Genomic DNA, 115343 nt, shown 5'->3' with positions numbered 1-115343 from the left:
CTGACCGCGCTCGAAGCGCCGGTGACTCACCGCGTCAAGGAGAGTCTCGATGTCGTTCGGATCGAGATCGCGCGTGAAGGCGAGGGTGCCGAGGAGGTCGCGCGTCGCGCTCCTCCGCAGCGCGCGCTCGAGCTTGCCGGCGATCTCGGCCTTTCCGGAGCGCCCGGCGGCGCGGCGGAACAGGTGGACGGGGATCTCCGCGAGCACGCTCTCTGCGAGCGCGACCGCGGTGGTCCTGCGCGACATCCCCACGACCGCCTCCTCGCCGAGGACATCGCCCACAAGGGCGGTGCGCACCTCTGTATCGCGATCGTCTCCGCGGCGTGTCGCGCGAAGGGCGACGCGCCCGGACGCCACGACGAAGAAGGCGTCGCCGGCGTCGCCGGCGCGATAGGCGACCTCGTCCGGGGAGAGCACCCGGAGCCTCCCCGCCTCGGCGATCTCGCGCCGGGCCCGCTCGTCGAGCCCGCGCAGCAGGGGCGCGTCGAACACGCCCGGCGGCCACGCGCGGGCGCGGTCCGCTTCCGCGTCGCGCGCGTCGCCGCGCGTGTGGTCCGATGAGGGCATCAGCGCGGCTCCCGGCTGCCCCGCGCGGGCAGGCCTCTCCCCGCCGCGCGATCGAGGCGCGGTCTACCCCGCGGGGCAAGGTCAGCAGGCGCGGCGGGAGGGAGCGGCGTCATCTCACGGGACACCGTCGCTCCATACCATCGCGCATCAGATATCTTAAGGGACGACATGGGCTTACTTCATGTTCGACGTGCAAGAGGTGCAAGCGGCGTGAGAGGTGTAAAAACCGACGAACGCCCCGAAAAAACCTTGACACCCAAGCCGATCATAGGGAATATCCATCCTGCTAGACTCGGCATCTTCGGCGCCAGGGTTCGTTTGATGGTTCGGCATGAAATGACTAGCATCTGTTCGAACGTGCACATGCAATGTCATTCGAAATCAACGAGGTAGATGTATGAGTAGGCGCACGACGAGTTTGGCTGTTGCATCCCTGGCTGCCGCGTCCCTGATCACGCTCGGTTCGGCGTCCGCGAGCGCCAAGGACCACGCGGATTGGGCCCTCGAGTTCGTCGACAACGCGGTCAGCAACTCGCCGACCGACCAGGGCGAGAAGTGCTTCATGAACTGGAGCAACGGCGATCCGGCCTGGTCCGCCAAGACCAAGGCCGCGTGCTTCTTCACGCTGTCGCTCCAGAAGGCGATGGGGTACACGGAGGCCGATATCGTGGCCCTCTGGGGAACGAAGAGCCCCGATTCCAAATTCTACTTCCAGTGGCTCAGCATGAGCCCGGTGCTCGGCGCGCCCCCGCCGCCGCCGGACGATGAGACGTATTTCCGTCGCGTCACCAAGGCCGCCGACATCCAGAAGGGCGATGTCTTCTTCATCAACGAGAAGATCGTGCTGGACGCGAATGGGGAGGTGGATGAGGAAAAAAGTACCCCCGCCCACACTGTCATCATCACGGGACCGGCCACGGAGATCACCCCGCAGGTCATGCCGCGCTACTCCGGGACGAAGCAGTACGCCGTACCGGTCGTGGACTCGACCTCCACGGCGCACGGATGCTTCGAGGAGGGGCATAAGTACGCGGATAGCCGGTGGAGCGGGGATTGCAAGGACGGCCGGATGTCGCCGGGGGCCGGGACGGCCACCATGCGCGTGTACACCGACTCGCTCACGGGCATCCTGCTCGGCTTCACGTGGAGCGTCACGGCGTCGCAGACGAGCTACTACTCCCCCTCGACGCGGCCCTACCGGATCGGCAGGCTGTTCAAGCTGCCCGCTCCGATGCCGACCGAGCCGCCCCCGCCCCCTCCCTGATCGACGGGGACGCTCTTCATGCTCACGGCGAGCTGAACCTCTCAGCTCCTGACCAGCGAAGCCCTTACCCCGCGGGCCGGGGTAGGGGCTCGCCCCTTTCTGTACGCCGGCGCGTCGGCAGGCTCGTCTCCCGGGTCGTTTCATCGCGATGTCCTCCTCGGCTCAGGGGATCTCGACCTCGGCCCGCGCGAGCTCGACGATCTCGAGGCGCGCGAGCATCGACTCGGTGACCAGCGGGCCGCTCGGCCGGAGCCCGCGCCGCGCCTGCTCCCGCTCGTAGGCGGCGAAGGCGCGGATCAGGAAGGGGGGGAACGCCCGGAACAGCAGCCTCGCCTCGGCCCGGAGCGGGCCGCGCCGCGCCGAGGCCTGGAGATCGTACGTGTACCGGATCGGCACGCCGGGCGGCACGGAGCGGGTGTCGATGATGGCGTCCGGCCCCCTGACGACTCCGCGGCTCGCGTCGAGCGCGCCGACGGGGAAATAGGTCTCCAGAAAGGCGTTATGCCCCGTGAGGTTCGAGCCGCACGCCCCGGTGTCGGCGTCGTAGTCGCCGTCCTCGAACCTGTCGGCGTGGTGCAGCCCCTGGCCGGGCCCTGGCGCGCAGGCGCCGTCCGCCGTCACGACGCCGATGCAGCGGACGCAGCGCAAGAAACCGTTCTGGAAGTTGATGAGCCCGCGGCCCCGGAACGATGTGCCGCCGAGCCGTGGAGGTGGATTCCAGAGAGGGACATCCGGTCCGTCGCGCACGTCAGCGCCGAACAACCCTCCTTGCGCACCATCGGCCCTGAAGGGGTTGTTTGCGTCCGGGTCGGTGTTCACCCGGGCGAACACCTTGTCTCTCAGATCCTCATCGGCGCTGTCGACCCGGCCAACCTCGTACAGCACCCGCCCGTCACGATCCCTCACCACGAGGTGGACCCATATCTCGCGCTCCTGGCTGAAGCCGGCAGGGACCTTGTGCCCGGCGCCGATGTTCTCGATTTCCAACGGGATCTCGACGCGCTCTCCCGCCGCTCCCGCCCGCCTCGGCGCGCCGATCTCGAAGCGGAACGTGCGGCGGAGGAGCATGTCGCGGCGGCGGCGGGCGCTCGCGGGGATGCCGTGCGCGTCCAGCGACGGCTCATCGACGAGCGCCTCGGGGAACTCGTCCGACAGCGGCACATCCACGCCGGAGAAGTAGTGGGTCACCACGTCCGCCGGAGCCGTCGAGTGATTGGCGACGCGGCCCCGCGGCCGCGCCCCCGGCGGCCTCGGCGAGAAGCGCGTTCCGGGCGGGCACCCGGGATCTCCCGCCTGCGCCTGCGCGGCGCCCGCCGCCGGGGCCGCCTCGCAGACGCCCGGGTAGGTGCTCATGTGGCAGTCCTGGCAGGTGGCCGCGCGCCGGCCCGCGCGCTCCTCGGATCGCGCCCAGTCCGACCACTCGGTGTAGGCGTTGCGCAGGCGCTTGAAATGCTCGCCGCGCGCCGCGGCGAGGCTGTCGGTGCCGAAGAGGCGCACGTCGTGGCAGGCGCCGCAGAACTCGCTCGATTGCAGGTACGCCCTCGCGCTCGCCGAGGGCCTGCCGTGCACGACGGGGTCGACGCCGCCCGCCGGGCTCGCGGAAGAGCGGCCCGCGCGCCCGTCCGCGCGCTGGCCTGCGGTGAGCAGGAGCTCCTCCGGGCGGAGGTCGTAGCCGCTGTTCGCGATGCCGAGCAGGCCCCGCGCGTCCTCGGGGCGCGCCGGGAAGACGGCGCCCGTCACGAACGACGTCCACGTCGCGTTGCCCTGGTAGCCGGGGCGCCCGCGCGCGCCGACGGGGCCGTGCACCTGATGGCAGAAGCCGCAGGAGATCCCCTCCAGGCCGCGGCGGGTGAGGAGGTCGCGCACGGGCAGGCGCGCGCGGGGATCGCCGCCGGGGCGGCCGTCCCACGCGGGTATGGCGGTGTCGAGGTTCTCCGCCGGGCTGTGGCAGTTGACGCACCAGTGCTCGCCGCCCGAGCCGGTCACCGCGACGCCGCTGCGCCGATCGCGGCACGCGCGCGCCGGATCGGCCTTGCGGAGGATGCCCGCGCCGTTCGGGCAGTCGGCGTCGCGCCCGACCTGCTCCTCGATGAGGCTCTCCAGCGCGTTGAAGAGCGGGCTCGTCACCGAGTGCGCCATCACCGAGCGGCGCCACTCCGCGGCCTGGCGGCCGTGGCACGCGGCGCAATCCTCCGCCGCCGTCTCGTGCTGCGCGAGCGGCGCGACGGGCGCCACGGCGACCGTCCGCGGCGCGGCCCGCTCGGGCGCGCCCCGCGCGAGCGCGAGCGCGGCCGCCGCGACGAGCGCGCCGGCGCCGACGGGCGCGAGCTGCCACAGCCGCGCGGACGGGCCGCCGCGCGCGTCGCGTCCGCGCGTCGCGTCCGCGCGCCGGGCCGGCGCCCCGTCCCGGGGCTCGCGATCCGGCGGCGCGGCGTTGGTCGTCGCCGTGGCTGCCGCGCTGCTTCCGGTCCCGGCCACGGCGCCGTCGCGCCGGGGGGCGCGGGCGGCGCGCACCGGCCGCGGCTCTGGGCCGTCCTCGTCGAGGAACCCGCGCAGCGCGTCGGCGATGGCCTCGGCGCGCGTCGGGCGCTGCGCGGCGTCCGGGTGGAGGAGCCGGAGGACGTGGCTCTGCAGGCCGGCGGGGAGCGAGGCCGCGACGCCCTCGGCGAAGGGCGGAGGCTCGCGGTGCGCGGCCTCGCCGAGCGCGTGCCGAAGGCCGGCGCCCGCGAAGGGGTGCTCGCCCGAGAGCAGGCGGTAGAGCGCGAGCCCGAGCGTGTAGCGGTTGGCGGCGCTGTCCCAGAGCGCGCCGTCGGCCTGCGCGGGGGGCGTCCAGAGCGGCGGGATCCCGGAGGAGACCCGAGGCGCCCATCCGGCGCGCGGCTCGGAGCCGGCGCCGCGGGTCGTCGGCGCCTCATGCGCCCCGACGAGCGCGGCGACGAGCGCGCTCGCGGGAAGCGTCACGTGGCCCGCGTCGTCCACGAGGACCGCGTCCGGCGAGAGCGGACCTGGAAACAGGCTGGCGCGCTCGCAGGCGGCGAGCGCGCGGGCGATGGCGATCCCGATCCGGAGCGCGTCCTGGAACGGCCACGGCCCGGGCCGCGCGCGCATCAGGTCGGCGAGAGGGGCGCCGGCGAGCCTCCGCACGAGCCAGACGGGCGCGCCCTCGGCCGGCGCGACGCGGCCGGTTTCCTGGACGAGGCGACCGGGTTCCTGGGCGGGGCGGCCGGTTTCCTGGACGAGGCGACCGGGTTCCTGGACGGTGTGGCCGGCTTCCTGGACGAGGCGACCGGCTTCCTGGACGAGGCGGCCGGCTTCCTGGGCGGTGCGGCCGGCTTCCTGGACGGGGCGCTCGCCTTCCGGCGCGGCGCCGACGCCGCCGTCGATGAAGCCGCCGACTCCAGCGCTGCCGAGCGACAGCAGGCGCGCCGCGACGGCCTCGCGATCCGGCGCTGCTGGGCCGCCCTGGTCCGCCGCGCCGAGCCGCCACAGCTCCTCTGCAACGCCGCAGCGCGATCGCGCGGCGCACCCGATGGCCGGCAGGGGCGCGCCCTCCGTGTAGCCCGCCTGCTCCGGCGACGCCCTCCTCACCGCGCCCCCGCGGGCGGCGCCGGCGTCGTGGCGCTGGCGGGCGGCTCCGGCGCGCCGTTCGCCGAGCGCAGCGCGCACGTCCCGAGGCCGGCGAGCGCCGACAGCGCCACGATGATCGCGATCGCGATCCTGGCCGGGATATCGCGCGTCCGATCGATCTGCTCGACGAGCGCGATCGTATCGGCGCGCGGCGCGCCCGCCCCATCCGCGTCGCGCGCGGCGCCCGGCGCGCTCGCGCGTCCCTTGTCGCCGGTGCGCCGCGGCGCGCTCGCGCGCTCCCTGTCGCGCGCAGCCTCCGGCGTGCTCGCGCGCGCCTCGTCGCGCGCAGCGCCCGGCGCGCTCGCGCCTCCCGGGTCGCCGGTGCGCTGCGTCGCGGTCGCTGCGCGCTCGCCGCTCGTCGCGGTCGCTGCGCGCTCGCCGCTCGTCGCGGTCGCTGCGCGCTCGCCGCTCGTCGCGGTCGCTGCGCGCTCGCCGCTCGTCGCGGTCGCTGCGCGCTCGCCGCTCGTCGCGGGGCGCGGCGCGCTCGCCGCCGTCTGGAACGGCTCCAGCCGGTCCACGATGTCCTGCGCGAGGTACGGTCGATCCTCGGGCGCCTTCTCGAGCAGCTGGAAGAGGAGCTGCTCGACGCCGCGGGGCAGGCCGCGGCGCACGTCATCGTCGAGCGGCGGCGGCTCTGCCGTGCACTGGAGGTTGAGCAGCTCCCGCGGCGAGGCCGACTGGAACGGCGGGCGCCCCGAGAGCATCTCGTACAGCATGAGCCCGAGGCAGTAGAGGTCCGAACGGTGATCGATGGATCGCGCGTCGATCTGCTCCGGGCTCATGTACTGCAGGGTGCCGACGCTCTGCGTGTTCGTCTGGTTCATCGCCTCCACGACCTTGGCGATGCCGAAGTCCATCACCTTCACGCCGCCGTCCTTCTGCACCATGATGTTCTCGGGCTTCAGATCGCGGTGGATGACGGGCGGCGCTTGCCCGTGGGCCGCGGCGAGGGCGCTCGCCACGCTGGCCGCGATCCGCACCGCTTCCGGCCAGGGCAGGCGGCCGGCGGCGCCGAGGACCGAGCGCAGCGTCTGGCCGTCCAGGTACTCGAGGACCATCACGAGCTCCCCGGAGGCCTCGAGGCTCGCGAGGCTCCGGACGATGTTCGGGTGCTCGAGGTGCGCGAGGATCTGCATCTCGTTCAGGAACAGCCGCCGTCCCTGCTCGCTCCGCGCGAGCTCCGGGCGGAGCACCTTCAGCGCGACGCGCCGGCGCGACAGGCGCTCCTCACCCTCGTAGACCTTGCCCATCCCCCCCTCTCCGACGAGGCGTCGAACGAGGTACTCGCCGATCTGCTCCATGCGCGCCGTCTCCTCCCCTGACCCGGGTGTCTCTTGTACGTGCGAGCCGGGCCGAGGGCTTACACTCGATGCCACGTCCGCGCTCAGGCGCTCCGGGGTCGCGGCGCTCTGCGCCCGTGGTACGTTGCGCCCCACCATGGACGACCGAAAGCGCGACGCGCGCACGCCGGCCGAGATATTCCGCGCCGAGGCGGAGGCCGAGGCGGAGAACAACCGGCTTTGCGAGGAGAGCAAGCACCAGCTCGCCAACCGCTGCCCCGAGTGCGGCAGCCTGGGCAGCATGGAGCTTGTCGACGGCACCTTGCGCTGCGTCGACTGCGATGAGGTGGTGGCCGCCGGCCGCCAGCTCGCCGGCTTCGGCCGCCGCTGACGGGCTCGTTTTACGTACAACGGAATCGTGCGTGGCCACGCGACTCCCTACGTGCCGCGTACGTGATCTGACGCGGTGAACGAGGTCAACCGGCCGGCGCCGGACAGAAATCGTCGGGGAAACCCTCTTTCCTGATGATTTTGAGTCGCCGCCGTGACTATTCTGCGACCGTCGGCGCATTCGCGCCCAGACCAGTTTTCACCCCCGGACAGGGTGCACGGAAGTGCAGCCAGACAGCAGACCGGGGTGACAGCCAGACGGAAGTGCCAAGGAGCTCGAGATGAAGCAGATCGCAGCGGAAGGCTCGTACCACGCGCCACGGGAGACAAGCCAGGCATCCCGGGCGACGACGGCACGAGGCGCGAGCGGAGGGCTGCTCATCCTGATGATCGAGGACAGCGCGATCGCGAACTTCGGTCCTTCCAAGGAAGGTGAGCTGGTAAACAGTCCTCGCTGGTCACGTCCGAAGCGTTGATCAGGGGGGCCGCGCCCCGGGGTCTGCCCGGCGCCGCGCTCGCTCCGCGCCGACCGGCGTGTCTTCCACACCGACCGACCCGCGCACGCGGTGCGCGCCGCGCGACCTGTACGGCGACCCGCGCTCCGGCCGCCGGGTTGCCGTTTTTTCGCCCCCTCCGCTGAATCGTGGCACCTCGTCGGTGTGGACACCCGGCGAACGAGGCGGAAAACGATGGTCCTGGCGCTCGCGGCTGCCTCTCTCGGCGGGGCGGCGCTCGGTGCGCTCGGCTGCAGCGACCCGCGCGAGGTCGTCGCGCAGATCGGCCGGGAAGAGGCTCCCGCGCTGAGCCGCGCGGCCCGCGCGAGGCAAGGCGACGGAGCCGACGGACAGGCGAGCGCGCCGGATGGCGAAACCGCGGCGAGGCCGGCGACCGCGGACGACGCCGCCGCCAGGGAGAGCCGCGGCGGTGCGGGCCGCCTCGACGGGGCGGACACGTCGCCATCGGCCCGCGGCGCGGCGCGGGAGCGGCGCCGCCGGTCGGGGTCGGCCGTGGAGGGCGCCGGGCGCGCGGCGTCGGGCGTCGGCGCCGACGAGCGCGCGACCGCGGCGCCCGAGCTCCAGGTGGTGCGGCTCGTCGTCTCGAGGGGCATCGCCGACCGCGAGCCGCTCGAGCCCGCGACCTCGTTCGCGAGCGCGGACGTCGACCGCATCTACGCCTTCGTCGAGCTCGCGAACAAGGACCGGGCCGCCTCGGAGATCAGCGTCACCTTCACGCCGCCCGACGGGGGCGCGCCGCTGCGCATTCCCCTCGCGGTCGGCGCGCAGCGGCGCTTCCGGACGTGGGCGGCCACGCGCAAGGCGCGCGCGGCCGGGCTCTGGGCGGTGACGGTCAGCGACGCCGCGGGCAAGGAGCTCGCGCGCGCGTCGTTCACGATCACGAAGTAGGAGGCGCCCGTGGTCTGCACGCTCCGCTCGCGCCCCGCCGCCCTCCGGGGCGCCCGCCGTGCCGCCGTCCTCGCGCTCGCGCTCGTCGCGGGAGGTTGCGTCGCCCGCGTCGCCCCGGAGCCCGGGCTCGCCGGGGCGCGACGCTCGCCCGCGACCGCCCGCGGCCCCGGCGAGCAGGTGGGGCTCAACTTCTGGGTGCCCGACGGCCCCGCGGCCAGGGTGCTCTCGTTGCAGGTCCCGGACCTCGACGACGACGAGCCGGTCGAGGGCGCTCCGCCGGCGAGCGCTGCGCCCCGGCGCGCCGCGTCCTCGGCGTCGGACGAGGAGCGTCGCTACGTGCTCCTGCCCGGCGTCTCCCTCGCGCCCCCCGTGGAGGAGAAGCTCGCGGACATCGCCGACGCCTACTTCCGGCGGACCGGGAAGGAGCTGGTCGTCACGAGCGGCACGCGGGACCCGGCGCGGCAGGCCGAGGCCATGCACGAGCTCTTCCGGCACGGGGCCGACGTCCTCGGCCTCTACAAGGACAAGGCGGCGGCGCGCGAGATCAAGAGCGCCTACGAGGAGGGCCTCGCGGCCGAGCAGCCCCCCGAGGCGCTCGTCGAGGCGCTCGAGGACGTCATCCGCGCCCAGATCGACCGCGGCGTGTTCATCTCGGCGCACCTCAGGGAGGGCGCTGTCGACGTCCGGAACCGGGACATGACGCCTGCCGACAAGCGCGCCTTCCTGGACGGCATCGAGGAGGTCGGCGGCGTGCTCGCGCTCGAGGAGTCACGGCCGCCCCACTACCATCTGCAGATCGAGTAGGCGCCGTCGGGCGATCGCCGCACGGCTGCGCAGGGGGCGCTGTGGAGCGCGCCCCTGCGCGCGCGGCGCGTCACTCGTCGTTGAACCGGACGATCTCTCCGGAGTCGGTGTTCGTCCAGTAGACGCCCGACGCGTCCGCGGCGATGCCCGTCGGGCCCTCCTGGCCCGGCGCGATCACCTCCGGCACGGCGGTGTTGTCCTTGCGGAGCCTGTAGACGTCCCCCGCCGCCCTGACCGTGACGTAGACGTGGTCGCCGTGGGCGGCGATCCCGGTGGGGGCGCTGGACAGCTTGTCGAGGAGCGCCACGGGCGCCTCTCCCGCCGGCGCGCTCCGCGGATACCGGAGGACGCCGTCGGGCGTGAGCCAGTAGAGGTTGGTCTCATCCGCGACGATCGGGCCCGGCATATCGAGCCCATCGAGGAGAACCCTCTCTTTCTCCTCGTCGCCCGTGTCGTCGACGAAGATCTCGCCCGTGCTCTGGTCGGTGAAATAGACGATGTCCCCGTCCGCGGCGACGCCGGCGGGCGCCCCGGTCGGGACATCGACCCCCGTGGGGTAATTGCCGTCGTCGGTCCCGTCCTTCCGCTCCCAGTTGACGCGGTGGCCCCGGGTCCGCACGCCATAGACCTGGGCGTCGCCGGCCGCGATGGCGCTGATCCTGCCGCAGCCCATCCAGAGGGCCATCTGCTCGGTGTCCAGGGCGACGGGGAGCGCCGCGTCCTTCGGCATCCTCAGCAGCTTGTCGCGGTCGGTCATCTCGCCCTCGCAGCTCTCGTCGGCGCGCTCGCTGTCGGTGCTCGACCAGTAGATGTGCGTCGCGTCCACCGCGACGGCCTCGGGCGACTCGCTGGAAGGCTGGAGCAGGTCGACGACCGCAAAGTCGTCCTTGATCTGCATCCGGAGCGCGCCGCCCGCGGCGCTCCCCTGCGCCCCGTCGCTCCGCTCGTTGGCCCAGTAGATCGCCTGCTCGTCGAGCGCGATCGCGCGCGGCCCCGCCTGCCCGTCGGCGATCGTGATCAGCGGCGTCACCTCGCGGTCCTCGAGCCCCGCGATCTGCGCGCAGCCCTGGAGGCACGGCGCGAGCGCGGCGAGCGCGAGCGCCGCCGCAGAACCCATCGAGCTTCGCATCACCACCGCCCTCCGAGCGTCACGCGCCCGCCGTCCGCCGCGACGCTCGGCGCGACCCACACGCGCTCGGCCGCGGCGGCCTTCTCCGTCGATCCGGACAGCAGCACCATCGCGACGCCGGCCCCGACGCACGCAAGACCGGCGCCGATCGCGATGTTCGAGACCATCGCGGTCGTCTGGGCGCTCTCGTTCGCCTCGACGTCCGCCCGGCTGCAGCGGAAGTTGCCGCTGCAGCCCGCCTCGACGTCGCTGGCCTTCTGCATCGTCAGGACCCCGAACACCGCGCCCACGCCGATCCCGGCGAGCCCGACGCCGCCGGCGACGAAGCCCAGCGTGCGCATCGGGCTGCCGCTCGCGCGGGGAGCCCCGGGCGCCGCGGCCTCGGGCGGCGCCTGGGGCGCCGGCTGCGGTGGGGCAGGGGAGGCCGCCGCAGCCGGGGCCGCGGGGGCGACGTCCGCGAGCGGCGGGATCGTCACCCGCATCGTGCTCGGCCCGGGATCGAGCGTCACCTGCTGCGACCAGGGCTGCTTGCCCGGCGCCCTTGCCTCGATCGTCGCCGTGCCCGGATCGACGGGGATGCCCGAGCCCGTTGCCGCTGTCGCGCTGAGGTCCTTGCCGTTCAGCGTGAGCGACATCCCCGGCGCCGGCTGCGCCACCTCCAGCACGAGGCGCGTGAGCCGGGCCTCCAGCTCCGAGCCGCGCCGGGCCGCGAACTGCGCGCGATCCTGCTGCCCCGCGCTCGCCGCGAGCGCGGACGCCTCCTTGAACTCGGCCCACGCGCTCGCCGTCTTGCCCTCCTTCTCGTGGCAAACGGCCAGGTTGAGCAGCGTCCCGACCGTGGGGTCCACGCGCTGGCTCTCGGCGAGCTTGGGGCACGCTTCCTGGAGCTTGCCCTCGTCCATGAGCCGCTTGCCGTCCTGGAACAACCCCTCGGCGAGGGCCTTGTCCGCCGGGGTCGGCTGGGCCCACAGCGGCGAGGTCAGGCTCATCCCGGACAGCAGCGCGATCCATGCGCCCGCGTGTCGCGCTCGTGACGGTCTCAATGGCGGCTCCTCAGCATATCGTCCTCGCTTGTCGACTTCGGCGGTTTTGGCGGGAGGCCAGGCTTCTGCGGCGCTCCGGACGCCGTGGCCCTCGGTCGGTCGCCCGGCGCGGCGTCGCCCGCCGGCGCCGCGCTCGGCGACGCGGTCGGTGCAGCGGGCGCGGGCGCCGCGGGGCTCGCCGCGGCGGCGGCCGTCGCCGCGGAGACAGAGGCCGCGGCGGTCGGCGCCGGCGCGAGCGGCGCGGGGGCGAGCGCGCCGCTGCCGGCGGGCTCGCCGCTGCCAGCGGCCGAGGCGGGCCCGGGCTCGCGCGCCGCCGCGGCGCTCGGCGTCTCCGCCGTCTCGCGCGCCACGCGCGGGCCCCCGATCAGCCACACCCCCACGCCGATCGCGCCGGCGAGCAGCGCGGCCGCGCCGGCGGCCACGAGCAGCTTGCGCCGCGACCTGCGGCGCGAGCTCGTGTGCGTCCACGACGCGCCGGACAGCCGGTCGCTGTCCTCGGCCGCCCTGGAGTTGAGCAGCGTCTGCCCGGCCGGCGACGCCGCGCCGATCGCGCTCTGGATGCGCGAGGTCGAGAGCTTCGCGAAGCTCGATCCGAGCGGCTCGAGCGCCTGCGCGAGCTTGGCGACGTTCGCGTAGCGCGCGCTCACGTCGCGCTCCAGGCAGCGCGCGACGATCCGCTCCAGCGTGGCGGGCGCGTCGCTGCGCTTGTCGCGGAGCCGCGGCACGGGCTGGTGCAGGATGTTCGCCATCACCGCGGCGACCGTCTCGCCCTGGAACGGTTGCTCGCCCGTCACGAGCGTGTACAGGAGCACACCGACCGACCACACGTCGGCGCGCCCGTCGACCGTCCTCGGCGCCATCATCTGCTCGGGCGACATGTACCCGGGCGAGCCCATCACCTGCTTTGTCGACGTGAGCCCCGGCTCCGCGGGCGAGTCGAGCCCTTGCCCCTTCGAGATGCCGAAATCGAGGACCTTGATGTGCCGTGTCCCGTCCGTGTGCTCGGCCAGGAACAGATTCGAAGGCTTGATGTCCCTGTGCACGACGCCGGCCGCGTGCGCCTCGGCCACCGCCTCCAGCGCCTGGAGCACGTAGTCGACAGCGTCCTGGATCGGCAGCGGGCCGTGGGCGTCGATGACCTGCTGGAGATCGAGCCCGGTCAGGAACTCCATCACCATGAACGGCACCCCGCTCTCGGTGGTGCCGACGTCGAACACGCGCGCCACGTGCTCGCCCTGGAGGCGCGCCGCCGTGCGCGCCTCGCGCAGGAAGCGCGCCACGGCCTCCTGGTTCGCGAGCGCGTCCTGGCGAAGGATCTTGATGGCGACCTTCTGGTCGAGATCCTCGTTGCGCGCGGCGAGGACGACGCCCATTCCGCCGATCGCCACGACCCGCTCGACGCGGTACTTGGCCGCAATGAGCTCACCGGGCTGGGCCACCGGTGCGAGGAGCTGCGCGGTGCGGTCGGGGGTCACGGCTGGCGCTCAAGCCTACATGAACGGACCCGGTTTTCCGAGAGCCGCGCGACGGCCCATCGCCCTTTATCGCGCGCGCAGGTCCCGGCGGGGCGAGGCGCGAGCGGCGCACCCGGGAGCGAGCCCCGCGCTTCGGCGCGCGCAAACGACCGCCGAGTGGGAATCTGACGTCACGCGCGTCACGCGCGCCACGCACACTCACGGGGGCGCCATCGCCTTGCTATCGTCCCGTGGATTGCCCGTCAACCGCGCGGGAAGAGGCCGTGCCTGCCGGCCGCCCGGAGCTCGTCCATCCCGGCCTGCATCCGCGCGACGACCCGCGCGAACGCGCGCTCGACCTCGTCCGGATCGCTGGCGGCCTCCCTCGGGAGACCGAGGTGGAGCGGGCGGAGCACGCGTGTGTGGATCTTCACCGGAAGGGGCACATGGGGGATCGGGATGCCGACGATGAGCCCCCACGGCAGCGCGAGGCCGAGCGGCGCGACGTTCGAGCGCGCGAGCTGCGGGAGGCGGAGCCGCTCGGCGAGCCTGCTCCCGTCCGTGGCGATGTAGAGCGACTGGTGCGCGCCCGCGCTGACGATCGGCACGATCGGCACGCCCTCGCGGATGGCGAGCCGGACGAAGCCGCGGCGCCGGCCGAAGCGGATCGTGTACTGCGCCGAGGTGGGCTTGCACGCGTCGAGATCGCCGCCTGGGAACACGAGCACCGCCGCGCCGCGGGCGAGCGCGCGCCGCGCGTTCTCCTGGCTCGCGGCGATGGCGCCGCAGGCGTTGAGCCAGGGGCCGGCCTTCGGGACGTTGAACGGCAGGTCGTGCATCAGCCCGTAGGCCAGGCGCGAGGGCCCATAACGGCGCCAGTACGCCGTCATGTGGCAGTACATGTCCGGCATCCCCGTCATCGCGTTGTGGTTGCTGACGGCGAGGAACGGGCCGTCGGGCAGCTCCTCTTCGAACTCGGTCTCGCAGCGGAAGTAGTCGTCGTAGAGCAGCCCGAGCAGCGGGAGCACGCGGGCGATGAACGCCGGGTCGCGCGCGTCGAGGTCGTCCGGGCGGGCGCGCTCGCGCCCTTTGGCGGAGAACGCGGCGATCGCGTCCTTCAAGGCGTCGAGGCCGGGGCGGGGCTCTCTCGGTTGGGTCAGCACCGTTCCCGGTGCCCTAGCCTGCGGCGCGACCGAGGGGAAGCGGATCCTGGATCTCGCCGCGGCGGCGCGGGCGCGGCGCGTCGACGCGCGTCGACGCGCGTCGATTACTGGATGTCGCGGCAGCAGCGGAAGCTGGTCTCGTAGAAGCGGAACCCGTCCGCGTGCGCCGGGTTCGTCGAGGCGCACCGCGGCTTCGCGCCGCCGAAGCAGCCGGACCAGTAACAGCCCTTGAGGACGTGAGGATACTCGTTCACGTGGTACTTTGTGCGCACCACCCACTCCTCGACGTTCCCTGTCATGTCGTGGACCCCGAAGCCGCTCACGCACCCCGGGCGCGAGCCGCTCGGCTCGGCCTGGTACAGGGCCTCGACCTCGGCCAGCGCCTCCTCGGAAGGCCACGTGCTCAGCGCTCGCTCGTCGGGCGCTCTCCACGTCTTGTTGTCGTTGCAGCGCTCCGCTTCGTGGGTGTTCCCGTACGGATACACGAACCCCTCGGGCCCCTGGCACGCCGTGTCCCACTCGTCCTCGGTGCAGAGGCGTTTGCCGCGCGCCTCGCACCACGCGTGCGCCGAGACGGCGCTCTCCATCACGAGCGGCAGGGCGCCTTCCTCGTTCGGCGCCTCGAAGCGATCGATGCAGTATCCCTCGACCACGACCATGTCGGGCGGGCACGGCCGCTCGGGCTGCGTGTCGAGGGGGGCGGCGCCTTCGTCGACCCCGCCGCTGCCCTCTCCCCCGGCGCCGCCCGCGCCGCCGGCCGCGCCCCCACCGCCCGCGCCGCCGGCCGCGCCCTCGCCGCCCGCGCCGCCGCTGCCGGCCGACGTCGAGGCGGCGACCGACGTGGCGGAGGACGCCGCCGCTGCCCCGCCGCCGCCCGAGGCGTCGTCCGCGCCGCTGCCGAGGCCGAGATCTCCGTCGCAGGAAGCGCTGAAGAGCGACGCGAGACAGAGAAGCGAGGCGATCCGAGCGGCGAGCGCGAACGGGAGAGCTCCAGGGCGCATTGCGGGCTCCTCATCGAACAGGGTGCCAGAGCGGCGGTCTGCCGTCGAGCGAGCGCGCCGCGCCGCGCGCGCCTCGCACCGCGGTTCATCGCGTCAATTCGTCGCCGACATCGACCCTCGTCCACGGCGTCGTCTCCGCGGTTCGCTTCCACACGTGTTCCTTCATCGTCCCTCGCTGCACCGGGACGGAGCCACCCGCCGGGGGCGGTGAAGCGGGCGCGCGCCTCGGGCTAGAGGCGGAGCTTGCAGCGGAGGATCGCGCTCGGGGTGACGCGCGCGGCGGTCAGCCGGCTCGCGCGCGCGTCGACGCGGGCCCGGACCGCCACCGTGCCCGCGAGCGTGCGGCTCACCAGATCGCGCGCGAGGAGGCCCACGGCGCCGGTCAGGTGCGACATCGCGGCGGAGCCGGCCAGGAGCGAGCACGGGATGGATCCGGAGAGATCCATACCGATGGCCGCGTCCGCGCCTTCGCGCTGGATCGTGCCCGTCCCTGCGAGCTTCAGCGCGCCGGCGGCGACCTCGACCCCGCCGAGCGCGACGCGCTGGCGATCCGCCGAGATGCGCGCGTCCGCCTTGACGGTGGTGGTGTCCCCGAAGAGCAGCCCGTCGAGCTCCTTGGGGTGGGGAAGGGTGAAGCCCTTCACGGTGAGCGCGATCGGGCCCTCCAGCGGCGCCTCGGACAGGGCCGTCCGGTCCGCCCCCTCGGCGAGCCGCAGCTCGAGCGTGCCGGAGACGACCATCTTCGAGGCGCCGACGTCGACGCCGAGCAGCGCGCCGACCGCGGAGAGCGGCGTCGGCGCGAGGGAGATCGCGGCGCTCGGGGAGGGCCGCGGCCGGATCTCGGCCCGCAGCGGCGCGGCGAGGGCGTCCTCGCCGCCGAAGCCCAGCGCGATCGCTTCCGCGCCGATCGACCAGGCGACGTCGGTGCGCGCGATCTCCTTGCCGGCCCACAGCACGCGCGCCTGCTTCAGCACGCCGGCCTCGAGCCGGGGCGCGCCGGGCAGCGGCGCGGCGGCGCCCGGCGCGCCGGCCGCGCGGGCCTGGAGCGCGCCGTCGGCCAGCGCGAGGACCTCCGGCGCGCCGTCGCGATCCCGGTAACCGATGCGGACGCCGCTCGTTGTGAGCGGCAGCGCCGCCGCGCGCGCGCCGTGCTGGGCGGCCCACGCCGGAAGGCCCTCCAGGGCGTCGATCCCAGCGAGGGTGATGTCGACGCCGTCCGCCGCGATCCGCGCGGGCGAGAGCCCGCGCAGCTCGATCGTGGCGCGCGCGATCGTGCCCGAGAGCCCGCGCACCCCGAGGAGCGAGAAGCGCGCGCCGCGCAGGCGGACGGCGCCGAGGCCCAGGTCGATCGCGCCCGGATCGAGCGCGACGCCGCGCGCGCGGGCCTCGGCGATGATGTGCCGGCGGATCGCGGGGGGGCCGAGCACGACGAGCGCGGCGACGGCGGCCGCGAGGACGGCGACGACGGCGAGCGCCGCGATCGCGGCGCGGCGGCGCCGCCTGCCGCGGGTGTCACCGGGACCACCAGCGCCGGGCGGCGCCTCAGGGGCGCCGCCGTGCGGCGCCTCCGGTCCGGGATCGGGGAGGGTGCGGGGAAAGGGGCGTGAGGAAGGCGCCACGGGGTAAATTCCCTCTAGCGTCGTTCGAGCGCCCTCGCGAGCGCTTCGCGCGGCTCAGCGCGCTTGCGGACAGGCCCTCGCCTGCGCTACGGCTCACGAGAGCCACGCGTTCCCGTCCGTCGTCCCGTCGTCCCGTCGTCCCGTCGTCACCGTCGTCACCGTCGTCACCGTCGTCCGTTCCGCGGAGCCCGGCATGCAGATCACCATCATCGCGAGCGGGAGCGGGGGCAACGCCACCCTGTTCGCGTCCCGCGGCACGCGCGTCCTCGTGGACGCGGGCGTGGGGCCCCGCGTGCTCGGGCAGTGCCTCGCGGCGGCCGGCGCGGGCGGCGCGCTGGGCTGGGCGCCCGACGCGATCGTCGTCACGCACGCGCACGCAGACCACGTCGGCGTGGCGGCGAAGTACAACAAGAAGCACAAGATCCCGGTCTACGCCTCCGAGGCCACCGCGCGGGCCGCGGAGCTCGGCGATCCCGAGCGCGTCCGGCTCTTCTCGTCGCGCGAGCCGTTCGCGATCGGCGCGCTCACGTTCTCGCCGAGGCCGCTGCCGCACGACGCGGCGCAGGTCGCGCTCGTCGTCGACGACGGCGCGCGGCGGGCCGCGCTCGCCACCGACCTCGGGGAGATCCCGCCGGGGCTCCTCGAGCACGTCGCCGGCTGCGACGTGCTGATGCTCGAGTCGAACTACGACGAGGACATGCTCGACGCCGGCCCGTACCCGCAGCACCTCAAGCGCAGGATCCGCTCGGCGCGCGGCCACCTGTCGAACGCGCAGGCGTGCGCGCTGCTCGCGGCGCTGCCCGGCGGCACGCACACGGTCGCGCTGATGCACCTCTCCGAGAACAACAACCGCCCGGATCTCGCGCTCGACGCCGCGCGCGCGGCGCTCGCCGGCAGGCGCACCCGCCTGCTCGCCGCGCCGCCGCGCGGGCCGCTCGTCCTCGACACGGCCCCGCCGCCCGGCGCGGCCCGCGCCCCGCTCTCGCCGCCGCGCCAGCTCGATCTGTTCTCGGCGATGTGACCCGCGTCGAGCGGCGCCGCGCCGGCCGCCGTCGAGCGCCCTGGCCGCGCGTCAGATGCCCTCGAGCCGCACCTTCTGGCCCGCGACGACGCCGTGGCGCCGCGTCCAGCCGGCGTTCACCTCGAGGACGTACGTCGAGGGGCAGCCGACGTCGAAGGTCGAGTCGGTGAGCGTCGGGGTGTTCTCCTCGATACCGACGATCGTTCCATCGCTGTCGATGAACAGCATGTCGAGCGGGATGCACGTGTTGTGCATCCAGAACGCGTGGTGGGTCCGCTGCTCGAAGACGAAGATCATCCCGCGGTTGTCCGCCATGTGCTTGCGGTACATGAGCCCGCGGGCGCGCTCTTTCTCCTTCCGCGCGATCTCGACCGTGACGTCGGGCGCCTTCGTGTCGAGGAAGACCACCTTGCCGGTCGCGAGCTGGAACGGGCCGGTCGGGTCGTCGGGGCACGCGGGATCCGGGCCGACGCGGCTCGGCGGCGGCCGCTCCGGCGTCGCCGGGGTCGGCTCGATGCAGCGCGCGTCCCTCGGCGTCGCGGCCGGCTCGGGCGGCGTGGCCTCCGGCGCGGGTCGGTCGAGCGCGTCGCCGCGGGGCGCGACCGGGATCGGCTCGTCCACGCGGCGCTCGCACGCGCCGAGGGCGACCCCGAACAGCAGCGCGCCCAGGGCGGGCGCGAGCGGGGCAAGCGGGACGAGCGAGGCGAGCGAGGCGAGCGTGGACAGACGGGTCGCGGGGGCGCAGCGCGAGCTCATGCCGCTTCCTACCATGGCGAGGCTCGTCCTTGACCGCAGGACCGCGACGCGCGAAATCCTCGCACGATGATTGTCCGAGCCCTCGCCACCCAGTCCATCGCCACGCTCGCCGCGCTGGCGGTCCTCGCCGGATGTTCAAAGACCCCGGAGCCCACGGCCGAAGAGGCGCCGAAGCAGGCGCCGAAGACGACGCCCGCGTCGACGGGAGCGCCCGCGTCGGGGCAGGCCGGGGACAGGGCGGAAGAGAAGAAGGAGCGCCCTCAGCCGCAGCGGCGCAAGGTCACAGCGAAGCCGGTCGCCGAGGTCAAGCCGAGCGAGGACGACCCGCTCAAGGGCAAGTGGACGCTCGAGGACGCCACGAAGGGCCTGCCGGCAGGCAAGGCGCTGACCGCGTCGATCGAGACCGACCTCGGCACGCTGTCGTGCAAGCTGTTCGACGACAAGGCGCCGATCACGGTGGCCAACTTCGTCGGCCTGGCGCGCGGGATCCGGCCGTGGAAGACGCCGGAGGGCAAGTGGGAGAAGAAGCCCGCCTACGACGGGACGATCTTCCACCGGATCATCAAGGGATTCATGATCCAGGGCGGCGACGCGAAGAAGAACGGCACCGGCGAGGCCGGTTACGTGATCCCCGACGAGGTCTGGGAGGACGGCAGCCACGACCGCCCGGGCCTCCTGTGCATGGCGAACCGCGGCAAGAACACGAACTCGGCCCAGTTCTTCATCACCGATGCGGCGGCGTTCCACCTCGACGGCGGCTACACGATCTTCGGCGAGTGCGGGCCCGAGGAGCTCGTCCACAAGCTGGCGAGCGTCGAGGTCAAGGGCGAGCGCCCGGTCAACCCGCCCGTCATCAAGAAGGTGACGATCACCCGGCAGTAGCGCCTTCCCGGCGCTGGACGCCGGCCGCGCCGCCCAGCTCGGGCCCCGTCGCCGCGCGGCGACGGCCCGAGCTCGGGCTGAGCCTTCCGTTGCGCGCCGCTCGCGTGAACGCGCGGGCGGCTACTCGCAGTCGTTCGCCTCGCCGGGCGAGGGCGTTGTCGCCAGGGTGAAGCTGACGTCGAGCCACTCGCTCGTCTCATCATGCCCGGTGAGGCCGTTGCCCTCCGTCAACAGCTCGCCGACCTCGCGATCGCTGCAGCGGACGATGCTCTGCCGGTCGCCGGCGACAGCGGCCGACCGCTGGCTGCTGCGCGAGGTGTCATCGGCATAACCGCGCTCCCCGGTCTTGTACGCCATCTCCGAGTTCCCGAGATCCTCGCCCCAGATGACGTAATCGACGTCCTTGACCGGGCTGCCCTCCGTGCCTTCCCACTCGAAGAGGATCACCATCTCGCCGTCGCCGGTGAGCAGCCCGCCGGACTGCGCGCCGAGCGCGCCGTTCGTCGGCGCGAGCATGGGCGGCACGTCTTCCCCCCCGCAGGGGATGGCCGTCGAGTCAAGCGCGAAGTCGGCGCAGCGGTCGTACTCGAGCTCGAAGCCGTCGTGGGTCGCGAGCACGAGGTGCTTCCCTGCCTCGATCACGGTCCCGGCAGGGAACTGGACAAGGAAGTCCGTACCTGCGCTGCCGCTCGGCGCCCACGCTTCCCCCTGGGCGATGCGATAATAAATGGTGTTGTCGGATAGGTAGTAGTTCGTCAGGTCGACGTCGGTGTCGGTCGGGTTCCAGATCTCGATGAACTCCGCCGCTCCCGGCGCGACGACGATCTCCGAGATCAGCACGTGGCCGGCGGGCTCGCCGCTGACCTCGCCACCGCCGCCGCCGTCGCCGCCCGCGCCGCCGTCGCCGCCCGCGCCGCCGCCGCCGGTCTCTCCGCCGCCCGCGCCGCCGGCGCCGCCCTCGCCGGTGGAGCTCGACGTGGTGCTCGAGGAGCTCGCCCCGCCGCCGCCGGTCGCGTCGTCACCGCCGCAGGCCATGAGGTGGGCGAACGCCAGGGGGGAGGCAGCGAGGAGTGCGATACTGAGCAGGTTGCGCTTGTGCATTGGGTGAGAGATACATCAGAGCGCCGGCCAACAGGCAAGTGGGATTGCAGCCTGGAGGAAACGATCCACCGCTCGCGTTCGCGTCAGGACGGTGCCTGCGCCGCCAAAGGCGTGGCGGGCGCGCGAGGAATCGATAGCATGGCGCCATGAGACGGCGCTTCTCGCTCCTCCTGACACTTCTCTGTCTACCGCTCCCCGCGCTCGGCCTCGCTGCGGGGTGCGGCCAGACAGTCATCGTGGACGATCCCGCAGCCGGCGGCGGGGGCGGCGTGGCCGGAGCGCCGCCCGTCCAGAACGGCGAGGGAGGCGAGGACGCGGGGACCGATCCGCTCGAGGAGTACGTCGACCCGGGCTGTCCCGACGTGGAGCCGATCACCGACTTCGCTTGCGATCCCTACGATCAGTCGAGCGGCCACTGCGGCCCCGGAGAGGGGTGCTTCATCTACGTGCAGTATCCGATCGAGCCGTGCGGGCAGGAGATTTACGGCGCCTACTGCGCGCTGGCCGGCTCCGGAGGGCAGGGCGACCCGTGCAGCGGCGGCGGCGAGTGCGGCGCCGGGTTCGCCTGCGTCGTGACCGGCTCGGGCACGCAGTGCGTCCAGCTCTGCGAGCTCCGCGGCGACGATCGCTGCAGTCCGGGGCTCGTGTGCGAGCCGATCGACGTCGCGGGGATGGGCGGATGCTTGTGACGAGGCGTCCTCTGGCTCGTCATGCTCATCGGAATACGGCGCTGGCGCTGATCCTGCTCGGGATCGCCGCCTCGGGCGGCGCGCTCTCCGGCGGGTGCGGGGCGCGGACGGGGCTGAACATCCCGCCGCCTGCGCCGGAGTGCGAGGTGGACGCCGACTGCCCCGGCGCCGACGATCTGTGCAAGCCGGTGTTCTGCCAGCTCTTCGAGGCGGAGCAGCCCGACGCGGGCGCGCCGCCCCCGCCGGACGGCGTGCCGGGGGGCACGGCGCAGCGGCGCGGCGGGACGTGCGTCGAGCTCCCGCCGGTCGACTGCGACGACGGCGACCCGTGCACCCGCGACAGCTGCGAGAGCGCGACCGGGATGTGCGCCTACGGGCCGTCGACGCTCGACACCGACGGCGACGGGTTCCGCGCGGCGCTGCCCGGCACGATCCCCGGCGAGCCGCTCTCGTGCGGCGACGACTGCGACGACGCGAGCGCCGCGGCCTTCCCCGGCGGGCGCGAGATCTGCGACGGCGTCGACAACGACTGCGACGGCACGGTCGACAACGGGGCGCGCTTCGTGCCGATCGACGGCAACGCGACGCGCGTCTCGGGCGACATCGCGCCGGCCGGCGCGGGCGGCCTTGCCTGGAGCGGGACGTCCTACGCGGCGCTCTACACGGGGACGACGCAGGGCTTCAACCTGTACCGCTCGATGATCAGCGCCGACGGGGAGAAGCTCCCGCCCGGCGAGGAGATCATCACGCCGAAGAACGGCGACGCCTCTGGCGGGCCGATCGTGTGGGTCGGCGACCGGTACGGCGCCGCCTGGCAGGACCGGCGCGACGGCGACTACGAGGTGTACTTCTCCCTGCTCGACGCCGAGGGCCAGAAGGTCGAGGGCGGCGACAGGCGGCTGTCGAACGCGTTCGGCTTCTCGGTCAACGTGGCGCTCACGTGGAACGGCGCGGAGTTCATCCCCGTCTGGCAGGACGAGCGCAACGGCATCTTCGACCTGTTCGCCCAGCGCATCGACATCGACGGCAACCTGATCGGCGAGAACGTCCAGCTCACCGAGGCGTCGAACGGCCTCGGCAACGAGGCGCCCGCCGCGGCGGCGGGCCAGAGCGGGATCGGCGTCGCGTGGTCCACGGGCGACGCGACGACCCACTTCATCCAGTTCCGGACGTTCTCCGCCGAGCTCGAGCCGATCTCGGACGTCGTCAGGCTGACGGACGGCCGGACCGACGCGGTCTACCCGACGGTGGTCTGGAACCGCGATCGCTACGTGATCGCGTGGTTCGACAAGTCCGCGAGCCCCAAGGCCATCTATGCGGCCACGGTCTCGGAGGACGGCGAGATCCTCGCGGCGCCCAGGGCCATCTCGAACCCCGGCCCGTTCCGCTCGCGGTACCCGCACCTGCGCGCGCTCGGCGATCGGGTGCTCGCGATCTACTCGGACGACCGGGATCAGAACGACGGCTACGAGCTCTACGCGGTCACCGTGAGCGCCGACCTCGTGCCGCTCAGCGCCGAGCAGCGGCTCACGTCCGCGCCCCGCGACAGCATCAGCCCGGTCGCCGCGTTCGGGCCCGAGGGCGATGTGGGCATCCTCTTCCGCGACGATCGCGAGGGCGGCGAGCACCACGTCTTCTTCACCCGGCTCAGCTGCGAAGCCGGCGACTGACAGCCCCCCGGCCGGGCGCGTCGACCTGTCCGCGACCGGGCGCGTCGGCCCGTCAGCCGCCGGGCGCGTCGACCTGTCCGCGACCGGGCGCGTCGGCCCGTCCGCGGATGGCCCCGCGCTCCGCCGCGACGGCGCGCTCGGCTCAGCCCCGGGTCGGCTGACGGCGCAGCCGGAAGGGGCCGGCGCGGTGGACCTTGCCCGGCAGCGGGCGGCCGATGACCTGCTCTGCGACGTTTCCCGCCTCGATGAGCTTGTCGAGATCGATGCCGGTCCGGACGCCCATCCCGTGGAGCATGAACACGAGATCCTCGGTCGCCATGTTGCCGGCCGCGCCCGGCGCATACGGACAGCCGCCCACGCCGGCCACCGACGCGTCGAAGTCGCGCACGCCGAGCTCCAGGCCGATCAGGATGTTCGCGAGCGCCGTGCCCCGCGTGTCGTGCAGGTGGAGCGCGAACCGCTCTACCGGCATCGCGTCGAGGAAGCGGCGGACGATGTCGTGCGTCTGCCGCGGGGTCCCGATGCCGATCGTGTCGCCGAGCGAGACCTGGTAGCAGCCGAGATCGATGAGCCGCTCCGCGATTCGCACGACGCGCGCCGGATCGACGTCGCCCTCGTACGGGCAGCCCCACACCGTCGACACGTAGGCGCGCACGGCGAGGCCCGCCTCGCGCGCCGGCGGGACGATCTCCGAGAACACCGAGAGCGTGTCGTCGATCGACTTGTTGATGTTCGCGCGGTTGTGCGACTCGCTCGCGCTCAGGAAGACGGCGATCTCGCGAAGGCCCACCGCCAGCGCCCGCTCCAGGCCGCGCGCGTTCGGGCACAGGGCGCTGAACGTCACGCCCTGCTCGGGGGCGAGCGTCCTCGCGAGCTCCTCGGCGTCCGAGAGCTGCGGGACCCACTTCGGCGAGACGAAGCTCGTGATCTCGATCCGGCGGAGGCCCGCGGCGACGAGCGCCGCGATGAGCCGCCGCTTGCCCTCGATCGGGATCATCGCCGCCTCGTTCTGGAGGCCGTCCCGCGGGCTGACCTCGTAGATCGAGACCTCGTCCGCGACGCGCGCGAAGAGCGGCGGCGCGGGGGCGGCGCGGTCCGCGCTGGCGTGCTCGGCGGTGCCCTCGGTCATCGGCAGACCCTCGTCGCCAGGCAGGATAGCGTCAACCGCTGACCATCCGAAGCTGCCTGTTCGACGCGGACGGCGTGAAGGGGATCGGGTAGCTCCCCGAGAAGCACGCGTGGCAGTAGCTGTCCGCCGACGGCCGCGCCGCCGCCGCGTCGCCCTCGCGCACCTCGATCGTTCGCACGCTCTCGACGAGGCCCTCGAGCGACAGGTAGCCCACGCTGTCGGCCGTCAGGTAGCTCCTGATCTCGTCCACGGAGTGGCTCGCGGCGATGAGCTCCGAGCGCGTCGGCGTGTCGACGCCGTAGTAGCAGGGCCAGCGCGTGGGCGGGCTCGAGATGCGCATGTGGACCTCGCGGGCGCCGGCGTCGCGGATCATCTTCACGATCTTCCGGCTCGTCGTCCCGCGGACGATCGAGTCGTCGACGACGACGACCCGCTTGCCCTCGATGGCCGCCCGGTTCGGGTTCAGCTTGAGCCGGACGCCGAAGTGCCGGATCGACTGCTGCGGCTCGATGAACGTGCGGCCGACGTAGTGGCTGCGGATGAGCCCCATCTCGAACGGCGCGCGCGCGCGGTCGGCGAAGCCGATCGCCGCCGGCACGCCCGAGTCGGGCACGGGGATCACGACGAGGTCGTCTCCCGGCTCGACCGGCTGCTCGGCCGCCAGGCGCCTGCCGAACGCCTTGCGGACCTCGTAGACGCTCACGCCCTGGATCGTCGAGTCGGGGCGCGCGAAGTAGACGTGCTCGAAGATGCAGAGCTTGCGCTGCTCCGGCGCGAAGGGGAACTCGGAGCGGACGCCGTCCGCGTTGATGATCACCATCTCGCCCGGCGCGACGTCGCGCACCTTGCGCGCCCCGATGAGGTCGAACGCCGTCGACTCGCTCGCGACCACGTGGGCGACGCCGCTGCCGCCCGGCATCTCGCCCAGGCAGAGCGGGCGAATGGCGCGCGGATCGCGCACCGCGATGAGCTCGCGCTCCGTCAGGAACAGGAGCGAGTAGGCGCCCTCCACCTGCTTCAGCGCCTCGGCGATGCGGTCGCGCAGCGACTCCTTCTTGCTCATCGCGATGAGGTGGACGATCGACTCGGTGTCGCTCGCGGTCTGGTAGATCGAGCCGCGCTCCTCGAGCTGCTCGCGCAGGGCCTCGTGGTTCGTGAGGTTGCCGTTGTGCGCGACAGCGAGCGAGCCGCGCGCGTAGTCGACGCCGATCGGCTGCGCGTTCTTCAGGTGCGAGCCGCCCGCCGTGGAGTAACGGACGTGGCCGATGGCGCGATCACCGGGCAGCGTCGCGAGATCCGCCGGCGAGAAGCCGGACTGCACGCGCCCCATGGCGCGGTGGCCGAAGAGGCGCTCCCCGTCGCTGCTGACGATCCCCGCAGATTCCTGCCCTCGATGCTGGAGCGCGTGCAACCCGAGGTAGGCCATGTTGGCCGCCTCGGGGTGGCCAAAGATTCCGAACACACCGCACATGCAGCCTATCTAGTACGAAAACGGGGCATGACCCACCGTCATGGCGATCTGGCGTCATGAATGAGGCGGCCGAGCGCCGGCGCCGGCGGGCAGCGGACGCGGCGCTCGGCCCGCGCGCGGGGCAGGTTCCCCGGCCAGCTCCGTCAGGTATGTGAGGGGGCTAACGAATTTCTACCGGGCGCGGCGCGCCTGGCGCGTGGGATTCCACGTTATTGCGCGGCGGGATGGAGATCGCGGGAAGCGAGGTCCGGACGACTCCCGTTATTCCGGGATATTCCAGAGCTTCTCGATGATCTTGGTTTCCATCGCATCGCCGTGGCACGTGCCGCACTCCATGTCCTCCTTGTCGGCCCGCGCGAGCTTGTACTGGTACTCCTCCTCCATGAACGCCTGCAGGGCCTTCTTGTCCTTGCGGTTCAGGACGTGCTCGTTCCCTGCGTGACAGCTGTCACAGAAGAGCGTGCCGCCGCTCTCGCTGCGGAGCGGCACCACGAAGTGGCGCCACATCTCGCGGGCGACCTTCATGTCGCGCGTCTCTTTCTTGAAGTCGCCCTCGACGTGGCAGCCCTGGCAGGTGTCGTAGCCGAGCGCCTTCTGCAGCAGCGGCATCACCTTCTTCTTCTGCGCCGACGGGAGCTTCTCGAGCGCGGGGATCTTCTTGAGGTTGATCCCGATCTTCTTCAGATCGGCCTCGAACTTCGTCGTCTGGACCGGCGTCGACTTGGCAGGCATCTCGTCGTCCTCGCCCTCGTCCGCGGCCGCCGTCTTCTCTGCCTTCGCGGGCTTGTCCGCCTTCGCGCTCTCCGATCCGCCGGTCGCGCCGTCGCCCGGGAGCGTCTCCCCGTCGAAGTCGTCCTTGTCGGCCGCCGTCTCGGGCGGCGGCGTCGTGGAGCCACATGCCCCTGCGAAGGCGCCCATCCAGAGCGCGAGGGCGAGCGCTGCGTGCTTCATCCTGGCTGCCATACTCCTCCAAAGGCTCGTCAATGCTGAGCGGACCACCGCCCCCCGCGCAGCAGGCCGCGCCGCCTCGCGGCGCGCGCCCGCACTCATTCGCCGGGCGATAGGGCTCGCAGTCTACTCGAATTTGCCCGAGACAGAGAGGAACGTGAGCTTGTTGTTCGTCTCGCGGAGCCGCTGGACGAGCATCCGGACGACGTTCCAGAGGACCTCGTACGCGAGCTCCTTGTGCAGGAACAGCAGGTCCTCGAAGGCGTCCTTCGACACGGTGAGCAGCCGGCACCGCTCGTGGACGCGCGCGTCGGCGGACCGGGGGGCCTCGTCGAGCAGCGCCATCTCGCCGAACACGGCGCCGGGGCCGAGCACAGCGAGCGCCTCCTCGCCGATCCCGGCGATCTCGCGGCTGATCCGGACCTTGCCCTCCAGCAGGATGTAGAGCTTGTCGCCCGGATCCCCGTGCTGGAAGATCTTGGTGCCGAGGCCGTGCGTCTCCTCGCTCGCGACGCGCGAGATGAGCTCGAGCGCGGCCGGAGTGAGGCCCTTGAACAGGGGGACCTTGGAGAGCTGCTCGATCCGTTCGGGGACGATCACAAGCTGCCCCGGAGAATAGCCGAGGCGAAGGGCGCGGCGCGAATTTTCAGGGCGCTCGCGGCGAAGACCTACCGCGTGAACGTCACCGTGACGGGTGGCGTCGTGGCGGCGATCGGGGATCCCGCGCGATCCTTCCCCGGGGTGTACCGTCGGCTGAGCGCGCACATGCGCGCCGCGCGACCGAAACCGTGTCCGGGATCACTGACGACCTTGACCGACAGCGGGCTGCCGTCGGGCCGCACGGTGATCATCAGCACGACCTTCGCCTGGTCGATCTGGTCGACGTCGGCCTCGGGCGGGAAAGGGCAGTTCCAGTTGCTGCTGCCGATCAGGCCGGGCGGGGCCGATCGATCCGGTCCGGCGGGGGGCGGGGGCGGGACGGGATCGCCCGTGCCCTTGCCGCCGACGACGCCGCCCACCTTGGCGTTCGGGTTGAACGTGGGGGCCTTCGCCGTGCCCGCGCCGGCGACCTGACCGTAGCCGACGCCCTGCCCCTCGCCGCTCGCGATCCCGCGATCGGTCATGTCGAGGACCTCGTCCGGATCGGGCTCGCGCGTGAGGACCTTCGCCGCCTCGGCGGCGGCGGGGGGCGGATCGTACGGATCGTCCTCCTTGGGCGGCGGGGCGTTCGCCTGCGGCGGCGGCGCGACCTTGGGCTCGGGCTCGGGCTCGGGCTCCGGCGGCGGCGGCTCGGGCTCCGGCGGCTTGGGCTCCTCGACCTTCGGCGGCGTGACGTCGACCTCGTAGACCGCCCAGAGGTACTCGTGGATGCCGGCGCGCATCTGCTCGACCGCCTGCCGCATGTCGCGCATCGACCCCGAGACGATGGCCCGGGCCGACGCCGCGCTGTGGGTGGTCAGGGCCAGCGTGACCCCGAGGAAGGCGCCTACGCGCGAGGCCCGGTCGCCGAGGGCGAGCACCGCCGCCAGCGGGTCCCTCGTGCGCCGGCCGCCGCCGGCGCGGCTCGCGGCCGGGGCGGCGGGCGAGGTCGGGGGCTCGGGGGAGCCCCCAGGGTCAGCGCCGCCGCGCCTGTCCCGGCGGCGCCCGTCGTGGCGCGCCCCCGCGGCGCGATCGCTCGTGGCCTGGCTCATGACATCTCGCTCGGCGCGCTCAGGGGGCGGGGGTCGGTGTTGCCGGCGCGGGGGCGGCCGGGGGAGGCGCGGCCGGCGCGGCCGGCGCGCCCGGCGCCGCGCCGGGCTCGGGCGCGATCGGCGTCACGCCGAACGCGATCTTGGACACGCCCGCCTGCTTGAGCAGATCGAGCGCGCGGATCACCCGCCCGTGCGGGACCGTCGTGTCGGCGCGGATCACGGCGCGCAGCTCCGGGTTCTTCGCCTGGGCCTCGCGCGCGACCGGCAGGATGGCGTCCTCGGCCGCGAGCTTCTTGCCGTCGGCGAACGTGTCGCCGTTCGCGTGCAGCTCCAGCCCGAAGACGAGCTGCACCTCCTGCCCCTGCGCCGCCTTCGGCAGGTCGAGCGGGAGCGACTGCGAGACGATGATCTTCGCCGTCACCATGAAGATGATGAGGAGCACCAGGGTGATGTCGACGAGCGGCGTGACGTTGATGCCGCTGATCAGATCGTCGTCGTCGTTGCGGCTCGTGGCGGCCATCAGCGCTCCTCCTCGCCCGGGCCGCCCTTCTTGAGCTCGTCCTGCCGCGCCGCGCGCGCGGCCTTGCCGCGCGGCTCGGCCGCGACGGCGGGGGCGGCGCCGGCGAACGCGGGGTCGCTCTTGAGGTGCGCGAGCAGGACCCGCGTCAGCGCCTCGGTGTTCGCCAGCGTCGACTTGATCATGCGCTGGAAGAAGTTGTTCGCGGCGACCGCCGGGATGGCGACCGCGAGGCCGACGGCCGTCGCGACGAGCGCCTCGGCGATGCTCGACATGACCGCCTGCGGCGCCATGGCCTGCGACGCGGCCTGCGCGACCGGCGTCTTCGCCGCCTGGCCGAGCGCGTCGAAGGCGCCGACGACGCCGATGACGGTGCCGAACAGCCCGATGAACGGCGCGTTGTTGCCGAGGGTGCCCAGGTACGCGAGGCGCCGCTCCAGCTTCATGCGCTGGAGCGCCGCCGCGCCGGCCATGGCCTCCTCGGCCGCGTCGGGCCCCTGGTGCGCCACCGCGAGGCCGGCCGAGACGACCGCGGCCTCGGCCGACGGCGAGGCATCCATCCGCCGCCGCGCCGCCTCGACCGAGTCCTCGAGGGACGTCCGGAGGTCCCGCGCGAGGACGACGAGATCGTCGCGGAGCGACCAGAAGAACCAGGCGCGCTCCAGGATGATGGCGACCGAGATGACGCTGAGGCCGATCATCAACCACATGACCCACTCGGCCCCGAAGCCGACCATGATGCGCTGCAGCCACTCGACGAGGTTCATCTTCTTCCTTGGTGCCTTTCCCGATGGGTGTGGTGGGTGGGTGCCGCGCTTGCCGGGGTCTACGGGTCGGCGCCGGGCTGCCCTTCCTCGACTGCGTCCTGCTCCTCCGGAGCGGGGGCGCCCGCCGCCGCCGGCCTGCCGGTGGACGGCTGGGGGGCGGAGGCGTCGACGAGCCGAAAGACTCGCCCAAGGACGGTCGTCGCGTAGCCGCCCTTCGGTAGCACAAACGAGACGACGATTCCTTGCCCTGCGGCTGGATCTCCCGGACCCCGCGCGGGGGCGTCCCCGGCGCGCGGTTCGGCGTCGGATTCCGCGGCCGCCACCTCCAGGCCGTCGACCTCCAGCCGGAGCGGGCGCCGCGTGCCCTCCCCGGCGTGGGAGAAGGCGTCGAGCCGGCGGGGGTCGCCGATCGCCGCCGTGAGCACCTCGCGCTCCAGCGCGCCGGGGGCGCCCTCGGGCCAGCGCATCTTCCGGCCGAACATCGGGCCTGTGGGCGAGATCGCGAGCGCCGCGGCGCGCGCCTCGGCGTCCGCGAGCTCCGGGCCCTCGAGCGGAACGAGGAACAGCCCGCCGCTGTCGCGCTTCTTGGCGAGGTCGCCGGGGAGCACGGTGGTCCAGGTGCCGTCCGCCTCGCGGCGCGCGAGCACCTCGTTGAACCAGCGCGACTGGAGCGCCGAGAACAGGAGGCGCTGCTCGCGCCTGTCGCGGGGCCCGCGCTCCCGGCCCGCGATCCACGCGAGCGCGCGCTCGGGGTTGCTCCCGTCCCTCCCGAACCGCTGCGGCCCGAAGGCGTTCGGCACGCCGATGCGGCCGATCTCGACGAGGCGGCGCTCGGCGAGCGGGAGCGCGGCGGGGTCGATGCCCCGCAGCGCGATCCGGAACCGGTTGCCGACGAGGTGCCCCGGCTTGAGCTTGTGGTCGTGGCGGGCGACGGCGAGGATCTCGAGCCCGTGCAGCTCGGCCTTCTCGAGCAGGGGCGCGGGGTCGCGCGCGAGCGGGAGCTGGAACGAGGCGGTCTGCGTCGTGATCGCGTGCCGGTCCTTCATGCCGGCGAAGCCGGCGCCGCCCGGGTCGGCGCCGAGCGCCAGCGCGATCGCGCGCACCGCGTCGGGCGTCGTGCGCCCCGTCTTGCGGAAGGTGACGAACACGTGCTCGCCGCGGCCGCTCGGCGCGTAGGCGGGGAGCTCCTCGACGACGAAGTCCGCGGGCGAGGTCCGGAGCACGGCTGCGGGGAGGTCGCCGGGCGAGCCCGCGGCCGCGGGGGCCGCGACGGACGGGGCGGTGGTGGTCATGGGAGCGCCAGGGTGACCGAAATCTTCCGGGCGTCCAGCGGCGAAACGCGCTGGCGCCCGGGGCCCTGGCGATCAGAGCTCGTGCGGCATCAGGTCGCGCGGGCTCCGGAAGTACTGCAGGGGAGAGTAGGCGAGCAGGTTGGAGACGCGCGACGTGTAGATGCAGGCGTACTCCTCGACCTGATCGCCGAAGCTCGACGTCTCGTTCGCCTCCTTGAGCAGCGAGCCCCAGTAGGGGTGGAAGCGGCGGGCGATCTCGCGCTCCAGCTTGGCGACCTCGGCGTCGACGGCCCGGAGCTGGCCGCGGATGCGCTCGACGGCGCGCTTCGTGCGGCCGCGCTCGGCCTCGTAGAACGACGTCGCGTAGTCGATCTGGACCCCGGCGCCGTTCGCCTGCGCCAGCAGCGCGCTGCCGTTGCCGCCGCCGTTCGTCGTCACGCTCCCCGCGCCGTTCGCCGTCACGCTCCCCGCGCCGTTCTTCCTCTGCTGCTCCTCCTCGATCTTGCGGGTGAGGTCCTTGTAGCGCTGCTGGTAGAAGCGGAGCTGGTCCTCCAGCTCCTCGCGGCGGCCCTCGAGCATCGCGCTCTCCATGTGCTCGCGGCGGCACGACTCGTGGGCGGCGACCTCCGCCTCCATCTCCTGGATGATCATCGCCGTGCGCCACGCGCTCTCCTTCTTGGAGCGGAGGATGTCGCCGTAGATGTGATCGCCAACGTAGAGGACGCGATCGCCGGAGATGTTCAGGAACTTCTCGAAGTCGTGGAGGTTGCCCCCCTCGTAGATGGTGCCGCGCTCGAGCGGCGCCGTCGCGGGGCGGGTCTCGGCGCCGTCGCGGATGAGGAGAGGGCGGCGCTCCTGGAAGAACGCCGGCTTCTGCGCGGCGACGACGATGACGTCGAAGTAGTGGCGGAAGCTCGGGTACTCGGGCATCGCGTCCCCGATCAGGTACGTCATCATCTTCTCGGTGAACGGCCAGCGCGAGTTCGTGAGCAGGAAGAGCTTCTTGCCCGCCGAGCGGAACTTGTGGAGCGTCTGCGCCAGGTTCGGATCGCGCTGGACGAAGCGCGGCAGGTCGGAGAGGACCACGTCGAGGATGGTGCCGTCGCGGTGCGCCTCGTCGATGCACTCGCGGATGTCCGTGAACAGCCGCGCGTAGTCGAGCGGGACGCCGCGCTCCTCGAGGGCGTCGACGATGCCGGCGTAGAGCGTGGCCTCGCTGAGCGCGTACAGCGTGTCGATCCAGTGGTAGCGGGCGGTGTTCGGCCGGATCTTGCGGTGCTGGTAGAGCGACCTCAGCTCCTCCTTCGTGAGCTCCCGGAGCCCGTGGTAGCCGCGCTGGACCACCTTGAACCGGTCCATCTTGAGCACGTGGCCGAAGCGCTTGTCGATCAGCAGGCCGCGGATGGGGAAATGGATCGGGTAGCGGAGGTGCCGCAGCAGGTCCTCCGGGTAGCCGCGCGCGGCGAGCTTCGTGATGGTCCCCTGGATCGAGAGGTTGTCCATCTCGGTCTGGTTGTAGATCGCCAGGGTGTAATCCATGTCGAAGCCGACCCAGTCGATCCCCGCGAGCTTGAGGTTGCGGTTGACGAAGACGCGCCGGGTCCGCGGGATGCGCGTGGGCTCGGTCTGCGGATAAAGACCTCCGAGGGGAAGCTCGAGCTGCTCGAAGAACACGGTGGGTCGACTATGATATTCCACCCGGCGACGCGCACAACGGGCGCCGCCGTGACGAACGCGCGACGGCGCGATCTCGTCCTCCTGCGACCGCGCGCGACAGCGCACCACCAGGACCGACGGCCGGGATCCGTCACCCGTGCGGCCCGCGGTCCGCCTGGCGCGCCCGGGGACGGCGCGCCGCGCCACGCCACGGCGTGCGTTGCGGCGCGGAACTGCGCTATGGTGCGCGCCCGTGCCGTCTCGCGCGGCCGCAGCGCGGCCGACCATCCGTCAACGACGGGCACCTTGCTCGATGCTTTTTGCAGCACCTCCGCCGATCTCTCGCAAGCCCCCTGTCCAGCGCCCCACGTCGTGGTGGCTCAGCATGCTGCGCCGCCGCGCGGCGCGGATGTACGACGAAGAGCTCGACCTCTCCCGGCCGATCCCGTGGGAGAGCGAGGCCGAGCGCCAGGCGGCGATCGCCTTCTTCAACGCGGCGTTCCGCGCCGAGGAGTCGGGCCTGACACAGGCGCACGCCCTGGCGGACGAGGTGAGCGGCTGGGACCCGGAGCTCGGCGAGTGCCTGCGGCTCTACGGCGACGAGGAGGGGTGGCACCGCGAGCTGCTCACGAAGTTCCTCGCCCACATCGGCGGGGAGGTCCGCCCCATGGGCCGCGTCACCGGCACCTTCTACCGGCTGTACGGCCGCGCGAAGCGGGTCGAGACGATCGTGCTCACGAACCTCATGTTCGAGACCATCGGCTCGACGACGTACCGCCTCGCGCTGCGGGAGGCCCGGTACCCGGCCGTGCGGCAGATGCTCACGATCCTGACGCGCGACGAGTCGTTCCACGTCCCGCTGAACGTCCACTTCCTGCGCGAGGCGCTGAAGCGCAGCCCGCCCTCCAGGCGCGTCAAGCTGCGCGCCATCTACACGACGCTCTTCGCGGCGCTGCTCGGCTCCGCAGCGGCGAGCCGCCGGCGCGCGCTCGCCTTCGACAGGATCCCGTTCCGCGTGCTCGCGGGCGCCTACGCCGAGCACCTCGGGCGCCTGTTCGTCCACGAGAGCGACCTCGACTTCGCCCCGCCGGAGCTGCTGCTCCGCCTCTTCGGGCACAGCCGGCGCGCGCTCGCCTCGTCGGACGACCCCTCCGCCGTCAGCGTGCTCGCGGCGGAGGCGGCCGTCGACCGCGAGCGCGTCGTCGTGACGGCGCTCGACGGCGCGCGCGGCGCTCGCGACGCCGAACCGGGCTAGCCCGGCGGAAGGCCGCCCCGCCGCCACGGGCGACCCCGGCGCCGCCGCGGCCCGTGGTCGAGACGGCGCCGGCCCGTCGTCGGGTGCCCACGGTGAACTTTTCTTCCTTGTGTTGTCCGCAGTACACTCGCAGCTCCGGCGTCGTGGGCTCGCGCGGGGCGGGCGCCAGGTCGTCTCGGGGCGTGGATGGCAGGCAAAGAGCAGCGCCGGAGCGGGCCAGAGAGCAGCGCCGGCCCGAGGAGCAGCGAATCCGCGGAGCGCGCGCGCGCGCCGCAGGAGGTGGTGGCGCGCGCGGCGGCGCCCGCCGCGGAGGGCGCCGCCGCGGACGCGCTCGCCCAGGCGCGGCGCGAGATCCGGACGCTGCTCGGGGGGATCATCGGCATGAGCGGCCTGCTGCTCGACACCGAGCTCGACCCGGAGCAGCGCGCCTTGGCCCGCCGCATCCGGAGCAGCGGCGACGCGGCGCTCTCGATGATCGACGACCTGCTCGACGCGGGCCAGCCGGGCGGCGGGCTGCGCGTCGATCGCGCCGACTTCGACCTGCGCCGGACCGTCGAGGACGCGGCGGAGCTGCTCGGCGACCGCGCGCACGACGACCGGACCGAGCTCGTTCTCGACATCGAGCCCGACGTGCCGGGCGCCGTGCGCGGCGACGCGGCGCGGCTGCGGCAGGTCCTCCTCCACGTCGGCGCCCTCGCGATCGGCGCCGCGCGCCGGGGTGAGGTGCTGCTGCGCGCCGCGCTCGACGCGGGCGAGGACGGCGACGCGCCGGGCGCGAACGATGGCGCGCTCGAGGGCGCGGGCGTGCGGGTGCGCTTCGACGTGCGCTTCGCGGGCGGGGCCGGGGCCGCGGGCGGCGCGGCGGGCCAGGGGGCAGGGGAGCCGCAAGGCGGGGGCGCGCGGCCGGCGCCCGAGCGGGACCTCGGCGCGGGATCCAGCGTCGCCGTCGCGCGCCGCCTCGTCGGCGCGCTGGGCGGCGAGCTGCGCATGGTCGAGGAGCCGGTCGCGCGCCGCCGCCGGATCTCGTTCGCGCTGCCGTTCGAGCGCGGCGGGCGCGGCTCGGAGCGCGCGCTCATCCCGCGCATCGACCTGCCCGGCAAGCGGGTGCTGGTGGTCGACGACAGCGGCGCGGTGCGCCGCGTCGTGCGGCGGCTCGTCGAGGAGCTCGGGCTCGCGTGCAGCACCTCCGCCGACGGCGCCGCGGCCCTCGCCGCGCTGCGCGAGGCGGCCGGCGCGCGGGCGCCCTACGACATGGTGCTGATCGACCTCGAGCTCGACGGCCTGCGGCTGCTCCAGCGCATCAAGGCGGAGCCGGCGATCGCGCCCGTGCGCAGCGTCCTCATCACCTACCCCGGCAGGGAGGCGCCGAGCCGCGCGGAGGTCGACGCCGTGCTGATCAAGCCGGTCCGACGCGCGCAGCTCCACTCGATCCTGCGGCTGCTCGTGGGGCTCCCGCCCGAGCACGTGGCCGCCGGGGTGCGCGCGCACGCGCCGCGGTCGCGGCGAGGGCCGGCGGCGTCCGACGCGCGCGGCTCGTCGCGCCCGAAGGTCCTCGTCGTCGACGACAGCGCGGTGAGCCGGAAGGTGGCGGCGTTCATGATCGAGAAGCGCGGCTACCGCGTCGAGGCGGTGGGCAGCGGCCGCGAGGCCGTCGAGGCGGCGCGCCGCGGCGGCTTCGCCGCGGTCCTGATGGACTGCCGCGCGCCGTCGCCGGGCGACGACGGCCGCGCGGCGGCCGCGGAGCTCCGCCGCGCCGAGCGGCCCGACCGGCGGGCGCCGATCATCGCGATGACGGAGGACGCCGGGGGCGACGCGCGGGAGAGGTGCCTCGCGGCGGGCATGGACGACGCTGTGTCGAAGCCGCTGAAGCAGGACGAGATCGACCGCGTGCTGCGGACGTTCGGCGCGGCGTCGCGGTCCGGCGCGTACGAGGCCGTGCACCACGACGCGGCGCCGCCGAGCGTGGAGCTCGCGCCGCCGACCCTCGTCACGCCCTCGCCGCCGCCGACCACGCGCCGCGCCCACCCCCCGGCGCCGCCCGGGCCGCGCGGCGGGCTGCGCGCGGTCGAGCCCGATGTCGTCACCGAGGTGATCGAGCTCTTCCTCACGGAGGCGCCGACGCGGGTGGCCTCGATGCGCGAGGCCGCGGCGCAGGGCGCGCTCGGCCAGCTCGAGCGGCTCGCCTGGGCGCTCTACGAGAGCGCCGACAAGCTCGCGGCGCTCAACCTGAAGGAGCTCTGCGCGCGGCTGGACCGGGAGGCGCGCGCCGGGACGCTCGAGAGCGCGACCGGGGCGGTGGAGGGCATCGCTCGAGAGGTGGAGCGCGTGCAGTCCTCGCTCGCGGCGGAGCTCACGAAGCGCGGGCTCCGGTGATCGCGGCCCGCAGAGACTCCGCGTCTCGGAGGCCCGGAGTCAGAGAGCCGAGACGGAGTCGCTCCCGCCCGCGACAGCGCGAGATTCGTTATGCAGCACACAGGCGAGGCGCCGCGTGGCGCGCCTCGACGAGGGCTTTCGAATGTTCCAGCTTTTCTGGGTAGTGGCATGCCGAGCGGCCGTCCGCCGCTCCGCGCCCGGGACGTGATCGACGACTGGGCATGACACGAGGCGTTATGCCCCGGGCGCCTCCTCGAACACGCGCAGGCCGTATTTCTCGAGACACCAGAGCACACCGATGATCAGGCTGCGCTTGTCGTCGACGAACGACGGCTTCTTTCCCTCGAAGTAGTGGCCCGCGAACTGAAATCCCCATCCCGTCGCGAACATCGCGGCCGCGAGCGGGAGGCCGATGAGGGTCGCGCCCACGGGGAAGCTCGCGACGATGAGCGGTATGCCTACCTTGTGACACGCCTGGTTGCGCGGGTCCTGGTGGTCTTCCTTGTAACGGCGGAGCACCTGTGTCCATTCGGCGTTGAGGCGGAGCATGCCACCACCTTACCATGCTGCCGCCCGGCGCGGCGGGCGCAGGGCGGCAACGCAAGCCGCCCGTGCGGCGCGGACGCGCGCGTGCGTCGGAGCGCCTCCGGCGAGCGCTGGGGTTGCCGCTTCTCGGTTGCCGTTGGAAGGAATGAGGCGTAGTTGGGCAGTGTGAGCGGTCACAGAACCGGTCCCATGGCCACGACGGCTCCGCTGTCATTCAGGACAGGGGAGATCATCCAGGGCGCGCGCTCGGAGAAGCGACGCGTGCTCTTGCTCGTCTATCACCATGACGGCGTCGAGATGGCCCCGATGAGCCCCGGCGTCGGCGTCGTCGTCGGCAGGGAGCCCCCCGCCGACGTGGTGATCCGCGACCGGAGCATCTCGCGCAGGCACGCGCGCTTCACGCTCGTCGGCGGCGAGGTCGTCGTCGAGGACCTCAACTCCCGCAACGGGACGCGCATCTCGGGGCAGCGGGTCGAGAGCGGCGTTGTGAAGGCCGGCGACGAGGTGCTGCTCGGCGGCATCGTCGCGTCGGTCCACGTGCTCGCCGGCGGCGAGCTGCCGCCGTTCGGCCTCGAGGGGTCCGACGCGCTCCGCGTCGCGCTGCAGGCCGAGATCGTGCGGTCCAGGTTCTTCAGCCGCAAGTTCGCGCTCCTCGTCGTCCGCTCGCTCGGCGAGCAGGCGGGCCACCTCCGCCACTGGGGGCTCCGCGTGCGCGAGGCGCTGAGGCCGGTCGATCGCGTCGCCTTCTACAGCGCCGACACCCTCGAGATCCTGCTCCCCGAGGTCACGCCCGAGCTCGCCGAGGAGCTCGCGAGGACGATCGTCACGCGCCGCGAGGGCGAGCCCACGCTGGTGTCCGGGGTCGCCGTGTTCCCCGACGCCGCGACGACCATCGACAAGCTCATCGAGGTCAGCCACGAGGCGTCGCGGAGCGCGACCCCCGCGGAGCCCGTGCGCCTCGCGGCCCCCGAGGGCGCGCTGCTCGTCGTCGCGCCGAAGGCCGAGGGCGCCCGGCCGCCCGAGGAGGAGGGCTCCCCGGGGGCGTCGGAGAGCGCGTGGGAGGCCGACGGCCACGTCCTCGCGACGAAGAGCCCGCTCATGCGCTCGCTCGTCGAGGTGGCGCTGCGCGCCGCGCGCTCGTCGATCCCCGTGCTCCTGCGCGGCGAGACCGGCACGGGCAAGGAGGTGCTCGCGCGCTTCATCCACGACCGCAGCCCGCGCCGCGGCGAGCCGCTCATCTGCGTGAACTGCGGGGCGATCCCCGCGCTGCTCATCGAGAGCACCCTCTTCGGCCACGAGCGCGGCGCCTTCACCGGCGCGAGCCAGCAGCAGAAGGGCGTCTTCGAGGCGGCCGCCAGCGGCACGGTCCTGCTCGACGAGATCGGCGAGCTGCCCGCGGCCGCGCAGGCCGCGCTCCTGCGCGTGCTCGAGACGAAGCGGGTGACGCGCGTCGGCGCGACGAGGGAGATCGAGGTCGACGTCCGCGTGATCGCCGCGACGCACCGCGATCTCGACGCGATGTGCGAGGCGGGCACGTTCCGGCTCGACCTGCTCTACCGGCTGAACGCGATGACGCTGAACATCCCGCCGCTCCGCGCGCGCCGCGACGACATCCCGGCGCTCGCGGCGGGCTTCCTGCGCCAGGCGAACGCGGAGGACGTGAGCCGGGTCCAGTCGATCGCGCCCGAGGCGCTGGCCCTGCTGAAGAGCTACTCGTGGCCCGGCAACGTGCGCGAGCTCCGCAACGCGATCGAGCGGGCGGTGGTCATCGCCGAGGGCGAGGCGATCATGGCGCGCGATCTCCCCGAGCGCGTCCGCCTGGCGTCGACCTCCCCCAGCTCGCCCCCCGCGACCTCGCGCGCGTCCGACCACGGCATGGCCGCCGTCGTGTCCCAGCGCGCTTCCGACCCCCCGGGCGCGTCCGATCCGCGATCGTCGTCGAGCCCGATGACGGGCGGCCTCAAGACGCGCCTGGAGCAGATCGAAGCCGACCTCTTGCTCCAGGCGCTGCGCGCGTCCGACTGGAACCAGACGGAGGCGGCGCGGCGCCTGGAGCTGCCGCTCCGGACGCTCCAGCACAAGATCAAGGTCTACGGCATCAAGAAGCTCGGCTACGGCGTCGCGCGCTAGCCGGCGCGCGCCACCTCCCGGAGGCGCCCGCCAGCCGGCGACGCGCCGCCTCCCCGAGGCGCCCGCTACTGGGAGAACCCTTCCAGCATGTAGTGCGCCTCGATCCGCTTGAGCGCGAGCACCATCGCGGCGAGCCGCATCGGCAGGCGCTTGCCGAGGACGAGCCCGGTCGAGTCGTGATCGTCCGTGCGGCGCGGCCGGTCCTCGGCGATGTCGCAGATCAGGCGATAGTTGCTCTTGATGGCGCGCTCCAGCCGCGCGTTCACCTCGCCCTCGGTCCAGTGCTCCATTCGCTTGTTCTGGATCCACTCGTAGTACGAGACCGTCACGCCGCCCGCGTTGCCGATGATGTCGGGAATGACGCTGATGCCGCGCTCCGCGAGCACCTTGTCCCCCTCGGTCGTCGTCGGGCGGTTGGCGCCCTCGGCCACGAGCTTCGCCTTGAGCCGCTCGGCCACCTCGCCGGTGATCGCGTCGCCGAGCGCGGCCGGAATGCAGATCTCCGCGTCGACGCTCCAGAAATCGTCGCGCGCGATCGCCTGGGCGCCGCCGTAGCCGGCGACCGAGCGCCGGAGGTTCGCCGGGTTCTCGTTCACGTAGGCCATGAGCGCGCCGACCTCGATGCCGTTCGGGTCGTAGATCGCGCCGTCCGCGTCCTGCACCGCGACGCACCGCGCGCCCATCCGGCACAGGATCTCGGCGGCGGCGGAGCCGACGTTGCCGAAGCCCTGCACGATGAAGCGCGCCCCCGCGATCGAGAGGCCGCGCTGCGCGTACCACTCCTCGACGCAGTAGGCGAGGCCCTGCCCGGTCGCCTTGGCGCGCCCCTCGGAGCCGCCGATGCGCACGTCCTTGCCCGTGACGACGCCGCGGTGGTTGTGCCGCTCGCGCTCGCCGTCGCTGTACTGGCGGAGGAGCCACGCCATCACCTCGGCGTTCGTGCCCACGTCGGGCGCCGGGATGTCGACGTTGGGGCCGATGAGCTGCTTGAGGCGGTACATGTACCGGAGCGATATCGCCTCGAGCTCCTCCTTGCTGTGCTCGCGCGGATCCATGCGAATGCCCCCCTTGGCGCCGCCGAACGGGACATGGGCGATCGCGGTCTTCCACGTCATCTCGGCGGCGAGCGCGTTGAACAGGTCGAGCGACACGGCCTTGTGGAAGCGCAGCCCCCCCTTGTAAGGCCCCCTCGCCTGGTTGTGCTGGACCCGGTACGCCTTGAAGCGGGTGAACCCGCCGGGCTGGATCCGGTAAAGCCCCTGCTCGCCGAGGCGGATCACGCCGTCCTCCATGTGGATCGAGCCGGTCCGGAGCGCCTCGGGGCGGAGGATGAGCTTGCCGTTGAAGAGCGGGGTGATGGCGGCGCGGTTCGGGATCACCGACGCAGGCAGCCGCTCGTAGGCCGCGGCCGCCTCGCCGCGGAAGGGGACGAGGCGGTCCTGGAGCTGCGTGGTGATGTAGAAGATGTGCTCGTAGTCGGGCTGCTCGAGCTCCAGCCGGATGCGGGGCGCCAGGCCGATGAGATCGGCGGCCGTGTGGAACACCGCCATCGATTCGCCGAAGATGTTGGTCTCCGGCTCGCGCTCCAGGAGAGGGACGTCTTCCATCTCCGTATGCTGCCTCGACCGCGCGGCGGGGGTCCAACCTTTCGCGCGCGGCGCGAGCGAGCGAGCGGGCCGCCGGCCTCGCGGGAGCTGGTGCGGCTCTCCACGGAGGATCCGGCGGCCCGCCGGGTCGATCACCGCTGTTACCGGCCGACAGCGTGGCCGGCGCGCTCAGCCAACGATGTCAGGGGAACAACCCAGGGGCGAACGCTCCGGCCGGGAAGCTGCCCCCCGGGAAGCCGCCGAGGCCGCCGACACCGAGGCCGCCCAGGCCGGGGTAGCCGCCGAGGCCGCCGACACCGAGGCCGCCCAGGCCGGGGTAGCCGCCGAGGCCGCCGACACCGAGGCCGCCCAGGCCGGGGTAGCCGCCGAGGCCGCCGATACCGAGGCCGCCCAGGCCGCCGAGGCCGCCCATGCCGCCGAGGCCGGGCGCCCCCCACCCGAAGCCGCCCCCCGGGATGCCGCCCCCGTAGGGATACCCGCCGAGGCCGCCGCCGAACGGCGACCCGCCGAACGGCGAGCCCACCTGCCCGACAGGACCCTGGATCGGCGCGCCGGGCAGCGTCTGACCGATGGGCGCGCCCTTGTCGACGGGCGGCGGGCCCTGGAGCGGCCCGCCCTTGCCGATGGGCGGCGCGCCGAGGCCCGGGACGAGCGGCCCGCCCTTGCCGATCGGGGCCTGGCCGATTGGGCCCTTGCCCGGGATCAGGCCGCCGCCCCGCGTCTCCTCCTGGTCTTCCCCCTCGAGCGCCTGAACGCTCGACGCCACGTCGACGTCGGCCTGCTCCAAGTCGGCCTCTCCCGGCGCCACCGCGTCGACCGCGCACCCGGTCATGAACGCAGAAAAGAGCATCGCCGCTTGCGCCATCTTCATATCGATCGAGCTAACCATCCGTCCTCCTTCCATGCCCCGCGAAGGCCGTCGGGCCCGCGGTGTCATGTCGAGCGGCGTGGAGAGCAGGCTGCGTGCCCGAGAGCGCGTGTGCAGAGCGTGCCGCGTCGGCGCGCTGTCGCTGCGGGCGCGCGGCGGGTGAAAGTGCATTGTCTGAATCCGCGCCGGAGGAGAGTTCTGCCCCGTTTCATCGCGCCCGAGCGCCGCCGCGCCGGCGCGTTTCGACAGCGCCTCGGAGCGCCGATGTGGGATGCTCCCGGGCGCTGGAGAAAGGCAAATGTCGACGCGCGCGCGCGGCCGGACGGCGCGAGAGCGGCCCGACTTGCTGCTTTATCGGGCCCTCGCAAACCGCATTTCCGAAGACCTGGTCGATCTCTGCAATCGAGGGCCGCGGCGACTCGACATCAGCGCTCGGCGGCGCCGACGTCCGCGCGCCCGCGCACACGATCGCGCGCGCTGGTCACGCCATGCGCAGCCCACTTCAGCCGATAAGGTCCCCGCGCGTCGCTCCTCGTGCGGCAGCCTCGGCGGCGGCGCGCGCCGCGCCCGCGTCGTCCGGAACAACGGCGCCCCCGCGGTCGTCGCCGGCGGAAGGTCGTTCGCGGGGCAGCGGCAGCGGCTCTCCGCGGGCGTGTGCGCCCCGCGCGGCGCAGACGTCCGCGGCGGCGCAGGGAAAGTCGGCGCGATCGCGACTCCTTCGCCTGGCAGGAGCCTGTCTCCTGTTGTAAGAATCATTACGCCAAAGGGCTCGCGCGGCGCCGCTCAGGCGCTGTCCTCGTCACCTCGCCGCGGGCTCGACGACGATCTCAGGTGCTCGAAGCGCCGGTTCATGCAGGACATGCGCGCTCCTCGCGCTGCTGCGGGCGCGCCGGGGCGCCGCTCGCCCGGGGGGCGGCGGCCCGCGACGCGCGATCCGGGGCAGCGCGCTCGGGGCAGCGCGCTTTCTGAGGAGGGGAATCGCATGCGCCGCTCTGCGACGCGCCCGGGTTCACCGTGGCTGGCCGTCTGCATTGCTGTCCTGTCGCTGCTCGCGCTGCTCGCCGCGGCGTGCAGCGATCCGTCTCTCGACTCCGAGGCGCCGCTCGAAGGCGAGGTCGTCGTCCCCGTGCGTTGCGCGCGCGGGCACGTCCTGGGTCCCGGCGGCGCGTGCATGCCGGTGGGCATCCAGGGGTGCGCCGAGCTGTTCGTGGAGGACGACGGCCTCTGCCGCCCCTCGATGGAGAAATGCCCCGCGGGGACGATCCCGAAGTTCGATGAGGGCTGTGTTTCCGTCGGCATCCCGCGCTGCGCCAAGGAGCTCGAGGGGGACGACGGGCTCTGCAGGCCGACCATGGCGAAGTGCCCGACTGGCACGTTCGCCACGCCGGAAGCGGGGTGCGTGCCCGTCGACGGCCCCGAAGGCTGCGGGCCCGGGCGGTGGGGGAGCGTCCCCCGCGGGCCCGGGACCCTCCACGTCGATCCGAGCTACGCCGGCGCGGACGGCGACGGCTCCGAGGCGAGGCCCGTCACGACGCTGGCGGCGGCGCTGGAGCTCGCCGCCGAGGGCGGGACGATCGCGCTCGCGGAGGGCACCTACGACGAGCCGCTCGTCGTGACGAGGCCGCTCGCGATCGTCGGCGCGTGCGCCTCGCGCGTGAAGCTCCGCGGGGTGACCTCGCTGAGCGACCCTCCCGCGACCGTGGCCGTGCTCCGGGCGGGGGAGGTGACATTGCGGGGCGTCGAGATCGGCGGGGACGGCGCCGGCGTGGTGGCGACGGACGGGAGCGCCGTGGCGCTCGAGCGCGTCCACATCAAGGGCGCGGCCCACGTCGGCGTCCTGGCGGGCCGTGGCGCGCGCATCTCGGTGGCGCAGAGCTGGATCGAGGGGACGCGCTCCGGAGCCGCGGGCGACGGCGCGGGCGCCCTCGCGAGCGGCGGCGTGCTGTCCGTGAAGGAGAGCGCCGTCACGGGCAACCACGGCGCGGGCGTGGCGGCGCACCAGGCGGGCGCCACGGCGGTCGTCGTCGGCAGCCTCGTCGAGGGGACGCTGCCGTCGGAGCTCCACCGGGACGGCCAGGGGATCGTCGTCCGCGACGGCGCCGAGGCGTCGATCGAGGCCTCGGCCATCGTGGGAAACCGGTTGTCCGGGGTCTTCACCATGACCGGCGCCTCGGCGACCCTCTCCGGCGTGCTCGTCGAGGGGACGATCCCCGGGCTCCACGATCTGAGCTTCGGCATCGGCGTCCACGCGTCGGCGGGGTCGCGCGTCGCCATCGACGCGAGCGCCATCGTCGGCAACGCGGCGATCGGCGTCGCCGTGATCGGCGAGGGCGCCGCGGCGACGGTGGGGCGGAGCCTTGTCCAGGGCACGGTGGCGGCCGAGCCGGAGTCGCTGGTCGGCGGCTTCGGCGTGGCCGTCGCCCGCGGCGCGGCGATGCGCCTCCACGACAGCGCGATCTTCCGGAACCGCGCGACCGGCGTCCACGTGGGCGATCTGTCCGCCGAGCTGATCGCCGAGCGCAACCTCATCGAGGGCACCCTCGCCGAGGGGGGCTGGGGCCACGGCGCCGGGGTGATCGTGCTGGAGGGCCGCGTGACGCTCACGTCCAACGCCGTTCGCGGCAACGAGGGGACCGGCGTGTCGATCGGGTATACAGGGTCCGAGGCGACCGTGACAGGCAACCTCGTCGACGGGCACGTCGCGCCGGACCGCGGCGCGCCGGTGGGGCGGGGGATCGTCGTCTACCGCGGCGCGAACGCGGTGCTCGCGGGCAACGTGGTCAGCGGCAACCGCTCCGTCGGCGTCCTCGTCGGCTCGGAGATCCCGGGCGGCAAGGTCGAGATGACGGGGGACCTCATCCAGGACACGTTCGGCGATCGCGGCGGCGCGGGCGACGACGCGTCCGGCATCGGCGTCGCGGCCGCGCGCTACGAGCTCCGGCTCGACTCGGCCATCATCCGCGCGAGCCGCACGGCCGGTGTGGCGCTGTTCGGCGCCGACGCCGACATCTCCCGCGCGATCGTCGACGGGGTGACGGGCGACGGCCGCGCCGGGGACGGCGCGAGCGACGGCGATCTCGTGGCCGACGGCGTCCTGGCGCTCGACGGAGCCACGGCCACCGTCGCCGACGTCCGCGTCGCCGGCTGCGCGCGGGCCGGCATCCTGTTCGACCGGAGCTCGGGTCACCTCTCCAGGGTCCACGTCTCGGACAACCTCCTGGGGCTCGTCGTGCAGGGAGCGCCCGCGCTCGATCCCGGCAAGGAGAGCGTGTTGGCCGACAACGGCGCGGCGGACGAGCTCTTCGGCTCCGCGCTCCAGGTGCCCGCGTCCGCTCCGCCGCTGTGGTGACGCGCGAGCTCGCCTGCCCGCTGCCTTGTCCCCGCGCGAAACATTGCAGACATCGAATGGAATCTCTCCGGATACGTGGTATTCGATCTGGACGGCGGCGGATGGCGTCGGACGGCGGCGGACGAGGGAGCGCTGACCCCGCGCACCCAGGCGCCAAGTCGCCAGCCTGCGATTCGAGCTGGAGCCTACCGGCCCATCGCGCCGCGCCTCCCGGACACGATCGGCGCACACCGGCACGGGTCGTGTCCAGGTCTCTCCCGGCGAGAGGGGCCGTGTACAACCGTCGGCGCGAAGGTTGAAATTTCTGGTCTTGTCACCGCGCGCGGGTCTCTGTATAGACGTCCCCCGGCCGGGCTTGAAACGCCGCGTCACAGCGGCGCTCTGCTTTCTTACGATGGCCGAAGAAAATAACAGTGTCAGTGTTGAGCACGCCGTCCCATCGATGACGCGTGATGACAACGTGAGATCAGCGTGCCGCGATCACGCATGACGCGGCACGACATCACTGCTGATACGTGCCTGAAAGGGCAGCGTAAGAACTTGACAGCGACCTCGAATCCCCGTTGACACTGATGTGCGAAGACGGCTACAGTGCCAACGTCTGGATGCCGATATGGTGCGCCGCGTTGCGCGCGTCGTGCTCCGACAGGCCGCTCTATCGCGTGGCGGCTCCCGGGAAGACCAATGAAGTGGGATAGGGACGGTGGGCGCTCGGGTGTGCCCACGAGGGCCCCGCGAGGAGCATTCGCATGAGGAATCGGTTCTTGCCCCGTCGGACGTTCGTTCTGTCGGCGCTGCTTCTTTCGGCCGGTGTCACATCGGGTTGCAGCAAATCCGATGTGAAGCCGGATCCCTCGAAGGGCACGGGCACCGCTCCGGGCGCGCAGGGCGCGAGCAAGGCCGTCAACGCGGACACGTTCCTCACCGTCTCGATCGAGCAGCAAGCCTCCTGGGTGCGCAACTTCAATCCGCTGCTCGCGCCAGGCAATGTTCGCTGGCCAACCGTCGCTGGCATTTACGAGCCGCTCCTCGTTTACAACACGATGAAGGGCGAGTTCACCCCGTGGCTCGCGTCGAAGTACGAGTGGAGCAACGGGAACAAGACGCTCACCTTCACGACGCGCCCTGGCGTCAAGTGGTCCGACGGCCAGCCCTTCACGGCGAAGGACGTGGCCTTCACCTTCGGTCTCCTCAAGAAGCACGCCGCCCTCGATCTCCAGGGCGTCTGGAAGTGGCTGACCGCGGTTGAGGCCAAGAGCGACTCCACGGTCGAGTTCTCGCTCACGCGCCCCTATGTTCCCGGGCTCACGTTCCTCGGGCACCAGCCGATCGTGCCGGAGCACAAGTGGAAGGACGTGACGGATCCGGTCACGTACACGAACGAGAACCCGGTCGCGACGGGGCCGTTCACCGAGGTGAAGACGTTCCAGAACCAGATCTACGAGCTCGGCCGGAACCCGAACTACTGGCAGCAGGGCAAGCCCGCGATCAAGGGGCTCCGCTTCCCGGCCTACCCGGGCAACGACCAGGCGAACCTGGCGCTCCTGAACGGCGAGGTCGACTGGGCCGGCAACTTCGTCCCGGAGATCGAGAAGGTCTACGTCGGCAAGGACCCTCAGAATCACCACTACTGGTTCCCGCTCGTCGGCAGCACCGTGTTCGTCTACACGAACACGACGAAGAAGCCGCTCGACGACGTGCGGTTGCGCAAGGCGCTCAGCATGGCGCTCGATCGCGAGCAGATCGTCAAGGTCGCGATGAACAACTACACGCGGCCGGCGGACGCGACGGCGCTCAGCGACGCGCACGAGCGCTGGCGCAGCCAGAAGGTCGTCGAGAGCGGCGACTGGGTGAAGTTCAACGTGGCCAAGGCGAACCAGCTCCTCGACGAGGCCGGCTACGCCAAGGGCCCGGACGGCATCCGCGTGAAGGACGGCAAGCCGCTGCGCTTCGACATCAACGTCGTCACGGGCTGGTCCGACTGGGTGCGCGCGGCGCAGATCGTCACGCAGCAGGTGAAGAACATCGGCGTCGAGGCCACGCTGAAGACGTACGACTTCAGCGCGTTCTTCGAGGCGCTCCAGAAGGGCACCTTTGACCTGTCGATGGGCTGGTCGAACGAGGAGCCGACGCCGTACAACTTCTACCGCGACCTCGTCGGCACCGCGACCGTGAAGCCGGTCGGCGAGTCGTCGGCGCGCAACTGGCACCGCTTCGGCGCGAAGCAGGCCGACAGCCTCTTCGAGGCGTTCGAGGCCGCGACGGATCAGGCGGAGCAGAAGAAGCTCCTCGAGCAGCTCCAGGAGATCTTCTCCGAGACGGCGCCCTCGATCCCGCTGTTCCCCGGGCCGTCGTGGGGCGAGTACAACACCCGCCGCTTCACGGGGTTCCCCAGCAAGGAGAACCCGTACGCGAAGCTGTCGCCGAACAACCCGCCCGAGTACCTGCTCGTCCTCACCGAGCTCAAGCCGAAGTGATGTTGGGCGTGACCTGATCCGAAGAGCAGGTTAGAAGAGAGAGCTTCTGTGCGTTACCTCCTTCGACAGCTAGGCTTGTACTTCATCGCAGCGTGGGCGTCGCTCACCCTGAACTTCATCATCCCGCGGCTCATGCCGGGCGATCCCGCCTCGGCGATGTTCGCGCGCTTCCGCGGCCAGCTCCAGCCGGAGGCGATCGAGGCGCTGCGGAAGGCGTTCGGGTTCACGGGTGAGCCGCTCCCCAAGCAGTACGTCACCTACCTCAGCCACACGCTGACGGGCGATCTCGGCACGTCGGTCGCTCACTTCCCCGCGAAGGTGACCGACGTGATCGCGACCGGGCTCGGCTGGACGCTGCTCCTGTCGGGCGGCGCCGTGATCGTCAGCTTCGGGCTGGGCACGCTGCTCGGGATCATCGCGACGTGGAAGCGCGGCGGCTGGCTCGACTCGGCCATGCCGCCCGTCCTGATGTTCCTCGGCGCGTTCCCGTACTTCTGGCTCGCGATGGTGTCGCTCTACATCCTCGGGTTCGTGCTCGGGCTCTTCCCGCTGCGCCACGCCTACAGCGACACGCTGTCGCCCGAATGGAGCCTCGAGTTCATCGGAAGCGTGCTGTCGCACATGATCCTGCCCGCCCTGTCGATCGTCATCGCGACGATCGGGGGCTGGATGCTCGGCATGCGCAGCGCGATGGTCACCGTGCTCTCCGAGGAGTACATCACGATGGCCCAGGCCAAGGGGCTCTCCCAGTGGCGGGTCATGTTCACCTACGCCGCGCGGAACGCGCTCCTGCCCAACGTCACCGGCTTCGGCATGGCGCTCGGCTTCGTGCTCGCCGGGTCGCTGCTCACCGAGATCGTCTTCTCGTATCCGGGTCAGGGCTACCTGCTCATCCAGGCCGTTCGTAACCAGGACTACCCGCTCATGCAGGGGATCTTCCTTACCATCACGCTGGCCGTGCTGGGCGCGAACTTCCTGGTCGACGTCATCTACGTGTTTCTTGATCCCCGCGCCCGCGGGCGCTGAGGGCTGGGTCCAGGAGAAGCGATGGCTGCGCAACAAGGCAACAGCGGGGGCAAGGCCACCCGTGAGGCGGGGTGGATCCGCCGGCTCCTCTCGAACCGCAAGGCGATGGCCGGTTCGATCATCTTGCTCTTCTTCGTGCTGCTCGCGCTGCTCGGCCCGGTGTTCGTACGCCAGGACCCGCACGCGTTCGTGGGGATGCCGCACGAGGCGCCCACCGGCGAGCACCTGTTCGGCACGACGGGCCAGGGGCAGGACGTGCTCGCGCAGACGATCGTCGGCGCGCGGACGTCGCTGGCCGTCGGCTTCGCCACCGGCTTGGCCGTCATGGCGATCGGCGCGGCGATCGGCATGGTCGGCGGCTACTTCGGCGGCTGGATCGACAACGTCCTCTCGCTGCTCACGAACGTCTTCCTGATCATCCCCGGCCTGCCGATGGCCGTCGTCATCGCGGCCTACCTGCCGGCGGGCCCGATGACGATCCTGTTCGTCCTCGTGCTCACGGGGTGGGCGTGGAACGCGCGCGTGCTTCGATCGCAGGTGCTCGCGCTGCGCGACAAGGACTTCGTCTCGGCGTCGCTCGTGAGCGGCGAGGGGAGCGCGCGCATCATCTTCCGCGAGATCCTGCCGAACATGACGTCGCTGCTCATGTCCGGCTTCATCAACGCGACGATCTACGCGATCGGCGCGCAGGTCGGCCTGGAGTTCCTCGGCCTCGGCGACCTGAGCGCCGTGACCTGGGGGACGAACCTCTACTGGGCGAGCAACAACGCCGCGCTCCTCACGGGCGCCTGGTGGACCATCGTGCCCACCGGCGTGTGCGTCGCGCTCGTCGGGTTCGCGCTCACCCTGATCAACTACGCGATCGACGAGATCTCGAATCCGCGGCTCCGCGCGGAGGGGGCCTGGTCGCGCGTGCTCAAGAGCCGCAAGGTTGTGGCTGGTTCGTCAACGCCGGTAGTGAGGGCCCATGGCGCCTAGTCCGCTTCTCTCAGTTCAGGACCTGCGGGTCGAGTTCATCACCCCGACCGGTCCGGTGTGCGCGGTCGACAACGTCTCCTTCGACATCGCCCCGGGGGAGGTGCTCGGCCTCGCGGGCGAGTCGGGGAGCGGCAAGTCCACGGTGGCGATGGCCATCATGCGGCTGCTGCGCCCGCCGGCGATCATCACGGGCGGCCGCGTGCTGTTCGCCGGGCAGGACGTCCTGTCGATGAACGAGGAGCAGCTGCGCGCGTTCCGCTGGCGGAAGATGGCGCTCGTGTTCCAGAGCGCGATGACCGCGCTCAACCCGGTGCTGACCATCGGCGAGCAGATCGCCGACCCGATCATCGCGCACGACGGGGTGACGAAGGCGCAGGCGATGGAGCGCGCGGCCGCGCTGCTCAAGCTCGTGAACATCGACAGCTCGCGCCTGAGCAGCTACCCGCACCAGCTCTCGGGCGGCATGCGCCAGCGCGTGGTGATCGCGATCGCCATGGCGCTCAAGCCGCCGTTCCTCATCATGGACGAGCCCACGACGGCGCTCGACGTCGTCGTGCAGAAGGAGATCCTGCAGCAGATCGCCGATCTGAAGGATCGCCTCGGGTTCTCGATCCTCTTCATCACGCACGACCTCTCGCTCATCGCCGAGTTCTCCACGCGCATCGCCATCCTCTACGCGGGCAAGCTCGCGGAGACCGCCCGCGCCAAGGACCTGTTCAGCGATCCGAAGCACCCGTACACGCAGGGGCTCCTCGGCTCGTTCCCCTCGGTCCGGGGGCCCCGCCGCAGGCTGCAGGGCATCCCGGGCTCGCCGCCCGACATGCGCAACCCGCCGCCCGGCTGCCGCTTCCACCCCCGGTGCCCCCAGGCGTTCGCGACGTGTCAACACGAGCTGCCGCTCCTCCGTGAAATCGCGCCCGAGCACCGCGGCGCTTGCCACCTCTACTGACCATGACGATGACGAACCCTTACGCATCACCTGTCCTCGACGTGGTGCGCCTCGGCAAGTACTTCCTCGTCGGCGGCGGGCTCCGCGGGCAGCAGCTCCGGGCGCTGCACGACGCATCGTTCAAGCTCGCGGAGCGCGAGGTCATCGCGCTGGTCGGTGAGTCGGGCAGCGGAAAGAGCACGATCGCCCGGCTCATCGCGCGGCTGATGCCGCCGACCAGCGGGCAGATCCTGTTCAAGGGTCGCGACGTGCTGAAGGAGGAGCCGAACCGGGCCTCGCTCGCGTACCGCGGGCAGGTGCAGATGATCTTCCAGGACCCCTTCGGCTCGCTGAACCCGGTGCACACGATCGGCTACCACCTGGAGCGGCCGCTGCTGCTCCACAACAAGGCGCCGACGCCCGCGATCCTCAAGGAGAAGGTTCACGAGCTGCTCAAGACGGTCGATCTCAACCCGCCGGCGGAGGTCGCGGCCAAGTTCCCGTACCAGCTCTCGGGCGGCCAGCGGCAGCGCGTCGCGATCGCCCGCGCCCTCGCGGTGGATCCGACCGTCATCCTCGCGGACGAGCCGATCTCGATGCTGGACGTCTCGATCCGCATGGGCGTCCTGAACCTGATGGAGCGCCTCAAGGAGGAGCGCGGCATCTCGTACCTCTACATCACGCACGACATCGCGAGCGCGCGCTACGTCGCGGATCGCACGATGGTGATGTACGCGGGCCACATCGTGGAGGGCGCGCCCAGCGAGGAGCTGATGCAGCAGCCGGCGCACCCGTACACGAAGCTGCTGCTCTCCGCGGTGCCCGACCCGAACGGCTCGATCCGGAGCGAGCTCCCGGCCCGCTCCGGCGCGCCGAAGCTCATCAACCCGCCGCCGGGGTGCCCGTTCGCCGACCGCTGCCCGAGCGTGATGAACACGTGCCGCGAGCAGATGCCCGGCGCCGTCGACGTCGGCGCGGGGCACTGGGTCCGCTGCCACCTCTACGCGCCCGGCATGGCCGCGGCGGCCGCGCCCTTCCAGGCCACGGTGCCTGCCCCCGTCGGGACGATGCCCGTCTGAGGAGAACCACGAATTCACATGCCGTCTCTGAGATTTCCCGACAAGTTCGTTTGGGGCGTCGCGACGTCCTCCTATCAGATCGAAGGTGCCACGAGCGAGGATGGCCGGAGCGAGTCCATCTGGGACCGCTTCGCGAAGACGCCCGGCCAGATCACGGACGGGACCAACGGCGACATCGCCTGCGACCACTACCACCGGTGGCCTGAAGACATCGCGCTGATGAAGAGCCTGGGCATGATGGCCTACAGGTTCTCGATCGCGTGGCCGCGCGTCCTCCCGAACGGCCGGGGCGCGGTGAACCAGAAGGGGCTCGACTTCTACAGCCGGCTCGTGGACGGCCTGCTCGAGGCCGGGATCGAGCCGTACGCGACGCTCTTCCACTGGGATCTGCCCCAGGTGCTCCAGGACGAGGTCGGGGGCTGGCAGCACCGCTCCACGGCGGACGCGTTCGTGGAGTTCACCGACGCGGTGACCCGGAAGCTCGGTGATCGCGTGAAGAAGTGGATCACCCACAACGAGCCGTGGTGCACGGCGTTCCTCAGCTACGAGAAGGGGATCCACGCGCCGGGCATGCGCGATTTCGGCAAGGCGCTGGCGGTGAGCCATCACCTGCTGCTGTCGCACGGCCTCGCGGTGCCCGTGATCCGCGGCAACTGCCCCGGCTCCGAGGTGGGCATCACGCTGAACTCGAACTACGCGATGCCCGCGTCGCCGAGCGCCGCGGACTACGACGCGGCCCGCCACTACGACGGGTATTTCACCCGGTGGTTCCTCGACCCGCTGTACGGCCGGCACTACCCGGCGGACATGATCGCGGACTACATCAAGCTCGGCCACCTCCCGCCGGAGGGGCTGACGGTGTGCAAGCCGGGCGATCTCGACATCATCGCGACCCACTGCGACTTCATCGGCCTCAACTACTATTCCCGGGCGGTCCTGCGGAGCACCAAGGTGCCGGAGGAGCAGAACCTGCCGCGGACGGAGCACGTGGCGCCCGCCTCGGAGAAGACCGAGATGGACTGGGAGGTGTACCCGGAAGGCCTGCGGCGGCTGCTCCTGCGGCTCCACGTGGAGTACGGGGTGCCGAAGATCTACGTGACGGAGAACGGCGCCGCCTACTCGGAGGGCCCGGACAAGGACGGCCGCATCCGGGACGAGCGCCGGCTCAGGTTCCTGCGCGACCACTTCATCGCCGCGCGGCGCGCGATCGACGCGGGCGTGCCGCTCGCCGGGTACTTCGTCTGGTCGCTGATGGACAACTACGAGTGGGATCGCGGCTACGAGCAGCGGTTCGGCATCGTGTGGGTGGACTACGAGACCCAGCGGCGCACCCCGAAGGACAGCGCGCTCTGGTACAAGGGCGTCATCGCCGCCAACGCCGTCGACGACGGCACCTCCCAGGCGACCTGACCGGCAGCGCGCCGCAGACACGCGTCACATCGCGGCGCTGCGGCGCACCCCTCCACACCGTCAATTGTGTAGGCCCCGGGAGCTCCCTCTTCCCGCACGTCGGTGGGCCCTCGCCGAGGGCCTGGCAGCTCGGCTGGACCTCCCCCCGGCGCGCCCTCACGTCACGCGGAGCACCTCGTCGAGCGACGTGACGCCCTCCTTCACCTTGGTGAGCCCGGCCTCGCGGAGCGGCACGAGCCCCACCTTGCGCACGGCGTCCCGGTACGCGCGCTTGCCGGCCCGCGCCTTCACGAGCTCCCGCAGATCGTCGTCGAGCTCCAGCATCTCGAAGAGCCCGAGCCGACCCCGGTAGCCGGTCATGTGGCACGTCTGGCAGCCGACGGAGCGCTTCAGCTCGGTGCCCTTCTCGACGAGCACCCGGCCCTCCTCGCCCGTGACGTCGCTCTCGAGCTCGTAGGTCTCCGCGCACTCCGCGCAGAGCTTCCGCACGAGCCGCTGGGCGATCACCGCGAGCAGCGCGTTCGCGACGATCCACGACTCGGCGCCGAGGTCGACGAGGCGCGCGACGGTGTCGACCGCGTCCGAGGTGTGCAGCGTCGACAGCACGAGGTGCCCCGTGAGGCTCGCCTGCAGCGCGATCTGCGCCGTCTCGGGGTCGCGCATCTCGCCGACCATGATCACGTCCGGATCCTGCCGCAGGATCGCGCGCAGCCCCGTCGCGAAGGTGAAGCCCTGCCGCGGGTTCGTCTGCCCCTGCGTGATGTCCCCGAACTCGACCTCGATCGGGTCTTCCAGCGTCACGATGCTCAGCTCGCTGGTCTTCATCACCTTGAGCAGCGAGTAGAGCGTCGAGGTCTTCCCCGACCCGGTCGGCCCGCACACGACGATGAGCCCCGACGGGCGGTCGGCGAGCCGCTCGAGCCGCGGCAGGTCGCCCTCGGACAGCCCGAGCTTCTCGAGCGGGATGAGCTGGTGGCTGAGCAGCACGCGCAGCACGAGCGTCTCGCCGTGGATGGCGGGGAACGTCGAGGCGCGCAGGTGGATGAGCGGGTGGCCGTGCAGCTCCAGGCTGAACTGGCCGTCCTGCGGCAGCCGCCGCTCGGTCATGTCCATCCGCGCCAGCACCTTCACGCGCGAGGTGAGCGACGGCGCGAGCTCGAGGGGGATCTGCCCCTGCGCCACCATCACGCCGTCGACGCGGTACCGGACGCGGATGGTGTCGCGCTTCGGCTCGACGTGGATGTCGCTCGCGCCCATGGAGACCGCGCGGCGGACCAGGTGATCGAGCACCTTGACCGCGTCGAGGTCCTCGGACGGCGACGGGGGACGGCTGAGGCTCACCGCGCGCCTTTCTTGCCGCCCTTGCCGCCGACCTCGACGGTGCGGAGCGAGACCATCTTGAGCTCGTTCGAGGGCGGGAACGTCGCCCACACGCTGACGCCGTAGAGGCCGGGCCGCTTCTGGTCGTCCAGCGGGACCTGGATGTCGAATCGATTGCCGTTCACCTGAAGAGGAATAGGCGTCTTGAAGCCCTTCGGGAAGAACGTCGCGTAGGGGGGCGGGATCGGGTACCCGCCCATCTTGAGCAGCCGCTCCGGCGGGATCGGCTTGCCCGCGTCGACCCGCGAGATCCCGACGCCCGCGATCTTCGCCGGCGCCCTGAGCTCGCCGCCCACCCGGACCTCCTCGCCGACCTGCGCCCGCCGGGGGAGCGGCTGGTACGTCCCGTAGTCGTCGACGAACTCCTGCGCCATGCAGGCGATGTCGAACCCCTTCGCCTTGGCCAGGCCGACCCCGAGCGAGGTGTGCGACGCGGTGAGCACGTTGCGCCGGTGCCCGTCGGCCGGCGGCTTCTCGTTCATGAAGGCGCTGTGCACCCGCTCGAGGCTCTCGGCGGAGAAGCGCGGATCCGGGTCGAGCTCGCGCGCGGTCGCGTCGGCGAAGCAGCCGGCGTTCTCCATCACGAACCCGCCGCCGCCCGCCTCTGTATAGCGCTGCTCCGGGACCGAGCCGTCGCTGCCCCAGTGGCCGGTGAAGCCGCCGCGCACCATGTCGTCGGCGTGCCGCCGCCCCGCGCGCGCCGCGGTCTCGTCCCACGTCACCGGCGGCAGCTTGTGCGCCGCCCGGTCGCGGTTCACCAGCGCGAGCACGTACCGCCCCGCCTCCGCGCGGGTCATCCCCTTGCCCGGCGCGACAGGCGCCGCGGCGGCCTGCGCGTCGCCGCGCGCCTCGCCCGCGTCGCCGCGCGCCTCGCCCTCGTCGCCGTCACGCGCGCGCGCGCCGTCCTCCTCCGCGCCGGCGCCGTCCTCCGCGCCGGCGCCGTCCTCCGCGCCGGCCCCGGGCGGCCCTCCCGCCGGCCCTTTTCCGGCGCCGGCGCCGCATCCGAGCGCGAGGCCGCCCGCGGCGACGAGCCCGAGCCACGGCGCCCCGGGCCAGCGCCTCCGCCGATCGATCACCGCACCCGTGCTCCCTCGTGCCCCTCTCGCCATCGCGCGCATCGTCGCGACGGTAGCGCCTCGATGTCGCGCGCGCACGCCGTCCTCTGCCGCGCCTGCCGCCGTCATGTCGCGCGCGGGCCGTCCTCTACCGCGCCTGCCGCCGTCGCGCGGCGGCGTGCCGCGCGGCGAGGTGGTAAGCGATGCGCCACGTGAGCACGTCATCGTCGTCACAGGGCGCGGTCGCTGCGCACCCGCCCGGGGCCTCCGCCATCGTCCTCGCCGCCGAGCGCGAGGGGCGGGCGGCGCGGCCGACCGCGGGCATCCTCTGGATGATCCTGGCCCAGGCGCTGTTCGCCCTGATGAACGTCCTCTCGCGGCTCTCCTCGGAGCACGCCCCCTGGCCCGAGGTCGCCGCGTCCCGCGCGCTGGTGGGCGCGGCCACCGCGCTCGGCGTCGCGCTCGTCCGCCGCGCGCCGCTCTCCATGGCCCGCAGCGACCGGCGGCTCACGTGGGCGCGCTCGCTCTGCGGCACCGGCGCGATGCTGTGCGTCTTCTACACGCTGGGCGCGCCGCAGATCGCGCTCGGCGACGCGGTGACGCTCGGCGCGACGAGCCCGATCTTCGTCGCGATCCTCGCGCCGCGGATGCTCGGTGAGCGGAGCAGCCCGGGCCTCTGGGTGGCGATCCTGCTCGCCTTCGCGGGCGTGGCGCTGATCGCCGCGCCCAGGCTCGCCATCGCGGGCGAGACGGCGCTCGTCGCGACGCTGGGCGCCGTCTTCTCGGCGTTCGCGATGATGTGGCTGCGCCGGATCGGCGCCGGCGGGACGCGCGCGAGCCCGGAGGCGGTCGCGCTGCACTTCTCGCTCGTGGCGAGCGCCGCGATGATCGCGCTGTCGATCCCTGTCTGGCGCGCGCCCGACGCCCTGGGCGTCGCGCTGCTGATCGCGACGGGCCTCGCCGGGGGCCTCGGTCAGCTCGCGATGACGCGCGCCTACGCGCTCGACAACGCGGCGCGCATCGGCGCGCTCGGTTATGTCGGCGTCGCCCTGTCGCACGTGCTCGCCGCCGCCTGGCTCGGCGAGGTCCCCTCGGCGCGCCAGGTGCTCGGGGCGGCGCTGGTGACGGCGGCCGGCCTCTGGCTCGCCTCTCAGGCGCTGCGCGACGCGCGGCGGCCAGCGCGTCGATCGGCGCGTTGACCGGGTCCACCTCGCATGAGATAGCCGAGCTCCCGCTCAAGGAGGATCCGCATGAAAGCGTTCGCTGTTCAGGGTTCGTTCGGCCTCGACGCGCTCCGCCTGGTCGATCTGCCCGAGCCGAAGCCGGGGCCGGGGCAGGTCGTCCTCAGGATGAAGGCGGCGTCGCTGAACTACCGCGACCTGCTTGTAGTAAAGGGCCTTTACAACCCGAGGTTCCGGCTGCCGCTCGTGCCGTTCTCCGACGGCGTCGGCGAGGTGATCGGCGTGGGGGAGGGGGTGACGCGGGTGAAGGTCGGCGATCGCGTGTGCCCGATCTTTCACCAGCGCTGGATCGACGGGGAGCTCACCGCGGCCAAGGCGAGGGGGGCGCTCGGCGGCGAGCTGCCTGGCGTGCTCTCCGAGCAGGTGCTCGTCAGCGAGGAGGGGGTCGTCGCCGTCCCGGCGCACCTCACGGACGAGGAGGCCGCGTCGCTGCCGTGCGCCGCGGTGACCGCGTGGAACGCGCTGTTCGCGGCGAGCCACCTCAAGGCGGGCGACACCGTGCTCGTGCAGGGCACGGGCGGCGTCTCGATCTTCGCGCTGCAGCTCGCCCGGCTCGCTGGCGCGCGCGTCATCGTCACGTCGAGCAGCGACGAGAAGCTCGAGCGCGCGCGGTCGCTCGGGGCGTCGGAGACCATCAACTACCGCGCGACGCCCGAGTGGGACACGCAGGCGCTCTCGCTCACCGGCGGCGCGGGGGTGGATCACGTCATCGAGGTCGGCGGCGAGGGCACGATCGCCCGCTCGCTCCGCGCCGTGCGCATCGGCGGGCGCGTGAGCCTCATCGGCGTGCTCTCGGGCGGCACGCCGGCGCTGAACATGTTCCCGTTCCTGATGAAGCAGATCACCGCGCAGGGCATCTTCGTGGGCTCGCGGGCGATGTTCCAGGACATGAACCGCGCGATCGCGGCGGGCGGGCTGCGGCCCGCGATCGACCGGGTGTTCCCCTTCGGCGAGGCGCGCCAGGCGCTCGATCACATGGCGAGCGGCGGGCACTTCGGGAAGATCGCGCTCCGGTTCTGACGGACGGACGGACGGGCGCGGATGCGGGCGCGGGCGCGGATGCGGGCGCGGACGCGGGCGCGGGCGCGGACGCGGGCGCGGACGCGGGCGCGGATGCGGATGCGGACGCGGGCGCGGGCGCGGATGCGGATGCGGACGCGGGCGCGGGCGCGGGCGCGGGCGCGGATGCGGACGCCGCGGCGCGGGGGCGGCGCCGTGGAGCGCGCCGTCCGCCCGGCGGGCGGGCGCGCTCCGCTCGGAAGTGGCCTCGCCGGCGCAGGTCGTCTACGAGTCGTGGGCGGATCGTGACGAGGGATTCCGCGGCTGGCGCGCTCGCCCGCGCCGCGCGAGAGGTGATGGACGATGCTGCTCGATCTGGAGACAGAGGTCCTGTGTGGTCAGCTCATCGTGGGCGGCTTCGACGGCGCGGAGCCGCCGGCCCGGTACCTGCGGGCGCTCGCCGAGGGGCGGCGGGGCGGCGCGATCCTGTTCCGGCGCAACGTGCCCGACATGACCGCCACGGCGCAGCTCTGCCAGGCGCTCGCCGCGGCGGGCGGCCCCGAGCGGCCCCCGTTCATCGGGATCGATCAGGAGGGCGGCCGCGTGACGCGCCTGCGCGCGCCGTTCCTGGCGCTGCCGCCGATGCGCTCGCTCGGCGAGCTCATGGATCTCCCGCTGCTGCGCCGCGCGGCGCGGGCCGTCGCGTCCGAGCTCGGCGCCGTCGGCATCAACCTGAACTTCGCCCCGGTGCTCGACGTCGACTCGAACCCCGCGAACCCGATCATCGGCGATCGCGCGTTCGGCCGCGATCCGCACACGGTCACGAGGGCCGCTGTCGCGTTCCTCGAGGGGCTCCAGGAGGAGGGCGTGCTCGCCTGCGGCAAGCACTTCCCGGGGCACGGCGATACAGCGCTCGACAGCCACCTTGCGCTCCCGACGATCGCCCACGGCCGCGGCCGCCTCGACGAGATCGAGCTGCCGCCGTTCCGCGCGGCCTCCCGGGCCGGCGTCGCGTCGCTGATGACGGCGCACATCGTCGTCGAGGCGCTCGACCCCGGCGTCCCGGCGACGCTCTCCCGCGCCATCTGCACCGGCCTCCTGCGCGACGAGATCGGCTTCGAGGGGGTGCTCTTCTCGGACGACCTCGAGATGGCCGCGATCGCGGCGCACTACCCGGTCGAGGAGGCCGCCACCGCGGCGATCTGGGCGGGCTGCGACGCGCTGCTCATCTGCAAGGACGAGGACCTGCAGGACCGCGCGCACGAGGCGCTCGTGCGCCGGGCCGAGCGCGATCGGCGCTTCCGCGACCGCTGCGTCGAGGCGGCCGCGCGATGCCTCCGGCAGCGCCGCCTGCGCCCGCCGCGGCCGGTCGCCTCGCCGGCGGCGCTCGCCGGGATCGTCGGCGGGCCGGCGTCTCGGGCGGTGCTCGAGGACGTCGAGCGGGCGCACGCCGCGCTCGCCGCGGGGGCGGCCACGTGACCGCGCCGCCGGGGGCCGCGCGCGCGGAGCCCGCCGAGCACCCCGACCGCCCGTTCGTCCTGGCCGCGCGGCGGCTCGTCACGTGCGACCCGTCGCGCGCCTCGGCCGGCGATCCGCTCGGGGTCATCGAGGACGCCGCGGTCGTCGTGCGGGGCGGCGCGATCGAGGCGGTCGGGCGCCGGCAGGAGATCCTGCGCCCCGGGTCGGGCCTCGCCGCCGCGATGGAGGCCGCGGGGGTGGTGACGCCCGGGCTCGTCGACTGCCACACGCACGCGCCCTGGGTCGGCTCGCGCGACGCGGAGTACGCGGTCCGCATGGCCGGGGGCGATTACGAGGCGATCGCCGCGGCGGGCGGCGGCATCGTCGCGAGCATGCGGGCGGTGCGCGCCGCGACCGCCGGCGAGCTCGCGGGCGCGCTCCGCGCGCGCCTCCGCCGGATGGCCGCGCTCGGCGTGACCGCCGTCGAGGCGAAGAGCGGCTACGGGCTCGACGAGGCCTCGGAGCGCAAGCAGCTCGAGGCGGTCGCCGAGGCGGGGAGGGACGCGCGCCTGCCCCGCGTCGTGCCCACGTACCTCGCGCTGCACGCGCTGCCCCCGGAGGCGGGCGGCGACCGCGCGGCCTACGCCGCGACCGTCGCGCGCTCCTGGCTGCCCGCGATCGCCGCGGCCGGCCTGGCGCGGTACGTCGACGCGTACATCGACCGGAGCGCGTTCTCGGTGGACGAGGCGCGGCCGGCGCTCGAGCGGGCGCGCGCGCTCGGGCTCGGCGTGCGCGTGCACGTCGGGCAGTTCGCGGACGTGGGAGGCGCCGAGCTCGCGGCGGCGCTCGGCGCCGCGTCGGCCGATCACCTGGAGCACGTCGCGCCCGAGGGCATCGCGGCGCTCGCGCGGGCCGGGGTCGCGGCCGCGCTCCTGCCCGTCGCGAGCTTCACGCTGCGGCAGGAGCCGCCGCCCGTCGCCGCGCTCCGGGCCGCCGGCGTCCCGCTCGTCGTGGGCAGCGACGCGAACCCCGGCACGGCGCCGACCGAGAGCTTGCCGCTCGCGCTGGCGCTCGCGGTGCGGCTCTACGGCCTCACGGTGGCCGAGGCGATCCTTGGTGCGACGCGCGAGGCGGCGGCCGCGCTCGGCCTCGGCGGCGTGTGCGGCGCCGTGCGGCCGGGGCTCCGCGCCGACCTCGTCATCTGGGACCTGCCGCACGAGAACGCGATCGTGCAGCCCTGGGGCGCGCCGCGCGCAGAGGCCGTGCTGCGCGACGGCGAGGTCATCGCCGCGGCCGGCTGAGGTTCGGCGCCCTCGCGGCGCGCTCGCATCAGACGAGATCACGTCAGGGCAGGAGCGGTTGGGCGAAGGGCGCGGAGCTCGCCGTGTGGACCTGCTCTAGCGCGTCCGTGTCCGTGTCCGCGTCCGTGTCCGGATCCGCGCCCGCATCCGCGTCCGCGTCCGCGTCCGCGTCCGCATCCGCGCCCGCGTCCGGATCCGCGTCCGCGTCCGCGTCCGCATCCGCGCCCGCGCCCGCGCCCGCGTCCGCAATCGCCTCTGTATTCCTTCTGAGGCACCGCTTTCATTCAGAACGCGGATGTCGGAATGACGCTCTCCGGGCTTGCGAGCGTGCCCGCGTGCTCGGGAGGCGCAAGGCCAAGCCGTGCTCGCCGTGCTCGCGCGCTGCGCGCGCTGCGCGCGGCTGCGCGCGGTGCGGAGCTTCGCTCCGCAGCCTTGCGCCTCCCTGCGCGCGCGGGCGGGCCGGGGGGGCCCCGGAGGCGCGGGGCGAACGGAGGTTCATCATGGCTCTTCGCATCTACTCCATCGCAATCGATATGGTGCAGCGGCTGCGGCCGCTGATCGAGCGCATCGGAACCAGGGACTCCAATCTCGCCGATCAGCTGCGACGCGCGGCGGCGAGCGTGCCGCTGAACCTGCACGAGGGCGCGTACTCGCAAGGAAGGAACGTGCGTGCACGTTTCCATAACGCGCTCGGCTCCGCGGCGGAGGTGAGAGCCTGCCTCGATGTGGCCGAGGCGCTGGGCTACCTCGACCAGGTGGACCCGGCGCTCCGGGATACACTGGACCGGATCGTGGCAACAGTGCACCGGCTGGTGCGGTAATCCGTGCCGAAGGCGGGCCGTGTCTCGACGGCCCGCCCTCCGTGATGTCACGCCCGTGGGCGGACCAGACGGACCAGGGTAGCGATCACATGATCGAGGTGGTCAACCGTAGCTGCGTCGACCTCGGTGACGTAGCGCATGGCCTTCGCGACGTCGACACAGGCCATGACCTCTCGCGCCGAGCCCAAGGCGGTCTGGTAGCGCTGTCTTTTGTGTCCGGCCGTATTGCCCATGCCCTCCGCGGTGTTGAGCGCCACGCTCGCCGCAGCCCTGCGCATTTGCCGTGCGAGATCCGAGTCTCGCCGCTCGATCTGCTCAGCGACTGTGGCCAGTCCAGCGATCATCTTGAGAACGACGTCATAGATTCGAAGCATGATGGCCCTCTCCAGCCCGACGACCCGCTCGCCGGGCCCCCGCCCTCCACCGGCGCGCGCAGGGGGGTGCAAAGCTGCGGAGCGAAGCTCCGCACCGCGCGCAGCCGCCCGGAGCCGCCCGCAGCGCGCGCAGCGCGCGAGGACGGCGAGGACGGCGAGCACGGCTTGGCTTTGCGCCCCCCGAGCACGCCGGTACGCTGGCCGTCCCGAGCGAGCGCGCCCGCGTCGGCATCCGTATCCGTATCCGTATCCGTATCCGTATCCGTATCCGTATCCGTATCCGTATCCGTATCCGTATCCGTGCCCGCGCCCGCGCCCGCATCCGCGCCCGTGCCCGCATCCGCGCCCGCGCCCGCGCCCGCATCCGCGCCCGCGCCCGCGCCCGCATCCGCGCCCGCGCCCACCCCCCGCAAGTCAAGCCTGGACGCGCGTGCACCCTGCGCGTATGCCGCGCGCATGACTGAGACGCAGAGCCCTGTCGCTGTCCCTAGCCGCGCGGACAGCTCGTTCGATCCGGTCCCGCTCCTCGCCGAGGAGCTGAGCCTCCCGCGCCAGGGGGTCGCGGCGGTGGCCAAGCTGCTCGCGGAGGGGGCGACGGTGCCGTTCATCGCCCGTTACCGCAAGGAGGCGACCGGCGGGCTCGACGAGGTGCAGATCCGCGCGATCGAGGAGCGCCGCGCCTACATCCTCGAGCTCGAGGAGCGCCGCGCCACGGTGCTCGCCGAGATCCAGAAGCAGGGCAAGCTCACCGACGCGCTCGCCTCGAAGATCCGGGCCTGCCGCACCAAGGCCGAGCTCGAGGACCTCTACCTCCCGTTCAAGCCGAAGCGCCGCACGCGGGCGATCATCGCGAAGGAGCGCGGCCTCGAGCCGCTCGCGGACCGCGTCTGGTCGCAGCCCGAGGACGGCAGCCCCGAGGAGGAGGCCCGCGCCTTCGTCAGCGCCGAGAAGGAGGTCCCCGACACGGCCGCCGCCCTCGCCGGCGCGCGCGACATCTGCGCCGAGCGCATCGCCGAGCACGCCGACGTGCGCAAGCTCGTCCGCGAGGCCTACGCGAAGGAAGGCGTCATCAAGGTCCAGAAGAACGAGGAGCACGAGGGCAAGCAGACGAAGTTCGACATGTACGCGAGCTTCGAGGAGCCCGTCGCGAACATCCCCTCGCACCGCTACCTCGCCATCCGCCGCGGCGAGGCCGAGGGCGTGCTCCGCGCCTCGATCGAGCTCGCGCCCGAGCCGCTCGTCCCGCCGATCCACGCCGCGATCGGCCTCAAGCCGAAGTCGCCGTGGGCCGGCGAGCTCACGAAGGCCGCGGACGACGCCGTGAAGCGGCTCCTCTTGCCCGCGGTGCAGAGCGACGTGCGCGTCGATCTCAAGATGCAGGCCGATCGCGCCGCCGTCGAGGTCTTCGCCCAGAACCTCCGCGAGCTCCTGCTCGCCGCGCCGTTCGGCACGAAGGCGGTGCTCGGCATCGACCCGGGCCAGCGCACCGGGTGCAAGTGCGCCGTCGTCGACGAGACGGGCAAGCTCCTCGAGCACACGACCATCTACCTGGTCGGCAGCAGCGACGCGCTCGAGCGCGCGCGGCAGGACCTGCGCCGCATCTGCCGCAAGTACCCGCTCCGCGCGGTCGCCGTGGGCAACGGCACGCACGGCCGCGAGACCGAGGCGTTCGTGAAGGACGTGCTCGCGTCGGAGGGGCTCAAGGAGCAGACGGCGAACGCCGATCTGCGACCGTCGGAGAAGCTGTTCTGCGTGCCCGTCAGCGAGGCGGGCGCCAGCGTCTACTCGGCCAGCGAGGTCGCGCGCGAGGAGTTCCCCGACCTCGACCTCACCGTGCGCGGCGCGATCAGCATCGCGCGGCGGCTGCAGGACCCGCTCGCCGAGCTCGTGAAGGTCGACCCGAAGAGCATCGGCGTCGGCCAGTACCAGCACGACGTCTACCAGGGCCTGCTCGCGCGGAAGCTCGACGAGGTGGTCGAGAGCTGCGTCAACCTCGTCGGCGTCGAGCTCAACACGGCGAGCGCGCCGCTGCTCGCGCGCGTCGCCGGCATCGGCCCGAGCCTCGCGAAGAAGATCGTCGCCCACCGCGACCTGAACGGCGCGTTCAAGAGCCGCAAGGCGCTGCTCGACGTGCCCGGCGTCGGCCCGCGGACGTTCGAGCAGGCGGCGGGCTTCTTGCGGGTCCGCGGGGGCGAGCACCCGCTCGACGCGAGCGCCGTGCACCCGGAGCGCTACGGCCTCGTCGAGCGCATCGCGACGGATCTCGGCGTGCCGGTCGGGTCGCTCATCGGCGACACGGCCGCGATCGCGCGGATCGACCCGAAGAAGTACGAGGCCGGCGACGTCGGCTCGTTCACGCTGAACGACATCCTCAGCGAGCTGAAGAAGCCCGGCCGCGACCCGCGCGCCAGCTTCGAGCCGCCGAAGTTCCGCGACGACGTGCGGACCATGGAGGATCTCAAGCCGGGCATGGAGCTCGAGGGCGTGGTGACCAACGTGACGGCGTTCGGCGCCTTCGTCGACGTCGGCGTCCACCAGGACGGCCTCGTGCACGTCTCGCAGCTCGCGGATCGGTTCGTGAAGGATCCGAACGAGGTCGCCAAGGTCGGCGAGAAGATCAAGGTGCGCGTGCTGGAGGTGGACCTCGTGCGCAAGCGCATCTCGCTCACCGCGAAGAAGGGCGGCGCTCCCGCCGGCGCGCGCCCCCAGGCCGGCGGCCCGGCCGCGGGCGGCGACGGGCGCCCCCGCAACGATCGCAACGGCGGCCGGCCGGCCCAGGGGCAAGGGAAGGGGCAGGGCAGCTCGGGGGGCGGCTTCCGCAACAACCCGTTCGCGGATCTGCTGCGCAAGTGAGGTGAGCGCCGCCCCGGGGCGCGTGCTCCAGCGCTCCGGGGCGCGGCGCGTGCTCCAGCGCTCCGGGGCGCGGCGCGTGCTCCAGCGCTCCGGGGCGCGGCGCGTGCTCCAGCGCTCCGGGGCGCGGCCTAGAAGCCGTGGTCTGCGAAGAAGCGCTCGATCCTGAGCGAGACGAGCTCAGGGAACTCCACCGCGGTGGTGTGGGTCCCGCCGCGGACCACGAGGACCTCGGACATCGCGATGCGGCGCGCCATCGATTGCGTCAGCGCCCGGGGGGTGAACGCGTCGCGGTCGCCCGCGATGAGCAGCGTCGGGACGTCGATCTGCTCGAGCACGTCCTCGGCGTCGTGCGTGCCCAGCGCGCGGAGGTTCCTGAGGAACGCCTCCATGTCGAACGGACCCGGCTCCAGGAGATCGGCGGACACCTCCCGGTCGAGCGTCTTCCCGAGCAGTCCCATGCGCTGAAGCCAGAGCACCGCGTCGGGCTTGCCGACGGGGCGACGCGTCACCCGGGTGGCCGCCGTGTGAGCGCGCGCCGCCAGATCCACGAGCGGCGGGAAGAACCGCCCGAGCCCTGGCAGCGACCCCATCGTCTCGAGCGGCCGGCGGTAGGTGCCGTTCAGCAGGACGAGGTTCGCCGCGAACCCGGGGAGCCGACGGAACGCCTCCAGCGCGATCTGGACGCCCATGCTCCAGCCCATGAGCGAGGCGTTCCGGACCCCCTCGACCGCGAGGATCGCTTCCAGATCGCGGACGTGGTTCGCGACCGCGTAGGCGTCCGGGGCGTCCGGCGACGGGCGCTTCGACGCGTACATCCCGCGGTAGTCCCACGTGATGAAGCGGTACTGGTCGGACAGGTACTCGATCTGCGCCCGCCACGCGAGGTACGACCCGCCGAGGCCGTTGACCAGGACCACGGTCTTTGCCCCGTCGAACGGCGGCGGCGTCACGCGGTACGCGATGTCGGTTCCATCAAAGCTCGTGACCCGACGCGTTTCCATCCGGAGCGACGACCGCCGCGAGGGCGGCGGAGCTCCCCCGCCGGCCGAACCGGCCAAACCGGACGGCGGCGCCTTCTGGCCCCCATCGGATGGACTGGAGGGTGCCTGGCGGCCCCCGCCGGAAGAACCGGGTGAAGAAAGGGGCGGCAGAGGCCGACCCCCGCCGAACTTGAACCACGCCATGGGCCCCTGCTTCCTACCCGGTCCCTCCACCGACGGCCACGCTGCCGGCGACGGCGCGCGTGCGGGGCGGGGACGCGCGCACCCCCCGACGATGACGCGGCCGCTCGTCCGGATGGCCGCGCGGTGTTGCGATCGCGTGCCGAAACACATCCGGCGCTGCGATCGCCATCGCGTTGACATTCCACGCGGCGCGCCGCTAACGTGCCCGGCGGGTCGTCCGCTCGCCCGGCGCTCCCGTTGTGTTGCTGATCGTATCGTCCCCGCCCCCACGTCGGTCCGCTGGACGTCGGCCCCTGTCGTCTGTCGCCGCCCGCGCAGGGGCAGCTCCGGTTCGGGCCGTGGTGGGTCGATCGACTCGGGCGGGCTTGGTGTTTCTGGGCGAAGTGGTGCAGCGATCCCGTCCCCGAGGAGCCGATGGCTGAAGAAAAGAAGAAGAGCAAGATCGATCTGAAGGCTCGGCTGGGCAAAACGGCGGTAGGCGGGGCACCGGGAGCGGCCGTCCCCCTCCCGGTGCCTGGTCAGCAGCCCGGATCGGGGCCGCCTCCTGACGGGAGCCCGCTCCCGGGCGGCATTCCCTCGCCGCATCCGAGCGCGCGTCCGCCCATGCCGTCCGTGGGCGGCATCGCGCCCCCGCCGGGCATCTCGCCAGGCATCCCGCTGCCTCCGTTCGCGCCGCAGCCGCGTCCCGTGATCCAGACGCCGCCGCCGAAGCCCACGGCGGCCGCGCAGACCATCAAGGTCGAGGTCGGCGAGGAGGTCGAGCAGGAGCGGCGGAAGGCCTCGAAGCGGACGGCGCTGTACGCGGGCCTCGCGGCGGTGGTCGGCATCGCCGTGGGCTTCGCGATCGGCGGCGCGAAGGAGCGCGGCGATCGCGGCAAGGCCGCCGTCGAGGGCGCCGCGGCGCTCGAGAAGGACGTGCGCGCCGCGAACGAGAAGATGGAGGAGCTGAACAAGAAGCTCGAGGACGCCAACGCGCAGCTCGCGCAGAAGAAGTTCCCCACGGGGCTCACGACCGAGCTCGGCGCAATCAACGTCCCGTTCGACGCCACGAACCTGGAGGGGAAGCAGATCGGCAGCCTCCCGGGCCGGGTGATGCGGCAGCTGCTCGCCTACACGACGTCCGTCCAGGATCTCAACAAGACGAAGGACAGCCTCAAGAACCTGCTCGCGGCGGCGCAGGGGCCTGTCGAGAAGTCGTGGAAGGAGCAGGACGAGCCCGTCGTGAATTTCTCGGTGCTCTTCCGCCGGGACGGCGACAAGACGCTGGCCGAGCTCGTTCCGAACAAGGCGCCGTTCCCCTTCGGCAAGGACTGGCCGGCGAAGTACGCGGTCACCCGTCTCGAGCGCACACAGCAGGGCATGAAGCCTGCCGAGAAGGAGGCCACCCGCTGGACCAAGGGCGACCTCGCCGGCGGCGATCTGCAGGCTCTTCCGGTCGATCCTCAGACCGTGGCTGCCTTCACGAGCGAGCAGATCGTCTTCAAGCTGCGCGGCGCGATGATCGACGTCCGCCAGCTCCTCGAGGGCAACAAGGAAAACCCCGTCACCGAGACGCCCGGCCTCATCAAAGAGGGCGACGATCTCGCGAACGAGCTCCGCAAGATCTCCCTCGCCCGCTAAGCGACGGTCACCCGCTTCGGATACGGGCCCACCTCGACGTTTTCGGTGCTCGGCGTACGAGAGTACGCCTGCGCGCCGAAAACGCCGATCTGGGCCCGTCTCCTGTGCGGGTGACCGCCGCTTGGCTGGCCGCGTTTCAGATCGGAGGGGGCAAGAGGGCCGCTCTCGTGGCTCCTCCGCCAGGCGCGGCGCATCCCGCATCGACGGTGGGGTCGCCGCGCATCTCACGTGGACGGTGGGCTCGACGCGCGTCTTGCGTCGACCGACGGTAGGCCCTCCTCGGGCCGGTCAGCTCGGCACGACGTGGACGTCGACGTCCACGTCGCGCACAAGGGAGAGCTTCAGGCTGCGCCGCCGGCGCCCATGGCCCGGGGCCGGACGATCTCCACCTTGCCGATCTGCCGCTCGTCGCTGTCCCGCACGATGAACCGCAGCCCGAACTTGCTCACGGCCGTGCCCACCTCGGGCACCTTGCCCACATGCTGCGTGAGCATCCCACCGAGCGAGTCGTACTTCCCCTCCCGGTCGAGCTCCGCGCCCAGGTACGCCGAGAGATCGCTCATCGACACGGCAGCATCCGCGACCAGCCGACCGTCGCCGAGGTCCTGGATCGCCGCCCCCTCGTCCGTCTCGTCGTGCTCGTCCCGGATGTCGCCGACGATCTCCTCGAGCACGTCTTCCAGGGTGACGATTCCCGACATCCCACCAAACTCGTCGACCACGATCGCGAGGTGCTGTCTCCGGCTCTTCATCTCCCGGAGCAGCGACGAGAGCGGCTGCGACTCCGCCACGAAATTCGCAGGGCTCCGCGTGATCTCCCGCAGCGTCGTGTTCTTGAGCCGGCGCTCCTCGAGGACCTTGAACAGGTCCTTCGCGTAGAGAAGACCAGCGATGTTGTCGATCTGATCCTTGTACACCGGATACCGGGAGTGCCCGCTCTCGGTGACGATCTCCAGCACCTTCTCGAGCGGCGTCGAGATCTCGATCGCCTCGACCTTGGACCGCGGCACCATGACGTCCCGCGCCGTGAGATCGGCGAACTCGAGCACATTCCGGATCATCTCCGCCGGTTCTCGCCCGAACAGGCCGGAGCGCTCGACCTCGTCGACGAGGATCTCGACCTCGGCCTCGGCCACCCGCGGGTCGGACGGCTGCTCACCATCCTTCGCGCCCAGACGGGAGCCGATCCAGCCGAGCGGCACGGCGAGCGGCAGCATCGCGATCTCGAGGGGGCGCAAGAAGCGGACCGCCATCGACGCCGCCCTGTCGGCGTGCTTGCGACCCAGCGTCGAGCTGACCTCGTAGAGGGCCCCGCTCACGACGATGGTGGTCGCCAGCCCGAGAGGCAGGGCAGCTCCGGGGAAGCTCCGCCGGAAGAACAGGTCGAAGCAGGCGGCGGTCAGGCTGGTCGACACGACCCAGCCGAGCAGGTAACGGGAGCGGAGCTTGGCGTCCTCGCGACGAATCCGCTCGTAGGCGGCCTTCGTGGGGCCCGTCGACTGCTCGATCAGCGCGCCGAGCCTCGTGGCGCTCAGCGTCGTCAGTGCGGTGTCGGCGCCGACGAACAGCGAGCCAAGTACAGCGGAGAGAACTGCAGCGCCGAGCGCTGGCAATGGAACGATATCGGGACTCAAACCGAGGCTCCTAACGAACGAATCGTAACGGAACAGGCGAGGGGAGCGCAACCGGCCCCAGGCGCGAAATCTCAGGAGATGCTGGATCCGCGCGTTCTCGCCGGACTCTCTGCAAGACGGACTCTCAGGCTCGACCAGCGATGGCGAGCTCGGCCAGTGACATGATCCGTGGATCTGCTGAAGTCCAGGAATTTACCTTATCATGTGGCTTTTCTCTCACACGGCAGGTTTTTCACGGACGCCTGCCGTCCCAGAGAAACCGCGTAGGACGGAAAAACGGGTCGAAGACAGCGTGGGGGAGCCCTCGGCGTCGGCGTCATCGGCGGCCTCGGGGGCGCCCAGCGCGACAACGAACCCCTCCGGATCGAGCCACACAGCGGCTCCGGGTTGTTCAGGGGCTGCGGAAAAGTCGGATTCCGTGAGCGATTGTCCGAGGCGGGCGCGCCGGGCGCCTTGCTCGGTCAGGCGGGCGACGGGCAGGCTCGACGCGGCCGCCTCGGCGAGCGGGCGGAGCGCGGCGCGCAGCGCGTCGGCGCCGGCGTCGAGGGGCACCGCCTGCTCCACCGTGAAGGCGCCGCTCGCGGTGCGGCGGAGCGCCGACAGGTGCGCGGGGACGTCGAGGTGCGCGCCGAGGTCGCGGGCCAGCGAGCGCACGTAATAGCCCTTGCTCACATCGAGCTCGATGTCGAGCGCAGCCGGCGCGGCGCCCGCGACGGGCGTGGCCGGCGCCGCGGCGGGCGCGGCTGGCGCGGCGCCGGCTGCCGGTGTGCCGGCCAGCGGGAGGGGCCCGCCAGCGAGCGGGAGGGGCCCGCCAGCGAGCGGGAGGGGCCCGCCGCGCCAGACGCCCGAGAGATCGAGCGACCGGACCTCGACCGGCCGGGCCGACAGGTCCACGGCCTGGCCGGCGCGCGCGAGCGCGTAGCTGCGCTGGCCCGCGACCTTGATGGCCGAGTACGCCGGCGGCGTCTGGGCCCGGCGCGCCCGCTCCGCGTCGAGCGCCGCCGCGATGCGGGGCGCCACGGCGGCGAGCGCCTCGCCCCCGGCGGGGACACCGGCCGCGGCGAGCGCGCCGAGCTCCTCGTCGAGCCACGCGGGCAGCGGCTGCGTCGCGGTGACCTCCCCGTCCGCGTCGAGGGTGTCGGTCCCCACGCCGAGGACGACGCGCGCCGTGTAGCGCTTGTCCTGCGCGGTCAGGTACGGGGCGAGCTTCGTGGCCTCGCCGACGAGCACCACGAGGACGCCGGACGCCATCGGGTCGAGCGTCCCGGCGTGGCCGATGCGCTTGACGCCGAGGGCGCGCCGCAGCCTGGCCACGACGTCGTGGCTGGTCGGGCCGCGCGGCTTGTCGACGACGAGCACGCCTTCCGGCCGCGCTCGCCCGCTGGAAGCCCGCTCGGGCCCAGGGCGCGACGGCAATTCCGCAGTCTCCGCCTGTTCCGCAGGTTCCTCTGTGGGCTCGGGCATGGGTGGGGGATCTGTCGGGGCTGCTCGCTTCATCCGAACCAGATCGATTTCCGGGTGGCCAGGGTGTCGTCGATGAGCCCCTGGATCGTCGCGCGCACCCGCTCGGCGAGGCGCCGCACAAGGATCTCGTCGTCCGCCGCCTCGGGGCCGTAGGCGTCGAACCGCACCGGCTCGGCCAGGCGGATCTTCCACTTGGTTGGCGCGGGGACGAGGCCCAGGGGCCCCAGCGCGGGGAACGTCGGCGTGATCGGCAGGTAGGGGATGCCGAGCGCGCGCGTGACGTGCTCGACCCGGTAGAGGAGCGGGTTCGTCTCCTCCGCGCCCACGATGGCGCAGGGGACGAGCGGCGTGCGCGTGCGCAGGCAGAGCCGGATGAACCCGCCGCGACCGAACCGCTGGAGCCGGTACCGGTCCTTGAAGAGCTTCCCGCTGCCCTTGGCGCCCTCCGGGAACACAGCGATGAGCCGCTCGCCCGCGAGGAGCCGCTCGGCGTTCTCCTGGCAGGCCCGCACGGCCCCGAGCCGGTTCATGAGCGTGCCGGCGAACGGCAGGTAGTACACGAAGTCGTCCGCGAGCCATCGGAGCTCGCGCTGGGCCGGGTGCTCCCGCCGCACCGCGGCCCGCAGCATCAGCCCGTCGTAGGGAATGGGCCCGCCCGAGTGGTTGGACACGACGAGGCACCGCCCCTCGCTCGGGATGTGCTCGATGCCCTCGAGGTCGATCCGGAAGTAGTGCTTGTACAGGAAGTCGAAGAGCGGCCGGTACCGCGCCTCGGACTTGGGATCGAAGCCGAACTCGTCGACCTCCTCCGTGCGGCTGCGCAGGCCGGCGCGCCCCCACTGCCGCAGGTAGAAGTCGGTCGACAGGACGTCTCGCGCCGTCCCTCGCTCGGAGAGCGGCGGCTCGCCGTCGGCGTCGGCCGCGCCGCCCTCGCCGGGGCTCCGGACCGTCTCGGGCCCGCCCGGCGCCGCGCCGCCCGCGGCGTCGGGCGAGGACCCGGCGAGCATGCTCTTGAGCCGCGCCTCGAGCTCGCGGATCTGGCGTTGCAGCTCCTCGGCCGTGACCGGCACGACCGGCGCGTGCGCCTCCGAGGACTGCGTCTTGCGCCCGTCCGAGGGCTCGGTCGGGCCGATCGGCGCGAGGTACCGGGTCTCCTCGTCCTCGACGTCGATGCTGGGCACGACCTGCGTGGGCCCCGGCCGATCCGTCCTCGCCCGCGTCGACGCCGGCGGTCCGTTCACTGCTCCCTTGCGCTCTCGATCGTGTTCTGTGCCCATCCCTCTACCCCCCGGCACGCCTCACGCGGGCGTCTCCTGCAAGAGCCGCACGTCCCGGAGCCGCTGCGCGTTCGTGTAGTCGAGCAGCGCCTCGCGCGTGGTGTAGACCGGCCGGAACCCCATGACCCGCGCCGCCTTCTCGCCGTCCGCCACGCAGACGTAGCGCAGGTACCGGAGGAAGCTGGGCGGCGCGATCGCCGCGTGCGCGGCCCAGAGGGCCGACACGAGCGGGCCGGCGGCGCTGTGGAGCACCGGGAAGGGGGTGCGGCCCGCGAGGCGCACGATCGTGGAGAGCGGCAGCACGCCGTCGCCGACGATGTTGAACGTGCCCGGGAAATCGCTGTCGATCGCGAGCTTGAAGGCTGCGATCGCGTCGACCTCGTGGATGAACTGCCACAGCGGGTCGAAGCCGAGCATGGTCATGACAAGCCGCCGCGCCAGGTACCGGGTGAGGTAGTTCTGGACGGTGGGGCCGAGGATCGGCGCGGTCCGGAGGATGGTGACGGTCGTGCCCTTGGATCGCGCGCCGAACGCGTTGAACTCCCGCTCGGCCGCCATCTTGTCCGCGAAGAAGCGCTCCTCCGCGTCGGCGCGCAGCGGGTGCTTCTCCGTGAGGAAATTGGGGTTCGTCGGGTGCGCGCCGTAGAGGATCGTCTGGCTCCAGAGGATCAGCTTGCGCAAGCTCGCCTGGCGCGCGCCGTGGAGCAGGTGCATCGTGCCCACCGACTCGAGCTCGTGGGCCCAGGCGGTGGCCGGCGTCGGCGACGAGAGGAAGCAGAGGTGGACGAGCGTGTCCACCTGCTCGGCCGCGAGCACCTCGGCGACGCGCTCCTCGGACGCGGGGGCCGTGAGGTCGACCGTGTGGAGCCGCAGCTTGGAGCCGCCCGTGTCCGGCGGCTTGATGTCGATCGCCACGACGCGGGCGATGCGGGGGTCCTCCTCGAGGATGCCGATGAGGTTGCGGCCGAGGAACGACGCGGCGCCGGTGAGCGCGACGACGCGGCCCCTCGGGCCGGACGACACGCGCCGGCTGCCCGGCGGGGCCTCCGCGCTCGCGGGCGGCGCGGAGTCGCCCGGGCTGCTCGTCGCGGCGCCCGGCCGGGCGGCATGCGCCGCGTGGTCCACGCCGGCAGCGGGGCGCTGCTCGGCAGCGTCGTGGGTCGGAGCGGCGGGGGGCTCGGACAGGGGTGCCATGCGCGCGGCGCGACACTACCTGGTCAGACGGCGCGCGCAAGCGCAGCGCGACCGCCGCGCGCTCGGGAGCGGCCGCGGCGGCGCCGTCACAGCGTCCGGCGGAGGACCGGGTACGGCTCGAAGGCGTGCACCTCGGTGAATCCGTTCTTCGTGAACGCAGAGACAGGGCCGGTCCACAGCTCCTCGTCGCTCACCGGCTCCCTCGGGCGGCGCGGCAGGGCCTCGAGGGCGCGCGCGCCCCAGGCGGGCGCGATCTGCACCGCGCCCGCGACGAGCGCCGTCGCGACGCCCCGCCGGCGGTGGGCCGGGTGGATGACGGCGCAGCCGATCAGGAACACGCCGGCGCGATCGCCGGCGAAGCACGGCAGCCCCTTGTACAGCCGGCGATCATAGGCCTTCGCCACGACGGCGGCGGGCGCCACCTTGAGCCAGCCGATGAGGTGCGGGGCGTCCGGCGCGAGCGCGACGAGGCCGCGCGCCTCGTCGCTGCCCGCGGCGAGCGCCTCGGCGAACTCCCGGCGGTTCTCCCCCTGGCCGTCCGAGCACCGCGCGAGCCACTCGTTGTTCGTGCCCCCGAAGTGGTAGTACCGGCAGTAGCAGGGCGTGCCGGCGGCCTCGAAGAGCGCCTCGAGCCCGGTCAGGTGCTCCGGACCCGCCGCCACGACCTCGATCGATGCGCTCATCGCGGCGCTCCTCCCGCCTCGGTCACGCGACCGGCGCGCGCTGCCCGCGGACCGGGGAGATCTGCTCCCAGGCGTGGGCCGCCCTGAAGAGCCGCGCCTCCTCCAGCGCGGGGCCGATGAGCTGCAGGCCGACGGGCAGCGGCGGCCCGCCGTCCGGCGCCGGCGCCGTCGCGCACGGGACGCTGATCGCGGGCAGCCCGGCCATGCTCGCGGGCAGCGTGTAGACGTCGGCCAGGTACATCGACAGCGGGTCGTCCACCCGCTCCCCGAGCCGGAACGCGACCGTCGGCGAGACCGGCGCCGCGATGACGTCGACCTCGCGGAACGCCTCGTCGAAGTCGCGCCGGATCAGCGTCCTGACCTTCTGCGCGCGCAGGTAGTACGCGTCGTAGTAGCCCGCCGAGAGCACGTAGGTGCCGAGCAGGATACGGCGCTTCACCTCCCGACCGAACCCCTCGCCGCGCGTGGCGCCGTAGAGGCCCTGGAGATCCGACTTGCCGCCGCGCTCGCCCTCCACGCGCAGGCCGAAGCGCACGCCGTCGAAGCGCGCCAGGTTGGACGACGCCTCCGCCGTCGCGATGATGTAGTACGCCGCGACCGCGTACCGCGTGTGCGGCAGGTGCACGGGCCTCACCTCGCAGCCGAGCCCGCGCAGGCCCTCGATCGCCTCGCGCACCTTCGCCTCGACCTGCCGGTCGACCCCCTTCGCGAAGTACTCCTCGGGCACGCCGATGCGCAGCCCCGCGACGTCGCGGCCGCACGCGGCCTCGTACGCGCCGACCGGCGCGTCGAGGCTCGTCGCGTCGCGCGGATCGCGGCCCGAGATGACCTCGAGCAGGCGCGCCGCGCCCTTCACGTCCTGCGCGAACGGCCCGATCTGGTCGAGGCTCGAGGCGAACGCGATGAGGCCGTAGCGGGAGACGCGGCCGTACGTCGGCTTGACGCCGACGACGCCGGTGAGGCTCGCCGGCTGCCGGATGGATCCGCCCGTGTCCGAGCCGAGCGAGCCGGGCGTCATCCCCGCCGCGACGGCGACCGCGCTGCCGCCGGACGATCCGCCGGGGATGCGCGTCGGGTCCCAGGGGTTCTTCACGGGGCCGAACGCGCTGTTCTCGTTCGACGAGCCCATCGCGAACTCGTCCATGTTGCACTTGCCCGGCAAGATCGCGCCGGCGGCGCGGAGGCGGGCGACGACCGTGGCGTCGTACGGCGGGCGGTAGCCGCGCGAGGGATCGGGCGCCTTCGACGACGCGCCCGCGGCGCCGCGGGTGAGGATCTTCGAGCCGGCGGTCGTCGGGGCGCCCTCGGTGCAGAGCGCGTCCTTGAGCCCGATCGGGACGCCGGCGAGCGGGCCGAGCGCCTCGCCGCGCGCGCGCCGCGCGTCGAGCGCGCGCGCCGCCTCGATCGCCTGCTCGCCCTGCACCGTGAGGAAGGCGCCGAGCGCGCCGTCGCGCTGCTCGATGCGCGCGAGCGCCGCCCTGGCCACCTGCTCGGCGCTCACCTCGCCGCGCTGCACGAGCGCCGCGAGCTCCGGGATGGATCGGTCGAGGATCGCTGTGTCCATCGGCGTCACCCCTCGTCCACGAACGCCGGCACGGCGAACCCGTCGTCCTCGACGCGCGGCGCCTCGCGCAGCGCCACCTCGCGCGGCAGGCTCGGCGCCTCCTCGTCGGCGCGGAGCGGCAGCCGCTCGATCTGGACGTGCGCCGTCGGCGGCACCGCGGAGACGTCGAGCTCCTCGAGCTGCCGGACGTAGCTGAGGATGTTGCCGAGATCACCGGTGAGGCGATCCATTTCCTCATCGGAGAGATCGAGGTGGGCGAGGCGCGCTATCGTCAGCGCCTCGTCGCGGCGGAGAGGGGGCGAGTCAGCGTTCGACATGGCGAGCGCCCGATGTAGCACCGCCCGTTCCGCGGACGCCAGCGCTTGATGGGCCCGCCGCGGTCCGCGCGCCCGCCGCGCGCACCGCGTCCACCGCGTCCACCGCGCCCACCTCCGATTCTGGCCGCGGTGCACAAACGGTGATAACGCCGGGCTCTCGCGCGCCCGGCCGCCCTCGGCCCCTCGGGCAGAAGCCCCGATCCCCTGCGCGTTGCTGGCGAATGCAGCCCCCGAAACCGCCCTCTCTGCGCCGCGAGCGCATCGGCATCATCGTCCTCTGCGCGTCCGCGGCCGTGGCGATGTCGCCCGCCGTGGGCGACGGCGCCCGCGACCGCTCGACCGCGCTCGCCGCGGAGCTCGCGGGGCGGGGCATCACCGCGGCGCCGGGCGACATGGCGTGGGTGGACCCGCCGCGCGGCGGGTTCAGCCCGCTCGGCGCGCGCTCGCGCGCCGTCGTGCGCGGCGCCGTCCGGGGCGAGCCCACCGACCTGTACCTCGTCGACACGAGGCTGTCCCCGGAGGGCGTCCTGCTCGACGTCTCGGGCGTCCACAACCTCACCGAGACGAGCGGCGCGGACGAGTCGAGGCCCGTGCTCCGCGGCGAATCGCTCGCGTACATCTCGCGCCCGCTGATCGAGGCCGCGTCGCCCACGGTGCACGTGCTCGACCTCGACGGGCAGCGCCTGCCGGGCGGCGCCGACTGGACGGCGATCGAGCGGATCCAGCACGCGATCACGAGCTTTCAGGCGACGGGCCGGCTGCGCGGGATCGGCCGGCGGACGTTCGCGATCGACCCCGCGCCGGGGGACGAGCCCGGCGGCGAGGACGCCGGCCACGGCGAGCCCGGCGGCGGGGGCCGCCGCCCGTCGAACGCGGGCGACGTCGCGATCGCCCTGGAGGACGACAGCGCCGTCGTCGTGCGCGCGGGCGGCCGCGAGGCGCGCCTGCCGCTGCGCGGCGTGGACGCGCCGCTGCCGCCGTGGATCCGCGCCGAGTCGTACGAGGTCGCGCGGCCGGGGAACCTCGTCACGTGGGCGGTCGACCGGGTGCGGCTCGTGATCGGCGACGCCGCGATGCAGACGGTGAAGGCCGTGGCGTTCACGGCGCTCGACTTCGTCCTCCGCAACAAGGAGGCGGTGACGGGCGACACGGGCGCCGAGGACATCGCGGAGGATCTCGGCACGAGCACGCTGGATCCGCCCGTCCGCCAGATCCCGATCGATCCCGAGATCGGCTGGCCGCCCGCGCCGCTCGAGCCCTGGGTGACGCCGGCGCTGCCCGGGGAAGGGCAGTGGAACCCGCAGGGCGGCGACGCGTTCGTGCGCAAGCTCGAGGGGCTCCCGCCGGCGTTCATGACCACGTTCATCCGGGCGGATCGCTCGCGCAAGGCGACGCGCGTCTACATCGCGCTCTGGGATCCGCGCCAGGTGGAGCTCCACATGATGGCGGGCACCGTCGAGCCGAAGGGCGCGACGGGCGAGGCGGGGCCGGGGCTCATCCCGCGCACGCCCGAGGTGATGAAGCGCGTGGTCGCCGCGTCGAACGCGGGATTCCAGGCGATGCACGGCGAGTTCGGCATGATGGCCGACGGCGTCGTGTACCTGCCGCCGAAGCCCTACGCCGCGACCGTGGCCGTGCGGCGCGACGGCAGCACCGTGTTCGGGACCTGGTCGGAGGACGAGTCGATCCCCGAGTGGATGCTCTCGTTCCGCCAGAACATGACCGTCATGGTCCAGGACGAGAAGTGGAATCCGTTCGGGCGCACGTGGTGGGGAGGCACGCCGCCCGGCTGGGCGGACAAGACGCACACCGTGAGGACCGGCATCTGCCTGACGAGGGAGCGCTTCGTCGCGTATTTCTACGGCGCCGACGTCAGCCCCGAGGCGCTGGCCCAGGCGATGATCCAGGCCCGCTGCGCCTACGGCATCGCGCTCGACATGAACGCGGGCCACAGCGGGCTCGAGTTCTACCAGGTGGCGCCGAGCGGCGAGCTGCCGCCGCTCGGACGCCCGCTCCAGGGGGAGTGGGAGGCCGAGGGCGAGGTCTCGGGGCTGTCGGGCTACCGCTTCCGGGGCCGCCGGCTCATCCGCGGCATGGGCCTCATGAACTTCCCCCGCTACATCCGGCGGGAGGCGCGCGACTTCTTCTACATGACCCTGCGGCACCTCCTGCCTGGCCCGGCCCTCGCCCCGCGCGCCGCGCCGGCCGAGGCGGGGGAGGGCGTCTGGCGCACCCAGGGCCTGCCGCAGCACGGCTTCCCGTACGCGCTGGCGACGACCGGGATCCGCCCCGACCCGGCGCGGCCCGACGTGCGGCTGCGGGTGCTCAAGGTCGACCCGCGGACCGTCGCGGCCGCGCCGGCGAGCGAGCCCGCGTCGCCCCCCCCGCCGGCCGGGGCGGGCGCCGTCGTGGCGGTGCTCGGCGACGGCGTCGCGGCGGGGCCCGGCGCCGGACAGGGCGAGCTCTCGAGCGTCTGGCACTCGGCCGGGGCGTTCTCCGCCTCGCCGACCTCGCCGGTGGGCGGCGCGGTCCGGATCGCGACGGGCCATGCCAGCAGCGCGGGGGCCGTGGCCGCGCTGGGCGTCAACGACGAGGACGGGATGCTGATCTACGTCGAGCGGGCCGCGGCGGGGCCGTCCAGCGCGCCCGATCCCGCGCTGTCCCCGGACGCCTCGGCGCCGCCCGCGGCGCCCGTGGACCCGCGCGACGCCAGGCTGCTCCAGGACTTCCTCGCGCGGCTCGGCTGCTCTTCGCGGATCTACCTCCGCCGGCCGCTCGCGGTGGCCCTCGGCGGCGATACAGACCTTGCCGGCGCCGCGGTCCACCCGCCGTCCGGGCCGCGCGCCGTCCGGCTCACGCGCGCCGAGGCGCCGGGGGCAGGCCGGATGTTCGAATCCACACCGACCGTCCCGCACAGCGTCTGGTATCCGTTGCAGCAGAAGCGCGTTCGGTACTTCAAAAAGCCGAAGAAAGAGGAAAGCGCGGACGGCGATCACTGAGCGTGGCGGCGCCTGGAATCCCGCCTGGGGTGCAGTAGGCGCTTGTGCGTCGGCGGCCCGAGGGATTAAACAAGGGCGGCCGGTGCATCGTTTGCAGTACTTCGGAGCTTGCGACATCACGGCGCGGGGCGGCGCGGGCTCGCCGGGTGAGCGGGGCGCGATCGACGCGCGGGCCGGCCGCGTCGCGGCGGGCGCGTGTTTCCCGGAGATGACGGCGCGCGATCGCCTGGTTGCGGGCGCCAGCGGCGCGCGCGTCGCGGGCGCCATGCGGCCGATGCAACGGACGCAATGGACGCAATGGACGCAACGCGCCCAGCCGATGCGACCGCGGGCCGAGGGCGGCGCGGTGGATCCGCGCGAGATCGCGCCGTGGCGCCGTCGCGCTCGCCTCGTTGGCGCTCGCGAAAGTACCGGACCAGCGATACGCTGCAGTGGATCGGGTTCACGCAGCGCGCTCCGAGCTTGCCCGCGACGGCGGCCTGCTCGTCCACATCGTCACGCACACAACGCTCGTCGCGCGGAGCATGCGCGACCGTTTCCCGGAAGCCGCGGCGAACGGCGCCGCATGTCCTGAGGAGTTCCCGAACATGGCCGATAACAAGGGCGGCAGCGATCTGGATGTCTTCGAGGGGCTCGCGAAGAAGTCGTCGCGCGCCACGAGCCCCGCTCTCGTGCCCCCCTCGCCGCCAGCCCGGCAGCGCACCCTGACCGGCGGCGTCGGCTCGCTGCCGCCGCCGCCCAATCACGGGACGACGCGCGCCGGGGGAATCGCCACTCCGCTGCCGCCGCCGGTGACGAGTCCCGGCTCGCTGCCGCCGCCGGTGCCGGCGAAGGGGACGAGTCCCGGCTCGCTGCCGCCGCCGGTGCCGACGAAGGGGACGAGTCCCGGCTCGTTGCCGCCGCCGGTGCCGGCGAAGGGGACGAGTCCCGGCTCGCTGCCGCCGCCGGTGCCGACGAAGGGGACGAGTCCGGGCTCGTTGCCGCCGCCGATGCCCCCCTCGGTCAAGCCGGGCACGCTGCCGCCCGTCGTGCCGCCCCCCTCGCGACAGCCGTCGTCGCTGCCCCCTGTCACGGCCCCGCAGATGCCGTCGGCGAGCCCGCTGCCGCCGGCGCCGACCAGCGTCGCGCCCGGCTCGCTGCCGCCCGTGGTCCCTCCGCCGGTGCGGCTCCCGTCGGTCAAGCCGCCGCAGAAGCCGGCCGACGACGCGAAGCCCCGGCGCGCGAAGGGCGCCGCGGTCGACATGGACTGGGACGACGACGAGGAGTCGACCCACGTCTACGACAGGCAGGGCAACGACAGCATGCCGGGGCGGGTGAGCCCGCTGCCGACGGTGAGCTCGCCGTCGCTCCCGAAGGCGGCGGCGGCCCTCCTCGCGAGCTCCGGCGGGACGGCGCCGTCCGCGCGGACGCGCACGCCGATCCCGACGCCGCCGCCCATCCCGAGCGTCCCGCCCGCGCCGCCGCTGCCGGACGTCGGCTACCGCCCGCTGTCGCGCAACGACGAGCCCACGGCGATCCGCGCGCGCCTCGCGCCGCAGCAGGGCGCGGGCAAGGCGGGCGTCATCCTCGGCGGGCTCGCGCTCGTGGCGGTGCTCGTGCTCGGTGTGGTCCTGCTGGTGCCGAAGAAGGGCGCGCTCACGATCGACCTGAAGACCCAGGGCGGCGGCTCGATCGCGCGGGCCGAGATCTTCATCGACGGCCAGAAGCGCTGCGACACGGTGCCGTGCATCGTGCGCGAGCTCGAGCCCGGCTCGAAGGCGGTGAAGATCCTCGCCCCCGACTTTCCGCCGCGCGATGCGGTCGAGATCGTCGAGAGCGGCAAGGAGAAGGTCGTCGTCATCACGCTCGACAGCGCGGGCCCGGCGCAGGCGCAGGGGCCGGCGTCGACGACGACGGGGCTCAAGGCGTCGGGCGCGCCCGGCGTGAAGGTGCTCGTCGACGGCGTGGAGAAGGGCACGCTGCCCGTCGAGATCAGCGTGCCGCCGGGCGAGCACAAGGTCCGTTTCGAAGGCGGCGAGCGCTACGAGCCGCTGGAGAAGACGGTGGAGGTCGGTCAGGGCCGGACGACGGACCTCGGCACGGTCGCGCTCAAGGTGGTGAAGGGGCAGCTCACGCTCGATCTCGCCACCTCCGGGGCGTCGGTCAAGCTGGTGAACGCCAGGGGCACGGAGAAGAAGCTGCCGGATTCGGCGTGGAAGAAGCCGCCGGTCAAGGTGGATGTCGATCCGTCGGAGCGGTGGAAGCTCGTCGCGACGAAGAGGGGATACGAGGACTTCTCCCAGCCGATCTCGTTCGACGACGGGCAGGCCGAGAAGACGATCCGGATCGCCCTCGCCGAGGTGAGCAAGCCCGAGCCGGCCGCCGCCGCGGCGCCCGCGCCCGCCCCGGAGCCGCCGCCCGCCGCGCCCAGGGACGAGGCGCTCGCCGCTGCTGCGCCGAAGCCGGAAGCCCCGGCGGCCGCGCCGAAGGCCGAGGCCCCGGCCGCGCCCGCGGCTGCCGCCGGCTCGGCGACGCTGAACATCAACTCGATCCCGGTCTCGAAGGTGGTCCTCGACGGCCGGCCGCTCGGGAGCACGCCCAAGGTCGGCGTCAGCGTCCCCGCGGGGTCGCACACGGTGATGTTCATCCATCCGGATCTCGGGAAGAAGACGGTCACCGTCTCGGTGAAGGCGGGAGAGACGAAGACGGCGGCCGTCAGGTTCGACTGACCATCTCTCCGCCATGGACGCCAGGAGAAGAAGCCCTCTCGGGCGCTCCTGGCGACTCTTCATCTCTTCATCATTCCCTGCCAGCCTCGCGTGTCAGAGACAGTCTCTGTCGCTCCGCCCGTGTCCGGTACTGCGCGTCAGAAATCTCGCCAAGGCGCTCCTCGCGGAGCGAAGAGCGTCTCAGTCCAGGGGCGCCAAGGGCGCAAAAAGACAGAGGTTTTTCGCCCCTCTGGGACCGGTCGTCGAAGGCGTTCGCGAGGTCCCCGGCGCGACATCCGACACGAAGAGTCAGCGTCGGCGAGCGCGGCGTCAGCGTTGAGCGCTGCTCACATGTCTTGCTCGACCCGCTCCGCCCAGGCGCGCCACGTCGTCGCGCAGCGCGGCTCGCCCGCGTGCGCGCCGCCCGCGCAGTACGCCGGGTCGCGCGGGGGGCCCAGCACGAGCATCGTCGTCTTGCTGACGAACGGCAGGTCGCGCCGCCAGATCTCGCTGAAGCCGTCGAGCCGCCGGCGGTAGCCCTCCGCGGCGCGCTCGCCGAGGAGCTTGTCGAGCTGCGCGCGGATCTGCTGCCGGAGCTCCTCGTCGTCCGTGACGGCGAGCGTGCGCTGGAGGAACCGGATCTGCGCCTCGCGCTCGCCAGCCCGCCCCAGGATGCCCGCGCCGCCGAGGGCCTGCCAGCTGATGTTCGCGTCGCCGCCGCCGAGCTCCGCGGCGCGCGCGAGCATCCGGGCGCCGTCGAGGCGCCACCGCGCCTTCTCCTCGGCGTCGGTCAGGTACGAGGCCGGCGCGATGAAGGCGACGAACTGGCCGAGCGCGAGCCACAGCTCGCCGTCGAGCGGGCGGTGCTGCACCCCTCGCTCCATGATCTCGCGCGCCTTGAGCACCTCGTCGCGCGGGGTCGTGGTCGTCTGAAACGTGATGAGCGCGTCGGCGAACAGGTAAGGGTCGCGGAAGGTCGGGTCGAGCGCGTTGATGGCGTCGAGCAGCAGGGTGAGGTTCTCGAACCGGCGGCGCTCGAACGTGTGCAGCCCCTGGGACACGAGAACGTGCGACCAGAGCAGGTCGGCCAGCGCGGCGCGGTAGCCGAGCGACAGCGTGACAACCTCGTCCGGCGGAGGCAGGACGTACACGTCGGACGTCTCGGCGACGCGCTTCTCCAGGTCCGCGGCCGGCGCGCGCACGCTCCCGATCGCGACGGCGGCGACGGCCGAGAGCGCGACGGTGACGAGCGCGTCGCGCGCGCGCGCGAGGCGGGAGGGGAGAGGGCGGGCTTCCGGACGGTCCGCTGTCCCGGGCGCCGGGCGAGCCCCCATCATTCCACCTCGCGGTCCACGTACATCCCCGGGAGCACGCGGGCCGATTGTCCCGGGACCCGCTCGCCGCGCACCTCGAACGTGGACAGCGCGCCGTCGCCGTCGAGGTCGCCGTGCGCCGTCGCGACGAAGCGCATGGTCTTCGAGGCGTCGAGCTCGCTCGTGAACTGGAAGGAGAACGCGTGCGGCCCCTCGACGCGGAAGTCGAGCGACCGCCACGTGAGGTGCTCCCACGCCCCCGGCGGATCGACCGTGCGCACGCCGCGCGGCACCTGGGCCGGGGTCAGCGGGGCCGACGGCGGGAAGCTGATCTCCTGCGGCCGCGATTCGGCGTAGGCGACCGCGCTCGTCACAAGCCGGTCGAGCCCCTCGATCGGCTCGCTCAGCTTGGACGCGCTGAGGTTCCGGAAGAACGCGGGGACGGCGACGGCGAGGACGCTGCCGCCGACCGCGAAGGCCGCGCTGAGCTCCAGCGCGCTCCAGGAGCGCCAGGTCATGGCTCCTCTCTACTCACCCTGCGGCGATGGAACAAGCGCCAGCGCGGCCCGCGTCAGTCCGGATCGTTGTTCGTGTAGATCACGGTGCTGGTCACGATCTCGCCGTTGCGCACCTCGCCGGTGCGGACCAGCGTGCACGTCAGGCCGTCGCCGTCCAGGTCCCCGCGCGCCCCCGCCTCGAACCCCTCCGGGCCGCTGGGGATGGGGGCGCCGGGCAGGCCCTGGCTGAGGTAGCCGCTGCCGACCTGGTACGAGTACTGGAAGTAGATGGGCGCGACCGTCTCGAAGCCGAGGCACTGCCAGCCGGCGAGCGTCGAGCCCGACATGAAGTCGTCGCCCGGCGCCGAGCTCGGCTGGTACTTCGTCCCCTGGACGTCGGCGAAGTTGAAGGGGACCGGCACGGCCGAGGCGCAGAGGAGATGGGTGTTCGCCGCGGCGATACCCGTGGCGGGCAGGATCTGCGAGATGTCGCGCTCGCGCTCGTACTGGGTGATGGCGCTGCGGGTGATGGCGCCGACGATCTGCTTGGCTTCAGCCGTCTTTGCGGTAGCGAGGTAGCTGCGTACCCCGACGATCGCCAGGGCGGCGAGGACGCCGAGGATGGCGACCACGATCATGAGCTCGATGAGCGTGAATCCGCGACTGCGAGATACTTCCTTCTGCCGCACGGTACGCCCTCATGCTGGATGTGGTCTATCAAGCCCGCTCGCCCGGCCCGGGGCGCGTCGGAGATGCCCTCACGCTGGAGATGGTCCACGAAGCCTGGTTGCCCGACCCGTGGGGAGCCGGGCAACCAGGAGCACGTCACTCGTACTCGTTCTCGATGTAGATCTGCGTGGCCAGGGTGAGCTGCCCCGTCGCTGCATCGACGGAGCCGCCGCGGATGAAGTAGCTGTTGACCGCGTCCGCGTCGAGGTTGCCAATGGCGCCGGCCTCGAACCCGGTGGCGCCGGGGTTAGGCGCCGCCGTGGGGCCCGTGATCTGAGTGCCCTGGAGGTACTGATACTGGTAGTAGATCGGCTGGTTGATCGAGAACCTCAGGCACTTCCAGCCAGCCGTCGCGGTGCCGGTCTCGAAGTCCTCGCCCTCGGTCGCGTCGGGCTGGTACTTGACGCCCATCGGGGGGCCGCCGGCAGGCACCGGGTCGGCGTCGCCGCACAGGCTGTGGCTCGCGGCCGCCGAGCTGTCACCGGCCCCAAGGATCTGGGAAGCAGCCGTCTCGCGCTCGAACGCGGCGGCGGCGCCGCGGGTGATCGCGCCCACGGAGTTCTTCGCCTCCGAGGTCTTCGCGCTCGCGAGGTACCGGCGGACGCCGAAGATCGCGAGGGCGGCGAGGACGCCGATGATGGCGACCACGATCATGAGCTCGACGAGCGTGAAGCCCCTTCTGTCGTATCGCTTCAGTGCACGCATGAGTGTCGATCCTCCGTGATGCTGTCTTTAATTTGGATGCGTTGCCGAGAACTGATCGTCACGACGCCAGTGCGGGGCCCGGCGAGCCCGCAGCGCGAAAACCTCTCCCGCGGAGCAGGCGCGCCCGGCGCCCGCGACGCGGCAAACCACCTTCTACTCCGTCACTCCGTGTCGTTCTCCCAGTAGATCCCCGACATCGTCGAGGTCGTCAGGAGCAACGCGTACGTCCCATCCCCGTCCCGATCGCCCGCCGCCTGGATGACGTACCAGGGCCCTCGGGGCGCAAACTGCGGATCGCCCAGCGGGGCCTGCGGCAACCCGTGCCAGGTGAAGCCGCTGTGCGGCGTCACCGAGAAGCTGTTGCCGATGCCGGCCACCGACGCATAACCGAAGCGGACCGCGCCGTCGGTCGTCACGTTGAGCATCCGCCAGTTCGCGTAATCGGTGTGCCCCGGGTCCTCCCAGGAGCGCTTCGTATCGCCGACAGTCCCACCGGGATACCAGTGGCTCTGGTCGAGCGACCCCTGAGATACGTTCAGGTACTCGAGCATCTCCGCCCGGTAGGACTCCTGCCCACCGCGGATCCCCTGCATGACCGCCTTCGGCTCGGCGGTGCCCGCCGAGGCCATGTACCTGCGGTAACCGACGAGGGCGAGCGCCGCGAGGACACCCACCATCCCGACGACGACGAGGAGCTCGACGAGCGTGAACCCTCGTCGTGCAGCGCGTCGCTGTCGTTGCGTGCTCCGCATTCGCCAGGACCTATCAGCAGGCGGCGTGCCAGCCAGAGCGCGGCGCGGCGCCTTCTTCGACTTGCGCGAAAAGCCCATGAGTTGCCTCGGTTTTCCTCGACAGAGGAGGTCGAGCTGCGGGTTGTGTGTGGTTGTGTTCGTTTCCGGCGGTGACGAAAACCGTCACCGCGGGGCGTCGGGCGGTGACGATTCTCGTCAGGATCCTTCCGACTCGTCGTCGCCCTCCCCGTCGGGGGCGAGGGCGTGCTTGGCGAGGCGGTAGCGCAGGGACCGGAACGAGACGCCGAGCAGCTTCGCGGCCGCCTTGCGGACGCCGCCTGTGCGCTCGAGCGCCTGGAGGATCAGCCGGCGCTCGACCTCGCCGAGCACCTCGTCGAGCATGCACCCGCCGGGCGGCAGCTCCGCGAGGAGCGGGGCCGGGCTCGCGCTGAGCCCGGCGACGGCGCTCGGCAGGTCGCCCAGGCCGATCGACGGCCCCCCGGCGAGCGCCACGGCGCGCTCCATCATGTTCTCGAGCTCGCGCACGTTGCCCGGGAAGGCATAGGCGTCGAGCGCGCGCATCGCGTCCGTCGTCAGGCCGCGGACGTCCTTGCCGAGCTCGGCGGCGAAGCGGCGCAGGAAGCGCTCGGCGAGCCGCGAGATGTCCCCGGGGCGCTCGCGCAGCGGCGGCAGCTCGATCCGGATGACGTTGAGCCGGTAATAGAGGTCCTGCCGGAACCGGCCCTCGCGGACCTCGGTCTCCACGTTCCGGTTCGTCGCGGCGAGGACCCGGACGTCGACGGCGATCTCGGCGGCGGCGCCGACAGGGCGCACCTTCCGCTCCTGGAGCACGCGGAGCAGCTTCACCTGCAGCGCGGCCGGCAGCTCCCCGATCTCGTCGAGCAGCAGCGTCCCGCCGTCGGCCTCCCGGAACAGCCCCATCGAGCGCGCCCCGGCGCCCGTGAACGAGCCCTTCTCGTGGCCGAACAGCTCGCTCTCCATGAGCGCCTCGGGCAGCGCCCCGCAGTTGACGACGAGGAACGGCCTCGCCGCGCGGTCGCTCTGCTCGTGGATCGCCCGGGCGATGCGCTCCTTGCCGGTCCCGCTCTCGCCCGTGAGCAGCACGGTCGTGCGCGTCGGCGCGATCTTGGCGATGAGCTCGGAGATGCGCTGCATCGCCGGGCTCGTCCCGAGCGGCTCGCGCGACGGCTGGTCGAGCCGCTCGAGCTGCGCGCGCAGCCGCTGGTTCTCGGCGACGATCGAGCTCTTCTCCAGCGCCTTCGCGGCGAGCGCCGCGAGCTCCGCCGGCGAGAACGGCTTGGTCACGAAGTCGTAGGCGCCGTGGCGCATGGCGTCGAGCGCGCTCTCCACGGTGGAGTGCGCGGTCATCACGATCACCTCGGTCGCGCCGCTGCGCGCCTTCGCCGCCCGCAGCACGTCCATGCCCGAGCCGTCGGGCATCACGAGGTCGGTGAGGATCAGCGGGAACGGCTGCGGGGTCTGCCGGATCGCCTCGAGGGCGGCGCGCGCGCCGGGCGCGACGACGACCTCGTAACCCTGGCGGCGAAAGGTGATGGTGAGCACCTGACGCAGGCCCGGCTCGTCATCGACGACCAGCACCCGGGTGGCGTTCGGCGGGATGCTCGGCGGGATGGACGCCATCACGCCAGCACACTACCACGACCCCCCGCGCGCGCGTCACGGCGGCCGTCGCGCGCGGCGCGCCGCGTCGTCGCGCGAGCCCCGCTGCGCCGTCGCGCCGCTCACGCCCGCGGGGACACCGCGGCGCGGCGCGCCCCGCGGGGCCTCAGGGGCAGGCGTCGTTCACGACCCCGAGCGGCGTGCGCTCCTCGACGACGAAGCGCAGCGCCTCGCTGTCCTCCTCGCCCCCCTCCTGGAGCTCCTGCCACACGAGGAGGGTGTCGCAGAGCTCCGCCTCGATCTCGACATGGTAACGGCCGTTCCCGTCAACGTCGTCCTCGATGACGCCCCGCTGCGTCCGCTCGTTGAAGACGCTGACGCGCGCCCCGGGGGTGCAGTTGCCCGAGATCAGCCACATCCCCTCCGCGCCCGCGGAAGGTCGCATCGTGTCGGCCGGCTCCGGCGGGGGCAGCGGCAACGTCGGGCTCAGGCACGCTGCACCGGCGAGCAGCGTTGTCGCGAGGGCGAAGGCGAAGCGAAGCGCAGCGCGGCGAAGAGTCGGCACGGCTCGACGTGATAGCACACCGTGTGCCGCGCTCTCGCCGCCGGAGAACGCCGCGAAACGCCGGGATTTGCAGCCGGCTCGCCGCCACCCGGCGGCCTAACCGTCAATTCTGTTGGCGCTCACGCCCGTCGGTTTGCAGCACGCGCAGGGCGACGCGCCGCTTCGCCGCGACCGCGCCGAGCCCGCCTGCCAGCGGCGGCGCGGCCCCGCGCTCGTCGTCGTCGAGCACCTCGCCCACCAGATCGTAGTCGCTCGCCTGCGTGATCCGGACCCGGCACATCTCACCCGGACGGACCTCGCCGCCGGAGAGGTAGACCTGCCCGTCGATCTCGGGCGCCTGGCCGGCGTGGCGGCCCATGAGCACGTACTCGTGTTCGTCGCTGGTCCCCTCGACGAGCACCTCGAGCTCGCGGCCGATCATCGCGGCGCTCTTCTTCTGGGAGATGCGGCGCTGCAGCGACATGAGGCGGCGGTAGCGGCTCGCCGCCGTGCGCGCGGGGACCTTGCCCTCGAGGGCGTGGCTTCGGCTCGTCTCCTCGTCGGAGTAGCGGAAGACGCCGACCCGCTCGAACTCGGCCCAGCGCACGAAGTCGCAGAGCTCCTCGAACTCGGCGTCGGTCTCGCCCGGGTGGCCGACGATGAACGCGGTGCGGAACGTGAGGTCGGGGACGCGCTCGCGCAGCGTGGAGACGACCCGGCGGAGGCGATCGCCGCCGTGGCCGCGCCGCATCCTGCGCAGCATCGCGTCGGCGGCGTGCTGGAGCGGCATGTCCACGTACGGCACGACCCGCGGGTGGCCGGCGAGCAGCTCGACGAGGTCGTCGGTCATCGTCTCGGGGTACAGGTAGAAGATCCGCACCCAGCGCACGCCGGGCACGTCGGCGACGCGCCGGACGAGCTCCGCCAGCGTCTGGCGCGCCTCGCCGGGCGCGCGGCCCGCGGCGTCGCGGCCGTAGGCGATCGTGTCCTGCGAGATGAGGTTGATCTCGCGGACACCCGCCGCCGCGAGCTGCTCCACCTCGCGGACGACGTCCTCGACGGGCCGCGAGCGCTGCGCGCCGCGGAGATCCGGGATCACGCAGAACGAGCAGGTGCGGTTGCACCCCTCGGCGATCTTGACGTAGGCGCTGCCGCCGGGGGTCGAGAGGGTGCGCGGATCGGCCGAGCGGATCAGCCACTCCGCGGGGTTGCCGACGAGCATCCGCTCCGCGTCGCCCGCGAGCACCTGGCCGAGCTTGAGCATGTCGCTCGATCCGAGGAAGTGATCGACCTCGGGCATCTCGCGGGCGAGCTCCTCGGGGTGGCGCTGCGAGAGGCAGCCGGCGACGACCAGCCGCTTGCAGCTGCCGCTCTCCTTGTGCTGCGCCATCTCGAAGATGGCGTCGATCGACTCCTTCTTCGCCTCGCCGATGAAGCCGCACGTGTTGACGACGATCACCTCGGCGTCGGCCGCGTCGTCGACGTGCGCGTAGCCTGCGGCGCGGGCGACGCCGAGCATCACCTCGGAGTCGACGCGGTTCTTGGGGCACCCGAGGCTGACGAAATGGACCTTGCGCGAGCTCATTGAGTTGCTGCTTCCTCGCTGTCGACGAAGACGACCCGGCCCGCGGCCAGCGTCATCTTCACGCGGCCCGTGAGCTCTCGGCCCAGGAGCGGCGTGTTCTTGCTCTTCGAGCGCAGGCGCGCCGGGTCGAGCACGAAGCTCAGGTTCGGGTCCACGAGGCAGAGCTCGGCGCGGGCGCCGGCCTTGATCGTGGGCGCCTCGAGCGCCGCGATGCGGGCCGGGGCGCGGGTGAGCGCGTCGACCAGCCGCCCGAGGGGGAGGGCGCCCTGGCGCACGAGGTCGAGGAGGACCGGGACGACGAGCTCGAGGCCGATGAGGCCCGGCGACGCCTCGGCGAACTCGCAGTCCTTCTCGAGCGTCGAGTGGGGCGCGTGGTCGGTCGCGACAGCGTCGATCGTGCCGTCCGCGAGCGCCTCGCGGAGCGCGTCGACGTCCGCCTGCTCGCGCAGGGGCGGGTTGACCTTGCACGCGGTGTCGTAGCCGATCACGGCGGCGTCGGTGAGCGTCAGGTGGTGCGGCGTCACCTCGGCGGTGACGGCGATGCCGCGGGACTTCGCCTCGCGGAGGATGCGGACCGCGCCGAGCGACGAGATGTGCGCCACGTGGTAGCGCGCCCCGGTGGCCTCGGCGAGCAGCACGTCGCGCGCGACGATGATGTCCTCCGCGACGCGGGGCCAGCCCCGGAGGCCGAGCCGCGTCGCGATCGCGCCCTCGTGCATCTGCGCCCCCTCGGTGAGCGCGTGGTCCTCGGCGTGCTGGATCACCGGCATGTCGAACGTCTTCGCGTACTCGAGCGCGCGGCGCATCACGGCGCTCGACGTCACGCAGCGCCCGTCGTCGGAGACCGCGACGGCGCCGGCCTCCTTGAGGTCGGCCATCTCGGTGAGCTCGGCGCCCTTCTGGCCGATCGTGATCGCGCCGATCGGGTGGAGCGCGGGGCCCCCGATCGCGCGGGCGCGCGCGACCATCGCCTCGGTGATCGACCGGGTGTCGTTGACGGGCCGCGTGTTCGGCATCGCGCACACGTGCGCGAACCCGCCCGCGGCCGCGGCGGCGAGGCCGGAGGCGATGTCTTCCTTGTACTCCTGCCCGGGCTCGCGGAGGTGGGCGTGGAGATCGACGAACGCGGGCAGGAGCCAGAGCCCGTCGCCCTGGATGATCTCGGCCCGGGCGGCGCGCCGCAGGTCGTCGGTCGCGGCGCCGCGGCCGACGCGGGTGATGACGCCGTCCTCCACGACGACGTCGACAACTTCGTCGAGCTGCTGGGCCGGGTCGACGGCGCGCACGCCGACAAGGAGAAGGAGGGGGGGAGGTGAGCCGATGGCCGCCATGGGAGCGCGCTCCCCCTAGCACATGCGCTTCACGCCGTGCACCGCCGCGGGGCAGCGAAGCAACCGGGCCCGGGATGGACAGGATGGAGGGACGAGGGAGCGGGGCAGACGAGAACAACAGACGAGGGCGACCCACGGAAGAAAATCGCTCGGGGCGTTACGCGGAGCTTGACGAACCGCGAGGGTGCGAGGTAGTGATGCGCTCCCGCTCGCGAAGCTGGCGGAATTGGCAGACGCGCTGGATTCAGGTTCCAGTGGGGTAACTCCCGTGGAGGTTCAAGTCCTCTGCTTCGCACCAAGCGCTCGTCTTATTCTTCTTCAGCCACCGTAGTGGCTCTTTCTCTGCTTGCCGGTGTCGGCATTTCCTGCGACCGCAGCGCCTCCCGTTCGGGGGGCGCTGCGACGGCGACCCCCGGTTCGAGCGAACCGACGACCCAGGCCCCGGCGGTGAGCGCCTCGACCGAGCCCGCCGTGGCGACGGCCCAGGCCGAGCTCGAGTCCCCGCGCGGGGCCGGCGTCCAGGAGTTCGTCCCCCTCGCCAGCCTCGCGGACTGCAAGGTGAAGTCGGGGGACATCGCGACCTACATCCTGCGCGAGGGGATGGGGGTCGCCGGGCGATCCGACGGCACGTTCGGCGCCGTGTGGCTCGTGGACCTCAAGGGAGGGGACGCGCAGATCGCGTTCGCCGGCTTCGATAGCGACGCCCGGCAGATCGCCCGGGCGAGGGCGATCTCGAACACGCGCGAGGCGGGGCTCCGGATCTTCTCCGCGGGGGAGGCGTGGGCCGTCACGTGGTTCGACGCCGAGGGGCTCGCGTATGCCCGGCCCCGCTGGGAGACGAACCCGCCCGCGGAGATCCTGCGCGTCGGCGCCATCGGGAGGGAGGTCAGCGAGCACGTGGCCCTCGCGCCCGCTCCGGGCGGCGCCCTCGTTGCGGCGGCGCCCTTCGGGGCCGAGCGCAACAAGCTCGGGGTGTTCCAGTTCGGGCCGGTCGATCCTGCGCAGCCGCAGCTCAAGGCGGTAGGGGTCACGCGCCACACGAAGAAGCCGCGCTGGCCGGCGGTCGCCGCCGACGGGTCCGGCGGCTACCTCGTCGCGTGGCACGAAGAGGAAGACGGGAGCATCCGCGCCTCGCGCTTCGATGCGTCCGGCCGGGAGGGGAGCGCCCACCTCGTGGCGAAGCCCGAGGGCATCGACCGTTCGGCCGCCGCGACCGCGACTCAGGAAACGCCGGACAGGGATCAGCGGCTCGGGCTTGTGTCCACCGGCGGCGCCGGGGCGCTCCTGGTCTGGAGCGAGGGCTCCACGCTGATCGGCCGCGCGCTGGACGCCGAGGCGCGGCCGCGCGGGGCGCCCTGGGTGATCGGCAAGGGCAAGTGGCGCGCGCTCGCGCCGGGCAGGGAAGGGGCGCTCGTCGCGTGGGTCGGCCACGACAGCAAGGCCGAGGGGCAGGCCCTTCTCGTCAAGGTGGGCGCCGACGGAGCGCCTTCCTCCCGGGGGATCCGGGTGTCGGACGGGGCCCATTCCGTGAAGGATCCTCCCAGTGTGGCCCTCGCGGGTGAGCGCGTTGGCGTCGCATGGACGGAGGCGATGAGCCCCGGTGTGAGCACGAAGCGCGCAGTCCTGCGGGTGCTCGATCGCTCCTGTATCCCCTGAGCCCGCTGCGACGCGAGGCCCGCGTACGGCGGGCGTAACGCGGGTGTCGGCGCTAAGATGAGGGACGTGAGCCACGCATTCGGCCCGAGTCAGTCACCGCCGAACCGCGATGCGAACGAGCCGGCAGAGGCGCTCCGCGATGCGCGGACGGACGTCCTGCCCCGCGACGTCGAGCTGCCTGTCAGCGCACCCTCCTGCGATCCGGCGACGCGCGCTGCTGCCGCGCCCGCCGCAGCGCCGTCGGACGTCGCTTCCACGCCGCTGCCGTTCATCCAGGATCCTTACCTCGCCCCGCCGCTCCCGCCGGAGAGGCGTCAGCTATCGACGCTGGCCGTGAGCTCGGTCGTCGCGGCGCTCTTCGGTCCGCTCGGGGCTGTCGCCGCGATCGTCTTCGGTTGGGCAGCCCGCCGCGAGATCGAGCGCGCCCCCGAGGCCCGCAGGGGATATGCGCTCGCCAGCGTGGGGCTCTCGCTCGGCGTGCTCCTCACGCTCTGCTGGAGCTCGGCGATCGGCTTCGGCGTCTGGGTGTGGACGACGCACGGCGGCGGCGAGACCGCCTCGACCGTCGGGGAACGGGAGGCCTCGCCGGAGCCGGCGAGCGCCGCGGCCCCGGCGGCCCCGCTGCCGGACGTGCCTCCCCCCGCGGCGGCGCAGCCCGGCGGCAGCGTCCCGCAGCACACGACCCACCGGCGCATCGGGGGGCTCTCCATCGTCGACATCGGCGTCGACGTCTCCACGCTCAGCGAGGAGCTCGCCAAGCAGCGCGCCGAGGCGCACGCCCGGGGCGAGAAGGTCCTCGTGATGACGACGAGCGATCCGTGCGAGCCGTGCCGCGGGGTCGATCGCGCGTTGAGCGATCCGCTGATGCAGACCGCGCTCCGGAACGTGCGGCTCGTGCGCGTGGACATCGACGTCTTCAAGGAAGACCTCGATCAGATCAAGATGCCGCGGCGGCTCTACCCCGGCTTCTTCCTTCTCTCGCCGGATCTCTCGCCGCAGGACGGGATCAACGGCGGCGAGTGGGACGACGACATCGCGCGCAACATCGCGCCGGTGCTCGGGGCGTTCGTGCGAGGCCAGTACACGACCCGCCGGCAGCCGTGGCACCCGCTGCCCGGCTCGGGCATGCGGCTCTGACCGGCGCGTCGCGCGCGGCGCCCGGCCACCCGCGCGCCGGACAGGGTAAGCTCGGCCCGTGAAGCGCTTCCTCCAGCTCGCCATCTTCGTCCTCTGTGTCGCGTTCAGCGCCTCGGTGGCCTACAACGTCTTCTCCGACAACGCCGACGTCGAGCGCATGGCCGCGCTCGTGGCGTGCGGCGAGGAAGCCGGCGCGCCGGAGGGGCGCCGCGCGAGCGACGGCTGCAGGGCGCGGATGACCCGGCTGGAGCGGACGCCGTTCGGGCAGACGTTTGAGTTCACCACGGCGAAGCGCACGGTGGATGTCCGGTGCGAGCGGGCTCTCGTGCTCGTCGGCGAGCACCGCTGCAAGCTCCGGTGATCGGCGGGGGCGGCGCGCGCTGTCCCGCGGGCAGGGGGCAGGGCCGCGCCGCGCAACAGGGCCTTGCCAGCGCGGAAGTTACGCTATGGTGGGCGGCCGTGACGAAGCCAGCCGTGCGCCTGCCCCCCTCGAGCGGCCCCGACGCCCGGCGATCCACCGCGCGCGCCGCCTGCGCCCTCGCGGCGGCCGTGCTCTGGGCCTCGCCGGCGCCGGCCGCGCAGGCGCCCCCGCAGCGAGCGTCGGTCGACCCGGCGCGGCCCGCGCCCGCGTCATCCGGCGCCGCGCAGCCATCGCCTGACGATGCGCCGCCCCATCCCGCCCCGTCGCCCGCGGCGGAGACCGAGGCACAGGAGAAGCGGCGCCGCATCGAGCGCGCCACCGCCCTGCACGACGAGGCGCAACGGCTCTACCAGAACGGCGAGTACCGCGCGGCGATCGCGAAGCTCGAGGCCGCTGTGGCGCTCGATCCCGAGGGGAAAGAGCTCATCTACAACCTGGCGGTCATCCACGAGAGGCTTGGGGAGATCGACAGGGCCGAGCGCTACTACGTTCGGTATCTCGAGATGGAGACGCTCCCGAAGGAGCGCGAGCAGGTCGCGGCGGTCCTCAAGCGGCTGAAGGGGGCGAAGCGGGAGCTCTCCAGCGCGCGCCAGCAGTCGGCCGCGTCCCCGGCGTCCGCCGGGGCCTCCGCGGCGCTGCCGATGCTGCCGCGGATGCCGATGCTGCCGCGCCGCTCCGTCGTGGCGACGAACCCGGGTCCCCCCACGCCCTGGCTCCTCGTCAGCGGCAGCGTCGCCGCCGGATCCCTCGTTGTCGGCGGCGTGTTCGGCGCGCTCGCCCTGGCGCGCGATCCCGGCCCCCGCGAGCGCACGGGCGGCGGCCTCTCCGTCGCCGATCTCCAGGCCGACGCGAACGCCGCCCACCGGTGCGCCATCGCCGCGGACGTGGCGCTGCTGGTCGCCGGGCTCTCCGGCATCACGGCGCTCTACCTGTACCTCTCCCCGCGCGTCCCCGCCGCGTCCCCGGGGGCCCCGCGCCCGGCCTCGGCTGCCGGCGCGCTCTCCGCGAGCCGGCGTCGCGGCGATGGCCCGCCCTCGCGCGGCGCGCGCGCGGGGCAGGCGGCGGCAGGGGTCAGCCTGTCGCTCGGCGCCGACGGCGCCCGGCTCCAGGTGCAGTTCTGATGGGCGTCGGCGCCGCGGGGCGGCGGCTTCTCTCGACGTTCGCTGCGCTCGCTGCGCTCGGCGTCGGGTGCGAGGTCCTCGTCGACGGCGAGCTCGACGCGGTGCTCTGCTCCGACGAGGGCGCGGTCGGGCCCCCGGCCTGCCCTCAGGGCACCCTCTGCCGGAACGGCGCCTGCATCGGGATGCCCCCCGAGCGCGCGCTGGGCGCGCCCTGCGCGACGCACGCCGACTGCGGGGCGCTCGACTTCTGCCTCGATCCCACGAAGCTCGGCGGCGAGGGGCCGAGCGTTTGCGCGCGCGCCTGCTGCAGCTCCAGCGACTGCGATCCCATCCGCGACGCCGTCTGCTGGGTCCCCGATCAGGGCGGGGGCGGCCTGTGCCGCGTCGGCCGGGACGTCGGCCGGCCCGAGGTGGGCACGGGGCGCACCGGTGGGGCGTGCACCGCGCACCGGGACTGCCGCTCTGGCATGTGCAGCGAGGGCGTCTGCATCGACACCTGCTGCTCGGACACGAGCTGCGCGGCGACCGGGGCGGTGTGCCGCCTGACGACAGGCGTCGTCTCGGCCGGGTCGGCCTGGGCGTGCCAGCCGCGCGACGGGACGGCCAGCCGCGGATACTTCGAGGCGTGCGTCGACCACGCGGAGTGCGCCTCCGGGCTCTGCGCCGAGGTCGAGCCGCTGGACGGCGGCCGGTGCACGATCCCGTGCTGTGCGTCGGACATGTGCCCGGCAGCCATCGGCGACGACGGCGAAGCGACGCACCTCGTCGGCTGCGGCGAGGTCGACCTCGTCGGCGAAAGCGCGACGGTCCGGGCCTGTACAAAGCTGCTCCAGGAAGAAAGCGTGTCCGCCGTCGGCGTCGCGTGCACCGAGGACGACGCGTGTCGGGGCGGCGTGTGCGTCATTGACCGTGGACAAACTCAGGGATTCTGTAGCGATGTTTGCTGCGGCGAGGCGTCGTGCGGCGATGTCGCGCGCTTCGGATGTCGTCCTCACGGGATCGGTTCGTCGTGGGCCTTGCGGTGTGAGCCCAAGTGACGGACGATCTCCCCCATCGCGGTGGTATCTCCTACAGCGGACGGCCAGCTCCCAGCCAGCGCACCTGGAACGCCCGGCGATCCCAGCCGGGCCATGGCGCTGATTTGCCCGCGATGTCACCACCTTGCGTCGGTCGCTCTGGACGCGACGAGCTCGTCCAGCCTGCCGCCTCCCCCCCCGAGCGAGGGCGGCTCCCGGGCCGGCGCTGGCGCGAGGCTGCCGCGCTGCCCTCACGACGGGCTGGCCCTCGTGGGCCGCGAGGCGCTCGCCGAGGCCGACGGCGACCCGTTCCTCGGGATCACGATCGCCGACCGGTTCGTGATCGTCGGCAAGCTCGGCGCCGGCTCGATGGGCACGGTCTACCGGGCCCGCCAGGAGGCGATGGGCCGGGACGTGGCCATCAAGATCCTCCGATCGGACCGGGCCTTCGACGCGCAGGCCAAGGCCCGCTTCACGCGCGAGGCGCGCGCGATGAGCCTCCTCCGCTCGCCGCACACGGTCACCGTCTTCGATTTCGGTGAGATCGTGGACGACTCGGCGGACCCGAGCTTCGGCCGAGGTCGCTCGGCGGGGCAGCAGAGCTCACCCGACGGCGCCGCGTGGAGCAGCGGCTCCCTCTACCTCGCGATGGAGCTCCTCGAGGGCGAGTCGCTCGGGCAGCGGCTCAAGCGGCTGCGGCGGCTTCGCGTCGGCGACGCCGTGCGCTTCGCGCGGCACGCGCTCCTGTCGCTGGCCGAGGCGCACGACAAGGGGATCATCCACAGGGACCTCAAGCCGGACAACCTGTTCCTGGCCAGGCCCCCGGCGGGCGAGCACGAGGAGATCTGCAAGGTGCTCGACTTCGGCATCGCGAAGGTGATGACCGGCCCCGAGCGACCGGTCGACGCCCTCGAGACCCAGGCCGGCACCGTCTTCGGCACGCCGCGGTACATGTCGCCGGAGCAGGCGCAGGGCAGGGCGCTCGACGCGCGGAGCGATCTCTACTCGCTCGGCGTGCTGCTCTATCAGATGCTCGTCGGGCGGCCGCCATTCATCGACGACGACGCCGTCGTCGTCATGGCGAGGCACATCAAGACGGCGCCCGTGCCCGCGACGGAGGCGGCGCCGGACGCCGGGATCCCGCCGTCGGTCTCGGAGCTCCTCCTGCGCGCGCTGGCCAAGCGGCCCGAGGACCGGCCCCGGAGCGCGCAGGAGTTCATCGCGGAGCTCGATCGCGCCATGGACGAGGCGAGGCCGAGCCTGAGCCGCGGGCGACCGAGCCGCCCTCCGCCGACCGAGGTCGGCGCGACGAGCGAGCTCCTCGCCGTCGTGGGTGACGGCGTCGACGCCTCGCACACGCCGAGCACGCTGCGCCCCGCGCCGCGGCGGCGCACCTCGCGCGTGGTCGTCGGGACGGTCGCGCTGTCCCTGATCGTGACGGCGTTCGCGGTGCGCGAGCTCCGCCGCCCTGCCGGCGACGGCGTGCGCAGGCTCGAGAAGGGCGTGGCGTACGAGGCGAGGGCGCTCGCGGAGGCGGTCGCGCGCGACGCCCCCGCGCGCGAGTCGACCGCCGTCGCGATGCCCGCCGCGACGGCGCCGCCGCCCGCGGCGCCGGGCCCGGCGAGCGCGATCAGCGCCACGCCCGAGCCGCCGGCGGCCGCCCCCTCCGCGCCGACGCCGAAGCGCAGGCCCCAGCCGTCGCGCAAGCCCTACGTGAAATTCGACTGATGGCGGCACGCGCGCGGCCGCGCAGCGCGCGATGGACGCGCGCAGCGCGGCTCGCTCTCCCGCGGCTCGCGACGAAAAGATCCGCGGCGCACGAACGCGAATTGCGCCGAGAGTCGCTGTACGAAGCGGAGGCGAACGTGTAACTTCGCCGCGCACCGATGGACCCCCGGGAGATGGAAACGCTCATCCAGCGCCTCGTCACGAATCCGCATGACGGGGAAGCCCTGGCGTATGCGCACCGAGCCGGGGAGCAGGACCCACGATCGTACGCGATGCTGCTCGAGCGCGTCGGCAGCTCCACGGCAGATCCGTCGTACGCGGCGCACTGGCTCAGCGAGGCCGCGAACGTGTGGTCGACGACGATCGGCGACGCGCACCACGCCGCGCGCACGCTCATGATCGCCATCGACAAGGACCCGACGCAGCGGACGGCGGCGGAGCGGCTGGCGCAGCTCTACCGCGACAAGGGCGATCAGAAGGCGCTCGCCGCGCTGCTCGAGCGGCTCGTGAAGGCGCTCACGCCGCTGCTCTTCGAGCGGCCCGAGGTGCGCGCGCAGCTCACGACCATGCACGAGGAGCTCGGCCGGCTGTGGAGCGAGCCGCCGCTCTCGCGGCCGGAGCGCGCCCTCGAGAACTGGCGCCGCCTCGCGGAGCTCGATCCGCACAACGTGTACGCCATCTACGCCGCGCGCGAGCTGCTGAAGGCGCAGCAGCAGTACGCCGAGGCGCTCCCCTACTTCGCGATGGAGCACGCGCTCATCGACGATGCGGATCGGCGGGTCGCCCTGTTTCGTGACGAGGCCGACATCCGGCGCCGCGCCGGCGACCTCGTGGGCTCCACGGTCGCGCTGCGGAACGCGCGCGTGTTCCTGCCGCACGACGTGGGGCTGATCCAGGCGCTCGGCGTCGCCATCGTCGACCGCATCGAGGCCGGCGAGCCGGTGCCGCAGCCGGAGCGCGACGAGGCCGCCGAGCTCTTCGTCGCGCTCGCGGAGATGTACGACGGGGATTACGGCTACTCGTACTCGGTGCACGCGCTCCGCGCGGCGCCGGGTCACGACCGCGCGATGCAGCTCGCCGATCACTACGCGAAGCAGCTCGGCCGCACCGCCGAGCTCCGCCCGCAGTACCTCGCCTACCTCCAGGTCAACCCGAACGGGTTCATGGCCGTCGAGGCGCGCAAGCGGGCGTCCGTGCTGCCGCCCCCGCCGCGGGTCCCGTCGGTGCCGCCGCCGCCCGTGAGCGGCGCCGCGGCCTCCGCGCGCGCGCCGTCCGCGCCGCCCGCCGCGGCGGCGCGCCACCCGTCGGCGCCGCCGGCCGTGGCGCCCGCGCCCGCGCCGCTGCCCTCCGGCGCCCTTGCGCCCGCGGCGTTTGCCGCGATCGCCGCGGAGCCGGCGGTGGCCGCGTTCGCGCCCGTCGCGGCGGTCGCCCCCTTGCCGGGCGCGGCGGTCGACGCGCCGGCGCCGAGCTCGGGCGCCGAGCCGAGCTCCGGCCCGGCGCAGGGCGCGCCAGGCTCCACGCCGGCTCCCGACACCCTCGGCAGCGCCACGGGGCCGGCCGCGCCGCCGCCGGGCGAGGAGCAGCAGGCCGAGCTCCGCAGGCCGCAGCCGCTCGCCAGGCTCCGCGAGGTGCTCAAGGCCGATCCGGCCAACCCGGACGCGCTCGCGCAGGTCGAGGAGCAGCTCCGGCAGAAGCGGAGCTTCGCCGAGCTGCGGGACGTCCTGCTCGCGGCCGCGCGCGTCCCCACGGCGCCCGTCGAGCGCAGGACGGCGCAGCTCCGCGAGGTCGCCGCGCTGTGCGAGTCGCAGCTCCGCGACGTCGACACGGCGGTGCAGGCCTGGCGGCTGCTCTCCGAGCTCGATCCCGGCGACGCGCAGGCGCAGGCCGAGCTGCGACGGCTGCTCGAGCGGAGCTCGCGCTGGGACGACCTCGCGGCGCTGCTCGAGCAGGAGGCCGCGGCCACGTACGACGTCGCGCAGAAGATCGAGATCGAGAAGAAGCTGGTCTCGCTCCACGAGCAGCAGCGCCGCGACCCGATCGCGGCCGCGGAGGCGTGGGTGCGCGTCGCGACCCTGTCGCCCGAGGACGGCACGGCGATCCAGGCCGCGGTCAAGCTCTTCGAGCGGGGCGAGCGGTTCGATCTCGCGGCGCAGGTCCTCTCCGACGCGGCCGTCCGCTTCCAGGACAAGCTCACCCGCGCGCCGCTCCTCCAGAAGCTCGGCGAGCTCCGGATGAGGCTCGGGGAGCCGGGCGCCGCGGGCGACGCGTTCAGCCAGGCGGCCGAGCTCGTCCGTCAGCCCAGGCTGTGGGAGCATGCGGAGAAGGCCTACATCGCCGCGGGGCGGCTCGTCGAGGCGGCGAGGGCGCTCTGCGAGCGGGCGCTGCTCGTCGACGGCAAGGCGCGCCCGGCGCTCTTCGTCGAGGCCGCGGAGCTGCTCCTCGCCGCGGGTGACGTCGAGGGCGCGCTCGACCGGGTCGCGCGCGCGATCGAGATCGATCCGGTGGCCGAGGCCGCCGCCCCTGCCGTCGAGGACCTCTACCGGCGCACCCACCGGCTGCCCGAGCTCGCGCGGTTCTTGCTGGCCCGGGCCGAGCTGCTCGGGGACCGGGCGGAGCGCGTCGCGGCCCGGCGCGCGGCGGCCGTGGTGCAGCGCGAGCTCGGCGATCGCGACGGCGAGCGCGCGACGCTCTCGCTCCTCCTCTCCGACGGCGAGGACGCCGAGGCCCTCGCGCGGCTCGCCGAGGACGCCAGCGAGCGCGGCGATCACCAGCTGGGCGCGGAGCTCCTCCGGCGGCTCAGCGCGCTCACGGACAGCCACCCCGGCAAGATCTCGATCGCCCTTCGCGAGGCGCGCATGCTCGCGGAGGGCTCCGGCGACCTCGACGCGGCGATCGCCCGCTTCGAGGCGATCGTGGCCGACCTGGATCCGCAGAACCGGATCGCGCTCCGGGCGATCGCCGCGCTGGAGGAGCAGCGCGGCAACCTGAGGGGCGTCGCCGGCGCGCTCGAGCGCGAGCTCGCGCTCGTGCAGGGCGCCGAGCAGATCGAGATCGCGCAGCGGCTCGCGGCCCTCTACGAGGGGCCGCTCGACGACCCGCACGGCGCCGTCAGGGCGCTCGAGGTCGTCCACGCCGCCGAGCCCGACGATCTCGACGCGGTGGCGAGGCTCCAGCGGCTCGCCGAGCGGCTGAACGACTGGCCGAAGGTCGCGCGCCACCTGGCGCTCCTGATCGAGGTGGAGGGCGACGAGGACGAGGCGTCCAAGATGACCCGTCGCCTCGCCGAGATCCTGGACCAGACGCTCGGCAGGAGCGACGAGGCGATGGCCCTCCTGGAGAAGCTCGCCGACCAGGGCGACGAGCCGTGCCGGGAGGCGTACGTCGCGCTCGGCGACCGGCTCGGCTGGAAGGGGATCGTCGCGACCAAGCTCGTCGCCTGGAACGAGTCGATCGCGCGCGCGGGGCGCGACGTCGCGCTGCGCGGCGCCTTCGAGCGCTTCGTGGAGGTCGGCCGCCACGTCGACGCCGCGCGCGTCGCGATGGAGCTCGCGCGCTCGCGCACCGCCGACGCCGGCCTCGGGGAGAAGCTCGAGGCCATCGCGGTGGAGCTCAAGGATCGCGAGGCGCTCACCGTGGCGCACGAGCTCCTCGCGCGGGATCTCGCGGGCCCGGCGCGCGCGGCCGAGCTCGTGCGGCAGGCCGAGGTCCGCGTCTCCGTGGGCGTCGATCCGCTGGAGGCCGTCCACCACGGCGAGGGCGCGCTGGCCAGCGTGCCGACCCCCGACGTCGAGCCGCTGCTCGTGCGGCTCGCGGCGCTCGCCGACGCGCCGAGCCTCATCATCGATCTGTTCGAGCGCCAGGTGAGCCGGTGCCGCACCCCGGCCGATCGCCTCGCGGCGCTCGCCCGCGCCGCCGAGATCGCCTGCGAGCGCGGCGCCATCGACCGGGCGCGGAGCTTCTTCGAGCTGGCGCTCGGCGGCGGCGTCCAGGAGGAGACGATCGCCATCCTCGAGCGGGTGGCGCGGGAGGGCGACGAGCGCTCCCGGTCGACAGCGCTGCGCTCGATCCTCGCCGAGGCGCTCGCCGCCGGCGGCCACGGCTCCCGCGACGGCGGCCGCACCCGGGCGGCGCTGCTCCGCCGCGCGGCCACGATCGCCTACCAGGATCTCGGCGACGTCGACCGCGCCTTCGCCTTGCTCGGCGACGCCGTGCTCGCGCACGTCGACGACGCCTCGCTCGACGCGCTCGAGGCCCTCGGGCGCGAGGTGGGCGATCTGCACCGCGTGGGCGCGACGCTGAACCGCGCGCTCGACGAGGTGTTCGACGGCCCGCTCGTGCGCAAGCTGATCCAGCGCCGGGCCCGGCTGCGGCGCGACGTGCTCGGCGACCGGCAGGGCGCAGCGGCCGATCTGAAGAAGCTGCACGACCTGGCGCCCTCGGACCTGGACGTGGTGAACGAGCTGAGTGGCCTGCTCCAGGAGCTCGGCGACCACCGCGGCATGATCCAGCTCTACGAGGACCAGATCCTCCGGGGCCGCGATCCGGCGCAGCGGGCGGAGCTCGCGCGCAAGGTGGCGCGCATCTGGGAGGAGGAGCTCGGCGAGGCGCGCGAGGCGGCGGACGCCTGGCGCCGCGTCCTCCGCATGAAGGCGGGCGATCCGGACGCGACAGCGGGGCTCGAGCGGGCGAAGACGGGCAAGCTCAAGCGCACCCCGCCGCCGCCCGTGCTGCCCACCAGGCCGCCGGGCCTGCCGTTGACCGAGCCGCCGCTGGCGCCCCGGATGCCCGGTCTCGAGACGCTCGGCGCCGAGGCGGCGGCCACGGTGGCCGCTGCCGCCGCCGTGGCCGTGGTGGCGAACGCCGACGGGGGCTCCGGGGTCGATGCCGCCGCCGAGGCGCTGCCGGAAGAGCCCGCCGGCCTCACCGGCGCGCAGGCGCCGCAGCCCGAGCCGGAGCAACAGGCCGAGGTGTACGGCGACGCGCCGTACGACGCCGCCGGGGCCGAGGCGGGCGTCGCCCATGGCGCAGCGCCGGCGTCCGGGCAGGACCTTCCTCCCGACGGCGCCGAGCTCGCTGCGCCGGCCGAGCTCGCCGGCGAGCAGGTCGCCCCGGCGCAGCCGTCGGACCTCGACGGCCACGCAGCGCTGCCGCAGCCCGCGGACTTCGCGCTCGCGCCGCCGGTCGACGCACCTGCGGCGCCGCCGCCGTCCTCCTCCGACGAGGTCGACGTCGACGCCGACGTGGAGGACGTGGAGTTCGTCGACGACGAGCCGGGGGCTGCCTAGCACCTCGGGTCAGACATCCCGCCTGGGCTCTACCTCGCGAGCGGAGATCCCGACGCAGAGACGCCGAGAACGCAAAGACGCAGAAATGCTCGGATCTGTTCTCTTTTTTGTGCCTTTGCGCCTTTGCGCCGTTGCGTTGAAATCTCTCTCCGGACCCCCGGCGGGGCTCCTGGGGCTTCCAGCGCGTCGCCCTTGCGTTGAGCAGGCGACCGTGGCGTGCCACCGGGAGATCGCGCGTCACGGAGGCACGGGGGAGACATGCCCCCGCTGATCCTCCCCCCGGCCCTCCGGCCGGGCGACACCGTCGCCGTCATCGCCCCTTCCAGCCCGTTCGAGCACGTCCTTGCGTGGGTCGGTCTCGGCTGGCTCGCCCAGCGCTACCGCGTGCTCTTCGACACGGGCGGCGGTCCTCCGCTCGCCGGCGACTCCCGCGGTTGCGGGGCGCCGTCGCTGTCGGCGCCGTCCAGCCGTGGGATGTTCGCGCGGAATGGCTACCTGGCCGGCAACGACGCGCGGCGGCGGGACGAGCTCGTCCGCGCGCTCTCGCACCCCGACGTGCGCGCCATCTTCGCGGCCCGCGGCGGCTACGGCGCGAACCGGTTCGTCCACGGGCTCGACTGGACCGTCCTCGCCAGGCACCCCCGCTGGATCGTCGGCTTCTCCGACATCACCGCCCTCCACGTCGAGGCCGCGCGCGCCGGGGTCGCGTCGCTCCACGGCGCCCACGTCGCCGCGCTCGGCCGCGGCGACGCCCGCGCCCGCGCCGCGCTGATCCGCGCCCTCGAGGACCCGGTGGGCGAGCGCCATTTCGGCGGCCTGACAGCGCTGCGCGCCGGCGCCGCCGAGGGGCCGCTCTTCGGCGGCAACCTGGCCCTGCTCCACGCCTGCGCCGCGGCCGGCCGCCTCCGGGTGCCGGAGGGGTGCGTCCTCCTGCTCGAGGACGTCACCGAGCGGCCGTACCGCATCGATCGCATGCTCACGACGCTGGAGGTCGGCGGCCACCTCGCCCCGGCCGCGGCCGTGGTCCTCGGCGATTTCGAGCAGTGCACGCCGGGCCCGGACGGCGTCACGGTGGACGAGGTCCTCCGCGACAGGCTGCTCCCGCTGGGCGTCCCCGTCGTCGCGGGGCTGCCGATCGGCCACGGCCTTCGCAACGAGCCCGCCATCCTCGGCGGCCGCGCGCGCGTCCTCTCGTCGGGTGCCGGCGCTGCGGTCACGCTCGCGGGCGCCTGAGCGCCCGGTCGCCACGAGCGCGCCCGCGCAGCTCCCGCGCGGCGGTCACCGCGATCGCGGTCACGCGATCACCAGAAGATGCTCTTTCGCTCCTTCAGCCCGCGGTTCAGCATCGACTGGATCCGCCCCTTCACGAGGGCGACCTTCTCCTGGATCACCGCGTCGTCGTCGTCGGGGTCGCCGCGGAACGTCATCGGCTCGCCGAAGTAGATCCGGTACTTCGTCGGCAGCGGGAGCTGGCCGCCGGGGAGCAGGAGCTGCGGGATGACGGGGAACGTCGGCATCCCGAGCGCCTTCGAGACCGACTCGAGGTTGCCGAGCGAGATGTATTGCTCCTCGCCCCCGATGACGGCGATCGGCACGATCGGCGTGTCGGTCTCGAGCGCGAGCCGCATGAACCCGAGCCCGAAATCGAGGAGCTGGTAGCGGCTCGAGAACCCCTTCGAGATCCCGCGCGTCCCCTCCGGGAACACGAGGATCGCGGCGCCCATGTCGAGCAGCCGCCGCGCGTTCTCGGGCACGCCCACCACCTGGCCCACGCGCGAGAAGAACGTCGCCACGAACGGCAGCGTCTGCGTCCACTTCTCGACCATGCTCCGCATCACGCGCGGCGGCTCCGCGTCGAGGAACAGCGAGGCCGCGATGAGCATGCCGTCGAACGGGAGCTGGCCCGAGTGGTTGGCGACGAGCAGCACGCGCCCGGTGGGGACGCGATCGATGCCGAACACCTCGGTCCGGAAATAGAAGCGATGAAAGAACGCGGCCACCCCGACCGCGTACTTCGCCCACTCGCGGTCGAGCCCGAACGGATCGACCCCGTCCGCGGCCTGCGGGAGCGCGACCCGGCGCAGCCGATCCTCGAAGTCCTGGCCGAGCAGCCGGATCGTGGCGTCGTCGAGCGTGCCGCGCACGCTGTCGGCCCCGAGGCGCGCGAGCGGCAGCGCGGTGTGCGTGGCGAAGTGGCTCAGCCTGGCGAGCGCGTTTTTGCCGGCCATGGGCGCGGGACGATACCAAAAGTCGCGTGCGCCTGCACCGCAGGAAGGGCTTGACCACGGGCCGCCCGAAAGCGACCGTCGAGCCGATGAGCGAACGCACGCCCGGCCGAGGCCGCCGCCCCGTCGCAGACTCCGATCCGTCCCTCCGGCCCATCCTCATCACCGGCATCTGCGGCCGCCTCGGGCGGCGTCTCGCGCGGCGCCTGCACCGCGAGCAGCGCGTGATCGGCGTCGATCGGCGCAGCTTCGAGGGGCGCCCCAGGGACATCGAGCACCACCAGATCGACATCCGCCGCAAGAAGACCCAGGACATCTTCCGCCAGGAGCAGCTCGCCGCGGTCGTCCACCTCGGGGTCATGCACGACCCTCGGGTGAGCCAGATGGAGCACCACAGCTGGAACCTCGCGGGCTTCCAGCGGCTCCTCGAGTACGTCGCGCAGTACGACGTGCCCAAGCTCATCGTGCTGTCGAGCGCCAACGCCTACGGCCCGCGCCCCGACAACCCGCAGTTCCTCACCGAGGACGCGCCGCTGCTCGGCGGCGCCTCGTTCAGCGAGATCCGCGACCTCATCGAGGTCGACATGCTCGCGCAGTCGTTCTTCTGGAAGCACCCGCAGACCGAGACGGTCATCCTCCGGCCCGTCCACATCCTCGGCTCCGTGCGGAACGCGCCGTCCAACTACCTCCGGCTCAACGTGATCCCGACGCTCCTCGGCTTCGACCCGATGGTGCAGGTCATCCACCAGGACGACGTTGTCTCCGCGATCGTCGCCGCGCTCCGGCCCGGCGTGCGCGGGATCTTCAACCTCGCGGGGCCGCCGCCGCTGCCGCTCTCGCGCGTCATCGAGATGACGGGGCGGACGCGCGCGACGATCCCGCACTTCGTCATGCAGACGATCATCCCGCGGCTGTGGCGCTTCAGGGCGACGTCGTTCCCGGCCCCCGAGCTCGATCACATCCGCTACGTCTGCATGGTCGACGACCGGCGCGCGCGCGAGATCCTCGGCTACACGCACGAGCACGACATCCAGGAGACCGTGCAGGCGGTCGACGACATCACCTGAGGCGCGCGCCATGAAGCGATCGACGCGGATCGAGCGGCTCGCCGAGTATTACGAGGACTTCGCGCCCGATTACGTCTCCACGTGGAAGGACATCCAGCACTACGAGAAGCCCGTCCGCGCCTTCCTGCGCGAGGTCGTCACCGAGGGGGCGCGCGTGCTCGACGCGGGCTGCGGCCCGGGCCACCTCACCCGCGCGCTCCCGCCGTCCGTCGAGGTCGTGGGCTTCGACATCGCCGAGGCCATGCTCGAGATCGCGCGCAAGAAGCGGCCGCACGGGGCCTTTCACCGGCACGACTACCACCTGCCGATCCCGCGCTCGTGGGGGCGCTTCGACGTCGCCCTCGCGCTCGGCACGCTCGAGTTCTGCGACGACCTCGCGCTCGTCCTCACGAACCTCGCCGGCGCCCTGCGGGCCGGCGGCCGGATGCTCGTGAGCATCGTCGAGCGGAGGCCGCACGTCAGGCTCCACGAGCGCGCCGCGCGCTCGCTCTCCCGCGTCGATCTCACCGGCGTGAGCATGTATCTTTACACCTTCGCCGAGCAGACGGACGCCATCCAGCGCGCGGGCCTGCTGCCGCGCAGCTACCGGCTCCACCCGGGCTGGCGACACACCGAGTACGACGTCGACGTGCTCTACGCGCTCTGGGATCTCGAGGCCCCGCGCAGCAGCCGTTGACGCGTCGAGGGATGCGCCGAGGACGGCGCGCGAGGCTTTTCGCGCCGCGCCGTCCGGGGTAGAGGAGATCGACGATGCGATGGAAGTGAAGCTCGGGGGCACCTTCCTGACCTGCGCCATGGGGCCGTTGCACCACGCGGGCGCGTGCATCCAGGGCCGCATGGTGCCGGAGGGGCTCCGCGAGCTCGCGCCCGAGGGGCTCCTCGGCGGCTTCCAGCGCGGCGTCGATCAGGCGGCGAAGCTCGCGGGCGTCCGCAGGGAGGACGTCGAGCGCCTCCTGCCGATGCAGGAGGTGCGCGAGGCGATCGAGCGGCTCGGCGAGAGCCAGTCCGAGGCCGTCGTCGCCTGGGACGTCTACGCGGGGCGCATCGGCGGCCTCCTCGAGGGCGTCGCCGAGGTGACGAACCACGGGCAGGCCCCCGACGTGAGCCAGTGCCTCGAGCGGCTCGCGAACAAGGTGCGGCGCGATCCCCCGTTCGCGGAGCCGCTCCAGATGCTCGCCGAGGACATCGCCCACTGGCAGGCGACGATCGGCCGCTGCCGCAAGCAGCTCGACGAGAGCGGCGGCGGCGCGCTCGCCAAGGCGTACCGCCGCCGGCAGATCCGCAGGATCGCCACGATCGCGGCCTCGGGCCTCGTCATCGTCGCGGCGCTGTCGGTGATCGTGCGGGTCCGGACGGCGCGCGCGCGGGTCGACGCCGTCCTCGCGCGCCCCGAGGTGTGCGCCGTCCGCGAGCTCGCGCAGGACGACCTCGGGCGAGCGACGGGCGAGCAGCAGCAGCGCGTCGCCGCGCGGGCCGAGGAGTGCGCCGCGGTCGAGGCGCGCGAGGCGCGCGAGCGCGAGGCGCGCGAGCGCGCCGAGGAGAAGGCGCGCGAGGAGCAGCGGCTGCGCGCGGAGCGCGACGAGCGATGCGCCGCGCTCGCCGTGCGGTTCAAGGCGGGGGCGTTCTCGCAGGGGGACGGCGCGCTCGCCGGCGTGCCCGACGATCTGCTCCGGCGGATCGCGGGGCGGAGGCTCACCGCCGCCGACGTGGGGCCGAGCGGCCCCGCCCTCCCGTGCGACGGCGCGCGCGGCGGCGACGAGCTGCGCGCGGCCTTCGTGGACGCCCTCGTCGCGTCGGCGTGGGCGTGGGTGCCGTCGGCGGACCCCGGCCCGAGGCTCGGCGAGCTGCTCGCGGCGCGCCGCGCGGAGCTGCCGCCGCGCGCGCGGACGATGCTGTCGGTCCGTACCGCGCAGGAGACGAAGCGGGCCATCGTCTCGGGCGATCCGGCCGCGCTCGGGCGGGCGTCGCGCCTGTGCGCGCTCACGGCCGCGCTCGAGATCGCGAGCGGCCCCGCCTGCGGGGCCCTGGCGAGGCTCTCCATCAAGCCGTCGCCCTGAACATGGGGGAGCGGCTGTCCCGGGCGCCGCGCCACGCGCTGCGCCCGGGAGGCCGTGTCTACTTGAGGGCGGGGACCTTGTCCGAGTCGAGCACGCAGACGAGCATCACGGGATCGCACTTCACCTTCAGATCCTCGGAGATGCCGGAGGCCCAGGGGAGGAAGTAAGGCGGCTCCGGATCCGGGGTGTTGTCGCAGAGCTTGTCCTCGGGCTCGCCCGTCGCGACGACCTCCATCACCGGCTCTCCGGTCTCCTCATCCACCACCGGCTCGTCGGTCTCGGGATCCACCATCTGCTGCTCGACGAGCTTCTCGCAGCCGACCTGGGGCCAGAGCCCGACGACCCTGTACTTCGCGGTGCAGGTGCCCTCGGTGTACGTGAGATCGGCCTGGAACGTGTTTCCGAGGTTCGCGGCCGTCACGTACACTTCCAGGTTGCTCCACTCGTACTTGAGCGAGCGCCCGTCGGCGGGCTCGCCGCCGCCGTCGGCCCCGCCGTCGGCCTCGCCGCCGGCCCCGCCAGCGCCGCCGTCGGCCCCGCCGTCGCCGCCGCCGGCCCCGCCGTCACCGCCGCCGGCCCCGCCGTCGCCGCCACCGGCTCCACCGGTGCCGCCGCCGGCCCCGCCGTCGCCGCCGCCGGCCCCGCCGTCGCCGCCGCCGGCCCCGCCGTCGCCGCCGCCGGCCCCGCCGTCGCCGCCGCCAGCCCCGCCGTCGCCGCCGCCGGCTCCACCGGTGCCGCCGCCGCCCTCGCCGCCGCCGCCCTCGCCGTCGGGCGGCGGCGGGACGAGCATCACCTCGGCAGGCGATAGCGTCGTGGCCCTGCAGATGTCGTTGCCGTCCGGCTCGATCGACTCGAACGTTCCGAGCGCGTAGTCCTTACGATCAGGGCTCTCCGCGATCGTCTCGCCGTTGGCCGTCCACTCCGTGCGATCCGTCTGGATCGCGACGAGCTTCGTGTTCCTGTCGGGATAGCCTCCCGAGTTCGGGTTGTACACCTGCAGCCCCACCGTCAACCCCTGGATCTGGCCGCAGGGCTTGTCGGCGTCCTCGTCTTGCACGAAGAACTTCGTGGCGAACGGGTAGACGGCGGCGTTGCCGACGGTGCATTCGGGCTTGGGTTGCGAGCAGCCGGGCGACGCGGCCGCCGCGACCGCGGCGACCCCCGCCAACCAACCAAGCAATCGGATCTTCATTGCCTGTTTCCTTTCGCGAGCGCGCCGCGCCTAGAACGTGACCCTCGCGCCGAAGCGGAACTGCCGGGGCGGCTGGTACTTCGTCGGGTTGCCGAAGTTCGGGTTCTTGTCGACATCCTTGTTGAACGGCTGGCCGTCGAGCGTCGTCAGGCAGGTCGCGCCTCCCGGCCCCTCCAGATCCTCGACCCCCTTGTCGCGGCACCCGCGCACATTGACGTACTGCCGGGTGTAGCGCTGATCCACCTGGGTATACGACTGGAAGTTGAAGATGTTGAAGACGTCCATCGTGACGGTGAGATCGCTGTCCTTCGAGAGCTTCACCGAGTAGCCGATGCGGCCGTCGATGTTGTGGACCCACGGGAGCCGCGTGCCGGAGCCGCGCGGGAGGATGAAGGCCTCGTCCGCGCCGTAGAGCGGGTGCGCGCCCCAGAAGTCCGTGGGGCCGCCGGAGCGGGACCGGTAGGTGAGGCCAGCGTCGAGGATCATGTCGTTCCGGATCGGGAACGACTTCGCCCCGTAGACCTTGAACTCGTGCCGGCTGTCGCCCGGCAGGTAGCCGTCGCGGTTGTCGAGCAGCGAGGTCAGGTCGAAGTCCGAGGTGATGTTCGGGTCGAGCTGGTCGGTCTCCGGGCGGAAGAGGCCCGCGTAGTTGCCGCGCAGGAACGAGAGCGTGTAGCTCACCTGGGCGAGCCACAGGTCGGCGAACGCCTTCTGGAAATAGAGCGTCACGGCGTCGTAGTCGCGCCTCGCCTCGGGGAAGTCCTTCGCGATGCCCTTGCCGGGGTTGCCGATGAAGTACGTGCTCCCCTCGTCGCGGCTCATGTCCTCGATGACGTTGCTCATCCAGCGCTTCGTGTACAGCGCCCCGATCCGCCCGTTCTCGATGATCTCGTACTCGCCGCCGAGCACGATCTCATCCGAGGACTGCGGGCTGATGTCCGGGTCCACCGGCGTCTTGCCGGTGCCGGTCGGCGTCCAGACGGTGTTCGGATCGTAGCTCGCGGCACCCTGCCCCTGCTCCGCCGCGAGCTGGGCGCCCTCGATCCGGTTCTCGTCGCTCTGGCATTGCCCCGGGCCGTTGCCGAGCGCGTCCTCCAGGTCGGTCGGGTCGCACCCGGTCGCGTCGCCGTTGACCGCCGCCCTGTGGAACGCCCGGACCTGGCGCTCGTCGCCGAAGGCGCGGTCGACGAGGTCGAGCGGCACGCTCTCGTAGTAGCGCGCGTAGTTCGCGAAGATCTTGGACTTGCCCTGCTGCGTGATGTCGTAGACGGCCCCGATGCGCGGCGACCACTGGTTCGGCAGCGCCATGCCGAGCTTGCCGTTGTCGTCGAACAGGTACTGGGCGTCGTAGCGGACGCCGACGTTCAGCGTCACCTTGTCGAGGATGCTCCAGCTATCCTGGACGAAGGCGCCGATCGTCGTCGAGAGCGACGACACCTCGGTCTTGGGCTGGATGACGTAGTCGCTGACCTCCGGGCCCGTCAGGAAGCCGAGCTGCCGGGCGTCCTCCCAGTAGAGGCCGTTCGAGCCCTCCACGTAGGTGACGAGCCCCGGGTACGCCTTCTCGTGGTTGTACATCATGACCTCGCCGTCGATGCCGCCCTTGACGACGTGATGGCCGAGGCCCTCGAAGATGCTGGTCACCATCGCCTTGAGCTGGAGGCGATCCTGCGTCGCGTCCTCGACGAAGTTGGGGCCGCCCTCCACGTACTGGCGCACCTGGCACGGGATCCGGCGGACCATGACGGGCTCGCCGTCCTCGAAGAGCAGGTTCCCTTGCTCGTCTCGAGCCTGCACGTCGCTCGGGCGGCACATCTCCATCGCCTCGGCCGAGAGCGCCTCGAACTCGTTGATCGAGTGCCGCGGCCCGGTCCTCGTCCAGATCACGTTGGGCACGCCCGCGAGCCCGCTCCTCGAGCCGATCTCCGAGCCGTCCGGCGGCAGCCGCGCGTTGCGCTGGTGGTGCCAGCCGAGCGTCGCGTCGAGCAGCAGGGTCTTGTTGTTGAACGCCGACGACCACTTCAGCGCGACGTCGGTCGACGACGACACGAACTTGAGCGCGAGCCCGTTGTACGTGCCGACGAGGTTGGGGATATCCATGATGCCGGCCTGCGGATCGTACGAGTACGCGCCCTGGCCGCCCGAGGTGGAGGGCGCACCGTAGACCGACAGCGCGAGGCTGTGGTCCGGGCTGACCTGGTAGGTCAGCTTGCCGAGGTACTGGATCGTCTGCTCCTCGCCGCGGAAGTAGCGCGTCGAGCCCGGGAGGGGATCGGCGATGGTGAACCCCGTCTCCGGGTCCGTCTCGGGGGTCGGGCTGTCGCCCACGTACCGCGTCGCGAACAGGGTGCGCTTCCGCTCCAGGCTCGAGAACGCGAGGTCGACGCCGCCGTAGAACCAGAGCTTGTCCTTCAGGATCGGGCCGCCGACCTCGAAGCCGTAGTCGCGGATGGCGAGGATGCTGTCGTCGGTCTGGATCGTCTCGCCCTGACGGCGCACCTTCGTGCCCTCGGCCTCGAGGAACCCGGGGACGACGTTGAAGAAGACCGAGCCGTGGAACTCGTTGCCGCCGCTCTTCGTCACGACGTCGAGCACGCCGCCGGTCGCGCGGCCGAACTCGGGCATGTACCCGCCGCTCACCACGTTGACCTCTTTGATGAACTCCATCGTGAGCGGCGTGCCGACGATCCCGTACGCGGGATCATTCACGGATAGTCCGTCGATCACGTACTGATTCTCGGGCGACGACGTACCCGCGATCGACGTGCCGAACTCATCGCTCCTCGCGCCGGGGGTGACCGCGGCGATCGACTCGAACGAGCGCGACGCCGTGCCCTTCCCGCCGGGGGGCGCCACGGCGATGCGCCGCGTGAAGTCCTGTGAAATATTCTGGCCGATGGTGCTCGACCCGACATCGACGGTGGGCGCGCGGCCCACGACGACGATCTCCTCCGCCTTGAGCGCCTCGGGGAGGAGCTCGACGTTCACGCGGATGGTCGTGCCGCTGCGGATCGTGATCCCGCCGCGCGCGTACGGCTTGTACGACTCCTTCTCCAGGCGCAGTGTGTAGTCGCCCGGCGGCAGGTTCGGGATACGGTACTGGCCGGTGCCGTCGGTGACGACGAGCTGCTCGCCCTGCAGGGCCGGCGATGTCGCCGTCACGACCACATCGGCCACCGGCGCCTTGCTCGAGGCGTCGGTCACCCGCCCGAGGAGAACGCTGTTGCCCGTCTGCGCGAACGCCGGGAACGCGGTCAACAAAGTCATGGCGACCAGCAGCGTCGCCGCCCACAGCCTCAACGGCGCACGTAGTAAGCGCGCTCCGTGTTTCATCCTCTTTTCGAGAAACTTCACGGAATTCCCTCCAGAAGTGTAGGGCCCTCGAGTCCCTTGTTACCCTAGACAGGAATCGCGCGAGACAATAGACTTTTTTGTAGTACTCGCTCGCTTGTACACTCCGGGTAGGCGCCGCGCGCTCCCATACGGCGCCGCGCCACGTCGATCGGCTCGAGTTCTAGGAGTTACGACCCCTCATGTTCGACTCGGTACTAGGTCGTGCCACCGCCACCCAGGGGCGCCTCGGGACGGGCGCAGTGCTGTCCATCGTCGCGCACGCCGCGATCGCGGGCGCCCTCCTCTGGCAGGCCACGCGCCCTCAGGCCGAGAAGCCGAAGGACGTCGAGGTCACCTTCTTCGCCGCGCCGCCGCCGCCCCCTCCGCCTCCGCCGCCGCCTCCACCGCCGGCCGGCGGCGCGAAGCCTCAACAGCCGAAGGTGGAGCAGCCCATCGAGAAGCCGAAGCCTGTCAAGACCCCTGACACCATCTACGACATGCCGGAGAAGCCCAAGGCCAAGGAGCCTGAGCCGGAGCCGGCCAAGGAAGAGGCGCCGGCCCAGCCCGGTGGCGTCGAGGGGGGCCAGGAGGGGGGCGTTCAAGGAGGGACGGTCGGCGGCCAGGTCGGTGGGCAGATCGGGGGTCAGCTCGGAGGCCAGCTCGGCGGTCAGCTCGGCAGCACGGCGCCGCCGCAGAACGTGGTCTTGCCGTTCGGCGCCGGGATGAGCCGGCCGACGATGGTCTCGGGGCGAGACCCGCAGTACACGCGCGAGGCGCTCGCCGCGCGTGTCGAGGGACTCGCGATTGTCAAGTGCGTCATCAAGATCGACGGCGCGCTGACCAATTGCCGGATGGTCAAATCGTTACCGCACATGGACCGGGCGATCCTCGATGCCCTCTCGGCGCGCCGGTACACGCCGGTGATGTACCAGGGGCGCCCGGTCTCGGTGGATTACGTGTTCAACATCCGGCTCAAGCTCCCTTGACCGCCGGGCGTGCGGGTGTTGTTGCGCGGGTGGGGCGCGTAGTAGAGAGGGGAACGGGGTAGGTCCGCTCTTCGGTACTGTCGAGTTCGCTGCGGCGTCGAGAGGCGCTGTTTCAGCATAGCTAAAAACATCACGACACCATGGAGCGCCAGGAGGCGCGAGCGAGACGATGCAATTCACGTTGATTGAGCTCTGGGGCCACATGGGCCTCTTCGCGAGGCTGGTCGTCCTGGTGCTGGCCCTCATGTCGGTCTCGTCCCTGGTCATCTTCGGCGAGCGCCTCGTCGTGTCGCTCAAGTCGCGCGCCGCCTCCCGGGCGTTCGCGGAGAAGGTGGGCCCGCTGCTCGCCCGGGGCGACTTCGAGGACGCCCGCGCCGCCGCCAGGCCGAAGGCCGAGATCGGCTACCTCGGGCGCGTCATCGGCGCGGGGCTCGCGGCGTACGCGTCGAGCGCCCCCGGCCGGCTCCCGGCCCACGGGCACGAGCGCGACGGCGTGTTCGAGTCGGTCTCGCGGGCGCTCGAGCGGCAGGCGCAGCGCGAGGTGCTCAGCCTCAAGCGCGGCTACGGGCTCCTCGCCACGGTCGGCTCCACGGCGCCGTTCGTCGGCCTCCTCGGGACGGTCATGGGTATCGTGACGGCCTTCCAGCAGATGGCCGCCTCCGGCTCGGGCGGCCTCGGCACCGTCTCGGCGGGCATCGCGGAGGCGCTCGTCACAACCGCGTTCGGCCTGCTCGTCGCGATCCCGGCCGTCATGGCGTACAACTACCTCCAGGGCTGGGTCGACGCCCGGGCGATCGACATCTCGGAGTCGTCGAACGAGTTCCTCGATATCGTGGCGAAGCGCCTCGACGGCCGCCTCGCGCCGGCCTCGGAAGAGGCCGCTTGAACGGGCCCGTGAGAGGCCGCTCGTCCGGGCGTCGAAGGACGTCGCCTGGCCCGGCTTCGAACAATGCCGTTGTCGCTGTCCCGGCCTCCGAAGAGGCCGTTGTCGCTGTCCGGGCCTCGGAAGAGGCCGTTGTCGCTGTCCGGGCCTCGGAAGAGGCCGCTGATGATGTCCCGGCCTCGGAAGCGGCCGGTGGTGCCGTCCCGGCCTCGGAGAGGCCGGTGATGAATAGAGAGCCCGCGCGATACGGCGCCTGGCTGGTCGCGGCGCGCGGCGCGCGTCGCCGCGCGTCCCAGCGAGGCGCGGCGACGCGCTCAGCCGGAAGCGAGCGTCCCTGATGGGAATGGCCGTCGGCCCGCAGAAGGGCCCCAAGAGCGAGATCAACGTCACGCCGCTCGTCGACGTCGTCCTCGTCCTGCTCATCATCTTCATGGTCGTCACGCCGATGCTCCAGCGCGGCAAGGACGTGAAGCTGCCGCAGGCCGCGAAGGTGGACGAGGAGAAGAAGGAAGTGGATCCGCTGATCCTCTCCGTCACGCTGGAGAAGACGGTGTGGGTCGAGAACGACCAGTATGACGACGCCGGGCTCTCCGAGCGCCTCGCGCGCGAGTTCGCCGCGCAGCCGGGGCGCAAGGTGCTCGTCAAGGGCGACCATCGCCTCTCGTTCGGCGACGTGCGCAAGGTCATGGAGACGGCGCGCAAGGCGGGCGCGAAGAGCGTCTCGCTGGCGGTCGAGGAGCTGAAGGGGAGATAGCGGCGATGAGCGCGCGCGCGAAGAAGAAGTTCGTCATCAAGCCGGCGGTGCCGCTGAACTCCGACATCAACGTGACGCCGCTCGTCGACGTCGTGCTGGTGCTCCTCATCATCTTCATGGTCGTGACGCCGCTGCTCGAGAAGGACATCGGCGTGCGCGTCCCCGACACCGAGCAGGTCACGGAGAACACCCCGCCGCCCCCCGACCAGCTCGTCGTCCGGGTGAACGCGCAGGGCGAGGTCCAGGTCAACGACGAGAAGGTCGAGCGCGCCGATCTCGCGGCCAGGCTCCGGCCGATCCTCGAGCGCCAGAGCAGGCCGCAGGACAGGATCGTCTTCATCGTCGCCGACGACGGCGCCGGCTACGGGACGGTCGTGGAGGTGCTCGACAGCGCGAAGGCGGCCGGCGCGCAGACGCTCGGCATGATGACCGAGCTCCCCGAGGCGCCGCCGACGACGCCGTGAGCGCGGCGCGGCCGCCGCGCGCGCCGCGCCGACGGCCTTCTTCAGCGGCCCTCTTCAGCGGTCTCCTTCAGCGGTCTCCTTCAGCGGTCTTCTTCCGTCGCAGCTCAGCGGCCCAGCGCGGGCGGCGGCGCGCGACGCGAGGCTTGCGTCGCGCGCGGTCGCGACCTACACCGGCCACCTCGAAAGCGAGGTTGTCGATGTTGCGGACCGAATGGGTGAGCAAGCGCGCCGGGAGCCCGAACCAGAGCCAGATGCACTTCGCGAGGAAGGGCGTCATCACGGAGGAGATGGAGTACGTCGCCCGCCGTGAGAAGCTCGCGCCCGAGCTCATCCGAAGCGAGGTCGCGCGCGGCCGGATGATCATCCCTGCCAACAAGAACCACCTGAACCTCGAGCCGATGTGCATCGGCATCGCGTCGCTCTGCAAGGTGAACGCGAACATCGGCAGCAGCCAGACCACGAGCGACGTGAACGGCG

Annotated in this window: 90 protein-coding genes and 1 tRNA gene (2 of these 91 cut by a window edge); 45 read left to right on the top strand and 46 right to left on the bottom strand. The window is 72.9% G+C overall.

All coding sequences use genetic code 11. The features are described from left to right. On the bottom strand, positions 1-567 hold the 5' portion of the coding sequence (locus tag WMF24_RS22920; protein WP_437738567.1) for a cyclic nucleotide-binding domain-containing protein. 1809 nt of this gene lie to the left of the window's left edge; the window shows 567 of its 2376 coding nt (coding positions 1-567); its start codon is at positions 565-567; its stop codon lies beyond the left edge, outside the window. A 397-nt stretch (positions 568-964) separates the two neighbouring features. On the opposite strand from WMF24_RS22920, the gene WMF24_RS22915 reads away from it, so the two are divergent. Then, positions 965-1831 carry a hypothetical protein gene (locus WMF24_RS22915; RefSeq protein ID WP_437738566.1) on the top strand — a complete coding sequence of 289 codons (867 nt, stop codon included), beginning with the start codon at positions 965-967 and terminating at the stop codon, positions 1829-1831. A 162-nt stretch (positions 1832-1993) separates the two neighbouring features. Here WMF24_RS22915 and WMF24_RS22910 read toward each other — a convergent pair whose 3' ends face one another. Beyond that, the gene (locus WMF24_RS22910; RefSeq protein ID WP_437738565.1) at positions 1994-5419 is read right to left on the bottom strand and encodes a hypothetical protein; all 3426 of its coding nucleotides are present in this window, start codon (positions 5417-5419) and stop codon (positions 1994-1996) included. Further along, positions 5416-6759: a serine/threonine protein kinase gene (locus WMF24_RS22905; protein WP_437738564.1), complete on the bottom strand. Its 1344-nt coding sequence runs from the start codon at positions 6757-6759 to the stop codon at positions 5416-5418. The genes WMF24_RS22910 and WMF24_RS22905 overlap by 4 nt, the downstream gene beginning before the upstream one ends. Before the next feature lie 136 nt (positions 6760-6895). Between WMF24_RS22905 and WMF24_RS22900 the strand changes: the two genes are divergently transcribed. From WMF24_RS22900 to WMF24_RS22885, 4 genes are all read left to right on the top strand, one after another. Beyond that, entirely contained in the window at positions 6896-7129 is a 234-nt protein-coding gene (locus WMF24_RS22900) for a hypothetical protein (RefSeq protein WP_437738563.1), read from the top strand. Between the two features lie 280 nt (positions 7130-7409). After that, positions 7410-7604 (top strand): hypothetical protein, encoded by a 195-nt coding sequence (locus tag WMF24_RS22895; protein WP_437738562.1) that lies wholly within the window; start codon positions 7410-7412, stop codon positions 7602-7604. 213 nt (positions 7605-7817) lie between these two features. Then, complete coding sequence (locus WMF24_RS22890; RefSeq protein ID WP_437738561.1) at positions 7818-8531, top strand: DUF2914 domain-containing protein; 714 nt, start codon at positions 7818-7820, stop codon at positions 8529-8531. Between the two features lie 9 nt (positions 8532-8540). Next, complete coding sequence (locus WMF24_RS22885) at positions 8541-9335, top strand: hypothetical protein (RefSeq protein ID WP_437738560.1); 795 nt, start codon at positions 8541-8543, stop codon at positions 9333-9335. 70 nt (positions 9336-9405) lie between these two features. Here the strand turns inward: WMF24_RS22885 and WMF24_RS22880 are convergent, their stop codons facing one another. From WMF24_RS22880 to WMF24_RS22855, 6 genes are all read right to left on the bottom strand, one after another. After that, complete coding sequence (locus tag WMF24_RS22880; RefSeq protein WP_437738559.1) at positions 9406-10452, bottom strand: hypothetical protein; 1047 nt, start codon at positions 10450-10452, stop codon at positions 9406-9408. 11 nt (positions 10453-10463) lie between these two features. Further along, positions 10464-11453: a hypothetical protein gene (locus WMF24_RS22875; RefSeq protein ID WP_437738558.1), complete on the bottom strand. Its 990-nt coding sequence runs from the start codon at positions 11451-11453 to the stop codon at positions 10464-10466. 50 nt (positions 11454-11503) lie between these two features. Next, positions 11504-12982 carry a serine/threonine-protein kinase gene (locus tag WMF24_RS22870; protein ID WP_437738557.1) on the bottom strand — a complete coding sequence of 493 codons (1479 nt, stop codon included), beginning with the start codon at positions 12980-12982 and terminating at the stop codon, positions 11504-11506. A 242-nt stretch (positions 12983-13224) separates the two neighbouring features. Beyond that, positions 13225-14124 (bottom strand): 1-acyl-sn-glycerol-3-phosphate acyltransferase, encoded by a 900-nt coding sequence (locus tag WMF24_RS22865; RefSeq protein ID WP_437738556.1) that lies wholly within the window; start codon positions 14122-14124, stop codon positions 13225-13227. A 104-nt stretch (positions 14125-14228) separates the two neighbouring features. Then, positions 14229-15125, bottom strand: a complete 897-nt coding sequence (locus tag WMF24_RS22860) for a formylglycine-generating enzyme family protein (RefSeq protein ID WP_437738555.1) — start codon at positions 15123-15125, stop codon at positions 14229-14231. Between the two features lie 230 nt (positions 15126-15355). Next, entirely contained in the window at positions 15356-16744 is a 1389-nt protein-coding gene (locus WMF24_RS22855) for a hypothetical protein (RefSeq protein WP_437738554.1), read from the bottom strand. 193 nt (positions 16745-16937) lie between these two features. Here WMF24_RS22855 and WMF24_RS22850 point away from each other — a divergent pair, with 193 nt between their 5' ends. Further along, on the top strand, positions 16938-17765 hold the full coding sequence (locus tag WMF24_RS22850; RefSeq protein ID WP_437738553.1) for an MBL fold metallo-hydrolase: 828 nt from the start codon (positions 16938-16940) through the stop codon (positions 17763-17765). 51 nt (positions 17766-17816) lie between these two features. Here the strand turns inward: WMF24_RS22850 and WMF24_RS22845 are convergent, their stop codons facing one another. Further along, positions 17817-18521 carry a DUF192 domain-containing protein gene (locus tag WMF24_RS22845; protein ID WP_437738552.1) on the bottom strand — a complete coding sequence of 235 codons (705 nt, stop codon included), beginning with the start codon at positions 18519-18521 and terminating at the stop codon, positions 17817-17819. A gap of 66 nt (positions 18522-18587) precedes the next feature. Here WMF24_RS22845 and WMF24_RS22840 point away from each other — a divergent pair, with 66 nt between their 5' ends. Beyond that, a complete protein-coding gene (locus WMF24_RS22840; RefSeq protein ID WP_437738551.1) occupies positions 18588-19403 on the top strand; it encodes a peptidylprolyl isomerase in 816 nt (271 codons plus the stop codon). Between the two features lie 120 nt (positions 19404-19523). On the opposite strand, the gene WMF24_RS22835 is transcribed toward WMF24_RS22840, so the two are convergent. Further along, positions 19524-20504, bottom strand: coding sequence for a lamin tail domain-containing protein (locus WMF24_RS22835; protein ID WP_437738550.1), 981 nt, complete (start codon positions 20502-20504; stop codon positions 19524-19526). Between the two features lie 146 nt (positions 20505-20650). Here WMF24_RS22835 and WMF24_RS22830 point away from each other — a divergent pair, with 146 nt between their 5' ends. Continuing rightward, positions 20651-21193, top strand: a complete 543-nt coding sequence (locus WMF24_RS22830; protein ID WP_437738549.1) for a hypothetical protein — start codon at positions 20651-20653, stop codon at positions 21191-21193. After that, positions 21184-22863 carry a MopE-related protein gene (locus tag WMF24_RS22825; protein ID WP_437738548.1) on the top strand — a complete coding sequence of 560 codons (1680 nt, stop codon included), beginning with the start codon at positions 21184-21186 and terminating at the stop codon, positions 22861-22863. The genes WMF24_RS22830 and WMF24_RS22825 overlap by 10 nt, the downstream gene beginning before the upstream one ends. A 142-nt stretch (positions 22864-23005) precedes the next feature. Here the strand turns inward: WMF24_RS22825 and WMF24_RS22820 are convergent, their stop codons facing one another. The 9 genes from WMF24_RS22820 to WMF24_RS22780 all read right to left on the bottom strand — a co-directional run bounded on the left by WMF24_RS22820 (position 23006) and on the right by WMF24_RS22780 (position 32352). Then, positions 23006-23992, bottom strand: a complete 987-nt coding sequence (locus WMF24_RS22820; protein ID WP_437738547.1) for a hydroxymethylglutaryl-CoA lyase — start codon at positions 23990-23992, stop codon at positions 23006-23008. 31 nt (positions 23993-24023) lie between these two features. Continuing rightward, complete coding sequence (gene purF, locus WMF24_RS22815; protein WP_437738546.1) at positions 24024-25463, bottom strand: amidophosphoribosyltransferase; 1440 nt, start codon at positions 25461-25463, stop codon at positions 24024-24026. 261 nt (positions 25464-25724) lie between these two features. Beyond that, entirely contained in the window at positions 25725-26414 is a 690-nt protein-coding gene (locus tag WMF24_RS22810; RefSeq protein ID WP_437738545.1) for a hypothetical protein, read from the bottom strand. Positions 26415-26537: 123 nt separating this feature from the next. Continuing rightward, entirely contained in the window at positions 26538-27011 is a 474-nt protein-coding gene (locus WMF24_RS22805) for a cyclic nucleotide-binding domain-containing protein (protein ID WP_437738544.1), read from the bottom strand. 68 nt (positions 27012-27079) lie between these two features. Beyond that, a complete protein-coding gene (locus WMF24_RS22800; protein WP_437738543.1) occupies positions 27080-28102 on the bottom strand; it encodes an energy transducer TonB in 1023 nt (340 codons plus the stop codon). Between the two features lie 19 nt (positions 28103-28121). Further along, positions 28122-28622 (bottom strand): ExbD/TolR family protein, encoded by a 501-nt coding sequence (locus WMF24_RS22795; protein ID WP_437738542.1) that lies wholly within the window; start codon positions 28620-28622, stop codon positions 28122-28124. After that, positions 28622-29386: a MotA/TolQ/ExbB proton channel family protein gene (locus tag WMF24_RS22790; protein ID WP_437738541.1), complete on the bottom strand. Its 765-nt coding sequence runs from the start codon at positions 29384-29386 to the stop codon at positions 28622-28624. The genes WMF24_RS22795 and WMF24_RS22790 overlap by 1 nt, the downstream gene beginning before the upstream one ends. Before the next feature lie 59 nt (positions 29387-29445). Then, positions 29446-30678: a tRNA pseudouridine(13) synthase TruD gene (gene truD, locus WMF24_RS22785; RefSeq protein ID WP_437738540.1), complete on the bottom strand. Its 1233-nt coding sequence runs from the start codon at positions 30676-30678 to the stop codon at positions 29446-29448. 72 nt (positions 30679-30750) lie between these two features. Then, positions 30751-32352 (bottom strand): HAD-IG family 5'-nucleotidase, encoded by a 1602-nt coding sequence (locus tag WMF24_RS22780; RefSeq protein ID WP_437738539.1) that lies wholly within the window; start codon positions 32350-32352, stop codon positions 30751-30753. A 367-nt stretch (positions 32353-32719) separates the two neighbouring features. Between WMF24_RS22780 and WMF24_RS22775 the strand changes: the two genes are divergently transcribed. Next, positions 32720-33589 (top strand): ferritin-like domain-containing protein, encoded by an 870-nt coding sequence (locus tag WMF24_RS22775; RefSeq protein WP_437738538.1) that lies wholly within the window; start codon positions 32720-32722, stop codon positions 33587-33589. A gap of 186 nt (positions 33590-33775) precedes the next feature. Beyond that, positions 33776-35962 (top strand): response regulator, encoded by a 2187-nt coding sequence (locus WMF24_RS22770; protein WP_437738537.1) that lies wholly within the window; start codon positions 33776-33778, stop codon positions 35960-35962. 234 nt (positions 35963-36196) lie between these two features. On the opposite strand, the gene WMF24_RS22765 is transcribed toward WMF24_RS22770, so the two are convergent. Next, positions 36197-36511, bottom strand: a complete 315-nt coding sequence (locus tag WMF24_RS22765; protein ID WP_437738536.1) for an Mpo1-like protein — start codon at positions 36509-36511, stop codon at positions 36197-36199. A gap of 186 nt (positions 36512-36697) precedes the next feature. Between WMF24_RS22765 and WMF24_RS22760 the strand changes: the two genes are divergently transcribed. Further along, positions 36698-38638 carry a sigma 54-interacting transcriptional regulator gene (locus tag WMF24_RS22760; RefSeq protein WP_437738535.1) on the top strand — a complete coding sequence of 647 codons (1941 nt, stop codon included), beginning with the start codon at positions 36698-36700 and terminating at the stop codon, positions 38636-38638. Between the two features lie 65 nt (positions 38639-38703). Here WMF24_RS22760 and WMF24_RS22755 read toward each other — a convergent pair whose 3' ends face one another. Both WMF24_RS22755 and WMF24_RS22750 read right to left on the bottom strand, forming a co-directional pair. Further along, a complete protein-coding gene (locus WMF24_RS22755) occupies positions 38704-40245 on the bottom strand; it encodes a Glu/Leu/Phe/Val family dehydrogenase (RefSeq protein WP_437738534.1) in 1542 nt (513 codons plus the stop codon). Positions 40246-40426: 181 nt separating this feature from the next. Then, positions 40427-41116 (bottom strand): hypothetical protein, encoded by a 690-nt coding sequence (locus WMF24_RS22750; protein WP_437738533.1) that lies wholly within the window; start codon positions 41114-41116, stop codon positions 40427-40429. A gap of 979 nt (positions 41117-42095) precedes the next feature. On the opposite strand from WMF24_RS22750, the gene WMF24_RS22745 reads away from it, so the two are divergent. The 7 genes from WMF24_RS22745 to WMF24_RS22715 all read left to right on the top strand — a co-directional run bounded on the left by WMF24_RS22745 (position 42096) and on the right by WMF24_RS22715 (position 52360). After that, positions 42096-44462 carry a right-handed parallel beta-helix repeat-containing protein gene (locus tag WMF24_RS22745; protein ID WP_437738532.1) on the top strand — a complete coding sequence of 789 codons (2367 nt, stop codon included), beginning with the start codon at positions 42096-42098 and terminating at the stop codon, positions 44460-44462. A gap of 749 nt (positions 44463-45211) precedes the next feature. Further along, positions 45212-46939 (top strand): ABC transporter substrate-binding protein, encoded by a 1728-nt coding sequence (locus WMF24_RS22740; protein ID WP_437738531.1) that lies wholly within the window; start codon positions 45212-45214, stop codon positions 46937-46939. A 48-nt stretch (positions 46940-46987) separates the two neighbouring features. Continuing rightward, positions 46988-47965, top strand: coding sequence for an ABC transporter permease (locus WMF24_RS22735; RefSeq protein ID WP_437738530.1), 978 nt, complete (start codon positions 46988-46990; stop codon positions 47963-47965). A gap of 21 nt (positions 47966-47986) precedes the next feature. After that, a complete protein-coding gene (locus WMF24_RS22730) occupies positions 47987-48943 on the top strand; it encodes an ABC transporter permease (RefSeq protein WP_437738529.1) in 957 nt (318 codons plus the stop codon). Then, positions 48933-49892, top strand: a complete 960-nt coding sequence (locus WMF24_RS22725; protein ID WP_437738528.1) for an ABC transporter ATP-binding protein — start codon at positions 48933-48935, stop codon at positions 49890-49892. The genes WMF24_RS22730 and WMF24_RS22725 overlap by 11 nt, the downstream gene beginning before the upstream one ends. A gap of 2 nt (positions 49893-49894) precedes the next feature. After that, on the top strand, positions 49895-50950 hold the full coding sequence (locus tag WMF24_RS22720; RefSeq protein WP_437738527.1) for an ABC transporter ATP-binding protein: 1056 nt from the start codon (positions 49895-49897) through the stop codon (positions 50948-50950). An 18-nt stretch (positions 50951-50968) separates the two neighbouring features. After that, a complete protein-coding gene (locus WMF24_RS22715) occupies positions 50969-52360 on the top strand; it encodes a GH1 family beta-glucosidase (protein ID WP_437738526.1) in 1392 nt (463 codons plus the stop codon). Positions 52361-52516: 156 nt separating this feature from the next. Here the strand turns inward: WMF24_RS22715 and WMF24_RS22710 are convergent, their stop codons facing one another. Both WMF24_RS22710 and WMF24_RS22705 read right to left on the bottom strand, forming a co-directional pair. Next, positions 52517-53701 carry a GspE/PulE family protein gene (locus WMF24_RS22710; RefSeq protein WP_437738525.1) on the bottom strand — a complete coding sequence of 395 codons (1185 nt, stop codon included), beginning with the start codon at positions 53699-53701 and terminating at the stop codon, positions 52517-52519. Beyond that, complete coding sequence (locus tag WMF24_RS22705) at positions 53698-54816, bottom strand: CAP domain-containing protein (protein WP_437738524.1); 1119 nt, start codon at positions 54814-54816, stop codon at positions 53698-53700. The genes WMF24_RS22710 and WMF24_RS22705 overlap by 4 nt, the downstream gene beginning before the upstream one ends. A 182-nt stretch (positions 54817-54998) precedes the next feature. Here WMF24_RS22705 and WMF24_RS22700 point away from each other — a divergent pair, with 182 nt between their 5' ends. From WMF24_RS22700 to WMF24_RS22680, 5 genes are all read left to right on the top strand, one after another. Beyond that, positions 54999-55994 (top strand): DMT family transporter, encoded by a 996-nt coding sequence (locus tag WMF24_RS22700; protein WP_437738523.1) that lies wholly within the window; start codon positions 54999-55001, stop codon positions 55992-55994. A 51-nt stretch (positions 55995-56045) separates the two neighbouring features. After that, positions 56046-57056 carry a zinc-dependent alcohol dehydrogenase family protein gene (locus WMF24_RS22695; protein WP_437738522.1) on the top strand — a complete coding sequence of 337 codons (1011 nt, stop codon included), beginning with the start codon at positions 56046-56048 and terminating at the stop codon, positions 57054-57056. Positions 57057-57398: 342 nt separating this feature from the next. After that, positions 57399-58514 carry a beta-N-acetylhexosaminidase gene (gene nagZ / locus WMF24_RS22690; RefSeq protein WP_437738521.1) on the top strand — a complete coding sequence of 372 codons (1116 nt, stop codon included), beginning with the start codon at positions 57399-57401 and terminating at the stop codon, positions 58512-58514. Further along, positions 58511-59794 carry an imidazolonepropionase gene (gene hutI, locus WMF24_RS22685; protein ID WP_437738520.1) on the top strand — a complete coding sequence of 428 codons (1284 nt, stop codon included), beginning with the start codon at positions 58511-58513 and terminating at the stop codon, positions 59792-59794. The genes nagZ and hutI overlap by 4 nt, the downstream gene beginning before the upstream one ends. Positions 59795-60294: 500 nt before the next feature. After that, on the top strand, positions 60295-60615 hold the full coding sequence (locus WMF24_RS22680; protein ID WP_437738519.1) for a four helix bundle protein: 321 nt from the start codon (positions 60295-60297) through the stop codon (positions 60613-60615). Between the two features lie 47 nt (positions 60616-60662). On the opposite strand, the gene WMF24_RS22675 is transcribed toward WMF24_RS22680, so the two are convergent. Beyond that, complete coding sequence (locus WMF24_RS22675; protein ID WP_437642173.1) at positions 60663-60989, bottom strand: four helix bundle protein; 327 nt, start codon at positions 60987-60989, stop codon at positions 60663-60665. A 456-nt stretch (positions 60990-61445) separates the two neighbouring features. On the opposite strand from WMF24_RS22675, the gene WMF24_RS22670 reads away from it, so the two are divergent. Beyond that, entirely contained in the window at positions 61446-63842 is a 2397-nt protein-coding gene (locus tag WMF24_RS22670; RefSeq protein WP_437738518.1) for a Tex family protein, read from the top strand. Positions 63843-63970: 128 nt separating this feature from the next. On the opposite strand, the gene WMF24_RS22665 is transcribed toward WMF24_RS22670, so the two are convergent. Beyond that, a complete protein-coding gene (locus WMF24_RS22665) occupies positions 63971-64843 on the bottom strand; it encodes an alpha/beta fold hydrolase (protein ID WP_437738517.1) in 873 nt (290 codons plus the stop codon). A 786-nt stretch (positions 64844-65629) separates the two neighbouring features. On the opposite strand from WMF24_RS22665, the gene WMF24_RS22660 reads away from it, so the two are divergent. Then, positions 65630-66646, top strand: coding sequence for a formin (locus tag WMF24_RS22660; RefSeq protein ID WP_437738516.1), 1017 nt, complete (start codon positions 65630-65632; stop codon positions 66644-66646). Positions 66647-66987: 341 nt separating this feature from the next. Here the strand turns inward: WMF24_RS22660 and WMF24_RS22655 are convergent, their stop codons facing one another. From WMF24_RS22655 to gatC, 7 genes are all read right to left on the bottom strand, one after another. Further along, positions 66988-68280, bottom strand: coding sequence for a hemolysin family protein (locus tag WMF24_RS22655; RefSeq protein ID WP_437738515.1), 1293 nt, complete (start codon positions 68278-68280; stop codon positions 66988-66990). A 216-nt stretch (positions 68281-68496) separates the two neighbouring features. Further along, positions 68497-69696, bottom strand: a complete 1200-nt coding sequence (locus tag WMF24_RS22650; RefSeq protein ID WP_437738514.1) for a tRNA pseudouridine synthase B — start codon at positions 69694-69696, stop codon at positions 68497-68499. Positions 69697-69773: 77 nt separating this feature from the next. Next, a complete protein-coding gene (locus WMF24_RS22645) occupies positions 69774-71021 on the bottom strand; it encodes a lysophospholipid acyltransferase family protein (RefSeq protein ID WP_437738513.1) in 1248 nt (415 codons plus the stop codon). 21 nt (positions 71022-71042) lie between these two features. Next, positions 71043-72215 (bottom strand): NAD-dependent epimerase/dehydratase family protein, encoded by a 1173-nt coding sequence (locus WMF24_RS22640; RefSeq protein ID WP_437738512.1) that lies wholly within the window; start codon positions 72213-72215, stop codon positions 71043-71045. Between the two features lie 86 nt (positions 72216-72301). Next, a complete protein-coding gene (locus tag WMF24_RS22635) occupies positions 72302-72898 on the bottom strand; it encodes a GNAT family N-acetyltransferase (protein ID WP_437738511.1) in 597 nt (198 codons plus the stop codon). Positions 72899-72920: 22 nt separating this feature from the next. Next, positions 72921-74462, bottom strand: a complete 1542-nt coding sequence (gene gatA, locus WMF24_RS22630) for an Asp-tRNA(Asn)/Glu-tRNA(Gln) amidotransferase subunit GatA (protein WP_437738510.1) — start codon at positions 74460-74462, stop codon at positions 72921-72923. Positions 74463-74467: 5 nt separating this feature from the next. Next, positions 74468-74779 carry an Asp-tRNA(Asn)/Glu-tRNA(Gln) amidotransferase subunit GatC gene (gatC, locus tag WMF24_RS22625; RefSeq protein ID WP_437738509.1) on the bottom strand — a complete coding sequence of 104 codons (312 nt, stop codon included), beginning with the start codon at positions 74777-74779 and terminating at the stop codon, positions 74468-74470. 221 nt (positions 74780-75000) lie between these two features. On the opposite strand from gatC, the gene WMF24_RS22620 reads away from it, so the two are divergent. After that, positions 75001-77778, top strand: a complete 2778-nt coding sequence (locus WMF24_RS22620) for a hypothetical protein (RefSeq protein WP_437738508.1) — start codon at positions 75001-75003, stop codon at positions 77776-77778. Positions 77779-78365: 587 nt separating this feature from the next. Continuing rightward, positions 78366-80486 (top strand): PEGA domain-containing protein, encoded by a 2121-nt coding sequence (locus tag WMF24_RS22615; protein ID WP_437738507.1) that lies wholly within the window; start codon positions 78366-78368, stop codon positions 80484-80486. A 326-nt stretch (positions 80487-80812) separates the two neighbouring features. On the opposite strand, the gene WMF24_RS22610 is transcribed toward WMF24_RS22615, so the two are convergent. The 9 genes from WMF24_RS22610 to WMF24_RS22570 all read right to left on the bottom strand — a co-directional run bounded on the left by WMF24_RS22610 (position 80813) and on the right by WMF24_RS22570 (position 89541). Beyond that, complete coding sequence (locus WMF24_RS22610; protein ID WP_437738506.1) at positions 80813-81802, bottom strand: hypothetical protein; 990 nt, start codon at positions 81800-81802, stop codon at positions 80813-80815. After that, on the bottom strand, positions 81799-82296 hold the full coding sequence (locus tag WMF24_RS22605) for a hypothetical protein (RefSeq protein WP_437738505.1): 498 nt from the start codon (positions 82294-82296) through the stop codon (positions 81799-81801). Before WMF24_RS22605 ends, WMF24_RS22610 begins: the two co-directional genes overlap by 4 nt. A 53-nt stretch (positions 82297-82349) precedes the next feature. After that, positions 82350-82964 (bottom strand): type IV pilin protein, encoded by a 615-nt coding sequence (locus tag WMF24_RS22600; RefSeq protein WP_437738504.1) that lies wholly within the window; start codon positions 82962-82964, stop codon positions 82350-82352. 136 nt (positions 82965-83100) lie between these two features. Next, entirely contained in the window at positions 83101-83709 is a 609-nt protein-coding gene (locus tag WMF24_RS22595) for a type IV pilin protein (protein ID WP_437738503.1), read from the bottom strand. Between the two features lie 161 nt (positions 83710-83870). After that, positions 83871-84461 carry a prepilin-type N-terminal cleavage/methylation domain-containing protein gene (locus tag WMF24_RS22590; protein ID WP_437738502.1) on the bottom strand — a complete coding sequence of 197 codons (591 nt, stop codon included), beginning with the start codon at positions 84459-84461 and terminating at the stop codon, positions 83871-83873. A gap of 195 nt (positions 84462-84656) precedes the next feature. Next, the gene (locus tag WMF24_RS22585) at positions 84657-86102 is read right to left on the bottom strand and encodes a sigma-54-dependent transcriptional regulator (RefSeq protein WP_437738840.1); all 1446 of its coding nucleotides are present in this window, start codon (positions 86100-86102) and stop codon (positions 84657-84659) included. Positions 86103-86247: 145 nt separating this feature from the next. Beyond that, on the bottom strand, positions 86248-86646 hold the full coding sequence (locus WMF24_RS22580) for a hypothetical protein (protein WP_437738501.1): 399 nt from the start codon (positions 86644-86646) through the stop codon (positions 86248-86250). A gap of 103 nt (positions 86647-86749) precedes the next feature. Continuing rightward, positions 86750-88210, bottom strand: coding sequence for a 30S ribosomal protein S12 methylthiotransferase RimO (gene rimO / locus WMF24_RS22575; protein WP_437738500.1), 1461 nt, complete (start codon positions 88208-88210; stop codon positions 86750-86752). Further along, a complete protein-coding gene (locus WMF24_RS22570; RefSeq protein ID WP_437738499.1) occupies positions 88207-89541 on the bottom strand; it encodes a dihydroorotase in 1335 nt (444 codons plus the stop codon). Before WMF24_RS22570 ends, rimO begins: the two co-directional genes overlap by 4 nt. A gap of 211 nt (positions 89542-89752) precedes the next feature. Between WMF24_RS22570 and WMF24_RS22565 the strand changes: the two genes are divergently transcribed. The 9 genes from WMF24_RS22565 to WMF24_RS22525 all read left to right on the top strand — a co-directional run bounded on the left by WMF24_RS22565 (position 89753) and on the right by WMF24_RS22525 (position 103138). Continuing rightward, positions 89753-89839: transfer RNA gene (locus WMF24_RS22565), tRNA-Leu, on the top strand. 149 nt (positions 89840-89988) lie between these two features. Further along, positions 89989-91197, top strand: a complete 1209-nt coding sequence (locus tag WMF24_RS22560) for a hypothetical protein (protein WP_437738498.1) — start codon at positions 89989-89991, stop codon at positions 91195-91197. Positions 91198-91263: 66 nt separating this feature from the next. After that, positions 91264-92334 (top strand): DUF4190 domain-containing protein, encoded by a 1071-nt coding sequence (locus WMF24_RS22555; protein ID WP_437738497.1) that lies wholly within the window; start codon positions 91264-91266, stop codon positions 92332-92334. Between the two features lie 58 nt (positions 92335-92392). Beyond that, complete coding sequence (locus tag WMF24_RS22550; RefSeq protein ID WP_437738496.1) at positions 92393-92695, top strand: hypothetical protein; 303 nt, start codon at positions 92393-92395, stop codon at positions 92693-92695. Positions 92696-92793: 98 nt separating this feature from the next. Beyond that, a complete protein-coding gene (locus tag WMF24_RS22545; protein ID WP_437738495.1) occupies positions 92794-93876 on the top strand; it encodes a tetratricopeptide repeat protein in 1083 nt (360 codons plus the stop codon). Further along, positions 93876-94913 carry a hypothetical protein gene (locus tag WMF24_RS22540; RefSeq protein WP_437738494.1) on the top strand — a complete coding sequence of 346 codons (1038 nt, stop codon included), beginning with the start codon at positions 93876-93878 and terminating at the stop codon, positions 94911-94913. The genes WMF24_RS22545 and WMF24_RS22540 overlap by 1 nt, the downstream gene beginning before the upstream one ends. 249 nt (positions 94914-95162) lie before the next feature. Beyond that, entirely contained in the window at positions 95163-96620 is a 1458-nt protein-coding gene (locus WMF24_RS22535; protein WP_437738493.1) for a serine/threonine-protein kinase, read from the top strand. A gap of 173 nt (positions 96621-96793) precedes the next feature. Further along, positions 96794-101905 carry a hypothetical protein gene (locus WMF24_RS22530; RefSeq protein ID WP_437738492.1) on the top strand — a complete coding sequence of 1704 codons (5112 nt, stop codon included), beginning with the start codon at positions 96794-96796 and terminating at the stop codon, positions 101903-101905. Between the two features lie 258 nt (positions 101906-102163). Continuing rightward, a complete protein-coding gene (locus WMF24_RS22525; RefSeq protein WP_437738491.1) occupies positions 102164-103138 on the top strand; it encodes a S66 peptidase family protein in 975 nt (324 codons plus the stop codon). Between the two features lie 68 nt (positions 103139-103206). Here WMF24_RS22525 and WMF24_RS22520 read toward each other — a convergent pair whose 3' ends face one another. Continuing rightward, positions 103207-104133: a lysophospholipid acyltransferase family protein gene (locus tag WMF24_RS22520; RefSeq protein ID WP_437738490.1), complete on the bottom strand. Its 927-nt coding sequence runs from the start codon at positions 104131-104133 to the stop codon at positions 103207-103209. 86 nt (positions 104134-104219) lie between these two features. On the opposite strand from WMF24_RS22520, the gene WMF24_RS22515 reads away from it, so the two are divergent. The 3 genes from WMF24_RS22515 to WMF24_RS22505 all read left to right on the top strand — a co-directional run bounded on the left by WMF24_RS22515 (position 104220) and on the right by WMF24_RS22505 (position 107254). Beyond that, entirely contained in the window at positions 104220-105197 is a 978-nt protein-coding gene (locus WMF24_RS22515) for an NAD-dependent epimerase/dehydratase family protein (protein WP_437738489.1), read from the top strand. 10 nt (positions 105198-105207) lie between these two features. Then, positions 105208-105873, top strand: coding sequence for a class I SAM-dependent DNA methyltransferase (locus WMF24_RS22510; RefSeq protein ID WP_437738488.1), 666 nt, complete (start codon positions 105208-105210; stop codon positions 105871-105873). Positions 105874-105952: 79 nt separating this feature from the next. Continuing rightward, the gene (locus WMF24_RS22505; protein WP_437738487.1) at positions 105953-107254 is read left to right on the top strand and encodes a hypothetical protein; all 1302 of its coding nucleotides are present in this window, start codon (positions 105953-105955) and stop codon (positions 107252-107254) included. A 58-nt stretch (positions 107255-107312) separates the two neighbouring features. Here the strand turns inward: WMF24_RS22505 and WMF24_RS22500 are convergent, their stop codons facing one another. Further along, positions 107313-108446, bottom strand: a complete 1134-nt coding sequence (locus WMF24_RS22500) for a hypothetical protein (RefSeq protein ID WP_437738486.1) — start codon at positions 108444-108446, stop codon at positions 107313-107315. 30 nt (positions 108447-108476) lie between these two features. Further along, positions 108477-111713 carry a TonB-dependent receptor gene (locus WMF24_RS22495; RefSeq protein ID WP_437738839.1) on the bottom strand — a complete coding sequence of 1079 codons (3237 nt, stop codon included), beginning with the start codon at positions 111711-111713 and terminating at the stop codon, positions 108477-108479. Between the two features lie 266 nt (positions 111714-111979). Here WMF24_RS22495 and WMF24_RS22490 point away from each other — a divergent pair, with 266 nt between their 5' ends. From WMF24_RS22490 to thiC, 5 genes are all read left to right on the top strand, one after another. Beyond that, positions 111980-112765, top strand: a complete 786-nt coding sequence (locus WMF24_RS22490; protein ID WP_437738485.1) for an energy transducer TonB — start codon at positions 111980-111982, stop codon at positions 112763-112765. Positions 112766-112934: 169 nt separating this feature from the next. Next, positions 112935-113651: a MotA/TolQ/ExbB proton channel family protein gene (locus WMF24_RS22485; protein ID WP_437738484.1), complete on the top strand. Its 717-nt coding sequence runs from the start codon at positions 112935-112937 to the stop codon at positions 113649-113651. 334 nt (positions 113652-113985) lie between these two features. Beyond that, positions 113986-114402: an ExbD/TolR family protein gene (locus tag WMF24_RS22480; RefSeq protein ID WP_437738483.1), complete on the top strand. Its 417-nt coding sequence runs from the start codon at positions 113986-113988 to the stop codon at positions 114400-114402. 5 nt (positions 114403-114407) lie between these two features. Continuing rightward, positions 114408-114866 carry an ExbD/TolR family protein gene (locus WMF24_RS22475; RefSeq protein ID WP_437738482.1) on the top strand — a complete coding sequence of 153 codons (459 nt, stop codon included), beginning with the start codon at positions 114408-114410 and terminating at the stop codon, positions 114864-114866. A gap of 200 nt (positions 114867-115066) precedes the next feature. Beyond that, positions 115067-115343, top strand: partial view of a phosphomethylpyrimidine synthase ThiC gene (thiC, locus tag WMF24_RS22470; RefSeq protein WP_437738838.1) — the 5' portion only. The gene runs 1118 nt beyond the window's last position; the window shows 277 of its 1395 coding nt (coding positions 1-277); its start codon is at positions 115067-115069; its stop codon lies off the right edge, out of view.

The sequence above is a fragment of the Sorangium sp. So ce1335 genome (assembly GCF_051521615.1).
Taxonomy (GTDB): Bacteria; Myxococcota_A; Polyangia; order Polyangiales; family Polyangiaceae; genus Sorangium.
This window is presented reverse-complemented; position numbering and strand designations above follow the sequence as displayed.

What these genes read in the sequence shown, in the direction of transcription:
- truD (WP_437738540.1), bottom strand. Translation starts at nt 30,678, where the DNA reads ATGACCACCACCGCCCCGTCCGTCGCGGCCCCCGCGGCCGCGGGCTCG.
- WMF24_RS22825 (WP_437738548.1), top strand. Translation starts at nt 21,184, where the DNA reads ATGCTTGTGACGAGGCGTCCTCTGGCTCGTCATGCTCATCGGAATACG.
- WMF24_RS22520 (WP_437738490.1), bottom strand. Translation starts at nt 104,133, where the DNA reads ATGGCCGGCAAAAACGCGCTCGCCAGGCTGAGCCACTTCGCCACGCAC.
- WMF24_RS22570 (WP_437738499.1), bottom strand. Translation starts at nt 89,541, where the DNA reads ATGGCGGCCATCGGCTCACCTCCCCCCCTCCTTCTCCTTGTCGGCGTG.
- WMF24_RS22765 (WP_437738536.1), bottom strand. Translation starts at nt 36,511, where the DNA reads ATGCTCCGCCTCAACGCCGAATGGACACAGGTGCTCCGCCGTTACAAG.
- WMF24_RS22875 (WP_437738558.1), bottom strand. Translation starts at nt 11,453, where the DNA reads ATGAGCCTGACCTCGCCGCTGTGGGCCCAGCCGACCCCGGCGGACAAG.
- WMF24_RS22515 (WP_437738489.1), top strand. Translation starts at nt 104,220, where the DNA reads ATGAGCGAACGCACGCCCGGCCGAGGCCGCCGCCCCGTCGCAGACTCC.
- WMF24_RS22635 (WP_437738511.1), bottom strand. Translation starts at nt 72,898, where the DNA reads ATGAGCGCATCGATCGAGGTCGTGGCGGCGGGTCCGGAGCACCTGACC.
- WMF24_RS22595 (WP_437738503.1), bottom strand. Translation starts at nt 83,709, where the DNA reads ATGCGTGCACTGAAGCGATACGACAGAAGGGGCTTCACGCTCGTCGAG.
- WMF24_RS22900 (WP_437738563.1), top strand. Translation starts at nt 6,896, where the DNA reads ATGGACGACCGAAAGCGCGACGCGCGCACGCCGGCCGAGATATTCCGC.
- WMF24_RS22800 (WP_437738543.1), bottom strand. Translation starts at nt 28,102, where the DNA reads ATGAGCCAGGCCACGAGCGATCGCGCCGCGGGGGCGCGCCACGACGGG.
- WMF24_RS22795 (WP_437738542.1), bottom strand. Translation starts at nt 28,622, where the DNA reads ATGGCCGCCACGAGCCGCAACGACGACGACGATCTGATCAGCGGCATC.
- WMF24_RS22775 (WP_437738538.1), top strand. Translation starts at nt 32,720, where the DNA reads ATGCTGCGCCGCCGCGCGGCGCGGATGTACGACGAAGAGCTCGACCTC.
- WMF24_RS22490 (WP_437738485.1), top strand. Translation starts at nt 111,980, where the DNA reads ATGTTCGACTCGGTACTAGGTCGTGCCACCGCCACCCAGGGGCGCCTC.
- WMF24_RS22605 (WP_437738505.1), bottom strand. Translation starts at nt 82,296, where the DNA reads ATGACCTGGCGCTCCTGGAGCGCGCTGGAGCTCAGCGCGGCCTTCGCG.
- WMF24_RS22750 (WP_437738533.1), bottom strand. Translation starts at nt 41,116, where the DNA reads ATGAAGATGGCGCAAGCGGCGATGCTCTTTTCTGCGTTCATGACCGGG.
- WMF24_RS22880 (WP_437738559.1), bottom strand. Translation starts at nt 10,452, where the DNA reads ATGGGTTCTGCGGCGGCGCTCGCGCTCGCCGCGCTCGCGCCGTGCCTC.
- WMF24_RS22860 (WP_437738555.1), bottom strand. Translation starts at nt 15,125, where the DNA reads ATGCGCCCTGGAGCTCTCCCGTTCGCGCTCGCCGCTCGGATCGCCTCG.
- WMF24_RS22495 (WP_437738839.1), bottom strand. Translation starts at nt 111,713, where the DNA reads ATGACTTTGTTGACCGCGTTCCCGGCGTTCGCGCAGACGGGCAACAGC.
- WMF24_RS22675 (WP_437642173.1), bottom strand. Translation starts at nt 60,989, where the DNA reads ATGCTTCGAATCTATGACGTCGTTCTCAAGATGATCGCTGGACTGGCC.
- WMF24_RS22485 (WP_437738484.1), top strand. Translation starts at nt 112,935, where the DNA reads ATGCAATTCACGTTGATTGAGCTCTGGGGCCACATGGGCCTCTTCGCG.
- WMF24_RS22680 (WP_437738519.1), top strand. Translation starts at nt 60,295, where the DNA reads ATGGCTCTTCGCATCTACTCCATCGCAATCGATATGGTGCAGCGGCTG.
- WMF24_RS22840 (WP_437738551.1), top strand. Translation starts at nt 18,588, where the DNA reads ATGATTGTCCGAGCCCTCGCCACCCAGTCCATCGCCACGCTCGCCGCG.
- WMF24_RS22620 (WP_437738508.1), top strand. Translation starts at nt 75,001, where the DNA reads ATGCAGCCCCCGAAACCGCCCTCTCTGCGCCGCGAGCGCATCGGCATC.
- WMF24_RS22760 (WP_437738535.1), top strand. Translation starts at nt 36,698, where the DNA reads ATGGCCACGACGGCTCCGCTGTCATTCAGGACAGGGGAGATCATCCAG.
- WMF24_RS22700 (WP_437738523.1), top strand. Translation starts at nt 54,999, where the DNA reads ATGCGCCACGTGAGCACGTCATCGTCGTCACAGGGCGCGGTCGCTGCG.
- gatC (WP_437738509.1), bottom strand. Translation starts at nt 74,779, where the DNA reads ATGTCGAACGCTGACTCGCCCCCTCTCCGCCGCGACGAGGCGCTGACG.
- WMF24_RS22820 (WP_437738547.1), bottom strand. Translation starts at nt 23,992, where the DNA reads ATGACCGAGGGCACCGCCGAGCACGCCAGCGCGGACCGCGCCGCCCCC.
- WMF24_RS22475 (WP_437738482.1), top strand. Translation starts at nt 114,408, where the DNA reads ATGAGCGCGCGCGCGAAGAAGAAGTTCGTCATCAAGCCGGCGGTGCCG.
- WMF24_RS22510 (WP_437738488.1), top strand. Translation starts at nt 105,208, where the DNA reads ATGAAGCGATCGACGCGGATCGAGCGGCTCGCCGAGTATTACGAGGAC.
- WMF24_RS22715 (WP_437738526.1), top strand. Translation starts at nt 50,969, where the DNA reads ATGCCGTCTCTGAGATTTCCCGACAAGTTCGTTTGGGGCGTCGCGACG.
- WMF24_RS22720 (WP_437738527.1), top strand. Translation starts at nt 49,895, where the DNA reads ATGACGATGACGAACCCTTACGCATCACCTGTCCTCGACGTGGTGCGC.
- WMF24_RS22835 (WP_437738550.1), bottom strand. Translation starts at nt 20,504, where the DNA reads ATGCACAAGCGCAACCTGCTCAGTATCGCACTCCTCGCTGCCTCCCCC.
- WMF24_RS22670 (WP_437738518.1), top strand. Translation starts at nt 61,446, where the DNA reads ATGACTGAGACGCAGAGCCCTGTCGCTGTCCCTAGCCGCGCGGACAGC.
- WMF24_RS22590 (WP_437738502.1), bottom strand. Translation starts at nt 84,461, where the DNA reads ATGCGGAGCACGCAACGACAGCGACGCGCTGCACGACGAGGGTTCACG.
- WMF24_RS22725 (WP_437738528.1), top strand. Translation starts at nt 48,933, where the DNA reads ATGGCGCCTAGTCCGCTTCTCTCAGTTCAGGACCTGCGGGTCGAGTTC.
- WMF24_RS22695 (WP_437738522.1), top strand. Translation starts at nt 56,046, where the DNA reads ATGAAAGCGTTCGCTGTTCAGGGTTCGTTCGGCCTCGACGCGCTCCGC.
- WMF24_RS22770 (WP_437738537.1), top strand. Translation starts at nt 33,776, where the DNA reads ATGGCAGGCAAAGAGCAGCGCCGGAGCGGGCCAGAGAGCAGCGCCGGC.
- WMF24_RS22640 (WP_437738512.1), bottom strand. Translation starts at nt 72,215, where the DNA reads ATGGCACCCCTGTCCGAGCCCCCCGCCGCTCCGACCCACGACGCTGCC.
- WMF24_RS22505 (WP_437738487.1), top strand. Translation starts at nt 105,953, where the DNA reads ATGGAAGTGAAGCTCGGGGGCACCTTCCTGACCTGCGCCATGGGGCCG.
- WMF24_RS22755 (WP_437738534.1), bottom strand. Translation starts at nt 40,245, where the DNA reads ATGGAAGACGTCCCTCTCCTGGAGCGCGAGCCGGAGACCAACATCTTC.
- WMF24_RS22745 (WP_437738532.1), top strand. Translation starts at nt 42,096, where the DNA reads ATGCGCCGCTCTGCGACGCGCCCGGGTTCACCGTGGCTGGCCGTCTGC.
- WMF24_RS22730 (WP_437738529.1), top strand. Translation starts at nt 47,987, where the DNA reads ATGGCTGCGCAACAAGGCAACAGCGGGGGCAAGGCCACCCGTGAGGCG.
- WMF24_RS22810 (WP_437738545.1), bottom strand. Translation starts at nt 26,414, where the DNA reads ATGAAGCACGCAGCGCTCGCCCTCGCGCTCTGGATGGGCGCCTTCGCA.
- gatA (WP_437738510.1), bottom strand. Translation starts at nt 74,462, where the DNA reads ATGGACACAGCGATCCTCGACCGATCCATCCCGGAGCTCGCGGCGCTC.
- purF (WP_437738546.1), bottom strand. Translation starts at nt 25,463, where the DNA reads ATGTGCGGTGTGTTCGGAATCTTTGGCCACCCCGAGGCGGCCAACATG.
- WMF24_RS22845 (WP_437738552.1), bottom strand. Translation starts at nt 18,521, where the DNA reads ATGAGCTCGCGCTGCGCCCCCGCGACCCGTCTGTCCACGCTCGCCTCG.
- WMF24_RS22790 (WP_437738541.1), bottom strand. Translation starts at nt 29,386, where the DNA reads ATGAACCTCGTCGAGTGGCTGCAGCGCATCATGGTCGGCTTCGGGGCC.
- WMF24_RS22890 (WP_437738561.1), top strand. Translation starts at nt 7,818, where the DNA reads ATGGTCCTGGCGCTCGCGGCTGCCTCTCTCGGCGGGGCGGCGCTCGGT.
- WMF24_RS22660 (WP_437738516.1), top strand. Translation starts at nt 65,630, where the DNA reads ATGCCGTCCGTGGGCGGCATCGCGCCCCCGCCGGGCATCTCGCCAGGC.
- WMF24_RS22480 (WP_437738483.1), top strand. Translation starts at nt 113,986, where the DNA reads ATGGGAATGGCCGTCGGCCCGCAGAAGGGCCCCAAGAGCGAGATCAAC.
- WMF24_RS22585 (WP_437738840.1), bottom strand. Translation starts at nt 86,102, where the DNA reads ATGGCGTCCATCCCGCCGAGCATCCCGCCGAACGCCACCCGGGTGCTG.
- WMF24_RS22540 (WP_437738494.1), top strand. Translation starts at nt 93,876, where the DNA reads ATGGGCGTCGGCGCCGCGGGGCGGCGGCTTCTCTCGACGTTCGCTGCG.
- WMF24_RS22915 (WP_437738566.1), top strand. Translation starts at nt 965, where the DNA reads ATGAGTAGGCGCACGACGAGTTTGGCTGTTGCATCCCTGGCTGCCGCG.
- WMF24_RS22610 (WP_437738506.1), bottom strand. Translation starts at nt 81,802, where the DNA reads ATGATGGGGGCTCGCCCGGCGCCCGGGACAGCGGACCGTCCGGAAGCC.
- WMF24_RS22645 (WP_437738513.1), bottom strand. Translation starts at nt 71,021, where the DNA reads ATGGGCACAGAACACGATCGAGAGCGCAAGGGAGCAGTGAACGGACCG.
- WMF24_RS22895 (WP_437738562.1), top strand. Translation starts at nt 7,410, where the DNA reads ATGAAGCAGATCGCAGCGGAAGGCTCGTACCACGCGCCACGGGAGACA.
- WMF24_RS22905 (WP_437738564.1), bottom strand. Translation starts at nt 6,759, where the DNA reads ATGGAGCAGATCGGCGAGTACCTCGTTCGACGCCTCGTCGGAGAGGGG.
- WMF24_RS22665 (WP_437738517.1), bottom strand. Translation starts at nt 64,843, where the DNA reads ATGGAAACGCGTCGGGTCACGAGCTTTGATGGAACCGACATCGCGTAC.
- nagZ (WP_437738521.1), top strand. Translation starts at nt 57,399, where the DNA reads ATGCTGCTCGATCTGGAGACAGAGGTCCTGTGTGGTCAGCTCATCGTG.
- WMF24_RS22615 (WP_437738507.1), top strand. Translation starts at nt 78,366, where the DNA reads ATGGCCGATAACAAGGGCGGCAGCGATCTGGATGTCTTCGAGGGGCTC.
- WMF24_RS22740 (WP_437738531.1), top strand. Translation starts at nt 45,212, where the DNA reads ATGAGGAATCGGTTCTTGCCCCGTCGGACGTTCGTTCTGTCGGCGCTG.
- WMF24_RS22525 (WP_437738491.1), top strand. Translation starts at nt 102,164, where the DNA reads ATGCCCCCGCTGATCCTCCCCCCGGCCCTCCGGCCGGGCGACACCGTC.
- WMF24_RS22830 (WP_437738549.1), top strand. Translation starts at nt 20,651, where the DNA reads ATGAGACGGCGCTTCTCGCTCCTCCTGACACTTCTCTGTCTACCGCTC.
- rimO (WP_437738500.1), bottom strand. Translation starts at nt 88,210, where the DNA reads ATGAGCTCGCGCAAGGTCCATTTCGTCAGCCTCGGGTGCCCCAAGAAC.
- WMF24_RS22500 (WP_437738486.1), bottom strand. Translation starts at nt 108,446, where the DNA reads ATGAAGATCCGATTGCTTGGTTGGTTGGCGGGGGTCGCCGCGGTCGCG.
- WMF24_RS22850 (WP_437738553.1), top strand. Translation starts at nt 16,938, where the DNA reads ATGCAGATCACCATCATCGCGAGCGGGAGCGGGGGCAACGCCACCCTG.
- WMF24_RS22530 (WP_437738492.1), top strand. Translation starts at nt 96,794, where the DNA reads ATGGAAACGCTCATCCAGCGCCTCGTCACGAATCCGCATGACGGGGAA.